This is a genomic window from Microcystis sp. MC19 (genome assembly GCF_003019735.1).
In the GTDB taxonomy this organism is placed as follows: domain Bacteria; phylum Cyanobacteriota; class Cyanobacteriia; order Cyanobacteriales; family Microcystaceae; genus Microcystis.
Map to the genome: position 1 here is coordinate 1,834,424 of NZ_CP020664.1, position 115,343 is coordinate 1,949,766.

Below are 115,343 nucleotides of genomic sequence, written 5' to 3' on the forward strand. Positions count from 1 at the left end.
TTCTCGTTTGCTTAACTCCAAAATTCCGGGTAAACGCTGAAGTCGTAGATCGATGATCTTCATATCCAAGGCCCAACGTCCTAAACTCTGACCCTGATTCTGCGCCACCAATAACACCCGCAAACACCACCAAATCAGGAGAAAAAGCAAGAATTGCAGTACAGGCGCACTATTGGCAAAGGAGCTTAAAAACCAAATCGAGGCAAAGTCGATCAGGAAAGCATAGGCCCGACGATCTAAGGGAATTTTCGGAAATTTTTGCGGTAGATTATCTTCAGGCGGGATGGGGTAAACCATAAAAGACCTCTTGTAAAAATCAAAAATTGTTGTTAGGGTTAGGGGTCAGTAGCCAGTAGTCAGTAGTCAGGAGAATTAAGAATGAATAATAATTAGTTAAATGGTCTATTTACACACTTTATGCGATTTAATCCTTATTTTTGCCGTTTTTGAACCATCAAAAATTAATTATGCAAGGGAGTTAAAGTCAATTCTCGGAAAAATCCTGCTGTTTATCTTCTACTTTAATCGGGAAATTGGCAATTCTAGGATAAGTACCTAAGCAAAATTAATTACACATCCAAACCGTCAGCAGTTACTCCGTCAGACTTCGGCGTGAGCTTTTGTCGAACGCTTTTTGCTGTGATCAGTAAACAGTGAACTAAAAACTCAAATCTGATCCCGTCTCGGAGTCTCCTGTCTCGGAGTCTCCTGTCTCCACTGGGAAATTAATTTTGCACGACTACTTAGTTGTCTCTTGTATTTTTTCTCCTCCTGTCTGGGAGTCTTCTGTCTGGGAGTCTGCTCACCTAACTGAAGATTTTTGATTTTTGCAGCAGATATAATTATTAATCGACTCGGAGATCTAAGCTACCATTGAGCAAAGGTAGCCCAGAATACAGGGATAATCATGGAGCAAGATTCATTACTAACGGAGGTTATTCTGACCCATCCGCGGCAAAGTTTGGGGGAGATCCAATTGGATTGGATGCCACAACCGGGGAATTATTTGGCCTTAAAAGGACAAACCTATGCGGTTTTGGAACGTCACCACCAGTATCAATACAAGATTGGTGGCTATTGTTTACGCAAAATATCCCTTTATGTACAAACTGCTCCCACTCCTAACGAAAAAAGTTTGATTGAAGGACGTTGGGTGATTGGGGATGCTAGTTGTCGTTTTAACGCCAGATCCGAACTGTTACGCTGTGCGATTAACCCCTCCGGTCCCTGTCAAGATTGTCGTTTTTACGAAACTATTAACCCTTAAAAGAGCCTTTTTCGGCAAGAATCTGACTATTTTTCCCTAGCTAACCGCTATATTGATCAATCGCCTATGAATCATCCTTACTCTTGGATCGAGGATAGCTTAAAAACCCTCCATCGGGCCAATTGGTATCGAAGGGTTAAAACCATTCAAGGCCGGGGCGGAGCCGTTATAGAATTAGAGGGTCGATCGCTGATTAATTTTGCCAGTAATGATTATCTGGGATTAGCAGCCGATGAAAGAACGATCGCGGCAGCCATAGCAGCCACACAACGCTATGGAACCGGAAGCACCGGTTCGCGTCTATTAAGTGGACACCGAGATCTTCATCGAGACTTAGAATTAGCGATCGCATCTTTTAAAAATAGCGAAGACGCGATCGTTTTTAGTTCGGGATATTTAGCCAATTTGGGGACAATTACCTGTTTAGTGGGGCAGAAAGACCTAATTTTAGGCGATCAGTACAATCACTCTAGCCTCAAAAATGGAGCCAAGTTAAGCGGTGCCACGGTGAAAGAATACCGGCACAATAGTCTCGAAGATTTAGAAAATCAGTTATTAGCCCACCGTCATCACCATCGTCATTGTTTACTGCTCACCGATACAGTGTTTAGTATGGATGGGGATATCTGTCCCCTGGCGGGAATTCTCGCTCTAGCCGAGATTTATAATTGCATGGTTTTGGTGGATGAGGCCCACGCTACCGGGGTTATGGGGGAAAATGGCAGAGGTTGCGTGGAATATTGCGGTTGTCAGGGAAGGGAATTAATTCAGATGGGAACCCTGAGTAAAGCTTTGGGCAGTTTAGGGGGATATGTGACCGGAAACGCCAAAATTATCGATTTTATCCGCAATCGCGCCGCTACCTGGATTTATACTACCGGTTTATCCCCCGCCGACACCGCCGCCGCTAGAATGGCTTTAGAGATTATTCGTCTGGAACCAGAACGTCGCCAACGACTACACCAAAATATTAATTTTGTCAAGATTAACTTAAATAATTTTAATATATTGCCTTCGGAAGCGGCGATTTTATGTTTACCGGTGGCCAATCCAGGTCAAGCCCTAGAATTATCGCAAAAACTGCTAGAAAAAGGGATTTTTGCCCCCGCCATTCGTCCTCCTACCGTTCCCACCAGTCGTCTGCGATTTACTGCCATGGCCACCCATAGCCTCGCCCATCTAGAGGTTCTTGTCCAGTCTATTGGCGAATCTTTCCCCTCATAGGGAAAAAGTTTTTCGTGGGTTTTGGAAAGAGAACCAGCGCAACATCACCTCGACTAACCGTTGGCTTTGGCTGCATCATAGTTGTCATAAACACTCATTTCAGGGATAAAGACAGAAGCCAAAAACCTAACTAATACTATCCCAAATTACTCATGACTTAGGCTATACTATGAGTAAGTTGACCAGATCAGAAGCGGCTAAATTAAAAGGTGTAAGCGTATCGACATTAAGACGTTGGGAGTCTGAAGGTAAACTAATACCAGAAAGAACTGCTAACGGGCTGTTCCAATCGTCTGAAAAGGTAGCTAGACTTGCACGTAGAGTCTTAGCCTGCTCTCTATCAATTCCTTGAGATGCCAAGTTAATATCATTCGAGCTAACAAAGGTAAGAATTACACAAGCCCCTTGAGGTACGTTATTGGGACTTTCTGTGAGTTCTACACGACCATGGCGATAAACTCCTTCAACACTGACCAGTATATTTCCTCCTTAAGACTTAATCTTAACAAGATTATAACTTTTTGTGTGACAGCATCACAAGTTGCGGGAAACCCCATTTCAATATCAGCCAAGCAGGATAGAATTAGCAAGACAACAAATCGCTAAAAATGTTGAAATTATAGCATTAGTATAGCTTACTGTGGCGATCGCCCCTTCTCATCCCCAAAAAGCGAGATCGCCCCATTTAGGAAAATTTTGCTTTGATGGGCTTGCTAACCTAATCCCACGCGCTCTAAACTTGTTGAATCACTTACTCTTCTAAGCGGTCAATTAACTGCTCTATAGCTTGTTTTTTGGTTTCTACACTTGGTAAATAATCAAAAACCTTTGCCAAAATTTCAGGACTTGCATTTTTTATCAACCAGTCTTCAGGATTCTCTGGCATCGCCAAAAAGTATTTTAAACGCTCATCAATCTCTTGCCGATCATCTCTTGTTACCTGCCCAACCCTTTCCAACCAATTTCCATTAGAATCCTTAAAGCAATTAGCATCCACCGTAGTCAACTGATGAACTAATACATAAGATGTTTCGGACAAACCATTATTCTGGGTAGGTGGTAATGGATAAGTTGTTGGCAAACCTGTATCTCTTGTTTTTGTTGTTAGAGGAAGCACTGTAAAAGTTTCAATGTAATTATACTCATTCTGAAATTGATCACTCATCCAAATAATATGGGGATGCTCTCCCCGAAAAACATGGCTAGAATTAAGCCTGCACCTACAGTTTGGATGCCGACAATCAACTTCCCCAGGTTCAGTTAACTCATAAATATAAATATGACCCAAACCACATCTTAACGAAACTTGATAGGGATTAATGAAATAAATCCAGCCCTGCTTTGGTCTTCTTCCCGCCAAAATTACACCCCTAATTCACACAATAACTTTTCTCGTTCTTTTTTTAGATCAAGACGAACTTTTGCTTCGGGATCAGGGTTATCTTTTTTTACTTCAGTCATTGGCGCAGTGCTGTAAACATAATCTAATAGTGGTTGTATTTTCTTAGAACCAGCCCACTCTCTTTTTATGTTATTAAGTATCAAGCGCAGACCCATAGGAAAATCCAAGTCTTTACCAATTTTTTCTAAGGACAAGGGCCGAATCAAAGTCGCCTCATTTATTTGTTCTTGAAAAATATCTACCCCTTCCATCCGAGATAAGACCGTGTCAATTTCCTCATTCCAAGGACCGTAATGGTAGTAACACCAATCCAAATCAGTAAGCTGTTTCCCTGTCCACTTGACAGCATAAAGGTCAGCCAAGTAGATGAACTTGACCAACTGAGTCTTGGTAATATAGCCTTTCGTCTCATAGACGAAGTATTTGATCAACTGATCTACTAACATGGCGATTAACCCTGTGCGCGTCCTAGGGAAATGACAACGACATTGCTACCCCTATAGTAATCTTATCAGGGATACTTCTGCTGATTCCTAGGCGAAAATTGCTACCAAACGATAACAGAGTCAGTGTCTGATATTCGATACGTTTAGATGGTCGGGTGAAAACATCGTCCCCTTCCCCAATGAGAAAACAGCAATGAGAAAATAGCGATCGCTGGTTAGGAGCGAGGGAAATAGCGATCATTGTTGGGAGGAACATTTTTTTTGGGAATGCGATCGCTGGTTAGGATAAGGGGAAATAGCGATCGCTACAAGCCTAGAGTGTGTTTCAATGCTTGATCAATTTCTGCTGTCGGCAATGAGCCAATCACACGATGAACCGCCGATATTGCGATCATCGCTAGATTATCAGTCATTACCACTGAGTCTGTCAACAAGCCTGACTGTTGCCCCTCAAGGGAATTTAGCAGAATAGTAATACGGCTAGGGTGTCCGTCCCGAAGCATTTGGCTGGTGATCATCGCAACAATAATTTGGGGCAGTCCTGTTTGTAAGTCATTTGCTTACACGATCAATGCAGGTCGTGTCTTTGCAGAAATCAGATTAGAATTTGGAAAAAGAACCAGCGCAACATCACCTCGACTAACCGTTGGCTTTGGCTGCATCATAGTTGTCATAAACACTCATTTCAGGGCTGTTCCAATCGTCTGAAAAGGTAGCTAGACTTGCACGTAGAGTCTTAGCCTGCTCTCTATCAATTCCTTGAGATGCCAAGTTAATATCATTCGAGCTAACAAAGGTAAGAATTACACAAGCCCCTTGAGGTACGTTATTGGGACTTTCTGTGAGTTCTACACGACCATGGCGATAAACTCCTTCAACACTTACTAGCACATTTCCTCATAGCATAAGTCATGAGTAATTTTAAGAGAGTATTAGTTAGGTTTTTGGCTTCTGTCTTTATCCCTGTTGAGGGAAGAACCGATTTTTGCTCCCCTTGTCCCTGCCGCCGGCAAACCCCAGCGTTTTTCCTATCTTAACAAAACTCAACTTTGAGAAAATTGTCGGAAAAGAGATATTAACTCAGAAAGCGATTATACTCAATAATCGAAGACTATTGGCCGGCGATCGATGAACCAAGACAACGAGATTAGTCATTTACTAGACCTCATGCCTGCTTCGGGACGGATGATGACGCGCATTGTCAGCAAACCCGAAAGCCCCAAGGTAATCGAAACTAATTTTCCCCTACCCTGGCAAAGAGGAGTCAGACCGATTCCAATTAATTTTGACCTCTGGCGGCAATTATCAAGATCCCAACGGGATTTAGTCTTGTTAAGGGCCGTCTCTGTTTTAACAGCAGTAAAATGGTTTAAACCCGATCTCGATCGAGTAATTGCTCTGGCTGGTATGATCGGTTTAACCGTGGAAACCCTGCAAACCGATGCCGTCGGTATGGCAGTGGCGGGGGGTTTAACTGCCTTGGCAATTAACCGGATTTGGCGGGAAAAACGCAGCCCCCAACGGGAATTAGACGCGGATGAAGCGGCCCTAAAAGTGGCCGTTAGACGCGGTTACACGGAAACCGAGGCCGCCAAAAGTTTATTATCGGCTATTGAGACTATAGCTGAAATTGAAGGGCGATCAAGTCTCAACTTTAACGAGTTATTGCGCTGTCAAAATCTGAAAAAATTAGCCAATCTCTCCTTTGTAGGTGTTCCCGATCAGGTGAGACAATCTTAAAGTCAGTTGTTTTGGCTCTCAGCTTTCTTTTTACTGATTACCGATCACTGACTACTTAAATCCCTAACCTTAAAATAACTGCCACAAAAATATTTTTCCCCTTGCCCAATGGCTGCAATTGACTCTTTAGAAAAAGCCTTAAAATATCACTTTGGCTACGATCAATTTCGACCGAATCAACGCCAAATAATTGAGGCTGCTTTAAACAATCAGGATTTATTAGTAATTATGCCCACCGGAGGCGGTAAATCTCTCTGTTTTCAGCTACCAGCTTTAATCAAAAAAGGGGTGACGGTGGTGGTTTCTCCCCTAATTGCTTTAATGCAGGATCAAGTAACTGCTTTAGCTGATAATGGCATCGGGGCAACATTTCTCAATAGCACTTTAAACGCTAAACAAGTCAGAGAAAGAGAATCTTTAATCTTGCAAGGAAAAATTAAACTTTTATATGTCGCCCCAGAAAGATTATTATCGCCTAGTTTTTTAGACTTTTTAGCTGTTATTGATAATTACCTCGGTTTAGCCTGTTTAGCGGTGGATGAAGCTCACTGTGTCTCCGATTGGGGTCATGATTTTCGCCCTGAATATCGACAAATTAAACAAGTTCGTCAACGCTTTCCCTCCGTGCCAATTCTGGCTTTAACTGCCACCGCTACTCAACAGGTTAGAGAAGATATTATCCAACAATTAGGATTGCGAGATACTTCCATTCATACTGCTAGTTTTAATCGTCCTAATCTTTATTATGAAGTGCAACCTAAAACCAGTAAATCCTATCAGCAATTGTATCAATATATTAAAGGACAAAAAGGGTCTGGCATTGTTTATTGTATCAGTCGTAAAACCGTCGATAAAGTAGCCGAACAGTTACAAAAAGATGGTATTGATGCCCTACCCTATCACGCGGGTATGGATGATCGGGAAAGAAGCGAAAATCAAACCCGTTTTATTCGGGATGATGTGCAGATTATGGTGGCAACAATTGCCTTCGGTATGGGGATTAATAAACCGGATGTGCGCTTTGTCGTTCATTACGATTTACCACGCAATTTAGAGGGATATTATCAAGAATCTGGCCGTGCGGGGAGGGACGGAGAACCGGCTAAATGTACCCTCTTTTTTAGCTTTGCCGATGCCAGAAAAATTGAGTATTTTATTAACCAAAAAACCGAGCAAAATGAACAGCAGAAAGCTCGTCAACAATTGCGACAGGTGTTAGATTATGCCGAGGGGACTGAATGTAGAAGATCGAGCGTACTAGGTTACTTTGGAGAAAGTTTTGCGGGTAACTGTGGTAACTGTGATAACTGTCGGAATGGTAAAAATAACCAGGATTGGACGATCGAAGCACAAAAATTTTTATCCTGTGTGGCGCGGACGGGACAGAAATTCGGTATGATGCACATAATCAACGTACTGAGGGGAAGAAAAGGTGAAAGAATCAGCCAATATCAACATCATTTATTATCTACTTATGGCATCGGTAAAGATAAAACTGTGGAGGAGTGGAAACGTTTAAGTCGTTCCCTTGTCCAGCAAAATATATTAGTAGAAACTGAAGACGATTTTAGAATCTTGAAACTTAATCAACACAGTTGGGAAGTGATGCGGAAACAACGTTCCGTGTTTATTGCCGTCCCCCAAAAAGCTAACGGTCAAATCGTGGGAGACGACAATCCCAATATGGTGGAAAGTGATTTATTATTCGAGCGCTTGCGGCAACTGCGGAAAAAAATTGCCGATAGTCAAGGGGTTCCTCCCTACGTTATTTTCCATGATTCTAGTCTGCGTTTGATGGCCCAATCGAAACCACGGAATTTGGGGCAGTTTCGTCAAATTTCTGGAGTAGTACACAGTAAAGTACAACAGTATGGGGATATATTTATAGCGGCAATTAATGATTTTTGTCAGGATAGTCTTCCCTCTACTCAATTCCTCACTCTCCAATACTATCAAGATGGGTTGAATGCGGAAGAAATCGCTCGCAAAAGAAGCTTAAAAGTCTCAACCATCTATGAACATTTAGCTAAATTGCTGGAGGCAGGTTACGAAATTGATATTAATCAGTTAGTCTCTAAAAATAAACAGGAATATATTCGTTTAGCGATCAAAAAAGTGGGCGATCAATCCCTGAAAACTCTCAAAGAAAATCTGGGAGATAATTATAGTTATGAGGAAATTAAATTAGTTGTTGCTTGGCAAAGACGACCACGGCAATAGGGCCAGAGCAACTCTTTTGATGCAATCCTCCACTTTAAAAGCAATAATAGATAATCAGTCTTTAACAACCAGATTTAGTATCACTACCCTCTCGCAATTACAGTTACAACCAGTGGGTTAATCGACTCAAAAATTGCTTTTTCTGGGGTTGAAACATTTTCAACCCCGATTTTTACCATCTTGGAAAAATAACTTCTAGGGGAGCGGGAATCATCTCGGTGCGAAAGTCCAGAATCTGGACTAGGATTAAATAGGCAATGGCGATTAAAATCGAAATCGCTCCCGTGATAATGGCGATAATTTTAGCAGAATTCATATAGTTAACCGATAATTTCCTCAGATTATTGATCTATTGCCGCAAAAGCTACCGAAATTTATTCTCATCTACGATTGCGAGCCTAAACAATTTAAACTGAATATATCTTACAGCACAATTATCCGAGGCGATTAAGAGGAGGAAAATCTTTACCGAATGAAGGTTAGTTACGGTTAAAGAGATTTTGCCATCGGTTCCACGAAAGAATAGGGTTGATCAGCTAGGATAACATCAGAATTTTGACTAATCCCGAACTGAGGTTCAGGTTTAACCCCAGTTTAACAGGAGATAGTTCTTGCGGCTCAATACATAGACTCAATTCTATGGTCAAGCTTTAAATTATTTTTTATTTGAATCTATACAACCAGCAAAACCCTTGCTATAATCGCCAATATATGGCAGAGAGACCGATTCCATCCACTGCATCGGCATCCCCAAAGTTGATCAACCTCGCTTTGTTTTAAGGTAGGCTCAGGCCTGCCTTACTTTTTTGGGTTGGGAAGCACTGGAGTTGGGGGAAAAGAGGAAAATGGGTCATTAAAGCTTAATTATCAGGAAAAAGCTCTGATCGTGTCTAAATTCTAGCTTTCTTTCGGGGCAAGCTTTCGGGTGATCAATAACTAACAGAAACTAAATTTTCGAGTTGTTGTTAGAAAATAGGCGAGCGCTCGCTTATAAAATAAGAGTTTCAGCACTTATGTGTTGACAGGGATTTTCCGAGATAGAAGAGCGATAAGATTTTTATTCACCTATGATCAACCTATGGCCTAAAATAATCATAAGGAGACAACATCACTCAATTTAAACTACTGACAGGAGAAGGAAAAGTCGGGACATACGGCGACTTGTTAAAATTAGGTAGTAGAGGAGATAACTTAACCCCTCATCATCTACCATCCAATGCGTATATGAAAGCGAAAATCAAAGGTTACACAACTAATCAAGGAATTGCTATCATGATGGAACACTTATCCCCCGGAAAAGGCGGTCGTCATCGTCAAACCTTATCTTATGGTAAAAGTCCAGACTTAACCCTTTCCCCTCGACAAACCTTAGCACAAGAAGTTTGGGATATTCGCTCAATTTATCTAGGTCAAGGATTATATAATGCAGATATTAGAAAGGGATTACAAGAACTCATTCAACTTAATAAAACTACCTGGTCAACCTTTTTTGATCAAGGAGCAACAACCCCATGGATTTAATAAAAATCCTACAAGAGAATCGCTTAATGAAAACACCCCAAGAAATTAACTTATTTGAGGAAACATTAGAAAAACTTGCCAAATATCCTGATGATAAACATTTAAAAGACTTACATCTTATCCTAGATGATAACTGTGAACATCCTGAAATTATGTTTAGTTTATTGCATTTTTTAGAAGATTTTGAACCCCAACAACAAATACAAGCTTTTATTGAAGTGATTCCTCAATTAATGATAACTGCACCAGAATGGACAAAAATCATTCACTATCGAATGATTAATGATGAATCTGCTGTTAAAATTTATCAGAATAGTCTGGAATTAGCCAATCAAAAAACACCTCATTTTTTGTATCAACTTTTACTAGAAAGCGTCAAAAATCATATTAATTCATCCTCGGAGGTCATCTTAACCTAAATTTTTGTATGACTTATAGAAATTAAAATGATATTTTGGTATCTGTAATCCCTTAAAAAATGTCGCTTTTTCTGGCATTTGTTCAACCTTAATTAATTTAATTTGAGACTCAGCGACTTCCCCCAACCCCCCAAAAGCCTGGATTGGGTAATAAAATCAAAAGTAAACGCCAATTTTAAAAGAGAGTTTCCCCTTAAAAATCCCAACCTATATCTTGAGCAATTAAACCCTCGACACTGTGGCCATCTTCTCCTTGAGACATGAGGTAACGTTCAATTAAAGGCAAACCCCTGTGTTTGTTAAGCAGGGAGCGGGAAGCGGGAAGCGGGAAGTGGGGGGAACAAATAAAATAATCTCCCGTCTCCGAGTCTCCTGACGACCGACTGCTGAGGGCTGATAGCGAAAATAACTGATCTGATCCCCTAGCGTGATAAGCTGAGTATTGGCTAATTTTACAAAAAATTAAGACTTTCCCCTTGTGGGAGTTATCAGCTAAAACCCAGAGTAGACATAAACAATGGTAGCGACAACAGAAACTAACGTTGGTAAAATCGTCCAGATCATCGGTCCTGTCATCGATGCCGAATTTCCCAGTGGCAAACTGCCCCGTATTTATAATGCCTTAACCGTAAAAGGAACTAACTCCGCCGGTCAAAATCTATCGGTTACTTGTGAAGTACAACAGTTACTCGGTGACAACCAAGTGCGGGCCGTTGCCATGAGTACCACCGATGGTTTAGTGCGCGGTATGGATATCGTGGACACCGGCGCGGCGATTAGCGTTCCCGTGGGTAAATGCACCCTCGGTCGGATTTTTAACGTTCTTGGTGAACCCGTGGACGAAAAAGGACCGGTTAACGTCACCGAAACCTCTCCTATTCACCGTCCCGCTCCCAAATTAGTCGATCTTGAAGTAACACCGACGGTTTTTGAAACCGGTATCAAGGTAATTGACTTGCTCACCCCCTACCGTCAAGGGGGCAAAATCGGCCTCTTTGGGGGTGCTGGTGTGGGCAAAACCGTCATTATGATGGAATTAATCAACAATATCGCCATTCAACACGGGGGTGTCTCGGTTTTTGGCGGTGTGGGTGAAAGAACCCGCGAAGGAAACGACCTCTACAACGAGATGATCGAATCGAAGGTAATCAACGCTGATAACCCCGAAGACTCGAAAATCGCCCTCGTTTACGGTCAGATGAACGAACCCCCCGGAGCGAGAATGCGCGTCGGTCTCTCCGCTTTGACCATGGCCGAATATTTCCGCGATGTTAACAAGCAAGACGTACTCTTATTTGTCGATAATATCTTCCGTTTCGTGCAAGCTGGTTCGGAAGTATCGGCGCTCCTTGGTCGGATGCCTTCTGCGGTAGGATACCAACCCACCCTCGGCACTGACGTAGGCGACCTGCAAGAGCGGATTACCTCCACCAAAGAAGGATCGATCACTTCCATCCAAGCGGTCTATGTACCTGCGGATGACTTGACTGACCCCGCTCCCGCTACTACCTTCGCTCACTTGGACGGAACTACTGTACTATCCCGCGGTCTGGCTTCCAAAGGTATCTATCCGGCGGTAGATCCCCTCGGTTCCACCAGCACCATGCTCCAAGCTGATATCGTCGGTGATGAACACTACGGCACCGCTCGCGCCGTCCAATCTACCCTGCAACGCTATAAAGAGTTACAGGACATCATCGCTATTCTCGGTTTAGACGAATTATCGGAAGAAGATCGTCTCACCGTTGACCGCGCTCGTAAAATTGAGCGTTTCCTCTCGCAACCTTTCTTCGTGGCCGAAGTGTTCACCGGTTCCCCGGGTAAATACGTTACTCTCGCTGATACGATCAAAGGCTTCCAGATGATCCTCAAAGGTGAACTCGATAGCTTACCCGAACAAGCGTTCTATATGGTCGGCAATATCGATGAAGCGATCGCTAAAGGCGAAAAACTCAAAAAAGGCTAATTAAAAGTCAGTAGTAACCGCGTTTAGCGGTTACTTAACCCAGAAATCTGCCAAAATTATCGTTATTATCACCAATGAGCATTACAGTACGGGTTATTACACCCGATCGCATTGTCTGGGATAACGTGGCCGAAGAAGTAATCCTACCCAGTTCCACGGGACAATTAGGTATTCTTAGTGGTCACGCTCCTTTATTAACTGCCCTGAATATTGGCGTAATGCGAATTCGACCGGGGAAAGACTGGGAAAATATCGCAGTTTTGGGCGGTTTTGCCGAAGTCGAAAATAATGAGATCAAAGTCCTCGTTAATGGGGCAGAATTAGGCTCAAAAATCGATAAGGAAAAAGCTCGCGCCGAATACGAACGGGCCCAAACTCGTCTCGATGAAGTCAGTAAAGGGGATGACCGTCGCAAAACTATCCAAGCGCAACAATCATGGCGCAAAGCTCGCGCTAGATACCAGGCCGCTGGCGGTTTAGTATCGGTTTAAACCCAACCAAATCAAATTAAATTAAAGCAAAATCGGGCGGGTTTATATAAACCTACCCGATTCTTTTTCAGTTATCACTTATCAGTTATCAGTTATCAGTTATCAGTTAAGTAGTCGGACTTAAGGGAGGCAGGGGGCAGGAGGCCGTTTTTGTAACGGGGATTTATGCCCCGCTCCAAAAACTTTTCGCCTTAAGGCGAGGTTTTAGACCCGATTTTTTCGATAAATTAATTGCTACCACTAAAAACAACTTCGGGGAATTTTAACTGTGCATCGGCCATGGGGATTTGTCGGCCTTGATTGCGTAACTCTTGCCAAAAATTAATTACTTCTGTGGCTTTGTTGAGAACATCAACGCGATCGGACTCATCAATCCAGTGTTTTGCTTCTAACTCCTCTTGCAGTTGTTGCCAAGCATCATTGCGCGGCCAGAAAAAATAAGCGGTGAGGGGGCTAGTTCCTTTGCCGACCACCTGATCCACAGCGATCGCTACGTTCTGATCTAACCACAATACTTTTAAAATAAACTTTGATTCGGAACTGACTGTCATTGTTAATCGTTAATCGTACAATTCTCGATTATATCATCTTTTGACTCAATTTTCCGCAGTCAGTTTTTAACTATTTTTTCCGATTTTTTCGCCAATAACCACTATGATTCCCGAAACAGACTCTTTAGCTTCTAAACAAATCGGTGTGGCCGTAATTAGAGACGATCAAGATTTAATTTTAATCGATCGCCGTCTAGCCAAGGGACTCTTGGGCGGTTTTTGGGAATTCCCCGGCGGCAAAATCGAAGGCAATGAAACGGTGCAGGAATGTATTAAACGGGAGATATTAGAAGAAATTGGCATTGACATCGCGGTTGATAGTCATTTAATCACCATCGATCACATCTATAGTCATTTTCGGGTTAATCTACAAGTATATAACTGTCGTTATCTCAGCGGCGAAGCGCGGGCGATCGAATGTGAAGAAATCCGCTGGGTAACTATCCAGGAACTAGATCATTACACTTTCCCCGCGGCCAATCAAGAGATTATCAGAGCCTTAAAAGACATGGTAAACTCGAAATGATCGCTGTTAATCGTCGAGTGATTATGCTTAATCCTTCTATTCGTCAAGAACCCCGCTACGAACCGGCCGCGGTTATTCCCCTAAAAAAAGACGCTTCCATTGTCGAGTGGTTAGAAAAAAATAATCGCATGATTCCCCGGGATAAAATCGCCGAACCGGATCTGACTCTGGAAGAAGATGTGGAACTATCTGAACTGATGGATGTCGATGATATCGGTTATGATGACGACGAGGATGAATTAGTCTTAGATGAAGATTAATCCCGTCTTCTTTGGCAAATTTTCCCCTTATCTGACGCTTTAGTCGTGAACGCTAACATTTTTTCCGCCCCTATCTTTAAAAAACCCACTGGAACCCATCTCCTGATTCTACTAACGGGATTACTATTTCTGTTAGTAGTTTTTTTTCAGTCCACTAATTCCCTGTTACTCCCCCTGATGGCCACGACATTAATCAGTGCTGGTCTTGGTTGTCAAGTAGTACCGATGCTGCGGCGCTTGAAAATGGGCCAGATCATGCGCGAAGATGGACCACAGGCTCATTTAAAGAAAGCAGGAACCCCGACAATGGGAGGCAGCTTTTTTGTGCCAGTAGCCCTTATTTTCGCTTTAATCTGGTCTAAATTTACTCCTAATGTGGTGGCGGTTGCTTTGCTGACTTTTGCTTACATGGGTATCGGTTGGTTAGATGATTGGCAAATTCTGCGTTATAAGTCGAATAAGGGCCTATCTCCCCGGATGAAGTTAATTTTACAGATAGCGGGGGCGGTGCTTTTTTGTCTCTGGATGTTGGTCAATCAGGTGAGTACCGATATCACCCTTTGGGGTCGATTAGTCATTCCTTTGGGCTTTTTCTTCTGGATTTTGGCGGCATTTGTCCTTGTGGCTGAAAGTAACGCCACTAATCTCACCGATGGGGTGGATGGATTAGCAGGGGGAACTGGTGCGATCGCATTTTTGGGTTTAGGTATTATTATCGCCCCTAGTCATCCGGATTTAGCGATTTTCTGCACTTGTTTTGCTGGTGCTTGTCTAGGCTTCATTTTTCATAACCGCAACCCCGCTAAAGTCTTTATGGGTGATACGGGTTCCCTCGCTTTGGGAGGCGCTTTAGCTGCGGTGGGTTTAATTACTGGACATCTCTGGGGATTATTTTTAATTAGTGGTCTGTTCTTTCTGGAATCTCTTTCGGTAATCGCTCAGGTTATCTATTATAAAGCCACAAAAGGACCCGATGGCCAGGGCAAAAGATTGTTAAAAATGGCTCCTTTTCATCATCATTTAGAATTAAGTGGTTGGACGGAAACCAAGATTGTGGGCGCATTTTATCTGGTTAATGCCCTTTTAGTTGTCTTGGCTATTTGGACCAGTTAATTAAGCGCTAAAGGAAAGACCACAACCACAGGTATTTTGGGTGTTGGCATTGGTAAAACGGAAACCACCACCCATGAGATCTTCTGAATAGTCTAATTTTAAAATTTGTAGGTAGCGATCGCTGTCAGGATCGACTAAAATATTAATACCCTGACTTTGATAAAAGCGATCGTTTTCTCCCGCAATAGCGGTTAATTCGAGATGGTAGTGAAGTCCCGAACAACCACCGTTTTTTACTGTCAAACGCAGAGAGGAACCACTCAGGCGACGGCTTTGACTCCAACGTTCAATTTCTCTAGCGGCGGCGGGACTTAATTCGATCATTGTTTTTGAGACTATTGTAATAATATCAAGTTCTTGTGAAGTTATACCACAGTTGTTGTCAAACTTTATGTTAAGAAAGATGTGACTAATTGATACCCCACTGGGACAGCACTAGCAAATCCCTTGCCATGGCCACTAGGTGCGCCAGCTACAACGTCTTTGCCAGCAAGGTGTGCCCATTCCTCCCTGACCCCCCTTACCCCGATGTAATCCCCCACCGGCCGGTGCTTCTCGTCGTCAACGGGAAGCCTTAGCTTGTCAAATTGAGTTTTCTCGGGTTACAGTTTTCTCAGGTTGAGGCTCCACTGACTTTTCTGCACCACTAAGACTGAAACAGTCCAGTAGGGTGCCTTGAGCAGCTCATCCACCAAACAACCGTCAATTATGATCAACCCTGGAAAGAAGCATTAAGTGAGTATTTTGAAGCGTTTTTATGCTTCTTCTTATCTGTTGCCAAAGCAGACTTGTCAGAATATAGTATGGAAAACAAGCATAATCTTGGCGAAACTATGTATCATCAACGACTAGCTAGACCTGAAGATGCAATAGCGATCGCTCCTCTTTGGCGAGATTTTGCTCAAAGGCGATCGGAAGTTGATCCCTCGATCAATCTGAAACCTGATTTTGACTATGAAGGATATGTGAGCTATCAGCTTAAAAAACCGCTATCTTTCGGTTTTGTCTTGGAATATGAGCAGCAAATCGTCGGGTTTCTCTTTACTTATGTTTATGATGAGACCCCACCTCCCCAGATTTCTGCTTTGGAAATGTGGGAAAATCCTTTCATTCCCCGTCGTGTGGGTGCAGTTTTGGGGATGTATGTTAAAGAAAAGCACCGCAAACCGGACACGATTAATTTGTTGATTAAAGCGGCGATCGCTAAAGCGGAAGAACTAAAGGTTAGCGATATTGACTTATTAATCAGTATGGATCAGCAAGGGATTCAGGTATTATTAGAACGCTTGGGCTTTGTTAAAGCAGCGATTCAATATACAAAACATTTTAACATATCGGATAAGAATTTACCGAATTTACACCAGGCTCATTTAAGGCTTAGAGAAAAGGAAGTTATACCGACTGGAACAATTGTTTTAAGGGATATAAAAACTCAAGAAATTGTTAAGAATTCTCAAGGAAAGCCAATTTTTTTAGAGCCAGTTAGGGATGCAGCAGGAAAGGCTTTGACGAGTTCGATGGGTTTACCGATTTATCCTCTCCCTTTACGAGATCCGAATACTCATAATTTCATCTTTGATGAGGAAGAAAATCTCATCTTATGTCCTATCTTACAAGAACTAGGGGGTGAGGTAGTAGAATTTGGAGGAATCCCTCAATTTTGTCCACCTGTTTATGAACAAGTAGATGGGAAATTATGCTTGAAGCAAGATAGTAATGGCAATTATGTTTTTGCAGAAGTAGAACGGGATGAGTCAGGAAAAATTAGGCGATTACCAGAAGGAAAACCACTCTTTAAATCCACCAATTGATCTTTAAACTCTCTGGAAAACGGGTTTCTTGAAGAAACCTGTTTTCTGTGGGTTTTTTGCGGGAAGCATCCCCCTATGCTCCTAGGTTAAAGGGGTAAAGTCATAACAATCCGTTGCCAAAACCGACTTTTCAGAATATAATAGAGAAGAGTAGTCATTCATCACTCAGATTAGTTAAGATGACATTACATGACTAATAATACTGACCATGATCGCTTATTTAAGGAGTTAATCTCCACCTTTTTTGTCGAATTTATTGAGTTATTTTTTCCTCAATTGATAGATTATTTAGATAGGGACTCGATTACTTTTTTAGACAAAGAAGTATTTACCGATGTCACGGAAGGAGAAAGGTATGAAAGCGATTTAGTCGCACAGGTTAAGTTTCGAGGAAAAGAATCTTTTTTTCTGATTCATGTGGAGGCGCAGGAAAGTTCCCGAAAGTGGTTTAACCGGCGGATGTTTACTTATTTTGCTCGCTTTCATGAGAAATTTGTCTTACCGATTTATCCGATTGTAATTTTCTCTTATTCAAAGCCAAAAAGAGAAGCGATTAGTCAATATGTAGTCGATTTTCCTGATTTAAAAGTCTTAGAATTTAACTATCAAGTAGTGCAGTTAAATCGATTAAATTGGCGAGATTTTCTCAATCAACCGAATCCGGTTGCTTCAGCTTTGATGGCGAAGATGAACATTGCCGAGAAAGAGCGAGCCAAGGTAAAAGCGGAATGTCTGCGCTTGTTAATTACTTTAAGGTTAAATCCTGCGAAAATGCAATTAATTTCCGGATTTATTGATACATATCTCAATCTAAATCCTGCCGAAGAGATACAATTTCAAGAAGAAATTAGCACATTTAGTCAACCCGTACAGGAGGGAGTTATGCAAATTACCACCAGTTGGATGCGTCAAGGTATTGAACTAGGTATTGAACAAGGTATCGAACAAGGTATTGAACAAGGTATCGAACGCGGTATCGAACAAGGTATTGAACAAGGTATTGAACAAGGTATTGAACGGGAAAAGACATTGATTCTTCGTCAACTTAAACGCAAGTTAGGGGAGATTAATCCTTCATTAGAAACTAAAATTATGGAGTTAAGTATTGATGATGTAGAAGCATTAGGAGAAGCTTTATTCGATTTCTCTAACGTTGAAGATTTAATCAATTGGTTAAATACTTTAACTGCCTAGCTTTGACGTTAGCGATCGCATCTTCGCAACAAATGAGAAAACGGGTTTCTTTGAGAAACTATTTAGAAAACGGGTTTCTTGAAGAAACCCATTTTCTTGTCCTTCAAGAAACCCCTTTTCTGAAAGCATCCCCCTATGCTCCTAGGTTAAAGGGGTAAAGTCATAACAATCCGTTGCCAAAACCGACTTTTCAGAATATAATAGACAAGAGTAGTCATTCATCGTTCAGATTAGTTAAGATGACATTACATGACTAATAATATTGACCATGATCGCTTATTTAAGGAGTTAATCTCCACCTTTTTTGTCGAATTTATCGAGTTGTTTTTCCCTCAATTGATAGATTATTTAGATAGGGACTCGATTACTTTTTTAGACAAAGAAGTATTTACCGATGTCACGGAAGGAGAAAGGTATGAAAGCGATTTAGTCGCACAGGTTAAGTTTCGAGGAAAAGAATCTTTTTTTCTGATTCATGTAGAGGCGCAGGAAAGTTCCCAAAAGTGGTTTAACCGGCGAATGTTTACTTATTTTGCTCGCTTTCATGAGAAATTTGTCTTACCGATTTATCCGATTGTAATTTTTTCTTATTCAAAGCCAAAAAGAGCAGCGATTAGTCAATATGTAGTCGATTTTCCCGATTTTAAGGTATTAGAATTTAACTATCAAGTAGTGCAGTTAAATCGATTAAATTGGCGAGATTTTCTCAATCAGCCGAATCCGGTTGCTTCAGCTTTGATGGCTAAGATGAACATTGCCGAGAAAGAGCGAGCAAAAGTTAAGGCGGAATGTCTGCGCTTGTTAATTACTTTAAGGTTAAATCCTGCAAAAATGCAATTAATTTCTGGATTTATTGATACTTATCTCAATCTAAATCCTGCCGAAGAGATACAATTTCAACAAGAGATTAGCACATTTAGTCAACCCGTACAGGAGGGAGTTATGCAAATTACCACCAGTTGGATGCGTCAAGGTATTGAACTAGGTATTGAACAAGGTATCGAACAAGGTATTGAACAAGGTATCGAACAAGGTATCGAACAAGGTATTGAACGGGAAAAGACATTGATTCTTCGTCAAATTAAACGCAAGTTAGGGGAGATTAATCCTTCATTGGAAACTAAAATTATGGAGTTAAGTATTGATGATGTAGAAGCATTAGGAGAAGCTTTATTCGATTTCTCTACGGTTGAAGATTTAATCAATTGGTTAAATACTTTAACTGCCTAGCTTTGACGTTAGCGATCGCATCTTCGCAACAACCCGCTAAAATTGTCATTATCAGGGAGTAATTGAGAACCACAGAAAACGGGTGTCTCGGAGAAACCCCTTTTCTGTGGGGTTTTTAGTGGAAAGAGAAAGGTTAACGCGGAAATTATTCCCCTCGCCATCACCCGCTAAAATTTTCATGGTGAGGAAGTAATTCAGAGATAAGCTTTCCGTATATAATATAGGCAACAAGCAGAAGCTTGGTGAACTATAGATCAGCAACGACTGGCTAAACCCGAAGTTGCAAAAGCGATCGCTCAAGATTTTACTTGAATGCGATCGCCACAAGACCCCTGGGAGCGCCTGAAGGGAAACCAGCCTTTAAGTCAGTTTAAATTGGCTATTGACAATATCGGTTAGTTAACTTAACCTCAATTAATAAAATATTTTCACTTTTTCTGGAGTGATAAATCATGCTTACTAAAATTATTAATATTGAAGCTCGTTGGGGACGTAGTGTTACTGAATTTTTGCCAGCAGGCGATTATAAGGTTGAATATATTGGGATTGCTCAAGGCGGTCAATACAACGCTTGGAATTATCGATATAATTATTACCCTTATTGGTCAAATCAATATCAGATTGATAGTAGTGAATTTTCTTTCTCTACAGGACGGTTATCAGAAAACTGGGGAAATGATACCCTAGCACTGGCTAATGCGAAAAATACTACTTTTGTTTTGAAGAACGCGGGAAATGTCACTTTCTGGATTTATGATACTGTTTATGAGGATAATACCGGTGGGGTTTCGTTAAGAGTAACGTCTATTCCCACACCTGCAACTAATATCACTCTTTCTAATAATAACATCGCTGAAAATCAAGCCATTAATACTGTAATTGGTGATTTTACCAGCACTGATCCCGATCCGGGGGATACCTTTACCTATAGTTTAGTATCTGGTGCTGGTGATACGGATAATAGCTTTTTTACTATCAGTAATAATCAGCTAAAAAGTAATAGTGTTTTTGACTATGAAGCGAAGACAAGCTACAGTATTCGTGTCAGAACAACTGATCAAGATGGACAATTTTATGAGAAACAGTTAACGGTTAATGTTACTAATATTATTGAGCCGGGGACATTTTCTTTTAGCGATAATAACTATGTAGTGAAAGAAGATGGAACGGTAGTTAAGGCGATTACCATAAACCGGACAAATAACTTTGAGGGTGCGGTTAGTGTCACCGTGACTCCTACTGATGGTACGGCTACATCTGTCAATGATTACAAAAATACTCCTATTGTGGTTAATTTTGCAGCGGGAGAAACCAGCAAAACGGTGACGGTTCCTCTGATTAATGATACGGCTTATGAACTGGAAGAAAACCTGAATTTAGCGATTACTAATGTGACGGGTGGCGCAATTATTGGAACGCAAAATAAGGCGACTTTAACTATTCTTAATGATGATGTAGCCATTCCTGGAGTTTTAGCATTTAGTGCGCCGACTTATACGCTTACTGAAAACGGAAGTCGTATAACTCAAGTCGTTGTAACTCGCACGGGGGGAAGTGATACAGAAGTGAGTGGGACGATTACGTTAAATAATGGTACAGCAACCGCAGAAGATTATAATAATACCCCCATTAAGGTTACGTTTGCTCATGGGGATAGTGCGCCTAAAATTATTACGATTCCGATTAAGGAAGATAGTCAGTTTGAAGCGGTGGAAACCCTTAACCTATCCTTGACGAATCCGACTAATGGGGTGACGATTGGTACACAAAATACGGCAATTGTCAAGATCATTGATAATGATAATTTTGTCTTTAATAATACGGATATTCAACCGACAAAACTGGAGAAGTTAACGTTACCGATTCCCACAGCGTTGAAGCAGTATGAAATTCTCAGCAGCGAATTGGACAAAGCCAAGGTTAAATTAGACACGACGGAGGAACAGTTAAGGTTAGCTAATGATGATTATTCCTTTGCGAAGGAAACTTTTGAAGGGAGTCTCAGTAAGCAGAAGTCTTTAACTGACATTTTGCAGAATCTAGAAAATAAAAAGACGGCTTTAACCTCTAGCTTTACTCAATCTAAAACACAAAATGAGCAAAAACAGAAGGATATTAAGAAGAGTATTGATGATGCTTATACTCGTTGGAAGGCTGAAACGAATCCGGGTATAAAAGATGGGATTCAGAAGGAGATTAATGGTTATCTGATTCAGATTCAGGAACAACAGAATTTACTGTCAATTGCGACGACTAAGTATAATCAGGAGTTGGCGGTTGTTATTTTCCAAATTGATGACTCAAATCAGGAGTTACAGGGACTTACCAGTAACATTATTCCCAAGCAAGTTGAGGATTTAGAGAAGAAGAATCAGGCTTTAGTGGATATTAAAACAGCTTGGGAGGGGAATAAGCAAGCTGTGACGGTTGCGGATAAGGCGCTGGGGGATTTGCTGACGGATTATGCTTTTCTCAAGACTCAGGATTATTCGTCTAAGTTTTTGCAGGATACGGTTGATAGTCTTAAGCAAAAAATTGGTGCGCTTCAGGCTGATTTAACCGCTTTGAAGGATGGGAATGGGTCTAATTCTCAGATTGCGGCGTTGGAAAAGGCGATTTTAGAGAAGCAGAAGGTTGTGGGAGAGGTACAAGATTATCAGAAAACGGTATTAGCGGGTGAGTTGGAGTTTAAGCAGGAGTTGGAGACGAGAAAGGGGACTTCTGCGGACCATGAAGCATCGGTTAAGGTGGCTTTAGGGAATAATAATATTGAGGGTTATGTGAGTTTAAACAGTCAATTGGCTAACCAGTTGAAGGGTTTAACGACTGTTTGGGTGGATAATTTAGAGGATAATCATAATTTAACGATTAAGGTTTGGAATGGCTCTCAAGCTACGTCTCAGGCGTTTGATAGTTTGACGAGTTATATTGATGAGAATTTGGCGACTCCTTATGGGGATTATTATCTAAATGAGATTCAGTTGGATGAGGCGTTACAGATTCGGGAGTCAACGGTAAGACGGCGCGATGCTTTGGCGGATAGTATTGATTTTGTGACGGATGCGCTGTTTTTGGCTAAAAAGCAGTTACAAGAGTATCAGGATTTGGCGAAGTTGGGACAGCATTATTCGGATTTAACTAAGTATGAAAAACAATATGCACTGTTAACCAGTCTTCGGGATTCTTTTACGCGCTTCTTTGGTAATTATTCAGCTTTATCGGGTACTTATAATAATTTAGCTAATGTTGATGGTCAAATTAATTCTGCTAAGTCAAGAGTAGCGGCGTATAATCCGAAAACTCGTCCAGAAACGGGTAATTTATATTTTTTATCGGGTTGGACAAGATCCTATTGGGCGAAAGATTGGGCAGTATCTCTTGGAGGAAATTTAGTTACGGTTAATGATATTCAAGAACAGTTTTGGATTACAGATAATTTCGGTACAAATTTCTGGATTGGATTATACGATCATCATAATCATAATGGTCCTTGGTATTGGTATAGTGGAGAGCCTTATCAGTATGAATCATGGCAATGGATACCGGGTGAACCTAATAATGCAGGGGGAGAAACATTTGTTGTTTCTTTGGGTCGGGCAAATGGTTGGAATGATATTGACTGGGAAGATAGTCGTCAAGGATTAGTTGAGATTAATCTGAAACCTTTATATGATCAAAGAAATGGCGTTATTCAGACGATTAAAGATGCTAATGCTAATGCTTTTGATGCTTTAAAGTCTCTGAGTGATTTGTTAAGCAATAATCAGTTAGCTTCTCTCTTGCAAGGAGTAAATATAGGTTTTGTCAAGAGCTATTTAGAAAAGTATAATGAAATTTTTACTCAATCTGGTGGGATTATTGATGAGGCGACGTTAAAGCGGTTTCAAAATGAGGTTTTTACGCCGTTGTCTCAAGCTTATAGTCAATTAGCGACGGGTTCTTCTGTTGAGGGTTTGATTGGCAATAACCGTCCTTTTTTAATCAGGGTAAGCTCATCTAATTTGGTATAAATTGTACTTGACAAAGATTTCTGAATAGGGTAATCAAATCGCCATAGCACCGTCCCGCACTGCCAGTACCCAGACTTAGCCGCTGCTACCTCTGTATAATTTATAATTAGCCTTAGTCTCACTGTTGTTGATGAAAATTAATGAGGAAATAGCTCATGGGTAAAGGTTTTGCTCCCGTTCTCCCCACCGGAAATAAAGCTCAACTAAAACCTGAGCTTCCTTTAACATCAATAAATGAAATTCAAGCTAGTTTATTGACTTATCTTCAAGATATTCCTGACCCAAGAGCGTCCCGAACCCAAAAACATTTATTAACTGATATTTTAGTCATTGCTGTTTTAGCAGTTATAGCAGGAGCCAAAGGTTGGGAAGACATGGAAAATTATGGACTCAGTAAGCAGTCTTGGTTATCTGAGTTTTTAGAATTACCTAATGGCATTCCTTCTGATGACACTTTTCGGCGGGTTTTTGAACGGATTAACCCGGAAGTTTTGGACAAAGTTTTGTCTCAATGGCTGCCCCATTTAATCGGTTCTCTTTCGGGGGAAATAGTTCCCATAGACGGGAAAAGTCTCAGAGGTTCTTACGACCGTAATCAAGGAATTAAAGCCTTGCATTTAGTGACGGCTTGGGCGGGGGAGCAGAAATTAGTTTTAGGACAAGTCAAGGTGGAAGATAAATCCAATGAGATTACTGCTATTCCCGCTTTACTAGAACTGTTAGACCTTCAAGGGGCAATTATCACCCTAGATGCTATGGGAACTCAAACGGCGATTATTAATCATATTCAAGCCAAAAAAGCTGACTACGTTGTCGCCCTTAAAGCTAATCATCCGACTCTTTATACTCAGGTCAAAAACTGGTTTGAGCAAGCTCAAGCACATCAATTTGATGGTATTCAATTTAGTTATGATTACCGTCTGGAAAAAGGTCATCATCGCCTCGAAAAACGTTGGTGTTGGGCTGTACCTTTAGAAGCTTTCGGCGGTCTTTATCAACAGGCTCAATGGCAAGGACTTCAAAGTATTATCATGGTTAAACGAGTTCGTCATCTTTGGAATAAAACCACTTGTGAAGTCCAATTTTATCTCAGTTCTCTCCCTGCTGATGCTCAAAAAATAGGTAATGCTATTCGTAAACATTGGGGCATTGAAAATCAGGCTCATTGGATTTTAGATGTTACTTTTAATGAGGATCAATGTCGGATTCGCTCTGGTCACAGCCCTCGTAATTTTGCCTTCTTGAGACGAGTAGCACTTAACGCTCTTAACCAGGAATCCACTTACCGACGTAGTCTGGCACAAAAAAGTAAACGGGCGGCCATGGATAATAACTATATGATGGCTGTGCTGAAAGCCTTTTGTCAAGCCTAATTGAGATGCTCTTACCCTGCTTTTTTAATTAGTAATTTAAATCAAGAACTAACTAATAAATCTCAAGATTTAGTGGTTCAGATTGATTTGACTAATGATCAACAAGAACAAGGGATAGAAACGAATTTACAGAAGTATATTGAGCAGAAACAGAATAGCATTGTCAAAGCACAAGAAGCACCTTTAACTGCTATTCGAGAAACATTTGAACAACCTAATCGTGCTTTATTTTTTGATGGTGTAAATGATTATATACAAATTAATTTGAATGAACCAGAAACAGAAGTTACCCATGAATTATGGTTTAAAACTACATCCTTGAATGGGGGATTATTTTCTGTTGTCGCAGGTAATTTAGGTTCAGGAGGACATGATCGCCATATTTATCTCTCCAATGGTAATATAGTCGTTCGGATCTGGAATAATGAAGTAATTGCTAGTAGTGGACTCAATTTAGCTGATGGAAAATGGCATCATGTCGCTCATGTTTTTGGTGCATCGGTGGGAGGTCAACAAATTTATGTTGATGGTCAATTAGTCGCATCAGGATCAAGAACTATATCAGATTTTGGTGGACAGGATAAAATAGTTGTTGGTTATTCGGCTGATTCTGGTTACTTTAAAGGAGAAATTGATGAAGTCCGAGTTTGGAATGTGGCTAAAACTCAAGCTCAAATTCAGACTTATTATAATCGCAACCTGACAGGTAAAGAACAAGGATTACTCGGTTATTGGAACTTTGAAGAAGCTACAGGAAACACCGTCAATGATTTAACAGCTAATAAGAATAATGGCACATTAACGAATGGAGTTCAGCGCACAGTAGCGAATACTAATCTAATTACACGACCAGAAGGAAAAACACTCTATTTTGATGGAGTGAATGATTACATTAATGCAGGGACAAATCCGAGTTTAAAAGTTACTAATACTCTAACTCTAGAAGCTTGGATTAATCCTCAACAGGATTCTCGCACTCGTATGATTGTTGGACGAGAAGGAGAATATCTTTTAGCCCTTAGTGGTGCAGATAACATCATCTATTATGCCCTAGCAAACAGTAATCCGGGATGGAATTGGATTAGTACAGGATATGGAGTTAAATCAAATCAGTGGAGTCATGTTGCCTTCAGCTATGAGAATGGACGAATTAAAACTTATGTTAATGGACAATTAATTTATACCTATGATGGAGTAGGAACGATTGGAGATGTTGACACCAATCAAAATGAGTTACGGATTGGTAATCGTCAGTGGAGTAATACTGACTTTTTTAAGGGGCAAATCGATGAGGTAAGAATCTGGAACACTGTTAAAGCTCAAGCAGAAATTCAAGCTAATCTCAGTCAAAAATTAATAGGTAATGAACAAGGATTAGTCGGCTATTGGAACTTTGAGGAAGCTACAGGAAACACGGTTAATGATTTAACAGCCAATAAAAATAATGGCACATTAATTAATGGAGTTCAGCGCACAGTAGCGAATACTAATCTAATTACACGACCTGAAGGAAAAGCACTCTATTTTGATGGAGTGAATGATTATACTCAAGTGGGAGCCAAATCTTCTCTTGTTTTAACTGATAAATTTACCTTAGAAGCATGGATTAATCCAGTTAAAGGAGCAGACCAAGGAATTATTCTCAATAAAGAAGGAGAATATGAGATTGCTCGGTTTTCCGATGGAACGATTCGCTGGTATTTTTGGGCTAATCCAAGTTTAAGCAATGATTGGATTAACACGGGTTATATTGCTCCAGAAAACCAATGGACGCACGTTGCTTTAACTTACGATAAGAATATTGTCAAAATTTATGCTAATGGGGAATTGATTCAGTCCTATGAAACCTCAGCAACTCTAGTGGACGGTCTTACAACTTGGAATGATTTTCGTATCGGTGGCAGACAAGGATTTACAGGTCCAGGAAATTATTTCAAAGGACAAATAGATGATGTTCGTGTCTGGAATGTAGCCAGAACTCAAGCAGAAATACAAGCTAATCTCAGTCAAAAATTAACAGGAAACGAACAAGGATTAGTAGGTTATTGGAACTTTGAAGAAAGTGCAGGAAATACGGTTAATGACTTAACAGCCAATAAAAATAATGGCACATTAACTAATGGAGTTCAGCGTACAGTAGCTAATTCTAATCCAATTACACGACCTGAAGGAAAAGCACTCTATTTTGATGGAGTGAATGATTATACTCAAGTGGGAGCCAAATCTTCTCTTGTTTTAACTGATAAATTTACCTTAGAAGCATGGATTAATCCAGTTAAAGGAGCAGACCAAGGAATTATTCTCAATAAAGAAGGAGAATATGAGATTGCTCGGTTTTCCGATGGAACGATTCGCTGGTATTTTTGGGCTAATCCAAGTTTAAGCAATGATTGGATTAACACGGGTTATATTGCTCCAGAAAACCAATGGACGCACGTTGCTTTAACTTACGATAAGAATATTGTCAAAATTTATGCTAATGGGGAATTGATTCAGTCCTATGAAACCTCAGCAACTCTAGTGGACGGTCTTACAACTTGGAATGATTTTCGTATCGGTGGCAGACAAGGATTTACAGGTCCAGGAAATTATTTCAAAGGACAAATAGATGATGTTCGTGTCTGGAATGTAGCCAGAACTCAAGCAGAAATACAAGCTAATCTCAGTCAAAAATTAACAGGAAACGAACAAGGATTAGTAGGTTATTGGAACTTTGAAGAAAGTGCAGGAAATACGGTTAATGACTTAACAGCCAATAAAAATAATGGCACATTAACTAATGGAGTTCAGCGCACGGTAGCTAATTCTAATCCTATCACACGACCTGAAGGAAAAGCTCTCTATTTTGATGGGGTTAATGATTCCATACAAATGAACTTAAATGAACCAGAAACAGAAGTTACCCATGAATTATGGTTTAAAACTACATCCTTGAATGGGGGATTATTCTCTGTTATAGCAGGGTCAGGAGGTCATGATCGCAGTATTCATTTATCTAATGGTAATATAGTCGTTCGGATCTGGAATAATGAAGTAATTGCTAGTAGTGGACTCAATTTAGCTGATGGAAAATGGCATCATGTCGCTCATGTTTTTGGTGCATCAGTAGGGGGTCAACAAATTTATGTTGATGGTCAATTAGTTGCATCAGGATCAAGAACTGTATCAGATTTTAATTGGCAAGATAAGATTAGTATTGGTTATTCTGCTGATTCTGGTTATTTTAAGGGTGAAATTGATGAAGTAAGAGTTTGGAATGTGGCTAAAACTCAATCCCAAATTCAGGCTAGTCTCAATCAAAAATTAACGGGTAATGAACAAGGATTAATCGGTTATTGGAACTTTGAAGAAAATACAGGAAACACCGTTAATGATTTAACAGCCAACAAAAATAATGGCACATTAACTAATGGGGTACAAAGAACCATTGATAGTTCTATAGCAGTTCCCCAAGTTGTCACGGAACAAACTAATATTATCGAAAGTAAAACAATCGCTAATCTCCAAAGCCTTCGCCTAGAAACCGCATATCTAACCCTACAGTCACAACAAAATCCAGACAAGGTACAGAATTATTTAACAGAATATCAATTCAATCAGCTAACTCAAAACAATACTAATCAAACTCCCACTGTTCAGAAATTAGCTGATAACAACCTGATTGGTGACTTCAATAACGATCAAATTAATGACACTTATCATCACTGGAATGTATCGGGAATAAATGAACTGTATCTAGGCAATAGTAACGGTACTTTTACCAAATACGTTAACCCTATTTCAACCACTGCTATTAATGAATCTCCTACCAATGTATTCACTGGGGATTTTAACGGAGATGGGAAAACAGATATTTATTTCTATTGGAAAGCATCAGGCAGAAATCGCCTTTATTTCAGCAACGGAAACGGCACTTTTACTCAATATTTAGACCCGATTGGTGCATTAGCAATCAATGGCTCACCTGATAATACTTTCATAGCAGACTTTAACGGAGACGGAAAACAAGATGCTTATTTCCATTGGAAATCTTCAGGTACAAACCGACTCTATATCAGTAATGGAAACGGCACATTTACCCAATATTTAGACCCCATCACCGCAACGGTTATTAATGGCTCACCTGATAATGCTTTTATCGCAGACTTTAACGGAGACGGAAAACAAGATGCTTATTTCCATTGGAAATCTTCAGGTACAAACCGACTTTATATCAGTAATGGAAACGGCACATTTACCCAATATTTAGATCCCATTACAACTACACTAATCAACGGTTCACCTGATCAAGTACAAGTTAACGACTTTAATAATGATGGTAAAATCGACATCCGTTTTCAATGGACATCATCTAATACTATTCGCACCTTTTTAAACACAGGGAATAGTACCTTTAGTCAAGCTCTTTCTGCCCAAGAACTTCTTAACAAATACTTCCCCGAACTCAACAACCCCACCACCCTCGCCACTCTCCAACAACAAATTAGCGACCAACAAACCCAATCCCAACAACAAATCGACCAACTAAAAAACAGCATCAGCCAAAAACAAGCCGAAGCCGCCGCTTCCATCTCCCAAGCCGACTGGTATCAAGAAAAATCCGCCTTTTATTGGGAACGAAGCCGTAAACAAGGACCCACTTGGATTGAATGGCGTAGCTATCAAGAAAAGAAATGGTACGGAAGAAAACAAACCAAACAACAAGCTATCACCCATGTTGACCACGATTGGATTATCTGGGACACCTACACCAAACAAGCGACCGCCCTCCGAGAACACGCCGCCCAACTCCTTAAAGGAGTCGAAACCGATACATTAAATAAAGATACCACCACCACCATCCTCAACCAATGGAATAAAGCCAACGCCGTCGCCAATGAAGCCGCCCTCAGCCAAAGCGAATTTATCCACCTCCTGCAACAACTGGAAGCAGAAAGAAAACTCAGCGAAGACAAAATCGCCCAAATAAGTGACTGGGAAAAACTCCTCCCCATCCTGCAAAACCAACTGCAAATAGCCACCCAAGATGCAGCCACCGCCACCGCCAATATTCAAAAAGAAACCGGCGAATACCAAACCAGTAAAGACAACTATCTAACCGCCCTCAACAGCGTCCTACAAAAACGCGCCGAACTGCAAACCCAAACCCAACTTCTGCAACAAGACATCACCACCGCCAAAAATTGGGTGACACAACAAACCATCTACCTCACCGATGAACTCACCCAAGCTAAAACCCTCATCACTCAACTGCAAACCCAACGGGATTTGCTCCCCCCAACCTCCCTCGATAATGGGGGCGACGAAAACCTCACCAAAAAAGCCCAATTAGACCAATCCATCCAACTCCTCACCCAAAAACAAACCGTCCTCACCTCCCAACAAGCCACCCTCACCCAAAAACAGACCCTCCTCTCAACCCAAGAACAGGTACTCCTCACCGAATATCAACTCCTCGATGCGACTCTCGCCAGTCCCGACAAAGACACCAGCACCCTCGAACAACAACTCACAGATACCAGGAAAACCCTCGCCGAAGTCCAAAAACTCGCCGAACAAGCCGAAGCCAGTAGCCAAGCTTTAACCGCAGTAATGGATGACCTGCAAGCCTCTCTCCTGCTGCAAAACGACAAATACCTCGCCGCCATCAAAGATAAACAACAGGGACTGAAAAAACTCCTAGAAGCCACTGAACTCGAAAAAAATTACACCCTCCAAGCCACTACTAAACGCCAAGAATTAAACAGCTTTGAAAGCCAACTTCTCACCATCCTCAAACAGGCAAATGATGCCGGAAGCCAAGAAGCCGCCCAACTTCTGGAAGTTGCCAACGCCAACAATATGGCTACTGCCGCCGAACTTTATTACAAAGATTATCGAGATTTAGCCAGCGATAAAGGTGGCGGTTGTTCAGGAGGAATTGCCCGACCCGAAGATTTAATCTTAGCCGATAAATACTATGCTGAAATGCAGCAATATCGGCAACTGCAACAACAGGCGCAACAACAAGCCAGCCAATTTACCGCCCTTCGTCAAGCTGCTGAAAATCAAATTACCCTCTTAGAAGGACAAAAAGCCCTCGCTACCCAAGAATTGGCCCAACTTCAACAAAGTATCGGCAATTCTCAAGAAGCGATTGAGGCCCATAAACAAGAAATCGCCGTTGCTGAATTTCGTATAGATGCCCTATCCCAACTGAAAGACTGGACAAATCAAACCTTATTGCAAGTTCTTTCCGTTGAAAAATTCAACTTAGCGCAGGCACAATTAGAACAAGAAATCGCTGAAAAACGCGGTCAATTAATTGATGATGCGGTGGCAGCCCAGTTAGAAAAACAACGGTTAGATATTCAACGCGATCGTCAAATTGCCGTCACCAAACTTGAACAATTAAACCAACTTAACACCGAAGAAGCACTCCAGCAAGCGATTAATAACCTCCGCACCGACTTAGGGATTAACCCGATTGCCAATATCATCACCCAAGCTGACTATAAAGGACAACTCGCTGGCATCTTAGCCGATTTAGATGCCCTGAAACAAAAACAGCCCAGCTTACCTGCTGAATTGGAGAGCATATTAACAGCAACTCGTCAAGATATTCATGCTGCTTTACAGGGGAAAGAAGCCGCAACGATTCAGGATAATTTACTGAAAACGGTTGATGGTTTAATTGAGCAGAATAATAAGCTGAATGCTGAAGTTACCAAATTAGATCAAGAAGAACAGCAATATTTAGGCATTCTGAAACAATCAGAAACCGACCTCAAGGGAGCGAGTAAAGCACTCTATGAGGAGATTCAGAAAACAGGGGTATTAACTCAAGAAAAAGAGTTGCTCAGTCAGCAGAATTTAGAGATTCTCTCTAAGGTTGGCTATGCTCAAGGTGCAGTTGATTTATCCGATGATTTAGCGCGACAGTCTCAACAGCTTTTAAGTCAGATTATTGAGGGGCGAGTTAAAGAACGAAGAATCAGAAAGAAAGCCTTTGTTAATGAAGTTTTAGGGACTGCTGCTTTAGTTATTGCTATTGCTTCGGCAGTTATCACAGCAGGGGCTAGTTTATATCTTTATGCAACAACAGCAGCTACACTAGGAGCATCTCTAGCAGCCGCATCCTCATTAACTGTTGTTACGACGCTCAATGTTATTGGTGCTTCAATTAGTGCTGTTCAATCAGCCTATAATGGGGACTGGGCGGGTGCAGTTTTCCATGCAGCAATGGCTTTTGCCAGCTACGAAATTAGCGATATTAATAGCGAACTAGCGAAGAATCCTCAAGTTATTGAAACCACCAAGGCAATTGATGTTGCCAAAGAAGCAAAAGATTTGAGCTTAGTTGGTGAATTAACCCAGAAATTAGAACTCTTAAAATATGAATTATCACCCAATCTACTCAACCTAACCAGATTCCAAACAGTCGCCCAAGGTGCTTACTCATCCTATCAGTACGCCAAAACAGGAGATACTACTCTCGCCTTATTATCTGGAGTTCAATCATTAGCTAATGCGGCATCTCTTGGCATTAAAGACATCACAAAATTAAGTCAAGCTTCTGATATTCAAAAATTCTTTATTACAGCAGGACAAGTCTCTCTAGTAACAGCCCAAGGCATCAAAGCAATTGAAAATGGCAACTGGTTAGATGCGGCTAATGCAATCGGTAAGATTGCCGGACAAATTGACAAAAACTTTGCGTTAGGATTAGGGGAAGCTGGGAAAAAAGAACTAATAGATTTGACGGGATTAAAATGGGAAGAAATTCAAGACTTTGGGAAATTAAGTTCAGCCTTATATCAAACTATCGACAATAAAGATTGGATTAAAGCCATTCAAACAGCTGGTAAAGCAATTAACCTTGTGGATGATAGTTTATTAGGGGTTGATTTAGGAACCGAAGCCCATAAAGCTATTAAAGATTTAACAGGGTTTGAATGGGAAGAAGTCGAAACTATCATTCAATCGGGAGTTAAGCTGGAAATTGCTGTCAGAGAACGTAATTTGCAAGCAATTACTCAATCTGTAAAAAGCATTGTAAATGTCTGGGTTACTGATGAGAAACTCAAAATTGAGGCACAAAAAGTTACAGGACTTTCTTGGGAAGAAATCCAACGAATTACCCAGACAGGAGAAGCCATTAATAAAGCCATTGAAAAAGGAGATACAGCAGCTTGGATTAAATCCAGTAATGAACTTCTGGGCATTTGGCAAGGTAATCAAACCCTCCAAAACTTCTTAAAAACTAACCTAAATTTAGACTGGAAAGATTTCCAGCAAGTTGTTAAAGCAGGTCAATCTATTGCCATAGCTACTGATAAGCAAAGCGTTGAACAATGGGGACAATCTCTCAAAGAAGTTCTCAATATTTGGTATGATGACGATACGCTTAAGAACAAATTAACAACTGTATCTGGACTTTCTTGGGAACAAATTCAAAAGACAGAGGAAACCATTTCAACCCTTAATAAGGCCTACGAACAAGGTAATAGTTTAGCTTGGATAGAAGCTAGTAACAAAATCCTGAAACTTTGGGAAACAGATCAAACCTTAGCCAATAAAATTAAAGTCAATACAGGCTTAGATTGGCAAGATTTTGAGAAGATTGTTAAAGCAGGACAAGCTACTGCGATCGCTGTTGACAGTGAAAAGTTAAAAGATTGGGGACAAGCGATCAGAAAAGTCGCTAATATTTGGGCTGATGATGCCACATTAAAAAGCAAAATTGAACAAGCAACGGGACTAACTTGGTCACAATTAAATAAATTAGAAAACACTGTTCAGGAACTAGATAAAGCCACTCAAAATAATAATACTCAATCTTGGATTACTGCCAGTGATAATATTTTAACAATCTGGAAAACCGATCCTAGTTTTGCCAAAAAACTCAAAGAAGTTACCAGTTTAGACTTTACCGACCTAGAAAAAATTGTCAAAGCAGGTCAAGCTTCTGCAACAGCGATTGACAGTCAAGAAATCGCTAAATGGGGACAAGCCATCAGACGAGTGGCTAATATTTGGGTAGATGATAATACCCTAAAATCTACAGCAGAAGACCTCACAGGTTTATCTTGGGAGAAACTTCAAAAACTCGACAAAACCGTACAGGCAATTAATACTGCGATAAACAAAGATACAACCCAAGACTGGATAAATGCCAGTGATGCAATTCTGAAAATTTGGCAAGATGATCCTACTTTAACCCAAAAACTCACAACCTACACCAATTTGAATTGGCAAGATATAGAAAATATAGTAAAAGCTGGTCAAGAAATAGCTAAAGCCGTTGATCAACAAACACTAGCACAATGGGGAAATGCCATTAAGAGTGCTGTTAATATTTGGGTAGATAATAATACTCTAACTCAAGCTGAAAAAGCAACTGGACTTACTTGGGTACAGTTAGAAAATCTTGTCCTTACCAATCGATTAATTAAACAAGCCATTGACACCAATGACTTAGAAACATGGAAAAAATCAACCGATGAAATTATCAACATTTGGAAAGAAGATAAAGTATTGACTCAGAAACTCAAAGAAAAAGCAGGAATTGAATGGAAAGATATTGAATATATTGTTAAATCTGGTCAAGCGATCGCAACCGCATCTCAAGATACAACTCTAGAGAATTTAACAGCAGCTATTGAACAGATCGTATCTATTGGCGATCAAGAACCTCAACTTAAAGAGAAAATCAGAAGTATTTTTGAACTGGAATGGCAAAAACTAGAAGCAATTAGTCAAAAAAATCAACAAATACAAGCAGACTTAGCCCAACAGCAACAAGAAAACTGGGTTACAACCAATCAGGAATTGATAAACATCCTAGAGAAGAATGATGCTCTTATTCAAGAAAATCTTGCTCCCATTATCATTAACCCCATTCCCAATCAAACAGCAACCACTAATAAATTATTCACTTTCACTGTTGCTGAAACTACTTTCACAGACATAGATAAAAACGATTTTCTAACTTATTCAGCAACAGATGTGAATGGTAATTCCCTACCTAAATGGTTATCTTTTGATCCCAAGACAAGAACTTTTAGTGGAACTTCTAAGGATACAACAAGCTCTAGTGTCGATATTAAGATTGAAGCAAAAGATACTAAAGGATTGTCTTCCAGTAACGTTTTTATACTCACCATTAATGCCATAAGCAATGCTACTATAGAAACCTTCGGTAACACCAAATTAGTCCAAGACGCAACTAATAAACTTTACACCCAAATTGGTAATAATAACCCCACTGCTATTAAAAATGGGGTCACTCATGTTGCCACAAATACCTACCCTGGTTGGCAAATCTTAGCCGCAGAAACCGTTAATGGAATTAACCAAGTCCTCTTGAGGAATACATCACAAAACCTTCTATATATATGGAATTTAGATAACAATTGGAATTGGCAATCTTCCCAGGGAGGCTGGAACTTAAACTCAACCCAAGCTTTCAACCAAGAAACCAATTTCAAACAAGACTTTAACGGTGATAATCAGATTGGTAATCCCTTACCCATTATCGGGTCATCAGACAATGATATTCTCAGTGGTACTCTGGACAATGATATTCTAATTGGTGGCTTAGGTAATGATACCCTAACAGGGGGTGCGGGTGGCGATCGCTTCACCTTCAATAACCGCAATGAAGGGATTGACACAATTACTGATTTTCTCTCCAGTCAGGGGGATAAAATTGCTCTCTCTGCTGCGGGTTTTGGCGGTGGTTTAGCCGCAGGAGTTGCGATTACATCTGCTCAATTTGTGTTAGGAACAACTGCATTAAATGCCAGCAATCGCTTTATTTATAATACAATCACTGGAGGATTATTCTTTGATGGGGACGGGACAGGTACACTAGCAGCCATTCAAATTGTAACTCTTAGTTCTAAACCCACTATTTCTGCCTCTGATATACTTGTATTAGTTTAAGGTTAATTATCTGTCCTCTGTAGTTTTTATTATATAAAACAAGAGGTATTGTAGTGGATTGTTTCAGCTAATTTGGTGCAATAGATTCTCCCGATTCCTCCTCCTCAAACACAGGATGGTAATGATTGGGTAGTAGTGGCGTAGCCCTCTTGCTTACCTGGTATGAATTGTGTAAAATATTTATTAATAAAAATAATTGGAACCCGATCAGTCTTTAAACCTCTAGCTTGATCATGACTTTTCTGATAAATATCTTTTTCTGGCTCCTGTCTGGCTTACTCAAATATCAGTCTAGCACCGAACAAAATCCCCCCCCTAGTTCACCTCTATTCCCCTGTCCTAATTGTGGTTCTCACCATAGTATTAAGAATGGTTCTATTCATAATGGAAAACCCAAACGTCAATGTAAAGAGTGTGGTCGTCAGTTTGTGATCAATCCCACTAATAAAACCGTCTCTGACGAAACCAAACAATTAATTGATAAACTCTTGCTCGAACGAATTTCCTTGCGAGGAATTGCTAGAGTAACAGGGGTAAGTTGGTCATGGTTACAAAACTATGTCAACAATAAACTGGCGGCTATCCCTCGTCAAATAAAGGTTTCGGACAAACCAAAAGGTAAATTGGTTAGAGAATGTGATGAGATGTGGTCTTTGGTTTTTTCTAAGACGATAAAGTTTTATATTTGGCTGGCAATTGATAGAAAAACAAGGGAAATTATTGGTTGCTATGCGCGGAAATAGGAGTCGTCAATCAGCTAAAAAACTTTGGGGCCAGTTTACCAGGTGTTTACCGACAATGCGCGGTTGCTTACACAGACTTTTGGGAGTCCTATAAGACAGTAATTCCTAGTAAACGTCATCGGGCAGTAGGTAAAGAAACTGGTCAAACTAATCATATTGAAAGATTCAATAATACCTTTCGACAAAGGATTTCTCAGCTGGTGAGAGAGAGTCTATCTTTCTCTAAAAAAATGGAGAATCACGTTGGGGAACCCTTTGGTATTTTATCCATGACTACAATGCACAGCAAAGCAAAGGATTAAGCCGCCATCACTACTACCGAATCACCACCCGCGAGGCTAAGGTTAAAACGACTTTTGCTCATGTACCTTATTTAAATAGTTCGTTATTTGAACCAACGGAGACGGAAGACCAAACGATTTTTATTGGCAATTTGCGGGAGCGAACTTTACCCATTTTTGCGGGGACGGTGCTAAAAGATAATCAGGGTAATAAGCGAGTAGGTGAGTTAAATGCGTTGGCTTATTTGTTTGAGTTTTTGGATGCTTATAAGTTTGATCGAGATGAGTTAGAAAATCCTCAAGAAGATAGCGAAAAGTTAATTAATGCTTTGGTGTTGGGGTTAATTTTTGAAAAGATTAATGGTTATAAAGATGGTTCTTTTTATACACCGAGTTTTATTACCATGTATATGTGTCGGGAAACGATACGAAGAGCGATCATGCAGAAGTTTAGTGAAGTAAAAGGCTGGAATTGTCAAACTTTAGATAATTTATATGAACGAATTGAGGATAAAAAAGAGGCAAATGTTATTATTAATAGCCTGAAGATTTGCGATCCAGCGGTGGGTTCGGGACATTTTTTAGTTTCCGCTTTGAATGAGATAATTGCGATTAAGAGTGAGTTACGGGTTTTATTAGATAGTTCGGGTAAGTCGCTAAAAGATTATCGGGTAGAGGTGCGAAATGATAAGTTATTGGTTTACGATGATGAGGGGAGTTTATTTGCTTATCATCCGAATAATAAGGAAAAGCAACGGGTACAGCAAGCCTTATTTCATGAGAAGCAAACGATTATCGAGGGGTGTTTATTTGGGGTGGATATTAATCCTAATTCCGTGACGATTTGTCACTTGCGGTTATGGATTGAGCTTTTAAAGAATGCTTATTATCGCGAGGATGGCAATTTAGAAACTTTGCCAAATATTGATATTAATATCAAGTGTGGTAATTCTTTGATTAGTCGGTTTGGGTTGGATGTGGATGTTAAACAGGTTTTACAGAAGCAGAAGTTTAGTATTGAGGAATATCGCAATGCGGTACAGACTTATCGCAATGCGGAAAATAAGGAACAAAAGCGGGAGATGGAAACGCTGATTGCTAAGATTAAGGCTGGTTTTAGTGCTAATTTATTAATTGGTGATCCTAAGAAGGTGAAGTTACGTCAATTACAAGGGGAACTTTATAATCTGGAAAATCAGGGTTTATTGTTTGAGGAGACTAAGACGGAGCAAAAAGCGCGGGAGAAAAAAGTAACTAAGTTAAATAATGAGATTGATAAGCTAACTGCTGAAATTGCAGATATTGAAGGCGGTAGGCTGTATAATAATGCTTTGGAATGGCGGTTTGAGTTTCCTGAAGTGTTGAATGATGACGGGGATTTTGTCGGGTTTGATGTTGTCATTGGGAATCCTCCTTATATTTCAATACAAGATTAAAAAAAATCTAATTCTTTAGTTTGTGATTATTATTCTAAAAATTATCAAACAGCAAAAAAAGGTAACTTTGATATTTATCTTCCTTTCGTTGAGAAATCATTAAGCTTGTTAAATTCGCACGGTATAGTTGATTTTATAATGCCTTCTCTTTGGATTTATAACGAGTATGGAAAACCCCTAAGAAGCTTAATGATTAAATCTCATTATTTATTAAGATTTTTAGATTTTGGCTCTACCCAAGTTTTTATTGATGCAACTATTTATACTGCTTGTCAACAATTCAGTAAAAGACCTAGACCTTTTTTTAGATATTTAAAAACAGAAGCTGATAACTTTGAGACTGAAGGATTTTCGGAAATTTATTTTTCTAGCTTAAATGAAAATAATTGGAGTTTGGGAAAAGAACATATTTTGTTAATCAAAGAAAAGCTTGAGTTAAATTCAAAACCTTTAGGTGAAATAGCGCAAATTTTTGTTGGGATTCAAACAAGTGCAGACAATATTTATCATTTACACAAAATTTCGCAAGGAATATATTTTTCAAAAATACTAGATAAAGAAGTTGAAATTGAAGACTCTATTATGAAACCACTAATTTCAGGAACAGATGCCAAACGGTATAAAATTCCAAATACAAATAAATATTTGCTTCATCCTTATGAAGCGAGTGGTAATTTTGCTTTGTTTGACATTAATTTATTGAAAAATAATTATCCAAAAGCTTTTAGATATTTAAAAGATAATGAAGCTATTTTGAGAAGTTGAGAAAACAATAAATTTAATAATGATGATTATTGGTATCAATTTGGAAGGAACCAAAATATTGATAAGCAACATTACTCTAAAATAGGAGTTGCTCAAACTGTCTCTGATTTACAATGTTTTCTTGATGAAAAAGGAGATTTTTTCTTAAATAACGTTCGAGTTAATGGAATTAAACCTATCAATGAAGTAGATATAAAATATTTATTGGGTATTTTAAACTCTAAAGTTGCAAATTTTTATTTTAAATTAGTTGGCAAGCCAAAAGACAATGGTTTTTTTGAAGCGAATAAACAATTTATTTCGCCGATTCCTATTAAAATTGTAGATCACAAATATCAAATAAAAATTAAGTTATTAGTTGACAAAATTCTCACTGCTAAAAAAGACGATCCTAACGCTGACACAAGCGAATTAGAAAAGCAGATTGATCGCTTAGTTTACAAACTCTATCAACTCACATATAATGAGGTAAAAATCATTGATCCAGAATTTGCCCTAACAGAACAAGAATATCTGGACTTACCCTAATTTATTCCCTTACACCCCCGATGTCCTGTAGGGCTAATTCATGAATTAGCCCTACAATGGCTGTTGTCAAATTGAAAGATGCTGGGAATCAGCTTTGCCTTTTGCCTTGTGCCTTTTGCCTCATCTCAACAAGCAATTTAAATGCGCGGGCAGCTTAATTTCCGGCCAACTAGCTACCACCGAGGCCAATTTATCCAAATCCCGACGATCTTCGATAAAGGGAAAAACACCTAAAACTGGACAATTAGTCAAGGATTGAATTAAATCGATCGGTGTTAACTGCTCTATCTCCGTCTCCGTGCGCGGTTCAAGACAATTAAGGATAATTCCGCCCAAATTGACCTTTTTCTGCTCTGCTAGGGCAATATTAGCCACCGTTTGGGAAATCGCCCCCAATTTCACCGGCACCACCAAAAGCGTTTTTAACCGCCATTGAGCCGCTAAATCGGCCAAAGTTAGCTCGTGAGTGACAGGACAACCTAAACCCCCCAAACCCTCAATTAAAACCAAATCTTGGCTTTTTTGTAGGTTTAGCAGAGCTTGCCACACCGTCCCCAAAGGAATATCTCGACCTTCCAAATCAGCAGCCACAGGAGGCGCTAAGGGTGCTTGATATTGCAGCGGTGTGATCATTTCTAATTGACCCTGAAATAAACCCTCATACCATTCTCGATCGCCTTGACCCGTTTGCATTAATTTCATCAGCCCCAAGGCCTTGGATGGATAGTATTTTTGCCAATAAGCCACTAAAGCAGTGGTGACAACGGTTTTACCCGCATCGGTATCCGTAGCCGCAATCAAAAGACTATTCATAAAACTCCCAGGCTCAGTCAAGATCAGGTGAAATCACCAGCATTTATTATCTTATCCCCCATCACCCCACTTCCCCATCACCCCACTTCCCCATCACCCCACTTCCCCATCACCCCACTTCCCCACTCCCTTCTCCCTGCTCCCCTCTCCCCAATTCATAATTCATAATTCATAATTCCCACACCCCACTTCCCCATCACCCCACTTCCCCACTCCCTTCTCCCTGCTCCCCTCTCCCCAATTCATAATTCATAATTCATAATTCCCACACCCCACTTCCCCATCACCCCACTTCCCCACTCCCTTCTCCCTGCTCCCCTCTCCCCAATTCATAATTCATAATTCATAATTCCCACACCCCACTTCCCCATCACCCCACTTCCCCACTCCCTTCTCCCTGCTCCCCTCTCCCCACTTCATAATTCATAATTCATAATTCCCACACCCCACTTCCCCATCACCCCACTTCCCCACTCCCTTCTCCCTGCTCCCCTCTCCCCAATTCATAATTCATAATTCATAATTCCCACACCCCACTTCCCCATCACCCCACACCCTACACCCCACTTCCCCAGATATTGCATGGGTAAGATGCAAAAAGAAAAAAAACTGCGGCCAAAAAGGTGAGATGGAATACACTAAAAGTATAAGGTTATCAATTTTGCTATTTTTCAAGTTGCATACTAGGCAACAGAATTGCAATTATCCCTCTAGTTAGAAATTGGACGGTTTGCCCTGTGGTTTCATCACTTCCCAAGCCCAATGACTCTTTAACAACGGTTCCCCAGCGTTGTTCTGGGGCTTATGCCTTGATGGACAGTCTCAAACGTCATGGTGTTAAGCACATCTTCGGTTATCCCGGAGGTGCGATCCTGCCCATCTATGACGAACTCTACCGCTTTGAAGAGCGGGGAGAATTACAACATATTTTAGTGCGCCACGAACAAGCGGCCGCCCATGCCGCCGATGCCTACGCTAGGGCCACCGGCAAAGTGGGGGTCTGTTTCGGTACTTCCGGCCCCGGGGCGACCAATTTGGTGACAGGCATCGCTAACGCACACATGGACTCCATCCCGATGGTAATTATCACCGGTCAGGTGAGTCGGGCGGCCATCGGTTCCGATGCTTTCCAAGAAACCGATATTTATGGGATTACTCTCCCGATTGTTAAACATTCCTATGTGGCTAGAAATGCCAGCGAAGTAGCAAGAATCATCGCTGAGGCCTTCCATATCGCCAGTACAGGACGACCGGGGCCGGTTTTAGTCGATATTCCCAAAGATGTCGGTTTAGAACCCTGCGATTATATCCCCGTCGAACCGGGAGATGTGAAACTAACCGGCTATCGTCCCACGGTTAAGGGCAATCGCCGTCAAATCGAGGCCGCTTTACACCTCTTGGAAACCGCCGAAAAACCTTTACTGTACGTTGGCGGGGGTGCGATCGCCGCGAATGCCCACGCCCAAATTGCCGAGTTTGCCGAGCGTTTTCAGTTACCCGTCACCACCACGTTAATGGGGATCGGTGCTTTTGATGAACATCATCCCCTCTCGGTGGGAATGTTAGGAATGCACGGCACTGCCTACGCTAATTTTGCCGTGACCGGGTGTGATTTATTAATTGCAGTCGGCGCTCGTTTTGATGACCGAGTAACGGGAAAATTGGACGAATTCGCCTCGAAAGCTAAGGTAATCCATGTGGATATAGACCCCGCCGAAGTGGGCAAAAATCGCGCCCCTGACGTGCCGATTGTCGGGGATGTCCGGGTAGTTTTAGAACAAATACTCCAAAAAGCCAGAGAATTTGATTATCCCACTAATCCTGAGCGCACCCAAGCCTGGTTAGCCCAGATCGAGCGCTGGCGCCAAGATTATCCCCTGCAAGTACCTCGACCGGAAGGCAGACTTTCCCCCCAAGAAGTAATCGTTGAGGTGGGCCGTCAAGCACCCCACGCCTACTACACCACCGATGTGGGCCAGCATCAGATGTGGGCGGCCCAATTTCTCAAAAATGGTCCCCGACGTTGGATTTCTAGCGCGGGATTGGGGACAATGGGTTTCGGTTTACCAGCTGCTATGGGGGTAAAGGTGGCCATTGCCGATGAGGAGGTCATCTGTATTAGTGGTGATTCCAGTTTCCAGATGAATCTACAGGAATTAGGCACCCTCACCCAATTTAATATTCATGCCAAGACGATTATTATTAATAATGGTTGGCAGGGTATGGTACGTCAATGGCAAGAAGCTTTCTATGGGGAACGTTATTCTAATTCCAATATGGAAGTGGGAATGCCGGATGTGGAACTGTTAGCCCAAGCTTACGGCATTAAAGGGATTACTATTCGCCATCGAGAGGAATTAGCCGCAAAAATTGCCGAAATGTTGGCCCATGATGGTCCGGTTTTGGTCAATGCGATCGTTACTAGAGACGAAAATTGTTATCCCATGGTTGCCCCCGGTCAAAGTAATGCGCGTATGATTGGTTTACCGAAAATTGTCACCAGAAGTTGTGAAATGCTCAATTGTCCCAGTTGTGGCGCGGTTAACAGTGTGAATAATAAATTCTGTCCTGAATGTGGGGCGAAATTGTAGCCAAACATTGTTAATCAATTATCTAGCCTCCGTTAAGGATAACGGAGGTTTTCCCTTTTTTCTCTACTGTACCTTGTATCTTGAGCGGTGATCGCATCCTGTAGGGGCGAAGCATTCGGGCAATAACCTATCGCTGAAACCGTAGATTTCCTATCCGAATGCTTCGCCCGTACTTTTTCAGCAGACCCTATTTAAACCCAAATTTTCGATAAAATAACCGAGAATTGCTAGGCATTAAATCCGATTGACTTTCGATCGAATTAACCAATCGCCATCCTCGGCGATCATCTTTTTCCCTTCCCGATCGCCTAACTTTTCTAAGGCCAATAAACTAGCATATTTTAAATCAAAAATCTGACTATTCAAAGACTTATGTAGTAGAGAAATTGAGCGCCGATCACCGATATTTCCTAAAGCGATGGCAGCGGCGGCCCGGGATTTTTGGAATTGGGGCGAAGTATTTTCTAAGGCTTCGATAAATAGATCGTAAGCGGGAGAATATTGCAGCCAACCGAGAATTTTAATAACATGATAATGCGCTCCGTAATCATTATGAGCCTCTTTTTCCCAAGTAGTTAATAAAGCTTCTGGGGCCGCCGTGGCATAATTTTCTAAAAGAGTTTTACTGGCAAGATAACAGCGGCCAAAATCCGTGTGATAGAGTTCACCGATGGTAAAATCAATTGTCGGTGGTTGATCGTACTCGTGAACTAAATCAAGACTTTCGGGATGGTCATAAATAACGCTATCTAGATAGGGTTCCACCTCGGCAAAAGTTAGACCTTTTTCCTTACCCACCTCCGCTAATAAACGAATTCCCCGCAGACGAAAAGCGATCGAAACTGGACAGCGAGAGATTTGGGGAATTGCCTGATAGTAACCCGCATCAATTAGGTCTTGAATAGAGCCACGACGGGCGTTAACATTATCATCTTGGAGAAAAGCCACCACTTGCCCCATCTGACCATAATCCCCCGTTAAACGGCAAATAGCGGCAATTGCTGCACTGGCGATCGGTTTATCTGGCCAGTTTGTCAATTTTTCTATGGACGAGACGGCGGGTTGATAATCTAATTTAGCTAAAGTTTGAATAATAGTCCGGTAACTCTGGCCAGGTTTATCTAATAATTGACTAATTTCCTCTAAAATGGCGGTTTCTTGGGTACCGATCTCGCCGATCGCCCAGACAGCATTCTCCACGGTATAAATATCTTCATCGGTTAAACAATTGCGGATAATCGGTAAAGCTTTTGCTGCTTGCAAACGACCTAAACTTTCTAAAGCTTTGCGTCGGGTAATGCGATCATAGAGATCGTCAGAGGGATTTTCTACGGCTGCGATCAAAGCATTAATCGATCGCTCCGTGGGAAAATTAATTAGATGGGCTGCCGCTACATAACGCTCTGTGGGTGCGTTTAACTGTTCGAGTGGGGTTTGTAGGAGAGCGATCGCTTGATCTTCTGTTAACCCAAACATATTAAAAAAACGTTTATCCATCGTGCCTTAAATCAAGTAAAAAGTCAGGGGTAAAAAGGGAGAAATCCTAATTATTTCTAGGGTTTCATTCAATCCGCGAGATTTCCCAGAATCGGTTTCGTTACCAGTTATTACAATTATCGGACTAGGGTAGGAAAATTTGAGAAAATCAGAGACAAACCTTTAACAAAAATCTCAATTAAGCGATCGCCATGACTGACAATCTCAGCAATATTTCCGACCCCGTTACTCCGCAAGACATCGCGGCAGTGATTGAAGAATTTGAGGTCTATCGTCAACGCTTGATCAACGATCTCACCAATGCCGCTCAAAAAGCGAAACTGCCCAAATCAAAGCTTAATGCTCGTTTAGAGCCAGAATTAGCCCAAATTGACGAAACTCTCGCCCATCTGCGCGCCCAACAGGCTGCCCTCAGCAGCAATTAAAAAAATAGCCAGCAGCCGTTGGTCGTCAGCGAGATAAAAGTTATATTGGTCGGAAAAATGGCTAATTAATGGAAAAAACGAGAAATAAAGGCTGATGGCCGATGGCTGACCGCTAATTAACCCAATATTGATGGAAAATTCCTGATTATGAGTGAAGCGATCAAATTATTCCCCCTATCCAGTGCCGAAGTAGATGAATTTTTGGTGATCGCCCGTAAGGAAGTGGCGGAGGGAACCTTCGATGGGAGTGATAGCCAACGTATCCAGCGTCTGGTGGAATGTTTGGGAGATCCCCGGGGAATGGTGCGCTTGGGTTTTGCCGATACTCTCGGTAAAATCGGCCAAGCTGCCACTCCTTTTTTAGTGACAGCACTGCTCAATCATCAGGATCCAGTGGTGCGTCGTGCCAGTGCCAAAACTCTAACACTAATTGCGGATCCGGACAGCGTATCTCCCCTAGTGCAAGCGCTGCTTAACGATGAGGATACGGTGGTTAAAGGTTCCTCCGTGGGTGCTTTGGCGCGTATTGGTGAGGCTGCTGTTCCCCAGTTACTCGATATTCTCGCCTCCAGTGAACATCCCGAAAGCACCAAAGGTCATGCGGCCTGGGCCTTAGCCTTTATTGGCACGGAAGCGAAGGAATATTTATATCGGGAAATTAACTCTGATGTGGAAGCGGTGCGGGCTGCCGTGGTAGGTGCGATCGCTAAAATCGCCCAGGATAGTGGCGAAGCAACAGCCTTGGAATTGTTAATTAATGCCCTTGAGGATACCTCGGAAACGGTGCGTTGTGAAGCGGCGGCAGTATTAGGAAATCTCGCCTATAAACCGGCAGTTTCCCGTTTAATTCCCTTGTTAGAACATCCCGATGGCGAAACGCGCAAATCGGCGGCTTTGTCGTTAATGAAAATTAAGGATACAGAAGCAATAGCAGCCCTAGAAAAGGCCTTAGAAAAAGAAGCGGAAAACTCGATCGCCACCGTGATTAAATTGGCCATATCTCAGTTACAACGGCAAGAGGATGACATGGACACCATTGAAGACCATGGCAAGGACAACCTAAAATCTTTTGGCTAATTTTGCCATGGACTGCACCCTTTGCTTCTAAAATGGGCTATTGCGGCTAGACCCCAATTGGTCAAGCATTTGCCCGTAGACTGAAAAAAGCACGTTATAAAGATTATGGCCAAAGTTCTGGTATCCGATTCGATCGATCCGGTAGGAGTAGAAATTCTGTCACAGGTTGCCCAAGTGGACGTGAAAACAGGACTATCCGCCGAGGAAATCATTCAAATTATCCCCGAATACGACGCACTGATGCTCCGTTCCAGTACGCGCGTCACCAAAGAAATCGTCGAAGCGGGCAGCAAACTGCAAATTATCGGCCGCGCAGGGGTAGGAGTCGATAATATCGATGTTCCCGCGGCCACTCGTCAGGGTATTATTGTCGTTAACTCTCCCGAAGGGAACACGATCGCCGCTGCCGAACACGCCTTGGCCATGATGTTATCCCTCTCCCGTCATATTCCCGATGCCAATCAGTCGGTAAAAGCGAATAAATGGGAAAGAAATCGCTTTATCGGCACAGAAGTTTATAAAAAGAACCTAGGAGTCGTCGGTTTAGGTAAAATTGGCTCCCACGTCGCCGCCGTCGCTAGATCCCTCGGCATGAAAATTCTCGCCTACGACCCCTTTATTTCCAAAGAACGCGCCGATCAACTCGGTTGCACCCTGGTGGATCTAGAACTACTCTTTGCCGAGTCCGATTTTATCACCCTCCACGTCCCGAAAACTCCCGAAACCCAGCATCTCATCGGTCGGGAAACCATCGCTAAGATGAAACCCACGGTCCGCATCATTAACTGTTCCCGCGGCGGCATTATCGACGAGTTGGCTTTAATTGAAGCCCTCGAATCCGGTAGAATCGCCGGGGCAGCCTTGGATGTATTTGAACAGGAACCTTTAGGCGAATCTAGATTAAGAGAATTGTCTAACGTCATCCTCACTCCCCACCTAGGTGCCTCGACTACGGAAGCACAGGTGAATGTGGCTATTGATGTGGCCGAACAAATTCGGGATGTCCTCCTCGGTTTGCCAGCGCGTTCGGCCGTTAATATCCCCGGACTAACTCCCGATGTTATGGAAAAACTGCGCCCTTACCTGCAATTAGCGGAAACTATGGGTAATCTTGTCAGTCAGTTGGCAGGAGGTCGCTGTGACTCGTTAAATGTCCGTTTACAGGGAGAATTGGCCACTAAAGACAGTCAACCTCTGGTGATAGCGGCCATTAAGGGTTTACTTTCCCAAGCCCTCCGGGAACGGGTAAACTATGTTAATGCGGCGATCGAAGCTAAGGAACGCGGTATCCGGGTAATCGAAACCCGGGACGCTTCCACCCGCGACTATTCGGGATCGATTCATTTGGAAGCTAATGGTTCTATGGGGACCCATTCCGTCACCGGAGCGCTGTTAAGTACGGGAGAAATCCGCATTACTGACCTCGATGAGTTCCCCATTAACGTGCCTCCGAGTAATCATATGCTCTTCACCCTTCACCAAGATATGCCAGGTATTATCGGCAAAATTGGCGCACTTTTAGGCAGTTTTAACGTCAATATCGCCAGTATGCAGGTAGGACGCAAAATTATTCGCGGTGATGCGGTTATGGCCCTGAGTCTCGATGATCCTCTACCGGAAGGTCTTCTCTCGGAAATTACTAAAGTCCCCGGTATCCGCGATGCTTACACGGTAAAACTCTAGATTAAATCAGTTATCAGTAAACAGTAATCAGTAAACAGTAATCAGTGAAAGGAAAGCTCTGCACTTGCCACTTAATACTGTTGACTGAAAACCCAAATCTGATAACTGATAACTGATAACAAGGGCCGAATCTCAGACCTAATTGGTTAAGCTAAAAGCTTTGATGTGCTTAGTTTCTAACCTTCTTTTTAGGTAGGATAATTGTCAGATTCTGTCTTTTGCCTCTTGCCTGTTGCCTCTTGCCTTCAGAAGCTGATAACTGATATATGTCTAATAGTTGGTGGGAAATTACGGTTTTGTGCGAACCTAGTCTCGAAGAAACGGTTTTCTGGAGACTGGAAGATTTTGGCTGTTCAGGAACGGCCACTGCTAAAAAACAATCCTCTTTAGAGATTAAGGCCTATATACCAGAAATTAAAGCGCAATTGCCTGATTTAGAGGCACTAAGCCTCTGGTTAAAGCAGGATGCTTTGATTTTAGGTTTTTCTGAACCTGTCAGCTATTGGCAGTTAATGGACGAGGAAGACTGGGCCAGCAGTTGGAAACAACATTGGCAAATTAGCGAGATCGGCGATCGCTTTTTGATCTGTCCTGCTTGGTTAAATCCCCCGGAAAATAACCAGAGATTGGTGATTAAAATTGACCCCGGCTCCGCTTTCGGCACGGGAACGCATCCCACCACCCAATTATGTCTAGAATCCCTAGAAATGCGTTTAAGTAGCCATCCAGAGAATAAAATTATCGCCGATATCGGTTGTGGTTCCGGCATACTGGCGATCGGGGCGATTTTATTAGGGGCCAAAAAAGTTTATGCTGTGGATACAGATCCGCTGGCGGTGAGTGCGACGTATAGTAATCGCCATCTCAACGGGATTAACCCCGAAAATTTAGCTGTTAATCAGGGTAGTGTCGAGGAGTTATTAGAATTAATTCCCGATGGTGTCGATGGCATCGTTTGTAATATTTTAGCCGAGACAATTATCGCTTTAATGCCGGAAATCACCCGTCTGGCAAAACCCACCACTTGGGGAATTTTAAGCGGCATTCTTGTCACCCAAGCACAGGCAGTTACAGATATTTTAGAACCCCAAGGCTGGACAGTAGCTGCCCTGTGGAAACGTCAAGAATGGTGTTGTCTGCAAATTCGTCGCACTGTGGATTAGTAGGTTCTTCGTTACTTGGTATGGTTTGATAGGGGGGCATAAATCGACTAAATCCTTTAAATCCTTATCTGGCAAGAGATTTAATCCATTAGTTCGCTCTAGATCAAAAATAATGACAAAAATCGCCAAATGCTTTTCTATACAAGGGTTCCATCCCCTATAACCCCCGTCTATTGCATAACACAAACCGAAGAGCCAAATTAGCTTACTGCTACTCAGTGCCTTCGGCATCCCACTAATAATTTTTGATCATTAATTCTCTACCAGATGCCGCCGCTCCTTGTTTATAATTATTCATGCCATACTGAAGATTCCACTCGATAATATGGGCAAAATCAAAGAGTTTTCTTATCTCTGGACAATCATCGTAGGTAATTAACCATTTAGCCTGACATTGACGCATATTATCGGCAAAACGTTGATGATCGAAGCTAGTATGTAAATTACCTCTTACACCGTACAAACGAGATTTTGTGGCACTATAGTAGGGGGGATCGAGAAAGATAAAAACTTCTTTTCCCTCAGCAAATAATAATTCTTCGTAGTCTTGGTTAGTAATTTTTACCGATGCTAATAAGGGCGCAATTTGAGTTAATCTGGCAATTGATGAATCAGTAAATCTACTGGTAAAAGCTGCTTGAGAATACCCCCCCGAATCCACTGTTCCCGAAAAAGTAATCCGATTTAAGATAAAAAAACGCACCGCTTTTTCAAAATCGGTTAACTTTAAATCTTCCCTTGTCAAATCTTGAAATAATTCTCGTCCGCTATCATATTTCTGTTTAATTTCTGTTATTTTTGCTACCAATAACTCAATATTTTCTTGAGCGCATTGCCAGAAACAATATAAATCATAATTTAAGTCATTAATCCAATAGGTTTTTATTTGCTGTCCAAAGAGTTGCTTAACAGCAAAAAACACAGAACCACCACCAAAAAAAGGTTCTCGATATTCCCTAATATTGACAGGAATTTGCGGCAGAATTTGCTTAATTGCCCGGGATTTCCCCCCCGGATAACGCAAGGGACTTTTAATTTTTGACATTTTATCCTAAATCCGTTTATTAAAGACTGATTATCTATTCCCCCTTTCGCCTCTTGCATGAGTGCCTGTCCTGATATGTAGCCTATACCCATAAGAATTCCGTTTAATTCCACATTTAGGACTCGTATCCTAAGGTTAGCAAAACCACTTCTTCCAATTGGGCAATTATTTCGGGACTCAGTTGTCCCAGTGTGCGGATCAAACGAGTTTTATCCAGCACTCTCATCTGAAAACATAGGGCAACAGAATCTTGGCCGAGTCCACCATTACCCTGTTCTATCAGTAAGCATATAGGCAAAGCAGCGCGACGTTGGTTGGTGGTGAGCGGAATAGCAATGATCGTAGTTGAGAACTGGGAAACAAGGTCATTCTGGAAAATGATGACGGGACGAATGCCCGCTTGTTCAGAACCTTGAGTTGGATTGAGGTCGGCTAACCAGACTTCACCCCGTTTCAGAGGATTAGTCATCATTGGTCTTCTTGATGGAGTATTACTGCATAGTCATTCATACCTTCTTCAGCAAAGGCGCGATCTTGATCAGCAAACTCTGCAAACAGATCGGCCAGTTGCATTGGATCGAGAACAGCCTGATGACGCTGACTGCGAAACTTTAAGAAGGCAATAAAATCAGCCACTTGCTGAAGCTGATTATCAGTCAGTCGATCCAAGTCTTGCTTAAGAGCTTCAGCACTTACTGGCATAGGAAGAAAAAACATTCCGACTTCCCCATTATAAGAGATCCTGGCCAACAGCCGTCTTCAACAAAACCCCATGAGTCCCTGAGCGCGTAGGGGGGTAAGGAGGACGTTCAGACGTTCGGATCTTATCAATTACTACTGTCTGATTCACCCGCGCTGCTAGGCCCATTACCACCTGAAGTCGCCACTATTATTGAAGTTGCAATGATACTAATTGTCTGCCACTCGCTGCTTGTCTTTTCTGCCAATCAGCAAATAGGGCCTTGAAATCATAATTAAAAGATTTGGCTTGTTCTTCTCGTATTCTGTGTAATTCTTCAAGAATTTCATCTTCCCACATAAATTTACTCTCCCATCAATTCATATTAGTCCTCGTACTTCTCCCCAGACTTCTACTTACTTTGTCTAGCTTGACTAACTTTTAGCCAGGCAAAGATTTGTTGTGGAGTCAGTGTCAACTGAACCCCTGCAATTACCTTAAGTTGGTCATCCCCTCTGCAAACTTCCGGCTCTTGTTGGGGAGTAAACATTAAAACAGAATAATCATCTGGATCAAGCATCCATCCTAATTTACTGCCATGTTTTAAACAATGTAGAATGTTGTCAATTACACGGTTTACCTGTTGATCCAGTGAAAGAATTTCGATAGTCCAATCAGGTGCTTCCCTAAAGTCGTCCTCTGGTTCACCTGCTTGATTGAGGTTAATTCGATTCCATGCAATTACTGCCACATCAGGAACGATCGAACGCTCGCCGAAGGTACATCGCAACTCAGGTAAGGCTGTATAATCAGCAGTATGGCTGTCAACCGCAGCTAAAAGACGTTTTTGCAGGATAGAGTGTCGAGTCTTAGGCATGGGTTTCTGAATTGCGACTCCATGCAAGTATTCCCATGCTGGAGAATCCTCCAAATATGGCAATTTGAGGAAATCTTCAAGGGTGAGACTCTCAGTCAAGGAAGTCGTCATCGGTTCAAGCAAAGGTTTTTTGTGACTTTATTATAAATGAACTTTATCTGGGTTGCTTACCGACGATTCAGGCATATTTGATGAGAATTTGCCCTTTCAATCAAATCGGTCGATTTCTTAACTATTCTAACTGACTGGTATCACTAGAAATACCCACGGGGATCACAAAATTGGCCAATTGTCAATAGCTTTTCAGATGCTCTCACCTTGGTTATGGCGCTTCCCACTCTTTCTTTTCTAGTTCTTTAGCAAAGTGATTAAATATTAACCCAACTTCTTCCCATCCTAACCCTTCTTCTCGACTTATTTCTTCGACACTAGAATTTTTTACTCTCTCATAAATCATCGATTCATAGCGGATTGTATGATGCTGTCTTAATCTCATAAAACTCAATCTTTCGCTAATATATTTCTGGCACTTTTGACAATGAAACTGGCGGCGTGGTACTTCTAAATATACCAGATTGCCTAATATTGATAAATCTCTGACTAGATTGTACTCAGTCTGATTGATTCTGTCCAATATTTGATGGCAATTCGGACATTCAATTGTTTCATTTAAAAGAGCAAGCTTTAGGAAAATTGTCTGATCAATTTTTTGATAATTGACCACTGTTACATTTGGTAAATCGAGGAGTTGATCAAAATTTATCCACATAACCCACCTCCTGTCCTGTATTACCATTATACCATGCTCACACAGAACCTAGAAGAGCCTCTTGCTTTCGAGGGTGTTGGGTAACAGTCGTCAACCCAACCTATAAAATTAGCTTACTGCTACTCAGTGCCTTCGGCATCGCACTAATAATTTTTGATCATTAATTCTCTCCCCGCCGCTGCCTGTCCTTGTTTATAGTTATTCATGCCATACTGAAGATTCCACTCGATAATATGGGCAAAATCAAAGAGTTTTCGTATCTCTGGACAATCATCGTAGGTAATTAACCATTTAGCCTGACATTGACGCATATTATCGGCAAAACGTTGATGATCGAAGCTGGTATGTAAATTACCTCTCACACCGTACAAACGGGATTTTGTGGCACTATAGTAGGGGGGATCGAGAAAGATAAAAACTTCTTTTCCCTCAGCAAATAATAATTCTTCGTAGTCTTGGTTAGTAATTTTTACCGATGCTAATAACGGCGCAATTTGGGTTAATCTGGCAATTGATGAATCAGTAAATCTACTGGTAAAAGCTGCTTGAGAATAACCTCCCGAATCCACTGTTCCCGAAAAAGTAATCCGATTTAAGATAAAAAAACGCACCGCTTTTTCAAAATCGGTTAACTTTAAATCTTCCCTTGTCAAATCTTGAAATAATTCTCGTCCGCTATCATATTTCTGTTTAATTTCTGTTATTTTTGCTACCAATAACTCAATATTTTCTTGAGCGCATTGCCAGAAACAATATAAATCATAATTTAAGTCATTAATCCAATAGGTTTTTATTTGTTGTCCAAAGAGTTGCTTAACAGCAAAAAATACAGAACCCCCACCAAAAAAAGGTTCTCGATATTCCCTAATATTCACAGGAATTTGCGGCAGAATTTGCTTAATTGCCCGGGATTTACCACCAGGATAACGCAAGGGACTTTTAATTTTTGACATTTTATTTACTAATTTACCAGCCACAGTTTGGTTTGGTTGTTGATCACCGAAGCCGCATAACTGTGGCTTGCAACAGTTCGCTGCACTAGGGTTGTTATGCCGCATCAGTTACTACTGTCTGATTCACCCGCGCTGCTAGACCCATTACCCCCTGAAGTCGCCGAGGGATTTGTTAGATTAGGACTAGGTTTAGGAGTTGTCTGAGGAGCCTTTGGAGGTTGGGGACGTAGCTTGGCCACTCCATTCCAACTATGCTTGTTCTCAGTTACAGATTGAAGATGAGTATCAGAGGATTTTTCTTGGCTCATGCTTGTTCCTTTTTTAGTTAAGTTAACTACCGGCGAGGCTCTTCGCCGCCGAATCCATCCCAATTATAACGATTAGCACCATACCTACGACAAAACTGATCCCGGCAGTTGTATCTAGACACATCAATTTTCTGCTTTCAATTTCAGAACCTTCTAATAATATTTTTTTAATATGTGTAGAATTCTCGTCCAGAATATAAATGACTGAAACTACAGTAATCAGAAAGGCAAAAAGTGCAAGACCAAAAAGGATTATCTGTAAAAGGCTTGAAACTCCAACTGTTCTTAGCAAAGTAACCAACAATCCAATAGCTGTAACTGACAAACCTAATAACTGCTTATCACGTTCAAGCCTTGTATTAAGCCATGCACCTATCATTGCACTGTAAAAGGCTTTTTCCTTTGCTTCGTAGTCTTCCTTGTCTGAACTCTCCATATCTTTAGGATTCGGGTAGAGGCGATTGAATGATCAATGCCTCGATATTAGCACCCAGGCCTCTCTGGTATCAATAACGGTTTTGATGACTTCTCTTTGCCCGTTAGATTAACCATCTACTTAACTGTTGGTTTGCGGAATTTGGAAGGAGAAGGAAAATATTCTACCCGTTCATTTTTCAGAGCTTGTGCCATGAAATCACGCCAAATGGGAGCGGCAAAACCACCACCGGTGATACCTTTACCTAAAGTGCGGTTTTGGTCATCTCCAATCCACACTGCCGTGGCTAATTGGGGAACATAACCGACAAACCAGACATTTTTCTCGTTATCGGTAGTACCGGTTTTTCCCGCTGCCGGACGACCGATTTGGGCCGAGGTTGCTGTTCCCCCTTGAATAACTCCCTGTAAGACAGAGTTAAGGGAAGCGGTAGCCCAGGGGTCTAAAACTAGCTTCGGTTTGGGTGTATTATCGAGCATGACGTTACCACGGCTATCAGTAACACGCATGATAAAGGTAGGCTCGGAATGCCAGCCATTACTGGCAAAAGTAGCGTAAGCTCCCGCCATTTCCAGAGGAGTCACATCCACGGATCCCAAAGGTAAAGAAGTGACGGCAATTAAAGGACTCTCGAAACCCAGCAGACGACAGACTTCAATGACTTTATTTATCCCGACGCGACGACCGAGAACAACTGCGGGAATATTCAGAGACTGCATCAGAGCGCTACGCAGGGAAACCGGACCAGAAAAGCCGCCACCGTAGTTTTTTGGGCTATAGAAGCCGCCGGCCTCGCGAAAACGGACAGGAGCATCATTAATCACCGTTTCGGGGGTAAAACGACCACTAGCGAAGGCAGTATAATAGACGAAAGGTTTAAAAGCTGACCCCGGTTGACGACGGGATTGGATGGCCCGGTTTAATTGACTTTTATTGTAATCAACACCACCGACGAGCGCCTTGACGAAATGGGTGCGGGGATCCACTGCGACTAGAGCAATTTGTAGGTCTTTGGTGCGAATACCGCGACCACGCAAGCTATTATAGGCCTTTTGAATGGTGGACTCGGCCATGTTTTGAAAGTCGAGATCGATCGTGGTTTGAATCCGCATTCCCCCTTTAGTTAGGGTTTCCTTGCCAAATTTTTGCCGCAATTCTGCCACCACTGCATCGGTAACGTAGGGTAATTTACTTTCTTGCCAAGCGGTGGGTTTACCCAGTTTCAGCGGTTCCTTTAAAGCGGCCTCTTCCTGTGCGGGGGTAATCCAACCCAAGGTACGCATCCGACTGAGAACCAGTGCCTGTCTTTCCTTGGCGGTTTGATAATTATTAAAAGGACTATAAACTTCTGGCGCTTGGATTAATCCAGCCATCATCGCCGATTCTGCTAAATTTAACTCGGAGGCGGGTTTATTAAAATAACTTTTAGCAGCGGTTTGCACTCCGTAATTATTATGACCCCAATAGATATTATTGAGGTACATTTCCAGAATGTCATTTTTGCTAAAAACCTGTTCCACTCGTACTGCCAGGACTGCCTCGGCTAATTTACGGCTAACGGTGCGCTGATGGGAAAGAAAGATATTTTTGACTAACTGCATGGTGATGGTAGATGCACCTTCCACCACACCGCCACTTTTCCAGTTAGCCACTACTGCCCGGCCGATACTATTAGGATTAATACCACGATGGTGATAAAAATGGCTATCTTCGATCGCCATCACTGCGCGTTTCAGATTGGGAGAAATTTGATCGAGTTCCACCACTTCCCGATTCGCTTCTCCGTGTAAGCTGGTCAGGAGTCTGCCTTTAACATCGTAGATATAACTGGTTTCTGTGGGAACGTAACCGCGTAAAATCCTCACATCCGGTAGATTGCGGTAACTAATCGCTAATCCTACCACAGCCCCCGTCACCACGGCCGTGGATACCATCAACAGGCCGAGAACAGTTCCCCCTGCGACTCTGGAGACTCCTTGTAAAAAGCTATCCGAGTCACTACTAGGTTTCTGCTCTTTGTCTTGATTGCCGAGGGTACTGGTGGACACGATGGTTACAATTTCCTTTTTCCAAGAGGGGACTGATCGATCGAACTGGCTTGAAAGTCTATTCTAAAGGTTTTGTTAAAAAATCGAATACTAGCTTACAGCAATTATGGCCGATCTGGCTCTAGATTCGATCGGTCATGACAGCAGGATTAGGGACAAAATAGGGTATCGCGGGTATTTCTGCCAGTTACTGGGTTAGTTCCCGTGGCTCTCTCACAAAGATATTTTTCCACATCGGAGCGAATAATTGCATCGGTAAAATCGGCCCCGTCGATGATTGCACCTTTGATCAAAATGTTAGTGGCGAAAGCTCCTTCGAGAACGGCATTGGTAAAGTTGGCTCTGGTTAAACGGGCCGATTCTAAATCCACATTTCTCATATTGGCATCGCTAAAGTCGGCCCCCTCCAAGTTGGCCGAAAAAAAGCGCACTCCTTCTAGATTGGCATGACTGAAGTTACTACCGCGCAGATTAGAGTGATCGAAGGTGGAATCGCGCAAATCCTGCCCCGCAAAGTCATTATCGGTCAAATTACGGTTATTATAACTTAGCGCCTGGGCCGGAGCCAAGTAGAATAATAATACTAATATACTAGCAAACAAGGTTAGTAGAGTTCTGCGAGAAAATTGCGCCATATTGCCACCTGATCAATCAACCTTTTCTATAATAAGCTGTACTGGATTTAAACCGCATATCGGGAATTTTAGTACAAATGCTCGAACTAGCCGCCCCCCTATAGTTTCTAAACAGGATTTATACCAAATCCGTTTTTAATAGTGTGATTAACTCCCAAGTTATGAATTGTTTCTCCCCGCTCCGCTCTCCCCACCTCCCCCCGCAACCCGCACGAAGTGGTCTTCCCTCTACCTAATTCATAATTCATAATTCATAATTCCCACTCCCCTATAGCTTCTACACAGGATTTATGATCATTACCCTGCACTCGTTGACAATTATCCCCAGATTTACCAAGGGCGATCGATCTGCTAGATTTTTGATGTTGGATATCTTAGATAGATATGGCTGGTCATAGTAAATGGGCAAATATTAAACGACAAAAAGCCCGGGTTGATGCCAAAAAAGGGCAAACTTTCACCCAGTTATCCCGGGCCATTATCGTGGCTACGCGTAACGGTGTTCCCGATCCGGCGGGCAATTTTCAGCTACGCACGGCGATCGAAAAAGCCAAGGCGGCCGGTATTCCTAATGACAATATCGAAAGAGCGATCGCTAAAGGGGCAGGAACTTGGGAAAATAACTCAGCTTTTGAGGAAATTCGCTACGAGGGTTATGGTCCCGGGGGTGTGGCGATCCTGATCGAAGCACTGACCGATAATCGCAATCGCACGGCGGCGGATCTGCGGGCGGCTTTTAGCAAAAATGGCGGTAATTTAGGTGAAACGGGCTGTGTGGGCTGGATGTTTGACCATAAGGGGGTAATTCGCCTTGAGGGAACTATTGATGAGGATCAGCTTTTAGAAGCTTCCCTAGAGGGCCAGGCCCAATCCTACGAGTTTTTTGACAGTGAGGAGGAAGGTGAAGGGGCAGAAGTGTTTACTGAGGTGTCTAACCTGGAGAGATTGAATAAGGTTCTGCAAGCAGCGGGATTTAAGGTCAAAGAAGCAGAATTACGCTGGATTCCCACTAATACCCTAGAAGTAAGCGATCGAGACCAGGCCCGTTTTTTATTGAAGTTAATCGACACCCTAGAATCCCTAGATGATGTGCAATCGGTGACAGCTAATTTTGATTTAGTCGAGGAATTGATGTTACTGGATCTGTGATCCTAAATTCCTAGGCAGTGATCACTGATCAGATTTGAGTTTTCAGTGAGCGGTATGAAGTGAGAGTAAGTAGTTGGACAATCTTGATTACTGATCACTGTTTACTGATTACTGATTCTAGGCCTGATCAAGAAATAATCTGTCCCCAAAATCCTGTAAAAATTCGGGTTCCGTCTTTGAGAATATGAATTTCCACTTGATCCGATGCCCAATTAATCTGATCTTCCAGAGCGGGATTGAGGACGTGAATCCGTTGATTGCTAGAAGAAACGGGAGAATCGGGGGAATGAATAGCCAGGGATTCCACATAGGCCCCATCCACCAAAATATCTAACTGGGCTAATAATTCTTGGGAGTGGGGCGGTGCTTGGGTTGAGCGCAATTGTTCGATCGTAAATCCCGTGAAGGACATCACATTTAAGCCTTTTTCCTTAACATATTTAGCTAATTCTGTCAAGGCTTTTGCTTGCCAAAAAGGTTCACCTCCGGAGAAAGTTAGGCCACTATTGCGGGGATTAGCCAAAATTTTGGCAGCTAGAGACTCAACGGTAATTAATTGATTGATCTCAAAGGACCAGGAAGCTGGATTAAAACAACCCCGGCACTCGCGAGAACAACCCTGTACCCAGACCACGGCCCGACAACCGGGACCGTTAACGGCGGATTCATCCACATAGCCCATGATATTGAGATGATGGGCGGGAATTGGCGCTAATTCGGCAGCAATAGTCAGACTCATCGCTTACAATCCTCGATCGATTCCTATCTTTTTCATGCTAGGGAAAAAACGACAAAAATCGATCGCTCTTGCCATGATTTTTAACCTTTGACACACATCACCTGCTTGAGAGTGGCGACAATTTCCACTAGATCAGCCTGTTGATTCATCACCTGTTGGATCGGTTTATAAGCTCCCGGAATCTCATCAATAACGCCCTCATCCTTGCGGCATTCAACCCCTTCGGTTTGGGCGATTAAATCATCAAGAGTAAAGATTTTTTTAGCCAGATTTCTCGACATCAAGCGCCCGGCCCCGTGGGAACAGGAACAGAAGCTATTATGTTCTCCCTTGCCTTTAACAATATAAGATTGCGCTCCCATGGAACCGGGGATAATACCATAATCGGTTTCTCTAGCGCGGACTGCTCCTTTGCGGGTGACATAAACCTCCTCGCCAAAATGAATTTCTTTTTCAGCATAATTGTGATGACAATTAACTACTAAGAGGGGTTTAGTTGGTTTGCCTCCCGCTAGATGTTTTTCAACAATGCGTTTGAATCTAGCCATCATAATTTCCCGATTATAACGGGCATATTCCTGGGCCCATTGTAGGTCATGCCAGTAGGCGGCAAATTCTTCTGTACCGGCGACAAAGTAGGCCAGATCGAGGTCGGGTAATTTACCTTCTGCTAGTTTGGCTAACTCTTTGGCCGTATCAATATGACATTGGGCCAGTTGATTACCAATACCTCTAGAACCGGAATGGAGCATTAACCAAACTTGATTGTCTGTATCTAAACAAATTTCGATAAAGTGATTGCCACCCCCCAGAGAACCCATTTGTTTAAGGGCTTTTTTCTCTAGGTTTTGTACGCCTCGATGAATCTGTTTAAATTCCGCCCATTTTGGCCATTTAGTTACTTCCCGATCCACTTCTTTATTTTCCGCAAAACCGACGGGAATATTCGCCTCCACATCGAGGCGAATTTTTTTAAGTTTTCCCTGCAATTGTTCACCAGTAAAAGGCATTTTTAGGGCAGCCATGCCGCAACCGATATCCACTCCGACGGCGGCGGGAATTACGGCATCTTTGGTGGCAATCACCGAACCGACTAAAGCACCTTTACCCAAGTGAACATCGGGCATTAAAGAAATGTGTTTATAAACAAAAGGGAGGGAAGCGACATTTTTGGCCATTTGGGTCTCTTGGGGTCCCAATTCATGGCCTGCCCAAGATAAAATCGGTGTCGGTGTGGAAAGTTGCAGAGTTTCGTAAGTCATATTTTTTATGAAATAATCAGATAAAAAGCGGGTACAACCAAGGCAATAAGGCAATGGAGATTCTGCGATAAATTTAGATAAATTGTTATCGGCGATCGTATTTTAGCACCAGAGGATAAGCTGTTGACTATCTAAATTACTCCCTCAGACTGCCTCCCAGGAGAATTGTTGACTTTCACCGGAGGTTTACCGACTACTGCAATACTACCAAAAAGGTTCGGATACCTACACTATCGAGAAAGCGGGGTTATTTTGCACTATAGAGATAACGAAGGAACTGATAGGGGTGGGTATCGCCTAAAAACCGAGTACAGTTCCGATTCTAGAAGTCACTATAGTTGTATCGGAGCAGCACAAAGATTATGGGAAAAGTAGTTGGAATTGACTTAGGGACGACTAACTCCTGCGTTGCGGTTATGGAAGGGGGTAAACCCACCGTTATCGCCAACGCTGAAGGGTTTAGAACCACGCCCTCAGTCGTCGCCTACGCCAAAAGTGGCGATCGCCTAGTAGGACAAATCGCCAAACGTCAAGCGGTAATGAACCCGCAAAATACCTTTTATTCCGTCAAACGCTTTATCGGCCGGAAATTCAACGAAGTTACCAACGAAGCCACAGAAGTATCCTACAAAACTCTCCAAGACGGCAACGGCAACGTTAAATTAGACAGTCCCGCCCAGGGCAAACAATTTGCCCCCGAAGAAATTTCCGCCCAGGTACTGCGGAAACTGGTGGAAGATGCTAGTAAATACCTAGGCGAAACCGTTACCCAAGCAGTCATCACTGTACCCGCTTATTTTAATGACTCCCAACGTCAAGCCACCAAAGATGCCGGGAGAATTGCTGGGGTTGAAGTTCTCCGCATTATCAACGAACCCACTGCCGCCTCTCTTGCCTACGGATTAGACAAAAAAGCTAACGAAACCATTCTCGTTTTTGACTTGGGTGGGGGAACCTTTGACGTATCGGTTCTAGAAGTGGGTGATGGTGTCTTTGAAGTTCTTGCTACCTCTGGAGATACTCATCTCGGTGGTGATGACTTCGATAAAAAAATCGTTGATTACTTAGCCGGAGAATTCAAAAAAGTTGAAGGAATAGATCTCCGTCAAGATAAACAGGCCCTGCAACGTCTCACGGAAGCGGCAGAAAAAGCCAAAATTGAGCTTTCTAGCGTTACCCAAGCAGAAATTAACCTGCCCTTCATCACCGCTACCGCCGAAGGGCCAAAACACCTAGATACCACGTTAACCAGAGCTAAATTTGAGGAAATTTGCGCCGATTTAATTGATCGCTGTCGGATTCCCGTCGAAAATGCCATCCGTGATGCCAAAATCGATAAATCTGCCCTCGATGAAGTGGTTCTCGTCGGTGGTTCAACCCGGATTCCTGCCGTTCAAGAATTAGTTAAAAAAGTCCTGGGCAAAGATCCCAACCAAAGCGTTAACCCCGATGAAGTGGTAGCCGTCGGTGCTGCCATTCAAGGTGGTGTTCTCGCCGGTGAAGTCAAAGATATTCTTCTGCTTGATGTTTCGCCCCTGTCTTTGGGTGTGGAAACCCTTGGCGGTGTGATGACGCGGATTATTACCCGCAACACCACTATTCCCACCAAAAAATCGGAAGTTTTCTCCACAGCAGTGGATGGACAAACTAACGTGGAAATCCACGTCCTGCAAGGGGAACGGGAAATGGCCAAAGATAACAAGAGTTTGGGAACTTTCCGACTCGATGGCATCCCTCCCGCTCCTCGTGGTGTGCCTCAAATCGAAGTGGTTTTCGACATCGATGCTAACGGTATTCTCAATGTCACCGCTAAGGATAAAGGTACAGGAAAAGAACAATCGATCAGCATCACCGGCGCTTCTACCCTGCCCCAAAATGAAGTGGAACGCATGGTTAATGAGGCAGAATCGAACGCCTCGGTCGATAAGGAACGTCGTGAACGCATTGAACGCAAAAATCAAGCTGATTCCTTGGTTTATCAAGCTGAGAAGCAGTTGGAAGAGTTAGGCGATAAGGTTCCTCCATCTGAGAAAAATAAAGCCCAAGGGTTGATTAAAGACCTGAAAGAAGCGATCGCTCAAGACGATGATGGTAAGATCAAAACCATCCTACCGGAATTACAACAAGCCCTCTATGCGATCGGTAGCAGTATGTATCAGCAAGGAGCCCCCAGCAATCCCCCCGGTGGCAATGATGGCAATGGCCCCTCTGGTGGTGCCGGTGGTGGCGATGATGTCATCGATGCCGAATTCTCCGACGCTAAATAAAAATTAAGTTCCTAGCTTCGGGAAGGACACAATTTACTTTGTGTCCTTTTTTCATTGCGGCTTTCTTACAGATAAGGTTGTTATACTAAATCCGTTGAGTATAGGCTACTTATGAGGAGAGGCACTCATGCAAGAGGCACTCATGCAAAACGGAGAATAAATAATCAGTTTTTAAGAAGCTGATTTATTGTTAATGAAAATTAGGACTAAACCTAAGTAGAGCATCTTGGAGAACTAAGATTAAGAAAATGGAAATTTACCAATTTAGCCAACGCCAGACAATTATTATGGCTATTCTAGTCCTCTATCTCGGTAAGTATTTAACCAAAAATATCAAATTTCTGCAAGACTATAACATTCCTGATGCCGTTGCTGGTGGTGTCTTAGCTTCCTTATTTTTCGGTCTATTTTTTGCTGTTTTTAAATGGCAAATCGAATTTACCCTTAATGTTCGGGATGCCCTGTTAATCGTTTTTTTTACTACTATCGGGCTGTCCTCAAAACTAAAAACCCTGCTGCAAGGGGGTAAACCCTTGCTAATTTTATTAATAACCGCCGTGGTTTATCTCATTCTACAAAATTTAGCTGGGTTAGGAGTGGCAAAAGTGATGGGATTAGATTTACCCATCGGTTTGATTGCTGGTTCCGTTTCTTTGAGTGGGGGTCACGGGACTGCCATTGCTTGGGCTTCTATTTTTCGTGATAATTATGGCATCGCCAAAGCATCAGAAATCGGTGTAGCTAGTGCTACTTTTGGGCTAGTTTTAGGGGGAATTATTGGCGGACCGGTGGCTAAATGGTTAATTACTAGAAATCGACTGCGAGCCAATAATCAAGACCAAGATTTAACGGTGGGAATTAAACAAAGCCAGAGGAATGTCAATATCGATTACAATACAATGCTCCATTCAATCTTAGTGATTGGTTTAACTATCGGTTTAGGTAATCAGATTAACTACTGGGTAACTCCCCTTGGGTTAAAATTACCGGATTTTGTCCCCTGTTTATTGGCAGGAATTATCCTGACTAATACCGTACCTTTGGTGTTGAAACGCTTTCCTTGGCCCGCTAATACGCCCTCTTTAGCCTTAATTTCTGATGTTAGTCTCGGTTTATTCCTATCTATGTCCTTGATGAGTTTACAATTATGGACATTGATCGATTTGGCCGGACCGATTGCTATCCTGTTATTAGTGCAGTTCTCACTCAGTATTATTTATACTGTTTTACTGGTCTTTCCCGTAATGGGAAAAAACTATCATGCTTCAGTAGTTTGCGCCGGTTATTTGGGTTTAACTCTAGGGGCAACTCCCACAGCGATCGCCAATATGACAGCGGTAACGGAAAATTTTGGGGCTTCTCCCCAAGCATTTATTATTGTTCCTTTGGTGGGGGCATTTTTTATTGATTTGTCTAATGCTTTTATCATCCAGCAATTTTTGAATTTTCTGACTTAAAAATTTTTATCGATCAAGTAATTATTGAGGAAAGTTGACTAATCTTTTCCGTCAAGATTGGCAAAAGCTTGCAGTAAAATCGGAATAATACGGCCAGGGTAAGAGCATCTCAATTAGGCTTGACAAAAGGCTTTCAGCACAGCCATCATATAGTTATTAAGCTAAGACGCATTTAAAGCACTTATTCTTAAGATTAGCCGAATCTCCCCCAATCCCTTTACTGTTGCCTCTTGCCTCTTGCCTCTTGCCTCGTCTCAACAAGCAATTTAAATGCTTAACAGCTTATCCATGGCCGCCCGTTTACTTTTTTGTGCTAGACTACGTCGGTAAGTCGATTCTTGGTTAAGAGCGTTAAGTGCTCGTCTCAAGAATGCTCCCATAAGGAAACGGGGTTAACATTAGCTAGGTTGTATTTTTATTGGTTTATGGTACACAAGTAATTCCTAATCCTGCCATTTGACGAATATGATCATCAAAAGCGAATACCTCGAATATTTGCAAGCGATGAGCCATAACTAAAATAGAACAATCTGTGTAACTCCATTTTTTATCATTGTATTTACAGAAAGCCTCCCATGTTGCCAGATCGTCACTATCTGATAGATTAATATAATGATGATCTTCTCTTAGTATTTGACCTACTTGAATTGAGGCTTTACTGGAAACCTTACTCCGGATCCAAGTAACCGTTTCATCAAATACTGATTCTAGAATAATCCAACTATTATGAGGATTTTCTAGGCAATAATTTTGAGCGGTTTCGTGATGAGTTTCAGATTTAATAAAAAAAGCAATTAAAGCAGAAGTATCGACAATAATTTCTTTAGTCACAAATCTTAATAGAGAGTTTCATCAATGTTTTCAGCGTAGTTAGTAACAACTTGACCATGATTATCTTGTCCGATAATATATTTAGGTTCAGGTTGGTTAATTTCTAAACTTCCGCAAAGTTCCCAAGTGCGAGTTTTAGTAATATCTGGTAATTTAGTTTGAATATAATTTTCCAAGGCTTTGATGACAATCTCTTGAACCGAGGATTTTTGTTCTTGTAAACGAGATATTAATTCATCAGGAATTTCGAGCAATATTTGAGTCATTGATAAACCTTAGAGATTAACGTTGTTTTACTAAAATTCTAGCCTGCTTTTTAATTATAACAAAGAGACGCAAACTCCGTCGCTTACGTCCCCAATTAACCCTAAATCAAAGTTTACCGCTTGAATAACCGAGAAATCACCCGTTTTAAGCTATATCCTCCTGCAAGCAAAAGTAATCCAACCACGTTATCGCTTTCGGGGACAGACTGCGGTGGTGGGGGAGGGTTAGCTGGGGAAAATTGGAACTGTACTTCACCATTATAATAATTATAGTAAGCTATTGGTGTAGTATAGCGATCATCGCCCGAAAAACCTTTGGAGCAGTTATAACTTATAGGTGTACCTTTACATAAATATTTTGCTTGTTGCCAAAGATAATACTTTTGATTAGTAGAATCAAAAAATAAATTCCAATTAAAAAGAATATATCTTTCACTATTCAGAGAGGTAAAAACAATTCCGTTATAGGTTAGCGGTAGTAAATTATCATAATATTTGAGGTAATAATTTTTATTAATGCTTGGAGTTCCCATCTCAGGAATCAAGCCAGGTGGAGGCACTTGAAACATACTATCTCCCCACGCATCTATCCCTGTAATCCCCGTAACAAGACATTGACTTGTAAAATTGTTACAATCGTTAGTTGTAAAAGTTCCCGCATAAAATCTGTTACCAATTCCAATTGTAAAATTCCATAACTGGGAAGCCGAAGCAGGATTAGAATTAACAAGAAGCATTCCAGCAGTTGCAAGGGTAACTCCAGAAATCAAGCCTAAAACGTTACTGATTTTCTTACACAGTTTTATCAATTTATTGAAAACCGCACCACCACTACCTCGGTTCGCATAATTTCGACTAAAAACCGAATCAACAGCAGTTTCTGTTCCGGCAAATCCCCCATAAATCCCGACATTATTTTTTAGGGTAAAACTCGCGGTTCTGTCAGTTCCCGTAGTGGGTTTATACGTCCCCGCAGTCACCCAAATCTCATCACTAGATTGTGCAGCGGTTAGCGCACTTACTAAACTGCCATAAGCATTATTCCAAGCGGAACCATTACCTGTCGCACCAGACTTAACGTAGATGATAGCCATGATATACCTCGTGTGAAAAAGATGGTACAGAGTCAATAGGGAATCCACCCGAACCTTAGTTCGAGTTAGATAAAGTTGATAAGTAAGCGAATAGTGGAGAAAACTGCCTCTAAAGACACCAAAACCATTAATCAAGCTTGGATGTCAGAAAATTTAGCACTGGTTAGGGATAATGCTTAGATTGTAGAGGCGAATAATTATAAGTCCCGTTTATTTTTTTTTTTTATTCATCAGCAGAGCTTATTAAATAACCCATGCAGAGAGAAAATATCTGGTACAATGGCACTCCTACAAGGATTTACCTAGGGATAAGCCGATTTATGTTGCTAAGGTTATATTTTGATAAACTTTTGTCAAGTCAGTTAGAGTAGGGAGATGACTACAGCCTTGTCATCGGAGTCAGCCATGGGAATTTGGCCGCTATTATTGATGGTAAAGGCGGAGATACCATCGCCATCGAGGTTAGGATTACCTGCGGTGATATTGTAGGTTCAGGGGTTATTATCGGCATCGGTGGCGTTAATTGTGCCGACGACTGTACCGTTAGGACTGGTTTTAGAAATGCTAAACACAGCATCATTAACCAGTAAAATAATTGGCTCTCCCAGCTTTGGTGGGTAAAATGTATTCTAAGATACATTTCTCAAGAGCGAGGGGGTGGAACGAACCACAAAGACACAAAGGACACAAAGATCGATCGATCCTATGTCAATTAAACTTATCACACAGAACCTAGAAGAGCCAAATAATTTTATTGCTTAAAGGGATTAATAAATTTTATTGCTTAAAGGGATTAATAATAGTGAATTTTTTATCAACAATTAAACCATCTTGCATATCTTCTGAATACAAAATATTTGCATCATAACATAAAGCGCAAGCAATCACTAAACTATCCCAAAATGATAGATGGTATTGAGTTCTCAGATTAGATGCAGATTCAAAAATATCAAGATTAAATGAGATAATACCAATTCTCCAAAGTCTGACTACAGAAGTTTAATCCCCCTAAATCCCCCTTAAAAAGGGGGATTTAAATTCGATGTGTAGTTTTCATTTAGAGAAATGGTATAACTTGATATTTGCTATAAAAGGAAACAATTAATTTAAACAATTGTTTTTCATCAAGCTTATGCTTTTTAAGTAAATTACAAGAAACCTCATTAATTATTTGGGTACTGATAATGATGGACTTTTCTTTAATTAATTGTTTTGCCAATATTCTTTTACCTTCTTCTTTTTTATCAGTGGAAAAAGCATAAAGCTAAATATTAGACTCAACAAAACAAATATGACTTTTAAGTTCTGTCATAAATTTCTTCTCGTTTCATAAATTCTAAATTATCAACCTCTATAGGATTTTCCAACAGGTATTCAATCATATCAATTTTAGTTTCACTTTTATTGAGTTGATTTTGAGCTTTAAATACGGCAATAATTGCTTGTATCTGCTGAATTTGTTCAGGTTTAAGTCCAGTTACATTAATATTTTTAATCATGGCTACATTGGAATGATTTTTACTTTAATTATACTAATTACACGCTCTCACAATCATGATCTTCCTTTTTTACATCTTTGACTAAAATTATCGGTGTTTATGAAGAGTTATTATAGCCTAGCCTTTGAATTATAACAAAGAGACATAAACCCCGTGCTTGTCCCCCTCTCAGTATACTGATAGTTTATTTAACAAAATAGTCCTCAAAGTTTTTCGCAGTAAACATTTCACGATTTCATGAGCAAAAATTATCACACAAAGTCGAGAACAGCCCAATTTCTACAAACCTGATCTCCTATCGTTTTTCCATCTCCAGACAGACTTCTTTCAACAAGCTATCTACCTGTTTGTCGAAAACGGCTTTACGATATATAGCAAAACACTTACATTATGGCTCTTATGGATGTATTGACTCATTTTTCTATTATACGCTGCGAGCGGCGGGGAATTAGACCCGAAGAGATTAAAGCATATCTAAATATTTTTGGGTTAAAAGTTAAACTTCAGGCTTTCATTTAGTGCAAGTGTACTAAATAAATAATTTTCCCAAAAAAATTAGTTAACACACGATTGTAACATATAATTAATTTGCAAGAGTTCTAATGTTTTTTGGGATAGAAATCATGAAATCCCCCTCTCGTTTTTTCATCGGGATCGCTGGAACCATAACGGTCGGTTTCCTCGCTACCTCGTCGGTTCAAGCTTCGCCTTTAAATTTACAATTTCTCGGTCAATCGATTGTTCCCACGGGGTTTATTCCCTCAGGCCCAGCGGGAACCGTGAACGGTGTCTCCGTTCCGGTCGGGGGATTATCGGGCATTACCTACGATCCGGCGGGCAATAACTTTTACATCATCTCGGACGATCGCTCTCAGAACGGCCCAGCGCGTTTCTACACCGCAACGATCAATCCGACGCTATTTAATGTTAATGGGACGAATAGCGGCGTTACCTTTACCGGTGTTACCCCACTTTTACAGACTAACGGGCAAACTTTCCCCGCGCTGGGTCTCGATCCAGAAGGGATCGCGCTCGTGGGTTCTAATCTGTATATTTCCTCCGAAGGGGAGGTCTCTAGCAATCAGATTCTCGATCCCTTTGTCAATCGATTCGCGCTGGCCAACGGTCAACAGAACGATACTTTACCGATTCCAAACCAGTTTATCCCCGCGCCGAACTCGATTCCCACCACAAGCGGGGTTCGCAATAATCTGGCTCTAGAAAGTCTGACCACCACCCCAGATCAGCGATTCCTGTTCACGGCCTCCGAGAACGCGCTTGTGCAGGATGGGCCGGCCGCGACGCCAACGAACGGTTCTCCCTCACGGATATTGCAGTACAATCTCGCTAATGGACAGCCGATCGCTCAATTTCTCTACAATACCGATCCAATCGCCCTTCCCCCGATTATTCCAAGCCAAGTCGATGTCAACGGACTCGTCGATTTACTGGCACTTGATAATAGTGGCCAACGCTTTCTCTCCCTAGAACGTTCTTTCTCTATAACGACGGGAACACCGGGGAATACGGGCTATACTGTGAAAATCTACGAGGTTTCCCTGGAGGGGGCCACCGACATCAGTGCCTTTTCCAGTATTAATGGGGTTTCGGGTATCGTGGCCGCCCAGAAAACCCTATTATTCGATCTGACCTCGTTAAATATCCCCATCGATAACGTGGAGGGGATTGCCTTCGGCCCCGATTTACCGAACGGCAAGCGATCAATAATTCTCGTCAGCGACAATAACTTTACCCAGCTCCAATTTACTCAATTTCTCGCCTTTAGCGTGGAAACTGTACCCGAACCCTCAACCCTCGCAGGATTGCTGGTGATCGGTTGCGGTGTCATTCTAGTCAAAAAACGGGAAAGCTAAACAAAATCTGGCAACAGCATAGAGATCAGGCTATCTTTGGGGTTGCCGAGCGTTTCGTCAATTGGACAATGGCTCTTCTAGGTTCTGTGTGATAAGTTTAACTTACATAGGATCGATCTTTGTGTCCTCTGTGTCTCTGTGGTTCCTTCCACTCCCTCGCTCTTAAGGAATGTATCTTAGAATACATTTTACCCACCAAATCCAAGAGAGCCTAATACCAAATCCGTTTTTAATAATATCATTAACTGCCAATCAAACTTTAAAAACCCAGTTATGGACTGTTTCTCCCTGTCCCAGCACTCCCCGTTTCCACAAGGACACAAGTTACCTTGTGTCCCTTTTCAGTCTCAAAATCGGAAATTAGGCTAATCCGACTAATTTAGCACTGTATTCCCACATTTTTTCGCCTCTTTCATCATCGCGAGCTTGAGGAGAAACCCTTTGCACAAAAGATTTACCCTCTTTTTTCTGACGGTTGCCCCAACTCCAGTAAGCGCCGGATTGACGGTATTCGGGGTCAGCCACCACCATGGCCACTCTTTCCCCAGCTAATTCTTGGGAAACATAGCCACCGGTGATATTTTTCTGGAACCAGGGGAAAAACTGCTGGAAAAAGGGGTAATGATTGCGGAAAAGGGGTGTATCGGCCACACAACCCGGATAGAGGGAAGTAAAAGTAATTCCGGTAGATTCGTGATAGCGTTTGTGCAGTTCCCGCATGGTGAGAACATTACAAACCTTACTATCTTTGTAGGCTTTGACCGATTCAAATTTTTTGCCGTCGGCCATAGTAATCGGTTCTTTGAAACCCTTGGCAAACCCTTCCAAATCGCCCAAATCGGGACGAGGAGGAATTTTACCGCCTAATTCATCGGGATTATGGGTGACAGTGCCGAGAATGACTAAACGGCGGTCGGGAGAAGGGGAATTTTTTAGATCTTCCAAGAGCAAATTCGACAAGAGGAAATGACCTAAATGATTGGTGGCCATGCTCAATTCATAACCGTCGGGACTTCTTAAAGGTTCTTTGAGCAAAGGCAGATAGATAGCGGCATTACAGACTAAAGCGGTTAGAGGTCTGCCCAAGGCCCGGAAATTTTTAACGAAGCGCCGGACGCTATCGAGGGAACCGAGGTCGATAAATTCAATACAGTAGTTATCCCGGGGAATGTTTAATTCCTTGGCCGCCTGTTCCATTTTCGGGATATCCCGACAGGCCATAACCACAAACCAACCTCTTTGAGCAAGGGATTTAGCGGCGTAGAGACCGACTCCAGAAGTTGTCCCAGTAATGATCACCGTGGGTTTTTGATCTTGTACCATTTTTTGATAGTTTTCGTTAATCGCTCTGGTCTAGGGAATATCCAAGGGATTCCAATCATAAATTCTATCGGTTGTCTTACCTGACCCCCAGGTTCGCTTTACATAACTTCAAATTTTCGTGAGTGTTCACTTATCAGTGATCAGTTATCAGTGATCAGTGATCAGACTTGAGTTTTAAGTTTACCGATCTTCCCACTTCCCCACCTCCCCACTTCATAATTCATAATTCATAATTCATAATTCCCGATTAACGAATGGGTTTAGCTAAATCACCGACTTTAAAACCATTACCGGTAATGATGCGACCGACGCTAGATTGACCATCAGCTTCGACAATTTCGAGAGTGCCAATCGGTTGAGTAATCTGACGGATAACCTTACCCGTTTGCGGATCCTTGACCGTTTGAGTCGTCCGTTCGATGGAAATGCGTAAACCGACACGATAGCCTTCTCCCGTACCTTTATTGAGAATTACCTGATTTCCCGCCACGGCAGCCACTAAAGCGGTGACAGTCGGGAGCGAGCGAGGTGTAGCGGCGATTTGGTCGGCTTTATCATTGAGATTATCCACCACCTGCGCCACTGCCTTATCCGTGGCAATACTGAGTAATTTCCCTTCGTTGGAGGTTTGGGAACCACCCCCAACTCCTAAAACCACGGTTGAACCATCGGATTGATTGGCAGTACCATCTCCCTGAGCGGTGGTAATAATTTCGGCCGTGGTGGTATTAATTGCCCGGACATTTAACTTGACAAAAGCATCGGTTTCTGTCTTGGCGGTGCTAAAAATAATAAACGAGCCACCGGATTGTTTTTTTTGTAAATCGAATTGGGTAATCGAACCGATAATCACCACATCTACCCCCAAAATTTGCCCGATTTGAGCGGCGGTAGCGGCATCTACACGTCCCGAAGCACCCAAATTCTGTTCTCTGAGGACGGCATCAATGCGACTGCGCTCAATGACTGTATAGCGACCACTTTCCACTAATTTGTTGACGAGAATATCACTGACACCACTGGCTCCACCATTGAGAAATGTTAACCACTGGGGATTACTGAGACCGCTATAATCGAAGTCTAAAACCGCTACTCGCACCTTTTCGCTTTTTTGGGCTAAGAGTAACGGTAAATTGTTAGAGGTAGCTTGGGAGAAAGCCGGTGCGTTGAAGCTAAAACCCAAACTAGAAGCGACTCCCACAAGGGTGATTAGGGCAGAAAAACCACGGATACTATCTCGATCAAACATGATAAGGGGTTCTCCAGTCAAATAGAATATAGATCATCGAAAATTTGGGTCTGAAACCCCGTCGTTCTACGACGGCTTTACTGTTAAATATGAGCATCGTTTACGAAATATATGCTAGTGTGAAAGGACATGGAAAAAGCCAGAAATGTTGAATCTCGTAACAAAACTTTACATTTAAGAACATGACAACCCCAGAACGCCATTTTTCAGATTGAATAGACAATTTTCCTAAACCAGTGTACATAGCTGATATGTTGACACATAAAACTCTGTAAATAGCGCAATTTATCTAATAAGCTTTTGCCAAATACTTCTTCAATATCTATTAGCTGCAAAATTAAATAAGCGATGATACAGCTATAAATTTGTATCCGAATTCCTTTCTCGTTTTTTGTGATTAAGCGGTCAAGCTTTAGGTGCATTTTTAAGAACTTCCAAAGAAGTTCTATTTGCCATCTTTGTCGATACATTTCGGCAATTTCCTCATTACTTACCCCCCCTTCTCCTTCTAACGGTAAGTCTGTCGCTATCCGAAATTCACTTTTACTTTCTAGATCACAAAACTCAACGATTCTTACCTCTACTTTTCTTTTTTCTGCTCCTAGCTTGCTCTGACCATTTTCCAGCATTTCTAGCTTCATATCATTTTTTACCCTTAAAACAAAGTGCTTGTCTTTTTTCTCTAATAATTTTCTGATTCTTTCATTAGAAGAAAAGCCTCTGTCCATTACCCCAACTCCATTTACAGGAATTTCTTCTATAGTTTTTTCCCCTTCTTTAGAGTCATGTCCTTGACCAAAATTGATCACAATTCCCCCCACTTCTGTGGTGATACTATTTATTCCACAAAATAATTTTACTTGATGCCATCCTTTTGTCCATAACAGTTTACTTGTCAGTGAGATTATTGTCGAGTCAATTGGAAATAAAGCTTGAGCTGCTTCTTTTCCTTTTTTGTTTACTAAACTTTTATTTAATTTATTGATGATTTTCTCAAATGGTTCTGTCTCTCGGATTTTACTCGCCTTAGAAAACGTTGACGTATTGACATTAATTCCTTGCATTTTCAGGCGTGCGCTTAAGTCTCTCATGCTGACGATACTTTTATCCAGCGCAAAACCTATCCAACAGGACACAAAAGTAAATGTACTTAATGCGGGATAGTCATTTTTGGGGAGTGGCTTGAGAAGCTCTTTCATTAGTTTTGGGAAAATTGTTAGCATGGCTTATTCACATTTATTGGTGTACATTTACTTTGTTTTCTTATCTATAATATCAAATTTTGTACCACTTTTTTCCACGTTCAACACTTCTGGGAAAAAGCCTATTCGTTTCGATTTTACCCCACACCAAAACAAGAGTCGCTATTGCGGCGCACTTTGGGCTGTGTAAGATTAGTTTACAACAAAGCTCTCCACGAACGAACACAAGCTTGGTATGAAAGACAAGAAAGAGTAGGCTACGCTCAAACTTCTTCAATGCTAACCGATTGGAAAAAACAAGAAGAATTAGACTTTTTAAACGAAGTTAGCTGTGTACCCTTACAACAAGGTTTAAGACATTTACAAACAGCTTTGACCAATTTCTTTGGGGAGCATCTCACTTATGCAATGAGTATTAATACTTATAGCAGTCAAAAACTAGAAAATCTTCAACTTGATCACAAAGAGAAATGAGATTATAATAGTTATAACTTACAATTCAGAATAGCTCTCGATGGGAGGAATAATTCAATGTTATCAGAAAATGAAAAAAGAATTAAAGAGTTATGTCAAGAGTTAGGGCAATGTCTCTATGAGCAATCCCAAATTAAGAAATTTAATAACTTGGGAGAGATAGAGGAGACAGTCAGAGATTTAATGATTCATTATGTTAACCCAGAAATCGGTATTTTTTTGTCAAAACAAGCACAGAAGAAACTGCCGGTCGGACGAGAAAAGTGAAAAGTATTTTGGGGGAATTACCAATTACAGAAAAACAAGCGAAAAAATTAGAAATAAAGTCTCGGACTCAGATGAGTCCAATGTTAGAGAAGAACTGTTTGCTATTAAGTGGCGATGAATCCTACGAAAAATCGGCGCAGAAAATCAAATCATTGACAGGGATTGCTGTTTCTCACAGTACCCAACAACGCCTCGTACATCGATATGCTTTTGAAGAATTACCGTCTAACCCAGAAGTGGAAGTGGAAGAAATGAGCCTAGATGGCGGTAAGGTACGACTAAGAACTGCCAAGGGAAAAGCCTTAATTTGGCGTGATTATAAAGCAGTGAGTTTTCATCAACTGGGGGTAGCGGCTTTTTTTCAAGATAACTCAGCTTTATTAGATTTGGTTAATTCTCAAGTTTTGGCCAAGCCTTTAATTTGTTTAGGAGATGGACATGATGGTATCTGGAATTTATTTCGTGAGATCGGAGAGAAACAGGAAAGAATTGAAATATTGGATTGGTATCATTTAATCGAAAACCTCTATAAAGTTGGCGGGTCATTCCAGCGAATTGAGGAGGTAAAATGTTTTCTATGGAAGGGGGACGTGGACGCCGCTATCTCTTGTTGTGAAGGATGGTCAGAGCCGCAAGTTGAGAATTTTATTACTTATTTAAACAAGCATAAACATCGAATTGTCAATTATGGTTATTTGCAGGCAGAGGGGATTTCCATTGGCTCTGGCTCCGTCGAATCAAAAATTAAACAAATTGCTCATCGTCTTAAAATTACTGGTGCAAGTTGGCAATCTTGTAATGTACCGCAAGTCCTTCGTCATCGCTGTGCTTATCTAAATGGTTGCCTTTTTTAACTTTTTTATTGATCTCATTAAGCATTTCTACTTATTGCAAAGGTGAGATGCTCCCACTATGAGAACGTTTAGAGGGTTGATACTGCCATTTAAGGAGGTGAAGCAATAGCTTTTATAAATTACTTTTCAAAGCCTTTTTATCACTCCTCCCCATTGCCTCAATTTCCTCAATCAGATTTTCTAAATCGAGGTACTCCCACTTACCTTCTTTAAGTAATTTAGCAGTTTCTTCTACCCACAGATTAAAGTCTGTGTCATAAAGTTTCTTGGCAGTAGATAGCATATTAGGTTTCTCCTACCTCCTTCATCTTAGAGGATTGTGACTGGGAATCTTATAATTTTCGTGGGATAGGTTTGCAATCCATCCTAGCTAATGATAGCTTGCCGATTAGGGATAATAGGTACATCCAGAGGTACAGGTTTCGCAGATTTCGACGGCATGAAGGTTGGGTAAACCAGCTTTTGCCAATTTTTCATAGATCCAGCGCGATAATTCTTCACTGGTGGGATTTTCTAAACCAGTGGTTTCATTGAGATAATGATGGTCGAGAAAATTATCGAGTAATGGCTGTAAATATTGTTTAATTTCACCAAAATCCATCACCATTCCCTGTTGTGAGCCTTGGGGCTGTAAATGATTACTTTTCACATAGACGCGTCCTAGCCAACTATGACCGTGGAGACGGCGACATTTACCTTCGTAATGGGGTAAATGATGGGCTGCTTCAAAGCGAAATTCTTTGTAAATAATCCATTCTGCCATGGTTAATCCGTCGATACTGTCGGTTAGGTCTGCTTTATTTATTTGGCCACCGATAGTCATCCATTCTAGTCAAAAGCTTAGTATTCTTAGTCCATAGTAAGCTGTTGGCGCATCTAATACCATTTTTCTTTATTCATGGCAGACATCCTACTCCTCTCTCCCCCCTCTTGCCCCCCCGATGTCGGTAGGGCTGATTCATTCTCCGAATCTAATTCTTTTTTTTGCTACCTTTAATCGCTTATGAGGCAAGCAAAGCACGACGTTTTTAGAAATTTTCAGATATATATTGCCGAGAAATCGACTAAAAACGTTGTCATACTAAATCTGGTTATTAAAAACTGATTATTTATTCCCCTTTGCCTTTTGCATGACTAGAAAACGGGTTTCTCCGAGAAACCCGTTTTCTGTGCGTTACTCAACGGATTTAGTATCAGATAAAGATTTGAGAGAATGACATTTGAGAGCATGAAACGACCCTACCCTTATCAAGGGTGATCCCCCGGGCTATCGGCACGCCCCTTATCAAGGAGGGCAGGGGGGATCAATCGGTCAAAATTACCCTTCCAGTTTCCGGCCTTTGCACAAAAGACCCACCCCGGCAACGGAGAGTAAACCGAGAACCGTCGCTGGTTCGGGAACGGTGGGAGTGCCAGCCGGGGTCAGGGAATAATTGGTGATAACGAAGGGTTCGCCAACAGAACCGTAGCCACCGGCGGGAACGAAAAGGTCAACCGGAAATAGAAAGCCAGCGGGTAAAAAGCCGAATGAACTAGGACAAGCCGTGGTGGCACAAGCGATAAAATCCAGTCCCGATCCGTCTAAGGATAGCACCGCCTGACCCGTTACAACACCACCACCAGCAAGAATGCTATTGAGATAAGAACCTATCAACGGAAGAGCGGGGGCGGGAGAGCCGTTAAAGGTGGTATTACTGATAGAACTGACGAATACCGTGTTGTTATCTGGTTGCAGGGTTCCGTCAACCGTCGCAGTGATCGTTCCTGCGCTGGAGGTGTAGGAAAAGTTAAAAGTTGCGGCGCTGGCAACCGGTGCGAGGGTGGCGGTGGCTACCGTGGCGAGGGCGACGGAATAACAAAGGGAACTTTTGAGGGGCATAGAATACATTGTTTAGCTAAATTCCCACGCATTCTACCCCCCCCCCCGATTTTGTCAAGGTTGTTGCTATTTATATTTATTATGCTTTATCTAGCTATTGATTACTCGATTCGGGATTTAGGGCGATCTCCCAAGAGAGCGGCGAAGGGATGGGCTTTTCTGGGGTGCGAGGGGCGATCGGTAAAATTGACATACACTATAATTATCAGAGCGATCGATGTTTATCTAAGTTAAAAACAACAATAAAACTAGCGATCGATGGGCGTGATCAGTAAAGTCAAATTAGGAGAGTTTTGGGAACGCCACTCGGACGCGGAAGACACTCTTACCGATTGGTATAACTTCGCTAGTAAGGCTAACTGGAAAAATTTAGTAGAGGTTCAAGGTCGCTTGCAGTATCAACCGAAACCGATTAATAACTCCCAAGAATACGAGCGATTTTTAAGCATAATTGAAGGGATGATGTCACGGGAGTTAAGCAATGACGAAGGACTATTATTCGATTTATTGGTGTTATTAGTGGAAGAATACGAGCGGAAACATTATCCGATCGCCCGAACAAATCCTACCGCTACGTTAGAATCGTTACTGGATGAATTCGATATCGATAGGGAGTGTCTTGTGGATATTTTCGGCGATCGGGATAGAGTAGAATCGGTGATAGGGGGGAAACAGGCGATCGCTCCCTCTCAAGCCGAGTCTCTAGCCGAATTTTTTAATCGTTTAAGTGCGAAACTGGCGTTAAGCGCCCGTGATTTTCTCTTGTAGCCTCGCTTTCCCTCGGGGACTGGGGGGGAAGACCATATAACAAATCCTTACTTTCTTCATAACTTTAGATTAATTAAGATAATGTTACAAAACTTTATGAAAAAGCCGTAGTATGATAATTTACGCCAGTAAAGCGAACACAATAAGGAGCAACACCCATAATGCAGTCGGCCGAGATGTTGCTGACAGTCCCCAAAGAGTATTTAAAAGCACCGGGGGGCTTCAACCCAAACGTTACCATGTTTTTCAGTGCCTTGAGCCTAATAACCCTATCTACCTGTGGGTATTGGCTCTGGTCCTGGCCTGACTGGATTTGTTTTAGTGCTAATGTCCTCGCTTTACATTTATCGGGGACAGTTATCCACGATGCCTCTCATAATTCTGCCCATAGTAATCGGCTATTTAATGCTATTTTAGGTCATGGCAGTGCTTTAATGCTCGGTTTTGCCTTTCCGGTCTTCACTAGAGTCCATTTACAGCACCACGCTCACGTTAACGATCCCGAAAATGATCCGGATCATTTTGTCTCCACTGGCGGCCCTTTGTGGATGATTGCGGCCAGATTTTTTTATCACGAGATTTTCTTTTTTAAGCGGCAACTCTGGCGGAAATACGAACTGCTGGAATGGTTCCTCAGTCGTCTTTTTGTGGCTACCATAGTCATCGTCGCCTGTCAATACGGTTTTATCAGCTATGTGATGAATTTTTGGTTTGTTCCCGCTTTAGTGGTGGGAATTGCCCTCGGTTTATTTTTCGATTATCTCCCCCATCGTCCTTTCCAAGAGCGCAATCGTTGGAAAAATGCCCGCGTTTACCCCAGTCCTCTCTTAAATCTGCTGATTTTAGGACAGAATTATCATCTAGTGCATCATCTTTGGCCGTCGATTCCCTGGTACAAGTACCAACCGGCATACTATGCCACTAAACCGCTTTTAGACGCAAAAGAGTGTGAACAGTCTTTAGGTTTACTGCAAGGTAAGAATTTCTGGAGTTTCCTCTACGACGTCTTCTTGGGGATTCGCTTTCACTCCCATTCTTCCAAATCTAACTTATAGCAGTTATCGTAATGATGAGGTACAAAGTTTTCGTTTTGGCAAGTCGGTGGTCGATTTTATGAGAAACTCTGTATCTGTAATGGTTTCTTTGTCAACTTGATTTTTTGAAGGAGGATTTTATGGGTCAGCATTGGGGAAAAGCCTTAATTTTAACAACAACTTTCTTGACAATTAACATCGATTATGCTAAGTCTTTAACCTTTGGTGAGGCCGTTGGTATTGGAGCGGGGGCCTTGTTAATCAACCGGGCGGTACAGGATAATAGACAACGTTATCGATTTGTGCCACCAGAGCAAGAATTTCAGCGCGGACTAGAGGACGGTTTTAACTTTGCCCGCTATGATAATCCGCGCAATTCTAGGGACTACGATGACGGTTTTATCGAGGGACGAAGACGGCGGGAGTCGGGTTGGTCCAGTCCCAACCGGAGAGGTTGATTATTTTTTTGGTCTGCGTCCCACTTCGGCGGTTTCTTGAATGGAAAAGATCCTCAATTTACCGTCGATGGGAGCGACTTTAGCCACCGCTGCCGATGCCACTATATAGTTATCACCCTCGGTGTTGGTAATATTGACTACCCGCTCGCGAGTGATAATCGCCATCTCGTTATTTGCAAGAATATCCACGTCCCAATTCTCAGAAAGAACCTCTATACTTTTAATATTTTTGTAGGATTCCTCTAAAAATATTTTATGTTCCGTGATGCCATTTAACTCAAAAATTTCGGTACTAGCATCGGTTTTAATGGTCAATTGCGAGGAAATAAACGGGGCATAGTGTTTAAGGATTAGGGCGATATTTTTGTCTTTAATAGCGGTTTCAATGTCTTGAATCATTGCTTTAATTTCCGCTTCGCTAATTTTTTGTCCCCAATCGCGATTACTCGATTGTTTTACTGGCACTATCGAGGGATTAGCATTGACCAAAGGGGGGGAGATGCCGGGGAGAAGGGATAAACCGAGCAATAGAACAATTAATTGGGGAGAACGCATAATTTAATAAACTTGGTAAATTCAACCCGAATCATAGCATTTTCTCGTTACCGAATAAATCCTCAAGGTGAAAGTCCCTACTTAGGGAAGCTAAGAGAGCAAAATTCTGGCTGTGCAAAGTCTAGGTTGATCCTTTAGCTATTTTTGGCTTGATATTTCCAGAATAACAGGGGTATGATCGCTAGGTTTTTCTTGTTTTCTGGGTTCTCGATCTATCAGACAATTAACGGCTTTTTCGTATAGCTGAGGAGTTAAATAAAGATGATCGATTCGCCAACCTCGGTTACGAGCAAAACCACCGCTGCGATAATCCCACCAACTATAATGTCCTGGATCCGAGGTGAATTTTCTAAAGGCATCTTGTAAGCCAATTTCTAAGACCTTTTCTAAAGCTTCTCTTTCTTTAGCTGAAGACATAATATGATTTTCTTTGCCCTTGGGATCATAAATATCTTTATCTTCTAAGGCAATATTAAAATCACCACAGATACATAATTCTTGGGGTTGAGAATTAATTATTTTATCTAGATATTTCCTGAGAGTTTCTAACCATTTAAGCTTATAAATATATTTGTCACTATCTAGAGAAGAACCGTTAGGAACGTAGAGATTAATAATCCGAATATCGCCGATTACTCCAGTAATTAGCCGTTTCTGTTCGTCCAGTTCTCCCGTTAAATTTTCGCCGATAATGGGACTAAATCCCACAGTGATATCCTCCAGGGGTTTTTGGCTAAAAATCGCCACACCATTATAGGCTTTTTGTCCAGAGAGATAGAGATGATAACCCAAAGATTCAAAAGCTTCTCTGGGAAAATCTCGATCGATTACCTTAGTTTCTTGCAAGCATAAAACCTCAACGGGATTGAGTTGTAACCAGTTAATTACCTGTTCTTGTCGGCTGCGAATCGAGTTGACATTCCATGTGGCGATTTTCATAGCTAAAAACCAAGAATTTTTCTCATACTTCCTCGGCAAAACTGGCGCAACGCACAAACTCAAAGGGACCGGCGATCGAACCCCAGACTAATTGATCGGTTTCGGGATCTAAACCACGATCAACGCTAATTAATCCCCGTTCACTAATTTCAAAACTATTATCCAAATAAGTCATTTTATCTTTGCGAAAGACTAAACATTGTTTACCCGGTTTCACCACCCCTTTAAAACTGTTACCAGTCCAGGTGACATTCATATCACAACCCGGCATCGGTTCTAATAGGTCTAAGGTGAGATTTTTGAGACGGTGGGGTTCTCTAGAAGCACCAAAAAAGTTAGCTTCCTCTTTAACTTTAAAGTTTTCTAGTTCAATATGGTCATCGACTACCGACAATTTAAATACTCGCAAACGATAGGGAGTATTGAGCATAAAATCGTAGGCCTGCTCTAAAAACAAACTGGTTCCCTCCAGTAATTCATCGGGTAGAGGACGCATACACACGCGAATATGGGCAAAAAAAGGCGGATTAGCAAAAGCTTGTTCTTGATTACTAAAATCCGCCGCCATCCAGCGTGCTAGGGTTTTTATATCCGTGGGATGAGTCATAGTTTTTGAGATGTGAATGGCTATTAGCTATCAGCCATCAGCTAGTTAATTGCTCTGATAAGTTTTCACTGATTACTGATAACTATGACCCGATAATTGTTATTGTGCGATTACTTTAATTTCGATATCGGCACTAACTTCGGGATGGAGTTTGACTTGTACTTTATAGACTCCCAATTGACCGATATCGGGGACGGTAATACCACGGCGATCGATTTCTAATTTAGCATTTTCTAGAATAACCGTAGCCACATCTTGACTGGTGACAGTACCAAAAATTGCCTCATTTTCTCCCGCCTGTTTAGGGATGCTGTAGGGACTGAGTTTTTCGATCGCAGTTTTTCTGGTTTCCGCTTCTTGTTTTTCGGCGAGGAGACGTTGACGCTCTTTTTCTTTCCTAAATTCTGCCTGTTTAATCGCGCCTTTGGTGGCTAAAACGGCCACACCTTGGGGGATAAGGTAATTGCGCGCATAACCGGGGGCCACTTCCACCACATCGCCATTTTCACCTAATTTGCTGACTTTTTGATTGAGGATAACCTGCATTCGTTTCACCATGATCTTGACCTAAAACAATAGTTCCAAAACCCTTATCATACCATGCAATCGTCAAGTCTTGATCACAAGTTAGTTATTGCCGGCGGCGATGATCTGGGTTAATAGGGGTCCGATTGCCTGAAAGGCCGAGGGTAAAACCGCTACGGTGGCGGCTGCGATAATAAAGGTCGTGGCTAATCTCAGCACTTTCTCGGAGGCTTTTTCGTAGGTGTCAGATTTATAGTCGAGTTTGTCTAATCTTTGGTCTATTTCCTGAAAACGTTGGTCTATCGCCTCAAAACGTTGGTCTATTTCCTGAAAACGAAGGAGTCAACTTCTGATAATGTCGTCCCTCATGTACCCAACACAAAGTAATATTATCAGTCAGTAATTTGAATTGGGGAGCATCATCACAGACCAGAGTTTGCACTACTGGCCAATCAGTTTGTTGATGATAGAAAGCAATCGCTGCTGCTTCTATAATTCGAGTCGGGTGCTGAGAACCTGGTTTGGGTAGATATGTATCAAGTAGGGCATTAAACTCTGCTTCGCTCAACACAGTTTCTTGAGGTAATAGTTTCAGAGCATTTTTCCATTTAGTTGGGATTGGGAAAGTCTCTTTGTAAGTTGTCTGTAAGTTGATTGAGAATCAACTCCAGTTCTGGGGCATTTTGCAATACTTTGACTACACTCAATCTGTCTTTTTTGGCAGTGGTCAAGTAGATTGTATAGAAAGGGTTGCATATTACATTAGTGGTATAGTTCACCCCACCCACCCGCGCACCAGTTTGGTCTAAGTGTTGCCAATGACTGCTCTCTAGTCCTGACGCACATACTTCATTTTTCTCGCTTTCAAACTCCACTTGGTTTTTAATCAGTAGGTTCGATAGATATCCGACTGATATGGATATGCCAATATCTTCTAAAAACTCTAATAATTTGCCTTGGGTCATGTTGCCCCCGTAGTATAGGCTAATGACTAAGGCTTTTATTCCAGGTCCCCATTCTCCTTCATAACCCCAAGGCAGTTCTGCTAAATAGGTTTTTCCTGCTGAGGGTGAGTAGCTGACAGGGGGACAAACAAGCTGAAAAGCTTATGTAGCATGGAATACAGATATCGACTCCCCAAAAAGATAGGTCATATATAGTAAATATGACCTAGAGAACAAAAATGATAAGTGAATTATACCAGAAAGTGTTAGAAAATGAACTGGGGCGAGCCAGATATCTACTGTTGTTAATGGTAGTTGGAACCTTGCAAATATTGAAGCAAGCAAAGTTAGAGATATTAGCGGAAGCCTTACCAATACCAATCCTGTTTGAGAGTCGGATAAAAAAACTAAAAATATTTTTAAAGCTGGAAATTCTGAATATTGAAAAAATCTGGTTTCTCTGCCTAAAAGAGATGTTAAAACAGCAGGAGAGATTCATAATAAAAGGATTAGTATATATTGCCATAGACTGGACGAGTTGCGGAGCAATTAATATCTTGATGGTGAGTCTAATTTATGACAAGAGAGCCATGCCAAGCTATTGGGAAATATTAGATAAAAAAGGAAGTAGTAATCTCGAAGAACAGCAGCGAGTATTGGGAAAAATATTGACGGTGCTATCAGGTCATAAAATCGTGGTGTTAGGAGATAGAGAATTTTGCTCAGTCAGTCTTGGAAAGTGGCTTCACGAGTAGAGTGTATACTTTTTTTAAGACAAAAACAAAGCAGAAATGTCAAGACAGAGGAAGTAGTTTATCAAGAAATGAGGGGATTGGGTCTAAGTCCAGGAACTCAACTATTTTTGAATGATGTAAATATTACAAAAAAGCAGGGATTTAGACCGTTTAACTTAGCTAGTAAGTGGAAAAAACTTACTGAGGTTTTACCACAAAAGAACCTTGATATATTTTGACTAATTTTGAAGATTTAGAGACAGCAATAATGGCCTATCAAAAAAGATTTGATATTGAAGAGATGTTTCGAGATTTTAAGTCGGGAGGCTATAGCTTAGCAGGGTAAGAGCATCTCAATTAGGCTTGACAAAAGGCTTTCAGCACAGCCATCATATAGTTATTATCCATGGCCGCCCGTTTACTTTTTTGTGCCAGACTACGTCGGTAAGTGGATTCCTGGTTAAGAGCGTTAAGTGCTACTCGTCTCAAGAAGGCAAAATTACGAGGGCTGTGACCAGAGCGAATCCGACATTGATCCTCATTAAAAGTAACATCTAAAATCCAATGAGCCTGATTTTCAATGCCCCAATGTTTACGAATAGCATTACCTATTTTTTGAGCATCAGCAGGGAGAGAACTGAGATAAAATTGGACTTCACAAGTGGTTTTATTCCAAAGATGACGAACTCGTTTAACCATGATAATACTTTGAAGTCCTTGCCATTGAGCCTGTTGATAAAGACCGCCGAAAGCTTCTAAAGGTACAGCCCAACACCAACGTTTTTCGAGGCGATGATGACCTTTTTCCAGACGGTAATCATAACTAAATTGAATACCATCAAATTGATGTGCTTGAGCTTGCTCAAACCAGTTTTTGACCTGAGTATAAAGAGTCGGATGATTAGCTTTAAGGGCGACAACGTAGTCAGCTTTTTTGGCTTGAATATGATTAATAATCGCCGTTTGAGTTCCCATAGCATCTAGGGTGATAATTGCCCCTTGAAGGTCTAACAGTTCTAGTAAAGCGGGAATAGCAGTAATCTCATTGGATTTATCTTCCACCTTGACTTGTCCTAAAACTAATTTCTGCTCCCCCGCCCAAGCCGTCACTAAATGCAAGGCTTTAATTCCTTGATTACGGTCGTAAGAACCTCTGAGACTTTTCCCGTCTATGGGAACTATTTCCCCCGAAAGAGAACCGATTAAATGGGGCAGCCATTGAGACAAAACTTTGTCCAAAACTTCCGGGTTAATCCGTTCAAAAACCCGCCGAAAAGTGTCATCAGAAGGAATGCCATTAGGTAATTCTAAAAACTCAGATAACCAAGACTGCTTACTGAGTCCATAATTTTCCATGTCTTCCCAACCTTTGGCTCCTGCTATAACTGCTAAAACAGCAATGACTAAAATATCAGTTAATAAATGTTTTTGGGTTCGGGACGCTCTTGGGTCAGGAATATCTTGAAGATAAGTCAATAAACTAGCTTGAATTTCATTTATTGATGTTAAAGGAAGCTCAGGTTTTAGTTGAGCTTTATTTCCGGTGGGGAGAACGGGAGCAAAACCTTTACCCATGAGCTATTTCCTCATTAATTTTCATCAACAACAGTGAGACTAAGGCTAATTATAAATTATACAGAGGTAGCAGCGGCTAAGTCTGGGTACTGGCAGTGCGGGACGGTGCTATGGCGATTTGATTACCCTATTCAGAAATCTTTGTCAAGTACAATTTATACCAAATTAGATGAGCTTACCCTGTATAGCTTAGAAGGTTCTCAATTAGCACCGCAATACCTATCAAAGCTGATAATTGTTATAGCTATTGCGTATACAAGTGCCACACTACAAGGTAAAAAAATTAAGGATATGGGAATCCAAAAATATGTCACAAGACCTGAAAAAAGATAGCTCTTCTAGGTTCTGTGTGATAAGTTTAATTGACATAGGATCGATCGATCTTTGTGTCCTTTGTGTCTTTGTGGTTCGTTCCACCCCCTCGCTCTTGAGAAATGTATCTTAGAATACATTTTACCCACCAAAGCTGGGAGAGCCAAAAGATATAAAGGTCAACGCAGACACAGCAGTTTTTATGTGGGTCAACATCTCTATCATTGGCTCCAGCTACATCAAATGTTCCCAAAAAATATAGAAGAGCTAATGCAAATTAGCCGCTATCGGTTGAAGGATTACATCAAGGGACAAAGAGCTATATCGCTTGCTCTATCTACCTTCTAGCTCGCTTGTCCCCCTATCAGGAAATTGCCCCAATGTCAAAATGGATGGAGATGATGATGGAGTTCCCTGTGAAAGTCAATGGTGTGGGAAAAAACCCTCAGAAAAATGTTTAAAAAGTTCTTCAGATAACTAATTTTGACTGCTCACCCCAATTCTCTCACTTAAAGAATCGGGGTGAAAACAATTAAGAAGCAGTAATCACGGGAGAATTAAGATATTGATAATTCCAGTCCGATTGTTGCCAAACGCGACCATCAAGGGCAATTTGTTCGATTAAACTAGCTAATCGCAAAGCTTTTAAAGCTTGTTCCCCACCGACAGAAGGTTGGTCCCCACCGCGCACACAATGAACAAAATGTTCTAATTCCGCGTGTAGGGGTTCAATATTGCTAGTATAAACCTTTTCAATTAAACCATCTTGACGGTAGAGAACTTGACCGTAATCGGTGCTATAGTTAGCGGTGGTTTGCCGGTGAATGAGGATTTCATTATTGAGAAAATCCGCTTCCGTGAGAGAATTTTTACAGTGGGCTGCTAAACGGCGAATCTTGCGATGAGTCACCTTACTAGCGGTTAAATTAGCCACCACTCCATTACTAAAACCAAGGGTTGCAGTGACATAATCGAGATAACCGGAATCAGTGGCAGCGCGACTACCACTAGCGGTTAATTTCACCACGGGAGCGGCGACTAATTCTAAAATTAAATCTATATCGTGGATCATTAAATCTAACACCACCGACACATCATTAGCGCGTTGGGAATAGGGACTCATGCGATGGGATTCAATCGCTAAAATCTCCTCGGTTTTCAAGACCTTCGATAACTCTTGGAAAGCGGGATTAAAACGCTCGATATGACCCACTTGCAGAATACAATCGTGATCGGCTGCCGCGTTGACTAAAGATTCCGCTTCACTAATACTAGCGGCGATCGGTTTCTCGATCAAGGTATGTACTCCCCCTTGCAGACAGTCCATCCCGACTCGATGGTGTAACCGGGTGGGGACAGCGATACAAACCGCATCTACCCTAGGTAAGAGGTCTAAATAATTTTCAAAAAAACGGACTCGGTATTTACTGGCAGTTTCCAGACCCTTTTCGACGTTGACATCGGCCACCCCGACGAATTCCACGTCTTTTAACAAACTCAGGATGCGACTATGGTGTTGTCCCATGTTACCGACCCCGATAACCCCGACTTTAATCGGTTTGAGTTGATTTCTATTACCCGGAAAGTTTGCTGGTTGATTGGACATGAATTTTAGACTCCTGTGTTCACACTCCCCACACCACTTGATTAAATTAATCAAGCTGATTTTGTCGATGAATTACCAAGATGGTATCATGGTTATCCAGATTCTGACACGATGTCGGTGTCAATGGGGGTTCTGAGAAGATTTTCTGATTTCATCTGCGGGTTTTTACTCCTAAATGCTTATCAAAACATCGTCCCTGAGTAGCGAGGACTACATTCAGCTAAATTTTAACTATGGACAATTCAACGGATTTTAACTCCTTACGGGGATTAAGTGTTTTTTTGCTAGGAATGATGGGGGCCGGCAAATCCACCCTGGGAGAGTTGCTTTCCCGACGGTTACAATATCGTTTTTTTGATACAGATATATTAATAGAAAGGGTCGCGGGAAAGAAAATCAGGCAAATTTTTGCCGACGAGGGAGAAGCGACTTTTCGGGAGTTAGAAACCCAAGTTTTGGCCGAATTATCCTCTCTGACTAAAACTGTGATTGCCACCGGGGGAGGGATGGTTTTAAAACCGATGAATTGGAGTTATCTTCGTCACGGTTTAATGATTTGGTTAGATGTTCCCCTAGAAGTCTTGGTTAAACGTTTAAAACAAGATACCTCTCGTCCCTTGTTGGAGTCCACTGATTTAGAAAGTAAACTAGAATTATTATTAGAACAAAGACGAGGACTGTATGCAGAAGCGGATCTTCGGATTGTTGTTTCTGACCTAGATACACCTGCTCATATCGTTGAGAAAATTTTAACAGCAATACCGACGGTGATTAAAGATTTTCATCCAGAAAGAGATAATAACTAATGACAGCAGCTTCAATTTTTGATTTACCCGAACTAATTCCTGACCGAGAAATTCTGGAAATTCTGGCCCAAAGTCAGGCTATTCGTCTGGAAAGAATTATTTCCACCGGTCAAACCACTCCCCGGGGTCAATGGTACGATCAATCTGACTTTGAATGGGTGATTTTATTACAGGGATACGCTGAGATTAGTTATGAAGATGGCAGCCGAGTTAATCTGCAAGCAGGGGATTATCTCCTAATTCCTCCTCACCAAAAACATCGCGTCGAATTTACTAGCAATAATCCCCCTTGTATTTGGTTAGCTATCCATTATCGTCAGTAAAATATAGTTTCTGACTATTGCCAGCGATCAAATAAATCGGTTAAAACTAGATTAGAAAACAAAAAACCTTCGGGGTCGCTTAATCTTACCCTGGTATCCCCCTCAATTATTACTAGATTACGCTGTTCATGCGGCTCTAAGACCTCTAAAATTGCTTTTTTGATTTCCGAACCAAAATTAGCTTCAATGGCGGGTAAACTCACCCCTGACCCTAACCTTAACCCTAGCATTAAGGTTTCGAGAAGATCATCGATAAAACTATTTTTCTCCACGTCAATCTGACAGCCTTCTTTTACCCAAGCGAAATAGTCGCGACTTTTGCGCGGACGGGTAAAACGTTGTTGATGAAGATAACTAGCAGCCCCCATACCAAAACCGTAATAGGGACGATTTTCCCAGTAAACTCGATTATGTCGGCATTGATAACCCGGTTTGGCATAGTTAGAAATTTCGTAATGTTGATAACCGGCTAAAGCTAGTTTTTCACCGGCTAAAACATACATTTTTGCCGTGGTTTCATCATCGGGTAAGGGTTTTTTCCCCGGTTGATACTGTTTACCGAAAGGAGTAACCGCTTCTAAGACCAAATCGTAACAGGAAAGATGGGCCGGTTGCAGTTCGATCGCTTTTTCTAGGGAATTTTCCCAATCTGTCAGGGTTTGTTGTGGCAATCCCGAAATCAAATCCAAACTATAGTTAACTATTCCCAATCCCTGAATTAATTCCACTGCCTGATAGATATCCTTAACATTATGCGATCGACCAGAAACCTGTAATAATGGTTCTTGAAAAGCCTGTACTCCTAAACTAACCCGATTAACTCCGGCGCTAAGATAACCCTGTAATTGTTCTAAACTAAAGGTAGCCGGATCAATCTCCATAGAAATCTCTATATCGGCCGCAAAATCAAACTTTTTGGCTAAAGTATCCAGAATTGATCCTAATAATTCCACCGGTAACAGGGAAGGAGTCCCCCCCCCAAAAAAAATTGTTTCTAGGGGTTTCCCCGTCCCCTGACTAAGGCTAATTTCTTCTTGTAATATTTCCACATACTCCACCACAGGGGGAAAAGTCGCCGGATTGGTGTGATTACCGACGACAAAAATCGGGAAATCACAGTAAAAACAGCGCCGACGACAAAAAGGAATATGAATATAAACCGAGGTTACGGGGTCAAAATAGGGCATTATATCAAGTAAAAAGGAAAAAGGGGTTGGGAGAGGGAATTATGAATTATGAAGTGGGAAGTGGGGGAGTGGGAAGAATAGACCTCTTGCATAATTTTTTTATGGTAGAATCAGGGGCTTTGCCTTTTTCTCGATTTTTAGAGGGAAGTCGAAAAAAGGATAAAATGTGATCTTAGGTCAGGCAATCATCATCGGCTCTTCTAGGTTCTGTGTCAGAATGGTACAATAGCAGTACATAAGAGGAGGTGGGTTATCTGGATAGATTTTGATCAACTCCTCGATTTACCCAATGTACAGGGGTCAATTACCAAAAAATTGCTCAGACAATTTTCCTCAAGCTCGCTCTTTTAAATGAAACAATTGAATGTCCGAATTGCCTTCAAATCTTGGATAGAATCAATCAGACAGAGTATAATCTAGTCAGTCCCGATGAAAAAATTTTCACCCCCACAGATGAAAGAGGCTTCCTTCCCTACATCCTACACCCGTTCGGCAGTTCGGCTGGTCTCACCGTCGAAGCCTGAGATCACGGCCGAAGCCGACACCCTACACCCTCTTTCCAGTCAGTGGTACTTTTCCCTCCTGCCTTCTGCCAACCGCCTCTTTCTAGGTTGACAAAAGTCCATAACCTGTGCTGTAGGAGGGATTACAAGAATTTCCGCTCCCCCGTTACTGGGTACAAATCAGGGAAACCCCCAATAAATCTAAAACTTTCCCAAAACTGAATTAACACACTGACTTCCCTCTGGGAAAAATTACTGTATTAATATTGGCAGTCTTGACGAAAACAACTGGTTTTGCCAACATTGCAAAATACAGAGTTACTATTATTTTCCCAGTCATGGGCAAATCATTGTAAGTAGTCGTGCAGAATTAATTTCCTAGTGAAGATAGGCAAAAGGCAAGAGGCAAGAGGCAACAGTAAAGGGATTGAGGTAGATTCGGCTAATCTTAAGAATAAGCACTTTAAATGCGTCTTAGCTTACTTATTAGTGTCCGTGCTTCACCTTGACGAGAAAGGATGTAAATAGCAGTTTCCTGCTGTCTTTTCACTGATAACTGCTCACTGATAACTGCTCACGGAAAAGGCTAAGGGTTATAAAACGGGGACGGGTAAATAAACCTTTTCTACCCTGGGAGAAAAACCTAGCCATTGACGAGATAAACGGGCAAAAGTGTCAGGATCACCGCTAACTGCGAAGTTAGTAGGTAGGGGTGTTTCGGGATTTTTTAGTCCTAATAATTCTAGCTCTTTTTCCGCCGCTCGGACAACGGCAGCGGCGGGATCTACCAAGCGCACGGAACTAGGTAAAAGAGGACGTAAAACCGGGGAAAGATGGCGATAATGGGTACAACCATAGACCAGAGTATCAATATTTTCTGCCAGTAAAGGCTGAAGATATTCCCTAGCCACTTGTGTGGTGTAGGGGTCAAAAATGCGGTTAGCCTCGATCAAAGGTACAAACTCAGGACAGGGAATTTGCCAAACTTGGGCAGTAGGATCGATTTCTTGTATAGCTTGTTTATAGGCATTACTTTTAGCCGTAGCCGGGGTAGAAATCACACCAATGCGCTTTCCTTTTTCAACGGCAGTTTTTGCCCCGGGCAAAATTACCCCCAAAATCGGTAAATCTTTAAATTCGGCCCGCACTTCTTCTAAAGCCAAGGCAGAACTGGTATTACAGGCCATAATCACCATTTTCACCTGGCGATCGCTCATCCAAGTGAGAATTTGCAGGACAAATTCGATAATTTCTCCTTTAGAACGGGTTCCGTAGGGAAGTCTAGCGGTGTCAGCGAAATAGAGAATCGATTCTTGGGGCAGTTGTTTATACAACTCCCTTAAAACGGTCAGTCCACCCACACCACTATCAAACACACCAATCGGACTAAATTGTGATTCTCTCATAGATATCGAGGAAAACGCTCATCTAAAATAGCTTTATTTGATGATATTAAAACACGGATTTTTTGATCAGTAAACTAATGCTCCAATCATTTAACCATTAACGGAGATTTCGTTGAATATATTCAATAATCCCCCCAGCGATCGCCGCCGCCATTTGTCGTTGAAAGTTGGCATTGGCTAATTTAGCAGCATCCTCAGCGCCCGTAACGTAACCCACTTCCACCAGGGTAGAGGGCATTCTCGAGGTTCTCAGCACATAGAAACGGGCCCGACGCACCCCCCGGTCGCGCATATCGACACTGCGGACAATATTGCGATGGATGGTGTCCGATAAACGGCGATCACCGAAGTAATACACCTCTATGCCATTGACATCCGGTCGTGCTTTCCCCATAGAGTTAGCGTGGATACTGACAAATAGATCGGCATCGATCCGGTTAGCCATATCCGTGCGCCCTTGCAGGGTGACAAAGAAATCGCTATCTCTAGTTAGACGCACATCGATGCCCTGTTGTTGCAGAATGCGGGTAACTTCTAGGGAAATGGGCAGAATCACGTTTTTTTCCTGAAGGCCACCAATTCCGATCGCCCCCGGATCCTTGCCACCGTGGCCAGGATCGATCACCACTAGAAAGCGGCTATTGCGTTGTTGGGGGGGATTAGGGGTGGGGTTAGAGGGGCGCAGATGCGGGTTAAATTGCCCCGTATCTGGGGGTAAAGGGACGGGAATAGTGGTGGAGTCAGGAACCTGAGAAACGGGGCTAGAATTGCGGGAGGAAAGCAATTCTAGGGCTAGGGTTTGACCGTCCGACTGATTGAGGCGACCGAATTGAAATCCTGCCGCGGTCTGTACCAAAATCAGCACCTTATTAACACTTTCCTGACGTACGCGCAATTGATAGATGGGACTAGAGCGACCAAAGCGCGGACCTCGAAAAGACTCGGCTAACTTAGCATTTTCGATGCGTAGTTCATAGACCCCATCCCGGTTAACACTGCCGTTAGCTTTTAGGGGTAAATCCGCGCGAATTAACAGGCGAGCGTTATTACCCGTCAGATCGATCGAGGAGATCGTGGCCAAACGACTGCTAGAAGGGGGATTATTGGCAGTTTTCGGGGGGGGATTATTGGGGCGAGGATTGGGATTGCTGGCCTGAGTGGGGGGAGGTGAGGAGATATTATCCACGGAACTCATGCCGCCCCTGGGCAGTAAAACCAAGCCACCAAAACGACTATAGAGAGCTTGCCAATCAGGACTATCCCTATTAACGCTTAGGGAAATCTTAGCCTGTTGATTGGCAGTTTGACTGAATTGAATATCACCGACCCCATAGCGATTGACGGGGATAGTTTGACCGGTGAGACTGCTGGGTAAAGTGGCCCCGGGTAATTCAAATTCGATTTTTTTGCCGTCCCGGCTGCGTTGACTGCGGATCGATCGATCATCACCATTTTGCTCTAAACGGACAAAAAGACCATTGCGAGTCACCTGAAAATCATCGTTGTTGTCCGTCCGACTAACTGGGGGTGGGGGAGTGGGACGGGTGGAACCGCGATCGGGGGGAGGACTGGGATCGGGGGTGACGGGTGGTTCTGTTTGCTCACTAATCGGTTGCGGTTCCGGCAGTTCCACTGTCCATTGGGTGGGCGAAATCCCGCGAATTTTTACCTGTTGAGGATCGACGGTATAGCCGGGGGCTAACTCAATCACTAAACGGGTAGTTTCCGCATCAAATTGACCGATACGGACACTTCTGACGATATTGCCAATGGGCCGGTTAATATTGGGTTGCCCTAACCTGATCCCGGGCAGATCGATCACGATCCTGGTGGGGTTAGTGATCATTTGCGCTCGCGGTTGCACTCGATTGTCGGTGGTGAACACCAGACGATTCTCATTGGTATCGAATCGCCAAAAGACGAGCTTGCCTGCCCAAGCAGGGGCCGCCACCAGCAACCAAGTTAATGCGCTTAGGAATAACCAATGAAATCTCATGATCGATGCTCCCGTTCCTCAGTTATCAATTACCTTTTTTCGGTAAAAATGGACGATTTTGTCGATTTTTTGCCATCCATAGCTCCCTTAATGCCCTGAGAATAACTATCTATAAAAACAAGCTTATGGGACGTTGAGATGGTCTGCTATGTTTCTGATCAGTTATCAGTGATCAGTTATCAGTGATCAGTTATCAGTCATCAGTTATCAGCTTCTGAAGGTAATAGGCAAGAGGCTCCAAAAAAGAATCTGGCAATTCTCCTACCTAAAAATAAGGTTAGAAACTAAGTCCATGAAAGCTTTTAGCTTAACAAATTAGGATTTAGATTCGGCCCTTGTTATCAATGAAAAGACGGCACTGTTAGTGCCACTTAACACTGCTACTGGTAACTTAACACTACCACTGGTAACTGCTCACTGCTCACTGCTCACTGATTGAGGATTGGCGGTGGGTTCTTTAAATACTAACCTTAACAGAGGCGGAGCGACAAAGGTGGTCAAGATCACCATCATAATAATGGCCGCATCGGTAGCGGGGGATAAAGCACCACTAGCGGCCCCGACTCCGGCAAAGACTAAACCCACTTCACCCCGGGGAATCATGCCAACTCCGATCGCCAAGCGATTGAGTTTTTCCTTACTGAAAACGGCTAACCCCGTCACCACTTTACCCAAAATAGCGACGACAATTAGGAAAGCGGCCAAGACTAATCCTTCTCGATTGCTGGGAATAGCGGGATTAAGCACACTTAAATCGGTTTTTGCCCCCACACAGACGAAAAATATCGGTACGAATAAATCGGCGATCGGGAACACTTGTTCTGCCAATTCCGATCGCTTTTCCGTTTCCGCTAGAACCAGGCCCGCAGCAAAGGAACCGAGAATCGCTTCTAATTGAATAACTTGGGCAATATAGGCAAGAATAAAGGCGAAAATCAGGGAAACTAAGAGCAATTGTCCCCTAGTTTTCATGCTATTAACTAATTGAACATAAAAGGGGCTTAAAAAACGACCGATCAGGATCGCCCCGACCACAAAAGCGCTAGAACTAATAACTAGATAAATTACTTTGCTAATTTGCACTTCTCCAGTCTTCACCAAAGAAGCAACGACGGCGAGAACGATAATACCGAGAATATCATCGAGAACCGCTGCCCCGATGATAATTTGACCTTCTTTCGCTGATAACTGCCCTATTTCTGCTAAAACCTTGGCGGTAATGCCGATACTGGTAGCGGTTAAAGCTGCCCCGGCAAAAATAGCGGCAATGGTGGCCAGATGAAAGATATAGATTAAACCCAAAGTACCCACCAAAAAGGGAACCGCAACCCCCACCACTGCCACAGCGGCTGCCTGTGGACCGACGCGAATTAATTCCTGCAAGTCCGATTCTAAACCGATCTCGAACAGCAGGATAATTACCCCCAATTCCGAGAGGACGGAAATCACCTCACTAGCAGCGCTAAAAACGGCGGGAGATTCCTCCGGGGTGAGGGGGGAAGTGGATTCTAGGAAGTTAATTAACAGAGAATCCTCGAATCCCGCCCCTCCTTCTGGAAAAACCAGTAATTTTAGGGCAGAAACCCCGATAATCACCCCACCGACTAATTCTCCTAACACGGGAGGCAAGTTGAATCGGACGCATATTTCCCCCCCCAGTTTACAGGCGAAATAAATAACGGTCAAACTCAGCAGCACGCAGGCTAAAACTAAGGCACTATCGGCAGTTTCGGCCGTAGCTGCCGAGGCTAACAGGGGAAGATTAAAACTCCAAGCGGAAGAAAGGAAAGGCTGTAATATCATCGCTCGCTCAAAATTACTCCCAATACTCTAACAAGCTGGCGGCCTATTCAGTTATTCCCTATTAAACTTTGCCCCTTGTCCAAATTCTACGAGGGTTCTGCCGTGGCTAGGTGAGGCTAGTTTTTTGATTCTAGGGATTTTTCCTTTTCTCCTAATTCCCAGTAATTGAGCAGGATAGCATTAACTGTATTACCGATCACATTTAACACGGTTTTAAAGCCATCGGTCAAGCGATCGACCCCTGCAACTAAAGCCACCCCCTCTAATGGTAAACCCGCCGCCGATAATACGGTAGTCATGGTAATTAATGCGCTGCCCGGTACACCCGGGGTACTAAAAGAAACCAATAAACCACTCAATGCGATCGCTAATAACAAAGAGGGACTTAAAGGAACTCCGTAAACCTGAGCGATAAAAAGAGCATTAAATCCCTGTAAAATTGCCGAACCATCGCGTTTTAGTACCGTTCCCAAGGGAATAGCGAAACTGGCGATATCTTCGGGTAAACCGTATTCTTGAATTTCCCGCAAAACTACGGGTAAAGCGGCGTTAGAACTAGCAGTACCGAAAGCTAAGGATAAAGACTCCGATAAAGAGGCAAAAAAGCGTCGAGGTTCTCCTTTGAGGGCAAAAAGGAGCAAAACATACACCCCAATCATCAAGGTGCTGGCCAAAAACAGACCAAAAACATAGAAAAAAAGTCTCGCCACTAATTCTAACCCCTGAGTGGCGATAACCGAAGCAATCAGAGCAAATACCCCCACAGGTGCTAGATAAAGAATCACCGATAGGATTCTCTCGCTGATTAGATAAAGACTGTCTATCAACAGAATAAAAGGTTTTGCCCCCTCTTTGGCCAGTCCGATGCCGATACTAAATAAAACTCCCGTCACGATTACCTGTAAAAGATTGCCCCCGGTAAGAGCTTCTAGGGGATTAACCGGAATCAAGCTAATCAGCCAATCTCTCAAGGATACTGGTGTATTGGTGGTCATGGCGGCATTAGTGGCAAATCCCTCTAAACCTATCCCCGGTTTTAATAGCAACGCCGTCGCCATGCCGATTAACAGAGCAAGTGTACTGGTTAGCAGATAGCCAGTCATCAATCTGAGTAAATATCTACCGATCCGCGCCGCATTCTGTACCCGGGTTAATCCTAAAATAAGAGAAGAAAAAACGATCGGAACCACTACAAATTGAATTAAGCGCAGAAAAACCTGTCCCACTGGCGCAAGAATATAGTCGTCTAAGGGTAGGATTAGGGCAGGAAAAAAACCATTCAGCAGCGCACCGAAAACAATTCCTGCACCGAGGGCGACTAAGATCAGAGTAGATAAATTCATGAGGTTAAGTTGAGAATTCCGAGACTAATTTGGGGCAGTATAGCACTAGGCTAATTTTATCGAACCCTTCTCTCATTTTTTGCCAGAAAAGGGAGAGATGAGCCAATAAAAGCCCATCTCTCGGTAATTTATCGCTCTACTTTAGTGACAGCCAAGAAGACCTTACTTGTTACCATTACCCTGCATGGCTAAAACCGCATCGCGCAGTTTATCCGGCACTTCTTGCAGGTGATCCTCATCCCACCGGAAGAAACCGACACCCATAGTCAAAGAACGCAATTCAACGATCAAATCGTGCATTTCCGCTTGGGGTAGATAGGCCGTCACCTGATCCCAACCTTTCCACTCCTCAGAAGCTTCAAAACCCTGAATTTGACCGCGTTTACCACTGATTAACTGTAAAACCTTGGCGGTGTATTCTGAGGGAGCGAGAACCGTCACCGATAGAATGGGTTCTAATAAGACCGGATGACATTTAGGCAGTCCTTCCGTCATCGCTAGACGGGCCGCTTGTTTAAAAGCTTGTTCGGAACTATCGACACTGTGATAGGAACCATCGGTGAGGGTGACATCAATATCCACCACGGGGAAACCCAAAGGACCATGACCGAGATATTCCCGCACTCCCGTTTCCACCCCGGGGATATACTGTTTGGGGACAACACCACCGACAATGCTTTCATGGAAGTGGAAACCTTCCCCCCGGGCCAAGGGTTTAATATCGAGATACACATCACCAAAAGCACCGTGGCCGCCGGTTTGGTGTTTATAGCGTCCGTGGGATTTGGTGCTGGCCTTGATCGTTTCCTTGTAGGGAACTTGGGGTAAATGGGTGGTCATCGGTAGATTATACTTGCGTGCTAGGCGATCGAGGGCCACTTGTAGATGAATTTCTCCCTGTCCCCAGAGAATCACTTCTTTAGTGTCGCCGTGTTGTTCCCAGTAGAGGGAGGGATCTTCTTCGATCAGTTTTGTCAAAGCTGAACTTAATTTAACTTCATCCTTGCGATTGACGGCGGCAATAGCTAGAGCAAAGACGGGTTTAAGCTGTAATCCTTTGGGAAGGTCGGGTTTTTGACTGCCGCTGCTCACCACGTCTCCGGTGCCGATTCCTTCCAAACGACCGAGAGCGACAATTTCCCCCGCTTGGGCCTGCTGTAGGGGTTGTTGTTGTTGTCCCATGAGACGATAGATACCACCAATCCGCACACCGTTTAAGGCCATGCCATCGTTAAGGGTTCCCTGCCAGATTCGCGCTAGGGAGAGGCGACCGCCCTGGGGAGTAAAATAGGTTTTGAGGATTTGTACCACTGCGTCCCCATCCGCACTGGGATCGAGACCGCGACGATTGGCGGTAATTGTCGGGGCCGGCGCTTCTTCCACTAAAGCGGTGAGGAGATGACGCACACCATAGTCCCGTTCCGCCATACCAAAGAACACGGGTACTATCTGATCGGCTCCCAGTTCTTGTTTTAAGTCTTGGAGAATTTCTTCCCGGGAGGGGTTAATATCTTCGAGGAGTTCTTCTAAAAGATGATCATCAAATTCGGCAATCGTTTCTAGCATTTCTTGTCGAGCGATCTGTTCTTCTTCCTTGAGGTGGTCGGGTAAAGGTACAGGATCGGCGGGACTGTTAGCATGGTAATGATAAGCCTGTTCGTTGATTAAATCGATAAATCCGATAGTTTCGTTGTTCTGACGGATAGGATATTGTTGGGGAACGAGGGGACGACTGGAGACGGATTTGAGAGCTTGTAGGACTTCGTTAAAGTGACTATTACAGCGATCCATCTTGTTGATGAAGATTAGATGCGGAATTTCCCAATCATCGAGGAATTTTAGCAAGGGAGCCAGGGTGAGAACTCGATCGACCACCGGTTCACAAACGATAATAGCAGCACCGGCCCCGACGAGGGCATTATAGGTTTCACTGGCAAATTCGATCGAACCGGGGCAATCGAGAAAGGTAAAATTTAGGTCTTGGTATTGACTGTGGGCAACGGAAACTTCTACACTCATCTGTCGATCCCGCGCTTGCGTGGAACTATCACCAACGGTATTGCGATCGCTGATTTTGCCTTTTCTGGTGATCGCTCCTGTTACGAAAAGTAAACTTTCCAGTAAGGAGGTTTTTCCACTGGAGTAGGGGCCGACAAGGGCCACATTACGGGTGTTTGCTCCGATACTTTGATTCATACAGATACCCCCAACAATGATTTAGTGATTAGTTGCGGCGATTGGACGATATTTACACTCGATCGCCCTTGGGAAATATACTGTCATAGCACTGAAAATTACTCTCAGGACGTATTTAGAAGTGAAAGGCCTGTCTTGCCATAATTTTGCCCAGTGCTACAGGTGTATTCTTTCCTACTCTTCACCCTAACTCAGTCTCAAGCATTACATCCCATTCTCGCAATCTCTTGTAAAATCTCGCCTACTTTTAGTTAAGGAACTTGAATAAATGTTAACTAAGCTGTTAACTATCCACCGTCTTTCTCATCAACTGGATTTACAAAAACGAGAGGCAGCCTGATATAGTGAGAGGTCGGGATGATGTTTATCAAGCAATTTTTATGTTGAAAGCTGGAATCGTGGGACTGCCAAATGTGGGTAAATCGACCCTATTTAACGCTCTGGTGGCTAATGCCAAGGCCGAGGCCGCTAATTTCCCCTTTTGTACCATCGAACCGAATGTGGGTGTGGTATCCGTCCCCGATGAACGTCTGGAGGTTTTGGCTAAAATCTCTAATTCTGAGAAAATCGTGCCGACGCGGATTGAATTTGTCGATATTGCCGGATTAGTTAAGGGTGCGAGTCGCGGGGAAGGATTGGGTAATCAATTTTTGGCTAATATCCGGGAAGTGGACGCGATCGTTCATGTGGTGCGCTGTTTTGATAATGATGATATTATTCATGTTTCCGGTTCCGTGGATCCGTCCCGGGATATCGAGGTGATTAATCTAGAGTTAGCTCTAGCGGATTTGGGACAGGTCGAGAAGCGGGTGGAACGTTTACGCAAACAGGCGAAAAATAGCAAGGAAGCCGCCGAAGAATTGGCTATCCTTGAAAAAATCCTAATTTGTCTTAATGACGGTATTTCGGCGCGAAAAGTGGATTTAAGCAAAGAGGAAGAAGAATTAATTAAAAATCTCGGTTTATTGAGTCGTAAACCGATTATTTATGCCGCTAATGTGAGCGAAGATGATCTGGCCACGGGTAACGATTGGGTAGAAAGTGTCCGTCAAATTGCCCAACAGGAACAGGCAAAAGTTGTGATCGTTTCTGCTCAAGTAGAATCGGAATTAGTGGAATTGTCGGAGGAAGAAAGAAAAGATTTTCTTGGTTCTTTAGGAGTAGAAGAAGGGGGATTAAAATCTTTAATTAAAGCTACCTACGAGTTATTAGGACTGCGTACCTATCTCACCACTGGTCCCCAAGAAACCCGCGCATGGACGATTATTTCTGGGATGAAAGCACCCCAGGCAGCCGGAGTTATTCACTCGGATTTTGAACGGGGTTTTATTCGTGCGGAAACTGTGTCTTATCAGGATTTAGTTAATAGTGGCACGATGAGCGCAGCCAAAGAAAAAGGTTTAGTCAGAAGTGAAGGCAAGGAATACATTGTTCAAGAGGGTGATGTTTTACTATTCCGTTTTAATGTATAGCTAAAAATAAATCAGGTGAGTGTCACCCACCTGATCAAAAGGCTAAACAATTTTACCAAAATAACAGGAGAGCATGACTGAATTTATTCAGTCTTCCTCAATGTTTTGATATAATCCCTCAAGATTTCTGCCCTAAACAATCTCTCAGCTTTTTTTACTCACTTTGGTTAACATTAAACTGAATTTTTTATCTCTTGACATCCTCTAATTTATATTCTATAATCAGGTATAGTGGCAAGTTCTTGTTTAATCAAGATGGCGATTATCTCTGTCCACTAAAAGACTGGTTTGCTGGGAATGCAGTCAAGGCTAAAAATATTCTATCTATTCAACAACCCGCAACCAGAAACGTTCAAATCAAGCGCAGTAAATGAAAGAGCAAGGATTGTTATTTTCCGAAGACAGCCTGTTACCTGAAAAACTCCCGCAAATTCAGGAATTACGACCTTCTAACAATCTTTCCGCAGTTTTTGAAGAGTGCCATAATTATATTTACGCCAACGAAGGAATGCTCAAAGACAAGATTTTTCACGAGATGGTTAAACTAATCATCATCAAACTTCATGACGAAAAATCTGCCAAGCAATCTGTAAATTTTGGCGTTACAGCAAGTGAATATAAAGCCATCGTAGCCAATAAGTCCGATGAATTTATGTCGCGTCTCAGTCAATTATTTACCTCAATCAAGAATCATTATCGGGGATTTTTCACCGATGACACATTCAAGTTAAAACCTTTGACTCTTGCTTATATTGTAGGCAGGTTACAGTACATTAATTTAACTAAAACATCTGGCGATATAAAAGGGGAAGCCTTCCAGACTTTTGTAAATAGACACCAGCGTGGAGATAGGGGAGAATTTTTTACCCCTCACCCAATTGTACGCCTTGCGGTTGAAATGATAGACCCCAAACCAAAGGAAAAAATTATAGATCCTGCTTGCGGAAGTGGTGGTTTTTTAATTCAAGCAATAAACCATGTTCGACAAAATAATCCAGAGTTCGATATAGCAAGTTTTGTGCAAGAAAGTATTACAGGAATTGAATTTAATCCCGATGTCGCCCTTTCGGGAATGATTCGTTTAGTTTTTGAAGGTGGCACAGGTTCAGAAATTATCTGTACTAATGCGCTTATCGAAGATGAAAAATTCAATAATTCTTTTGATGTTATCTTGACCAATCCTCCTTTCGGAAATAAAGGCAAAGTAGAAGACCAGAAAATTCTTCAATCATATATTCTTGCCCGGAAATGGCATAAATCAGCGTCCAATGGTTGGGAAGTTTCCCCAACCATTTTAGCCGGTCAGTCGCCCGATATTTTATTTATTGAGAAATCTATAAAATTATTGCGGGCAGGTGGACGCATGGCGATTATTCTGCCCGATGGTTTATTACAAAATATCTCTAATGGACCGATTCGGCATTGGTTGCGCTCCCAAACAAAAATATTAGGTGTTGTTTCCATACCGCCGGAAGCCTTTGTACCCTACGGCACTGGAATCAAGACATCACTTTTGGTGGTTCAAAAATTACCAGCAAACAATGATTCTTGTTTTATGGCACAAATCAAAAAAATAGGCTATGACGTTAAAGGACAAACAATATATAAGCGCAACAAGTCGGGAGTTATAGCCCGAAAAAAATCAGGTTTGCCAATAGTTGACGATGATATAGATGATATTTCTCACTCTTTTAGGTCATTTATCAATGGCGAATTTGCACAAAACAGCGATTGTATTTATACAGTTAAGAATACCCTGCTCAATTCGAGACTGGATGCCGAACATTATTTACCCAATGACCAAAAATTATTAGAACATCTAAAATCTATTGGGGCGAAACCTTTAGGTGAAATTGCCGATATTTTGAGAGCTGCGGCTGATTTTCGTTTATCTAGGGACAGTGAAATTAGATATATTGCTATTTCCGATGTTGATTATCGTACAATGCAAGTTGTTTCTCAACAAATAATTAAGGCACACGAGGCCCCATCTCGCGCAACTTATAGATTGTACAAAGGCGATATTATTACAGCAATTTCAGGAGCAAGTACAGGAACACCACGCCAAGCAACAGCCCTAATCACGGAAGATGAAGACGGAGCAATTTGCTCAAATGGATTTTCGGTATTAAGAAATATTCAGGGAGTCGAGCCTTTGTTTTTATTAGTATATATGCGAACAGACTTTTTTTTGCGTCAGATTAAAAGGTACATGACAGGTCATGCTATTCCTACTATTTTAGTAGATGATTTGTCTAAAGTTTTAGTGCCTATTCCACCCCAATCTGAACAGCAGAGAATAGCAAAAAGTATGACCGAAATTCAAGCAATTAGAAAAGAAGCGTTAAAGGCAAGTGAGAATGTTGTTAACGAAATGAGTCTTCTACTTGGCCAATTTGAGTAAGGCAAAAAGCAGGTTAAGCTTAGAAAAAGTCTTAATACTAAATCCGGTTATTAAAAACTGATTATCTATTCCCCCTTTTGCCTGTCCTGATATGTAGCCTATACCTGGACTTCCCCGTTGACAAAAAGCCATAAGCTGTGCTGTAGAAGGGATTAAGAGAATTTACGCCGCCCCGTTACTGGGTACAAATCAGGGAAACTCCTAATAAATCTAACGCTTTTTGTTGCAGTTGGGTCGGTCGAGTTATCTTAGAAAAACGATAACTTCCCTCTCTAATCGTACATTCCACTGTATTCAAGCAAATTGTCCCCAGGTCTTCCAACAAAGTCCGAAAACTATGCACAGGAAAGTTCTCTTGATTCCGTTTTTTTCTCTCTTTAGACTGAGCGGATTCACTCCGATTGGCTTTAATCACATTCAGAGAACCATCATCAATTTCTTCATCCTCAAATAATAAAGGAGCCAAGCACTGTTTTAAATGCCATTCCACATAATAAGCCAACATACATAAAAAGATATGAGCTTTGACTCTATCACCCTTATAATGATAGATAGGACGTACCTTTAAATCAATTGACTTATAACAGCGAAATGCCTCCTCCACTTGAGATAAACTTTTATAAGCTTTAACCGTCGTCGCTGCATCCATCAAGGTTGACTCCAGAGAAGTTCTTAACACATACACACCATCCAAGGCCGTTTCTTGAGCGATTAATTCCCGCTTACGCTGATAAGAAAAGCCTTCTTCTGTTATCTCTAGGTTATAGTATTTATTGACCTTAAACTGATTAAGAACCTTGCCCACTCTCAAAGCTATCTTATCTTGGCCCTTTAAAGCTCTTTTCTCCCTTTGAGTCGCCTGAACAATCAAATCTAGTTCCTTCTCTACCGCTTCTAATAATGCCTCTCTTTGTAGTTGATTTTTCTGGGCAATGAAGGGATTACGACAAGCAATTAATCTTTCTTCGGGATAATCTTCACTCTCAAATTCCACCAAGTTTACCTGATCAAATAATCCTAATTGAATCACTTCCACCTCAGCCAGTTTCCGAATTTGAGGCTTAGTTAAACCAGTAATATAGTCTAATCCTTCTATCGGTTTTACTAATTCCTTGATTTTCGAGTTAGTTAAAATTCCTCTATCACTTACCCAGACCACATTCTCAATCTCCCAACCCTTTCTGACTTTCTCAATTTGTCCGCTTAAAGTAGCACCATCTGAAGTGTTTCCTTCAAATACTTCTACCGCTATCGGACAACCCTTAGCTGAACAGAGCAAACCAAACACTATCTGAGTTTTCCCCTTCTTTTTATCTCGATTATACCCATATTTTCCCAGTTCACAACCATTTCCTTCTAGGTAGGTAGAAGTGACATCATACAAGACTAATGTTCCTGATTCTAAGTGTTTAATTGCTAGGTGCTTCTCAATTTTCTCTTGTTTTTCTAATAACCAATCTAAGGCGTTATATAATTCGTCTTCATCGCCTTTCTCTAAGTCTAACAATTGTCCTAAACTCTGACTACAAGTCTCACTATTAAACCCTCTCGCTGTGGCTAGTTTCGATTTAGGATTGATGATTCTTGCCACAATCATCGCCACCACTAAGTTTCTGATTCGTGAGGATTTTTCACTGATTATTTTATCTAAACCCAATTTTTTAATCGTCTCTAAAATAGCCATTACATGACCATGAGGAAGACTTCTAATCACTTCAAAATGATTGGGAATGCCTTCATTCATGGACAGTGTTGCTCCTTTAAGAGCCAGTTTCAGATTTTCGATAATATCATCGGGTAATTTTGAGAGATTGGCAAGGGTTCTTTTTTTGACTTGATCTCCTTCTCGGTAGGATTCTCGAAGAAGAACAGCGGGGGGAGAATTACGGTTAGGAACTTTTTCTATATACATGGCTATCATTTTAGCAAATGGAGAGAATTCTTGTCCATTAAGAAATGTTACAAATTACATGGGTACATTAAGAAAAGTTAAGGGGGTGCATCCATTGATGGATAAGGGTTTTCGGCTATTGTAGTATATATGTATGGGGGGAAGTTCAGCTATACTCAACGGATTTAGTATGAGTCGCTAGTCGAGGAGAAAAATGTAAAGAATTATTAAATTGTAGCTTTTGATACATTTGTGGGGGGGGGAATGTGTATTATTTCTTCCGTCTGCCTGTTGTCTTGGGTTAGGCTGTTGCTTGACCAAGCTGCGAGCAAGACGATAGTTGCCTCTATTCACCCGTTTGCTCAATCAAGATGATTAAAAACCGATTAATTCCCACCCTAGCTTTAGCTGGCGCAACTTCTCTCGCTGCTATGCTCACTCCTGTGGCGGCAACGGCCGTTACTTTTACTGTTAACCGCAGTTGGAGTAATGGTAGTAATAACGCTTCTTTGGTGGGAACCGTAGATGTGCCAATAGGTAGCTATACTATCAACTCAACTGGTACCCCCAATCCCTTTACCAACGTTAACCTTACCTTGACAGTTAATGGTAATCCTTTTACTTTAGATACTGTCGTCATTCCTAGTGGCAGTATCAACGGAACAGGGCAATTTTTGGTTAATGCCACATCTTCAACGTTAACTTTTAATACAAACGCTTCTGGTTCTAACGCGGCCAGAGTAAGGTTTCAGAACTCAGGAAATCCGTTCGGCAACAGGCAGTATGAAATCGGTACTTTCATTGACAAGTCAACTTTTCAGCCTGTGAATCTTGAAGGTTCAATCTCTTCACCTGGTTTCACCGAGGTTGTAGCTTCAGTATCTTTACCCGTAACTTTTGGGATAGCACAAACAGCACAACAAGTACCTGAACCCGCCTCCCTCTTTGGTCTTGGAGTTCTCGGTACTCTCGGCGCAGCTTCAACCCTCAAGCGCAAACTAAAGCCATCCAAATCAGCCGAAAAAGAAACCACAAAAGTTGGCTAAATTGCTTATAAAAATACCATAAATGCCCCTTCAATTAGCCAGTTGAGGGGGGTTTATTTTTAGTCCATGTTTCTATTTAGGGTTTGCTGAATAAATGTGAAATATAGACGAGGTAAGGGTTTTAGTGTCCTGTTTTGCTCTCACAGGTGCAAGATTTTGAGAGAATCGTGGTTCAAAACCTTGCGTCTTCATCGGCCCGCGTCCTGTAGGGGCGAAGCATTCGGGCAATAACCTATCGGTGAAACCGTAGATTTTCTATCCGAATGCTTCGCCCGTACTTTTTCAGCAAGCCCTATTCATTGATTTTTTTGATCCAATGGCAACTTTTACATCAATAGGGTCAAATTCAATGAGTATGGTGATTTCGTGCTACAATAGAGGTCTGTTAAAAGTAAAAAGAACAATCAATTAAGTAGGTAGGCGTTAAAAATTATCAGACACCCCCCTTATCAAGGGGGGCAGGGGGGATCGAACCTAAAATCGATTTTTAATTTAATTATAACCAGCTACTTACCATGAATAGCAAGACAGAAATCACTATTCAAGTTCCTTTAGAAATTGCTAGATATTACGCTAAAATTAAACCCAATGACCGAGGGAACATAGAAAACAAATTAACTGAAACTATTCAATTAGAATTAGAAAAATATCGTCAAAAAGCAGCGGCGAGATTATCAACAATTATGGATCAAGCTAGTGATGAAGCAGAAGCTAACGGATTAACTCCAGATATTTTAGCCTCTATTTTAGAACAAATTGAGAGTTAATCACATTATTAAAAACGGATTAGGTGTAGGGCTAATTCATGAATTAGCCCTACAATAGGCGTTGTTATTCTGATCTGACAACGCTGATAAATCAACAGAGATTCTCAATTTGCCCGGGAAATATGCGTCGCCAGAGCCGCCGATTGTAGGATGGGGGTAGTGGTGACGGAATCCGTCGCTAGGGTAAAGAGAGGATTGGAGAGGATACCAGCTAGGGAAGTGGCCACTAGGGAGAGGACAATACCCACCTGTAGGGGACGCATCCCGGTAAGAGTCCAATTGATAACGGGGTAATTTTTCACCGCATCGGACATCTCTTGGGGTTCCTTGACCACCATCATTTTGACCACGCGGATATAGTAGTAAATCGAGGCCACACTGGTGACTAAACCAACGAGGACGAGGGCATAAAGTCCCGCTTGCCAACCGGCCCAGAATAGATAAATCTTGCCAAAGAAGCCCGCTAGAGGCGGAATTCCCCCCAAAGAGAGCAGACAGATGCTTAAACAGAGGGTTAGGAGCGGATCTTTCTGGTAGAGTCCCGAATACTCAGCGATCTGATCGGTTCCAGTTCTGAGAGCAAAGAGAATCACACAGGCAAAAGCCCCTAGGTTCATGAACAGGTAAATTAACAGATAGAAAATCATGCTAGAGTAACCCGCGTCAGTACCGGCGGTTAAACCAATCATGACAAAACCCGCCTGACCGATCGAGGAATAGGCTAACATCCGTTTCATGCTAGTTTGGGCCAAGGCGACCACGTTGCCCAGGATCATACTCAAAATTGCTAGAGCGATAAAGATAAACCGCCATTGTTCGCTGACTAGACCGAAAACCGTCACTAATAGGCGAATTGCTAGGGCAAAACCGGCCGCTTTGGAACCCACCGAGAGGAAAGCGACCACGGGAGTGGGAGAACCTTCGTACACATCAGGAGTCCACTGGTGAAAGGGAACCGCCGAAATTTTGAAAGCGATACCGGCAATCACAAAAACCAATGCGATCGCCAAGGCCAAGGACTGACCACCATTGACATCGGTTAATTTTTGGGCAATGGCACTTAAACTGGTTTCACCTCCGGATAAACCGTAGAGAAGGGAAACACCATAGAGGAAAATCGCCGAACTAGAAGCTCCAATTAACAGGTATTTTAAGGCGGCCTCGTTCGATCGAGGATCTCGCTTCATGTAACCGGTCATTAGATAGGAGGAAATACTGAGCATTTCTAGGGAGATGAAGATCATCACCAATTCACTAGCGCCGGATAGGAACATTCCCCCGAGAGTCGCAGTGAGCATAATGGCTAAAAATTCCGCTAGGGAGGTTCCCGCTTGTTCCACATAACGGATAGACATCAGCACTGTGGAGGCGGTAGAAAGGGCAATAATCGCCCTAAAGACGATACTGAGATTATCGCCCTCAAAAGCCCCTAAAAAGGCCACTGGTTTCGGATTGTCCCAGGCAAAATAGAGAGCAACCACAGCAGCGAGCAGACCAGCGATCGCCGCGTAGGGCAGCCAACTTCTGGCACTCCGTCCCAAGATCAAATCGCCGATTAAAATCACCATCAGGGTGATAATCAGGATTCCTTCGGGCCAGATAGCGCCGGCGTTTAGCTGACTGGCAACAAGACTAGAAAAATCCATATTGATTGAGGTTAAAGGAATTTGAAGTTAAAAAAGGCTTAATACAAGCTTAGGGCATTTGATCAGCGATTCAGTGATCAGTTATCAGTGATCAGTTATCAGATGTGAGTTTTCACGGCACTGATCGCCGCTATCGGGTCAAAATATCTAAAAAACCAGATAAATTTGAGATAATCTTAGCTTTTATGGGTATTATACTTGTCTATTGTCTTTTTTATCCTCTTGTCTCCTAGTCTCCTCAGCTAAGGGAAAATCTTTGATTTTTGCAGCCGAGCTAATTTCTGGTGGTGACAACTCGTCACCGAAATGTATCCACCTTAACAGGGAAAAAGTGAAAACTCAGGAAATCATGACATAGACTAGCATCGTTAGTTGTCATTGAAGGATTCTGGTAAAATCAAGCTAGGGAAACCCTCGAAAAATCAATTGTTTTTGAGCCATCCGCTTGATTTTGTTGTGGAAAAACTTTCTAGTTCGCTCCATCCTTTTCCTTTAGCGATCGCTTGAATGAGTAACGAAACCTATCTCAATCATCCTACTTTCGGTCTATTATACAGAGTGTGTCTATTAGAAGAACATCGGGAATTATTCACCACTCTTTATGCCCAACGTCTTTTTTTTCTGGTGACGGTGGGACCCAAAAAAGTCTCTTTCGATCCGATTAGTCGTTCCGATGCTCGTCTTTTAGTGGAAAACCGGCTGCGGAATTTGCGACGGGTCAGTAATGTGCAAGAATTTAACAGTCTCAACCAAACTTATCAACAAACCTTTTCAGTCTAGTTCATGACGATCGCTAGTCGCATCGAGTCAATCCGTCTTACCCTACCCCCCTCCGCGCGCCTGATTGCCGTCAGTAAACAGGTATCGAGTGATTATATCCGTCAAGCTTACCGGGCAGGAGTGAGAGATTTTGCCGAAAGTAAGCTACAGGAAGCAATCTCGAAGCAGCAAGAACTAAAAGACCTGCCAGATATTTCTTGGCACTTTATCGGGCATCTACAGGCAAATAAAGCCCGCAAAGTTCTAGAATCTTTTGATTTAATCCATTCCCTCGATAGTTTAAAATTAGCCCAAAGACTCGATCGCCTGGCCTCAGAATTAGAGATTAATCCCCAAGTTTTGCTACAGGTGAAAGTTGTCCCCGATCCCGATAAGTTCGGTTGGGACACGGACGAACTCATAGCAGATATTCCCGCTTTAGTCAACTGTAAACAGCTAAAAATTCAGGGTTTGATGACAATTCTGCCCCAAGGATTATCCGACGGGGAAAAGTTAGCCGCCTTTGAAAAAACTGGCGATTTAGCCCAAATAATCGAGAATAGCTCTAGTTTATGCCTGCCGCATCTATCCATGGGGATGTCTAACGATTATCCTCTGGCAATCAAGGCCGGAGCCACTTTGATCCGGGTGGGAACTGGCATCTTTGGTGATCGCATTTACTGAACCATCTGCGTAAATTTACAGAAAAAACCTCTAGAAATTTTAATAATTGGTGACAATATATCTTAGAATTACAGCGTCTAGTCTAGAAGTTGCTGGTTAGAAATGAGGAATTGACTTTTTCCCAATCCCTAAAAACTATCCCCTGATAACTGATAATTGATAACTGAAAAGAGGGAACTAACCGCTGCCCCCAGACGACTAGAAGGAAAAATTTAGTTCCATCCACTAGATGGATGCCCCCTTAACAAAACAGTTCTCCTGTACCAAGTGAGAGCCAAAATTGTTAAGGGTAACTAAAACAACCCCGACTCTGGCCAAGACCACCCAAAAAAATCTTTTGAAGGACACTTAGACTGTGAACAACATTTTTACCAAACTCAAAGATTTTGTCGGTATCTCCGAACAACCGGAAGACGAAGACGAAACCGACTACGAAGAAATGAACTGGGAAAAGTCTTCCCCCCAAGATAGGGGTCAAAACGAAGAAGAAGATCCCCTCAATCGTCGTCAACGCGAACCTTTAAATCTCAGTACAGCCACATCTATGGGACTCAACAGAAGCAACGTGATCGGTATGCCAGGTATTAACAACAATAATGCAGAAGTGGTCGTGATCGAGCCCCATTCCTTCGAGGAAATGCCCCAAGTTATCCAAACCCTGAGAGAACGCAAATCGGTGGTTTTAAACCTCAACGTCATGGATCCCGAAGAAGCACAAAGAGCCGTGGATTTTGTCGCCGGTGGCACTTATGCGATTGATGGTCATCAAGAACGCATCGGTGAGAGTATTTTCCTATTTACCCCCAGCTGCGTTAAAGTTAGCACCCTTTCCGGAACTATTCACGATATCACCGATAACCCGAAAATAGCTCGTCCCGTTTCCTCCACACCTGCTTGGGGAGTCGAAAGCAGTCGATTAGCTCAATGAATCCTCCCATAGTCCTCTCGTCAAGTTTGTCGAAGCTAGAAATCGATCGATTCTCGAGAGGATTCACTCTTTTTTACTTTTTACTTTCAATAATACTGTGTCTATTCGTTTAGGAATTATTGGCGGTGGAGTGATGGCCGAGGCCATTCTCAGCCGTTTATTAAAAAAAAATATTTATAGTCCGGAAACGGTGTTAGTCAGTGAACCCCAACCCCAACGGCGCAACTTTTGGGTTAATACCTACGGAGTGCAAGTCAGTGAGGATAACCGGGAAGCCGCCAGAGCAACTGAGGTGTTAATCTTAGCGGTAAAACCGCAAATTTTAGAGCAAGTAGTCAATAGCTTGCTGGGAATACCCGAAAAACCCCTAATTATCTCGATTTTAGCAGGAGTTACCCTCAATCGCTTAGAAATGGGCTTTCCCGATCGCCCCGTCATCCGGACGATGCCCAATACCCCCGCCACGGTGGGACAAGGGGTTACGGCAATCGCAGCCGGTCGTCATGCGGAACCGGAACATCTGGCCGTAGCCAGAGATATTTTTGCCGCGGTCGGTTCGGTGGTGGAAGTTCCCGAGGCTTTGATGGACGCGGTAACGGGATTATCGGGATCGGGCCCAGCATTTGTGGCCCTAATGGTGGAAGCTTTAAGTGATGGTGGTGTGGCGGCCGGATTACCGCGATCGATCGCGTCTCAATTGGCCCTAGAAACGGTTTTGGGGACGGCAACCCTATTAAAAGAATCGGCCATACATCCGGGGGAATTAAAGGATCGCGTCACTAGCCCCGGAGGAACCACGATTGCCGGGGTGAGACAATTGGAAAAAGGCTCTTTTCGATCGACTATTATCGAGGCAGTAGTGGCGGCCTATCATAGATCTAAAGATTTAGGGCGTAGTTCCGAAAAGTAATCTTGCTATCTTTTCTAACCCATAACTAATGTCTCGATCTGTGATAAGATACGCAGCAATTCTTGTCCAGAAAAAGTTATGAATAAGAAATCTGCTCGTTTTGATTTAATGGCATTAATTGCCATTGCTGTTTTTTTTCTAGGGATCGTTTTCTGGAAAGTCCCGCTTGATTACCCCTATATAGTTAATTTTGATGAAGCGGTGGCTCTGGTACTTGCCTACGTCACCAAACAAGGTTATCGTCTCTACGAACAAGTTTGGTACGATCATTTATCGGGGTTATCTGTTTTACTAAATAGTTGGTTAAGCCTGACAGGATTTACTATCCATGCCGCCCGCCTTATGGTGCTTTCTTTGTCCACAATTATGTTAGGAATTTTTTATCTAATTCTGAGAGTTAATTGCGGAATATTGGCCTCTTGTTTATCAGTATTTATTCTCTCAACCTGTCTAGTATATATTACCCTGTCAACGGGAGTGTTGCAGGAGTTACCCTCACTTTTTTTTACAATCCTAAGTATTTTTATCATCTTTAAAGCCGTTCAATCCACAGGTAAGCTTAAGTATGGACTCTATTTACTCAGTGCCATGGCTTTTGTTTTTTCCCTGCAAATTAAACTTTCGGGCATTACTATTATCCCAACTGTAGCTTTAATTATTTTTCTCAATCAACAAAATAGTTTTATTAAAAGAATCATTGATATTGTTATTTGGTCAGTCGCTGTTGTTTTAGTCTTTGTCGGGAGCATCTCACCTTTGCAATAAGTAGAAATGCTTAATGAGATCAATAAAAAAGTTAAAAAAGGCAACCATTTAGATAAGCACAGCGATGACGAAGGACTTGCGGTACATTACAAGATTGCCAACTTGCACCAGTAATTTTAAGACGATGAGCAATTTGTTTAATTTTTGATTCGACGGAGCCAGAGCCAATGGAAATCCCCTCTGCCTGCAAATAACCATAATTGACAATTCGATGTTTATGCTTGTTTAAATAAGTAATAAAATTCTCAACTTGCGGCTCTGACCATCCTTCACAACAAGAGATAGCGGCGTCCACGTCCCCCTTCCATAGAAAACATTTTACCTCCTCAATTCGCTGGAATGACCCGCCAACTTTATAGAGGTTTTCGATTAAATGATACCAATCCAATATTTCAATTCTTTCCTGTTTCTCTCCGATCTCACGAAATAAATTCCAGATACCATCATGTCCATCTCCTAAACAAATTAAAGGCTTGGCCAAAACTTGAGAATTAACCAAATCTAATAAAGCTGAGTTATCTTGAAAAAAAGCCGCTACCCCCAGTTGATGAAAACTCACTGCTTTATAATCACGCCAAATTAAGGCTTTTCCCTTGGCAGTTCTTAGTCGTACCTTACCGCCATCTAGGCTCATTTCTTCCACTTCCACTTCTGGGTTAGACGGTAATTCTTCAAAAGCATATCGATGTACGAGGCGTTGTTGGGTACTGTGAGAAACAGCAATCCCTGTCAATGATTTGATTTTCTGCGCCGATTTTTCGTAGGATTCATCGCCACTTAATAGCAAACAGTTCTTCTCTAACATTGGACTCATCTGAGTCCGAGACTTTATTTCTAATTTTTTCGCTTGTTTTTCTGTAATTGGTAATTCCCCCAAAATACTTTTCACTTTTCTCGTCCGACCGGCAGTTTCTTCTGTGCTTGTTTTGACAAAAAAATACCGATTTCTGGGTTAACATAATGAATCATTAAATCTCTGACTGTCTCCTCTATCTCTCCCAAGTTATTAAATTTCTTAATTTGGGATTGCTCATAGAGACATTGCCCTAACTCTTGACATAACTCTTTAATTCTTTTTTCATTTTCTGATAACATTGAATTATTCCTCCCATCGAGAGCTATTCTGAATTGTAAGTTATAACTATTATAATCTCATTTCTCTTTGTGATCAAGTTGAAGATTTTCTAGTTTTTGACTGCTATAAGTATTAATACTCATTGCATAAGTGAGATGCTCCCAAAAACAGAATATCTCTGGCTGCCTCTTTGATTTTTTTTCTTTGAAAACTTCTCAAAAAAAAGGAGTAATCCCTTGACTTGGGCGGCGGCTTCGGTTATACTTTTCTTACAATGGGAATCTCTGCCTTTTTCTTTGGACTCCACCACTCGATTATATATAAAGTCTTATAAAAATATTATTGCAAAAAGCATTGAAAAAAGCAAGCAAAATTTTGCCGACAATTGTTAAAAAAGTCGGGCTAATTTTTTTTACGGGGGGATATGACTTTAAACGGGTTATTTCTCGGTTATCCAAGCGGTTGAGAGAAGAAAGAGATCGGCAATTGATGGAAGTGCGATCTCCAATCTTGTAGGGTGAGTGTTTGCGGCGATAATCTCTGACAAAAAAACAAATTAATAATCTGCCCCATGCACCAACTTGATTATTAAATTGGTGCGTTACGCTATCGAATGGCGCACCCTACAGGATTAATGTTAACTTATTTTTCAGGAATAGCAGATAGGATAGCTCGAAGTGCTTTGTTTACATCTTCAGAATTTTTGAAAACTTTAGCGACATCCGATTCTAAGGTTACAGTTATTTTTGTCTCATTTACCTGAGAAGCAAAACGATTAGGATGAGCCTTAGTATAATTAAAATTATATTCAGGAAGTAGGTCATCCTGTAAATTGGCGGTGACAATCAGAGAAACTGGTTCCATTGTTTGATACTCCCAATACAATATTGCTGATTCAATCTTAGATCAAAACAATTTTTAATAGTAAGCCAAATCGCAATCAGCTAGAGAACTGGAATTTTACGGCCAAGCCACTAAGCCTTAAAAGTATTGCTATATAAGGATCGTAGCTGAAAAAGCCAAACTACGGTTTTCCCTGTGGATGGGGTTTATCAGTTATGGGATTTGAGTTTTCAATTCACTGTTTACTGAACAATGAAAAAAACTCCCTGATTATCGCCGATGATACCAACGGGTAAATAATTTTTCTAACTCCACCCAAACGAATAATAAGGTACTAAATCCCAAACAGATTAATAATTCTTCTTTAGTTAAAAATTGAGTACCGAAAAAATCCCGCAGAGCAGGAACATAGATTAACATCAGTTGAAAAATTGTCGTCAGGGTTACTGCTACCCAGAGATAGGGATTAGTCAAAGGATTCATTTCTATGGTAAGATGATCGCTCGATCGCACGGAAATGGCATGACCCATCTGAGCTAAACAGAGAGTAGTAAAAACCATAGTTTTCCATGAACCAGTATTACCAAAAAGGGGATCCAAGCGCACAGCGATCAACATTTGAGCGATATTAATAATCGAAAAAATAATCCCAATTCTCACGATATAACTGCCCAAACCGCGAGCAAAAATACTTTCTTGGGGACTAAAAGGAGGGCGACGCATAATATTAGGAGAAGCCGGTTCCACTGCCAAAGCTAAAGCAGGTAAACCATCAGTAACTAAATTCATCCAGAGAATTTGTAGGGGAGTTAGGGGAGTAACTAAACCCAAAAGAGGCGAAGCAGCGATAGTAATCACTTCCCCGATATTACTGCCGAGAATATATTTAATAAAACTGCGAATATTGTTATAAACCACTCGCCCTTCTTCCGTGGCGGCGACGATGGTGGCAAAATTATCATCGAGGAGAATCATATCACTAGCCTCTTTGGTGACATCGGTGCCGGCGATTCCCATGGCAATACCGATATCTGCTTGTTTTAGGGCCGGAGCATCATTCACCCCATCTCCGGTCATAGCGACAAATTTACCCTTTTTTTGCAAGGCGCGGACAATAGTTAATTTATGTTCGGGGGAAACACGGGCATAGATGTTAGTTTTGTCAATGATGTTTTCTAGCTGAATTGGTGATAATTTATCTAATTCTCGCCCTGAGATGACTAAAGCTCCTGCTTGGGCAATACCAAGACTTTTAGCCACAGCTAGAGCGGTTAATTGATGATCGCCGGTGATCATGATTGGACGGATTCCCGCTTCTCGACACCTAGCGACGGCGATTTGTACCTCTGGTCGCGGTGCGTCGATCATACCGACCATTCCTAACCAAATTAGCTCATCTTCGCTGATTTCAGTTGATTCTGACGGATAAATTAGTGTTTTATAGGCTAATCCTAAGACTCGTAAACCCCTGTTAGCCATAGCATTGTTAGCGACTAAGACTTTTTCTTTTTCCCTATCCCCAAAAGGAAGACTTTCTAATCCCGATTGGTAGGAGAGACACTGTTCAAGAATTAATTCCGGGGAACCTTTGGTAAATAGTACGCGATTGACTCCTTGACAAATGACCGACATTCGCTTTCTTTGAGAAGAAAAGGGGATTTCAGCGATTCTAGGGAACTCTTGCTTGGTTAGGGATAAATTTAAGCCCGCTTTCGCCCCTAAAACTAATAAGGCTCCTTCCGTGGGGTCGCCTAAAATGCTATCGTGACCGTTATCGAGGTCTAAACTGGCATCGTTGCAGAGGACACTGGCAATTAAAAGATGATGTAATTCTAGATCGGTTTTGGGATCGATCGCCCGTTGCTCGGTGTCTAAAAATTGTCCTTTTGGGCTATATCCTTCCCCAGTAACTAAAAAACTGCGATTAACTGTCTCTATCTCGCGTACAATCATTTTATTTTCCGTTAGCGTCCCGGTTTTGTCGGAACAGATCACATTAACAGAACCAAGGGTTTCTACTGCCGGCAGTTTACGAATCAAGGCCTGACGTTTAACCATGCGTTGAGTACCTAGGGCGAGCGTTAGGGTGATAACTGCGGGTAATCCTTCGGGAACGACGGCTACTGCCATACTAAGGGAAACTTCGACTAATTCCTCTAGGGCCGACCAACCGGCATTGATCAGGCCGATGGTAATAGTCAGGGCCACTAGAATGAGAGAACCAGCAACAAGGACATTACCCAAGTGAGTCATTCTTTTTTGGAGAGGAGTGGGTTCATTGCCGACTGTTGCTAACATTTGAGCGATTTTGCCTAATTCCGTCGTCATCCCCGTATTGGTAACGATGACCTTGGCCCGGCCTTGCAGTACCTCTGTTCCAGTAAAGACGAAATTTAAGCGATCGC

92 protein-coding genes and 10 pseudogenes (2 of these 102 running past the window's edge) are annotated in these 115,343 nt (G+C 42.1%); 50 read left to right on the forward strand and 52 right to left on the reverse strand.

Going from position 1 to position 115,343, the window contains the following annotated elements:
- Positions 1–297 carry the 5' portion of an RDD family protein gene (locus tag B5D77_RS09365; RefSeq protein ID WP_008202692.1) on the reverse strand. 252 nt of this gene lie to the left of the window's left edge, so only the first 297 of its 549 coding nucleotides appear in the window; it begins with the start codon at positions 295–297; its stop codon lies beyond the left edge, outside the window.
- 610 nt (positions 298–907) lie between these two features.
- On the opposite strand from B5D77_RS09365, the gene B5D77_RS09370 reads away from it, so the two are divergent.
- From B5D77_RS09370 to B5D77_RS27150, 3 genes are all read left to right on the forward strand, one after another.
- Positions 908–1,267, forward strand: a complete 360-nt coding sequence (locus B5D77_RS09370; RefSeq protein WP_106908724.1) for a DUF6464 family protein — start codon at positions 908–910, stop codon at positions 1,265–1,267.
- Positions 1,268–1,333: 66 nt separating this feature from the next.
- A complete protein-coding gene (bioF, locus tag B5D77_RS09375) occupies positions 1,334–2,491 on the forward strand; it encodes an 8-amino-7-oxononanoate synthase (protein WP_008202688.1) in 1,158 nt (385 codons plus the stop codon).
- Positions 2,492–2,660: 169 nt separating this feature from the next.
- Positions 2,661–2,843 carry a MerR family DNA-binding transcriptional regulator gene (locus tag B5D77_RS27150; RefSeq protein WP_039900118.1) on the forward strand — a complete coding sequence of 61 codons (183 nt, stop codon included), beginning with the start codon at positions 2,661–2,663 and terminating at the stop codon, positions 2,841–2,843.
- A 399-nt stretch (positions 2,844–3,242) separates the two neighbouring features.
- Here the strand turns inward: B5D77_RS27150 and B5D77_RS09390 are convergent, their stop codons facing one another.
- The 4 genes from B5D77_RS09390 to B5D77_RS09405 form a co-directional block, all read right to left on the reverse strand.
- Positions 3,243–3,851 carry a type II toxin-antitoxin system PemK/MazF family toxin gene (locus tag B5D77_RS09390; protein ID WP_008202682.1) on the reverse strand — a complete coding sequence of 203 codons (609 nt, stop codon included), beginning with the start codon at positions 3,849–3,851 and terminating at the stop codon, positions 3,243–3,245.
- Positions 3,852–3,853: 2 nt separating this feature from the next.
- Positions 3,854–4,339, reverse strand: coding sequence for a type II toxin-antitoxin system antitoxin SocA domain-containing protein (locus tag B5D77_RS09395; protein ID WP_106908725.1), 486 nt, complete (start codon positions 4,337–4,339; stop codon positions 3,854–3,856).
- Positions 4,340–4,644: 305 nt separating this feature from the next.
- Positions 4,645–4,878 carry a type II toxin-antitoxin system PemK/MazF family toxin gene (locus B5D77_RS28045; protein ID WP_371413489.1) on the reverse strand — a complete coding sequence of 78 codons (234 nt, stop codon included), beginning with the start codon at positions 4,876–4,878 and terminating at the stop codon, positions 4,645–4,647.
- 100 nt (positions 4,879–4,978) lie between these two features.
- The gene (locus tag B5D77_RS09405) at positions 4,979–5,230 is read right to left on the reverse strand and encodes a hypothetical protein (protein WP_008202679.1); all 252 of its coding nucleotides are present in this window, start codon (positions 5,228–5,230) and stop codon (positions 4,979–4,981) included.
- Positions 5,231–5,467: 237 nt separating this feature from the next.
- Here B5D77_RS09405 and B5D77_RS09410 point away from each other — a divergent pair, with 237 nt between their 5' ends.
- Positions 5,468–6,079, forward strand: coding sequence for a DUF3318 domain-containing protein (locus B5D77_RS09410; protein ID WP_008202677.1), 612 nt, complete (start codon positions 5,468–5,470; stop codon positions 6,077–6,079).
- A gap of 108 nt (positions 6,080–6,187) precedes the next feature.
- Positions 6,188–8,299 carry a DNA helicase RecQ gene (gene recQ, locus B5D77_RS09415; protein ID WP_106908726.1) on the forward strand — a complete coding sequence of 704 codons (2,112 nt, stop codon included), beginning with the start codon at positions 6,188–6,190 and terminating at the stop codon, positions 8,297–8,299.
- Between the two features lie 172 nt (positions 8,300–8,471).
- Here the strand turns inward: recQ and B5D77_RS26235 are convergent, their stop codons facing one another.
- Positions 8,472–8,615, reverse strand: a complete 144-nt coding sequence (locus B5D77_RS26235) for a hypothetical protein (protein WP_173915184.1) — start codon at positions 8,613–8,615, stop codon at positions 8,472–8,474.
- 908 nt (positions 8,616–9,523) lie between these two features.
- Here B5D77_RS26235 and B5D77_RS09420 point away from each other — a divergent pair.
- The 4 genes from B5D77_RS09420 to atpC all read left to right on the forward strand — a co-directional run bounded on the left by B5D77_RS09420 (position 9,524) and on the right by atpC (position 12,696).
- Complete coding sequence (locus B5D77_RS09420) at positions 9,524–9,820, forward strand: hypothetical protein (protein WP_106908727.1); 297 nt, start codon at positions 9,524–9,526, stop codon at positions 9,818–9,820.
- Positions 9,811–10,239 (forward strand): Imm30 family immunity protein, encoded by a 429-nt coding sequence (locus tag B5D77_RS09425; RefSeq protein WP_106908728.1) that lies wholly within the window; start codon positions 9,811–9,813, stop codon positions 10,237–10,239. Before B5D77_RS09420 ends, B5D77_RS09425 begins: the two co-directional genes overlap by 10 nt.
- Positions 10,240–10,756: 517 nt before the next feature.
- On the forward strand, positions 10,757–12,205 hold the full coding sequence (gene atpD / locus B5D77_RS09430; RefSeq protein ID WP_008202669.1) for a F0F1 ATP synthase subunit beta: 1,449 nt from the start codon (positions 10,757–10,759) through the stop codon (positions 12,203–12,205).
- 74 nt (positions 12,206–12,279) lie between these two features.
- The gene (atpC, locus tag B5D77_RS09435) at positions 12,280–12,696 is read left to right on the forward strand and encodes an ATP synthase F1 subunit epsilon (RefSeq protein WP_002735380.1); all 417 of its coding nucleotides are present in this window, start codon (positions 12,280–12,282) and stop codon (positions 12,694–12,696) included.
- A gap of 227 nt (positions 12,697–12,923) precedes the next feature.
- Here atpC and B5D77_RS09440 read toward each other — a convergent pair whose 3' ends face one another.
- A complete protein-coding gene (locus B5D77_RS09440) occupies positions 12,924–13,247 on the reverse strand; it encodes a 30S ribosomal protein PSRP-3 (protein ID WP_002760450.1) in 324 nt (107 codons plus the stop codon).
- A gap of 103 nt (positions 13,248–13,350) precedes the next feature.
- Here B5D77_RS09440 and mutT point away from each other — a divergent pair, with 103 nt between their 5' ends.
- From mutT to mraY, 3 genes are read left to right on the forward strand one after another with little or no spacing between them, the layout of a single operon-like run.
- Positions 13,351–13,773, forward strand: coding sequence for an 8-oxo-dGTP diphosphatase MutT (mutT, locus tag B5D77_RS09445; RefSeq protein WP_008202665.1), 423 nt, complete (start codon positions 13,351–13,353; stop codon positions 13,771–13,773).
- Positions 13,770–14,033: a DUF3134 domain-containing protein gene (locus B5D77_RS09450; RefSeq protein ID WP_002735746.1), complete on the forward strand. Its 264-nt coding sequence runs from the start codon at positions 13,770–13,772 to the stop codon at positions 14,031–14,033. The genes mutT and B5D77_RS09450 overlap by 4 nt, the downstream gene beginning before the upstream one ends.
- 45 nt (positions 14,034–14,078) lie before the next feature.
- The gene (gene mraY, locus B5D77_RS09455) at positions 14,079–15,146 is read left to right on the forward strand and encodes a phospho-N-acetylmuramoyl-pentapeptide-transferase (RefSeq protein ID WP_008202660.1); all 1,068 of its coding nucleotides are present in this window, start codon (positions 14,079–14,081) and stop codon (positions 15,144–15,146) included.
- On the opposite strand, the gene B5D77_RS09460 is transcribed toward mraY, so the two are convergent.
- The gene (locus tag B5D77_RS09460; protein WP_008202658.1) at positions 15,147–15,470 is read right to left on the reverse strand and encodes an iron-sulfur cluster assembly accessory protein; all 324 of its coding nucleotides are present in this window, start codon (positions 15,468–15,470) and stop codon (positions 15,147–15,149) included. It abuts the gene before it with no gap.
- A gap of 479 nt (positions 15,471–15,949) precedes the next feature.
- Between B5D77_RS09460 and B5D77_RS09465 the strand changes: the two genes are divergently transcribed.
- The 8 genes and pseudogenes from B5D77_RS09465 to B5D77_RS09500 all read left to right on the forward strand — a co-directional run.
- Positions 15,950–16,957, forward strand: a complete 1,008-nt coding sequence (locus B5D77_RS09465) for a GNAT family N-acetyltransferase (protein WP_008202657.1) — start codon at positions 15,950–15,952, stop codon at positions 16,955–16,957.
- A gap of 189 nt (positions 16,958–17,146) precedes the next feature.
- The gene (locus B5D77_RS09470; protein ID WP_106908729.1) at positions 17,147–18,151 is read left to right on the forward strand and encodes a DUF4351 domain-containing protein; all 1,005 of its coding nucleotides are present in this window, start codon (positions 17,147–17,149) and stop codon (positions 18,149–18,151) included.
- Positions 18,152–18,400: 249 nt separating this feature from the next.
- Complete coding sequence (locus B5D77_RS09475; RefSeq protein WP_106908730.1) at positions 18,401–19,381, forward strand: DUF4351 domain-containing protein; 981 nt, start codon at positions 18,401–18,403, stop codon at positions 19,379–19,381.
- Between the two features lie 452 nt (positions 19,382–19,833).
- Positions 19,834–23,391 (forward strand): Calx-beta domain-containing protein, encoded by a 3,558-nt coding sequence (locus B5D77_RS09480; RefSeq protein ID WP_106908731.1) that lies wholly within the window; start codon positions 19,834–19,836, stop codon positions 23,389–23,391.
- Positions 23,392–23,546: 155 nt separating this feature from the next.
- A complete protein-coding gene (locus B5D77_RS09485) occupies positions 23,547–24,764 on the forward strand; it encodes an ISAs1 family transposase (protein ID WP_254052976.1) in 1,218 nt (405 codons plus the stop codon).
- Complete coding sequence (locus B5D77_RS09490) at positions 24,765–35,690, forward strand: LamG-like jellyroll fold domain-containing protein (protein ID WP_106908732.1); 10,926 nt, start codon at positions 24,765–24,767, stop codon at positions 35,688–35,690.
- 362 nt (positions 35,691–36,052) lie between these two features.
- Positions 36,053–36,716, forward strand: a pseudogene (locus B5D77_RS09495) (IS1 family transposase); the annotation flags it as partial.
- A 48-nt stretch (positions 36,717–36,764) separates the two neighbouring features.
- A pseudogene (locus B5D77_RS09500) lies at positions 36,765–39,443 on the forward strand (Eco57I restriction-modification methylase domain-containing protein); the annotation flags it as partial.
- Positions 39,444–39,563: 120 nt separating this feature from the next.
- Here the strand turns inward: B5D77_RS09500 and bioD are convergent.
- Positions 39,564–40,256: a dethiobiotin synthase gene (gene bioD, locus B5D77_RS09505; protein ID WP_103112471.1), complete on the reverse strand. Its 693-nt coding sequence runs from the start codon at positions 40,254–40,256 to the stop codon at positions 39,564–39,566.
- A 737-nt stretch (positions 40,257–40,993) separates the two neighbouring features.
- Between bioD and ilvB the strand changes: the two genes are divergently transcribed.
- The gene (gene ilvB / locus B5D77_RS09510; RefSeq protein WP_008202620.1) at positions 40,994–42,847 is read left to right on the forward strand and encodes a biosynthetic-type acetolactate synthase large subunit; all 1,854 of its coding nucleotides are present in this window, start codon (positions 40,994–40,996) and stop codon (positions 42,845–42,847) included.
- A gap of 234 nt (positions 42,848–43,081) precedes the next feature.
- Here the strand turns inward: ilvB and B5D77_RS09515 are convergent, their stop codons facing one another.
- A complete protein-coding gene (locus B5D77_RS09515) occupies positions 43,082–44,344 on the reverse strand; it encodes a HEAT repeat domain-containing protein (protein ID WP_008202618.1) in 1,263 nt (420 codons plus the stop codon).
- A 191-nt stretch (positions 44,345–44,535) separates the two neighbouring features.
- On the opposite strand from B5D77_RS09515, the gene B5D77_RS09520 reads away from it, so the two are divergent.
- From B5D77_RS09520 to prmA, 4 genes are all read left to right on the forward strand, one after another.
- Complete coding sequence (locus B5D77_RS09520) at positions 44,536–44,769, forward strand: hypothetical protein (protein ID WP_008202616.1); 234 nt, start codon at positions 44,536–44,538, stop codon at positions 44,767–44,769.
- 147 nt (positions 44,770–44,916) lie between these two features.
- Positions 44,917–45,846 (forward strand): HEAT repeat domain-containing protein, encoded by a 930-nt coding sequence (locus B5D77_RS09525; protein WP_106908733.1) that lies wholly within the window; start codon positions 44,917–44,919, stop codon positions 45,844–45,846.
- Between the two features lie 105 nt (positions 45,847–45,951).
- Positions 45,952–47,529 carry a phosphoglycerate dehydrogenase gene (serA, locus tag B5D77_RS09530; protein ID WP_002804127.1) on the forward strand — a complete coding sequence of 526 codons (1,578 nt, stop codon included), beginning with the start codon at positions 45,952–45,954 and terminating at the stop codon, positions 47,527–47,529.
- Between the two features lie 266 nt (positions 47,530–47,795).
- Positions 47,796–48,692 carry a 50S ribosomal protein L11 methyltransferase gene (prmA, locus tag B5D77_RS09535; protein ID WP_106908734.1) on the forward strand — a complete coding sequence of 299 codons (897 nt, stop codon included), beginning with the start codon at positions 47,796–47,798 and terminating at the stop codon, positions 48,690–48,692.
- Positions 48,693–48,927: 235 nt separating this feature from the next.
- On the opposite strand, the gene B5D77_RS09545 is transcribed toward prmA, so the two are convergent.
- From B5D77_RS09545 to B5D77_RS09590, 10 genes and pseudogenes are all read right to left on the reverse strand, one after another.
- Positions 48,928–49,737, reverse strand: a complete 810-nt coding sequence (locus B5D77_RS09545; RefSeq protein ID WP_008202609.1) for a DNA adenine methylase — start codon at positions 49,735–49,737, stop codon at positions 48,928–48,930.
- A 115-nt stretch (positions 49,738–49,852) separates the two neighbouring features.
- On the reverse strand, positions 49,853–50,209 hold the full coding sequence (locus B5D77_RS09550; protein ID WP_002760242.1) for a type II toxin-antitoxin system PemK/MazF family toxin: 357 nt from the start codon (positions 50,207–50,209) through the stop codon (positions 49,853–49,855).
- A complete protein-coding gene (locus tag B5D77_RS09555; protein ID WP_008202603.1) occupies positions 50,206–50,454 on the reverse strand; it encodes a hypothetical protein in 249 nt (82 codons plus the stop codon). Before B5D77_RS09555 ends, B5D77_RS09550 begins: the two co-directional genes overlap by 4 nt.
- A 172-nt stretch (positions 50,455–50,626) precedes the next feature.
- The gene (locus tag B5D77_RS26240; protein ID WP_002787242.1) at positions 50,627–50,776 is read right to left on the reverse strand and encodes a hypothetical protein; all 150 of its coding nucleotides are present in this window, start codon (positions 50,774–50,776) and stop codon (positions 50,627–50,629) included.
- Positions 50,777–50,828: 52 nt separating this feature from the next.
- Entirely contained in the window at positions 50,829–51,404 is a 576-nt protein-coding gene (locus B5D77_RS09560; RefSeq protein WP_008202596.1) for a Uma2 family endonuclease, read from the reverse strand.
- 214 nt (positions 51,405–51,618) lie between these two features.
- A pseudogene (locus B5D77_RS09565) lies at positions 51,619–52,062 on the reverse strand (transposase family protein); the annotation flags it as partial.
- Between the two features lie 143 nt (positions 52,063–52,205).
- Positions 52,206–53,015 carry a DNA adenine methylase gene (locus B5D77_RS09570; RefSeq protein WP_106908736.1) on the reverse strand — a complete coding sequence of 270 codons (810 nt, stop codon included), beginning with the start codon at positions 53,013–53,015 and terminating at the stop codon, positions 52,206–52,208.
- Between the two features lie 330 nt (positions 53,016–53,345).
- Positions 53,346–53,759 carry a hypothetical protein gene (locus tag B5D77_RS09580; RefSeq protein ID WP_002801765.1) on the reverse strand — a complete coding sequence of 138 codons (414 nt, stop codon included), beginning with the start codon at positions 53,757–53,759 and terminating at the stop codon, positions 53,346–53,348.
- Positions 53,760–53,875: 116 nt separating this feature from the next.
- Positions 53,876–55,807: a transglycosylase domain-containing protein gene (locus B5D77_RS09585; RefSeq protein ID WP_106908737.1), complete on the reverse strand. Its 1,932-nt coding sequence runs from the start codon at positions 55,805–55,807 to the stop codon at positions 53,876–53,878.
- A gap of 149 nt (positions 55,808–55,956) precedes the next feature.
- Positions 55,957–56,442: a pentapeptide repeat-containing protein gene (locus tag B5D77_RS09590; protein ID WP_106908738.1), complete on the reverse strand. Its 486-nt coding sequence runs from the start codon at positions 56,440–56,442 to the stop codon at positions 55,957–55,959.
- Between the two features lie 384 nt (positions 56,443–56,826).
- On the opposite strand from B5D77_RS09590, the gene B5D77_RS09595 reads away from it, so the two are divergent.
- Positions 56,827–57,591: a YebC/PmpR family DNA-binding transcriptional regulator gene (locus B5D77_RS09595; protein WP_106908739.1), complete on the forward strand. Its 765-nt coding sequence runs from the start codon at positions 56,827–56,829 to the stop codon at positions 57,589–57,591.
- A 127-nt stretch (positions 57,592–57,718) separates the two neighbouring features.
- On the opposite strand, the gene B5D77_RS09600 is transcribed toward B5D77_RS09595, so the two are convergent.
- A complete protein-coding gene (locus B5D77_RS09600) occupies positions 57,719–58,330 on the reverse strand; it encodes a 4Fe-4S single cluster domain-containing protein (protein ID WP_008202585.1) in 612 nt (203 codons plus the stop codon).
- Positions 58,331–58,410: 80 nt separating this feature from the next.
- Entirely contained in the window at positions 58,411–59,592 is a 1,182-nt protein-coding gene (locus B5D77_RS09605; RefSeq protein ID WP_008202583.1) for an RtcB family protein, read from the reverse strand.
- A 362-nt stretch (positions 59,593–59,954) separates the two neighbouring features.
- Between B5D77_RS09605 and dnaK the strand changes: the two genes are divergently transcribed.
- Both dnaK and gltS read left to right on the forward strand, forming a co-directional pair.
- Positions 59,955–61,859, forward strand: a complete 1,905-nt coding sequence (dnaK, locus tag B5D77_RS09610) for a molecular chaperone DnaK (protein WP_008202581.1) — start codon at positions 59,955–59,957, stop codon at positions 61,857–61,859.
- Positions 61,860–62,107: 248 nt separating this feature from the next.
- Entirely contained in the window at positions 62,108–63,316 is a 1,209-nt protein-coding gene (gltS, locus tag B5D77_RS09615; protein ID WP_008202579.1) for a sodium/glutamate symporter, read from the forward strand.
- Positions 63,317–63,739: 423 nt separating this feature from the next.
- Here the strand turns inward: gltS and B5D77_RS09620 are convergent, their stop codons facing one another.
- From B5D77_RS09620 to B5D77_RS27155, 3 genes are all read right to left on the reverse strand, one after another.
- Positions 63,740–64,147, reverse strand: a complete 408-nt coding sequence (locus tag B5D77_RS09620) for a type II toxin-antitoxin system VapC family toxin (protein ID WP_008202577.1) — start codon at positions 64,145–64,147, stop codon at positions 63,740–63,742.
- Positions 64,148–64,152: 5 nt separating this feature from the next.
- Positions 64,153–64,413, reverse strand: a complete 261-nt coding sequence (locus tag B5D77_RS09625; RefSeq protein ID WP_008202575.1) for a hypothetical protein — start codon at positions 64,411–64,413, stop codon at positions 64,153–64,155.
- 113 nt (positions 64,414–64,526) lie between these two features.
- The gene (locus B5D77_RS27155; RefSeq protein ID WP_008202573.1) at positions 64,527–65,507 is read right to left on the reverse strand and encodes a hypothetical protein; all 981 of its coding nucleotides are present in this window, start codon (positions 65,505–65,507) and stop codon (positions 64,527–64,529) included.
- Between the two features lie 413 nt (positions 65,508–65,920).
- On the opposite strand from B5D77_RS27155, the gene B5D77_RS25825 reads away from it, so the two are divergent.
- Positions 65,921–66,097, forward strand: coding sequence for a hypothetical protein (locus B5D77_RS25825; protein ID WP_157221751.1), 177 nt, complete (start codon positions 65,921–65,923; stop codon positions 66,095–66,097).
- Positions 66,098–66,284: 187 nt separating this feature from the next.
- Here B5D77_RS25825 and B5D77_RS27160 read toward each other — a convergent pair.
- From B5D77_RS27160 to B5D77_RS27165, 3 genes and pseudogenes are all read right to left on the reverse strand, one after another.
- Positions 66,285–66,473 (reverse strand): annotated as a pseudogene (locus tag B5D77_RS27160) (PIN domain nuclease); the annotation flags it as partial.
- 332 nt (positions 66,474–66,805) lie between these two features.
- A complete protein-coding gene (locus B5D77_RS09645) occupies positions 66,806–67,006 on the reverse strand; it encodes a hypothetical protein (protein WP_106908740.1) in 201 nt (66 codons plus the stop codon).
- 298 nt (positions 67,007–67,304) lie between these two features.
- Positions 67,305–67,423 (reverse strand): annotated as a pseudogene (locus tag B5D77_RS27165) (IS200/IS605 family transposase); the annotation flags it as partial.
- Positions 67,424–67,608: 185 nt separating this feature from the next.
- On the opposite strand from B5D77_RS27165, the gene B5D77_RS09655 reads away from it, so the two are divergent.
- Positions 67,609–68,880 carry an esterase-like activity of phytase family protein gene (locus B5D77_RS09655; RefSeq protein WP_106908741.1) on the forward strand — a complete coding sequence of 424 codons (1,272 nt, stop codon included), beginning with the start codon at positions 67,609–67,611 and terminating at the stop codon, positions 68,878–68,880.
- Between the two features lie 360 nt (positions 68,881–69,240).
- Here B5D77_RS09655 and B5D77_RS09660 read toward each other — a convergent pair whose 3' ends face one another.
- From B5D77_RS09660 to B5D77_RS09670, 3 genes are all read right to left on the reverse strand, one after another.
- Entirely contained in the window at positions 69,241–70,203 is a 963-nt protein-coding gene (locus tag B5D77_RS09660; protein ID WP_106908742.1) for a protochlorophyllide reductase, read from the reverse strand.
- A gap of 247 nt (positions 70,204–70,450) precedes the next feature.
- Complete coding sequence (locus tag B5D77_RS09665; RefSeq protein ID WP_008202558.1) at positions 70,451–71,452, reverse strand: CsgG/HfaB family protein; 1,002 nt, start codon at positions 71,450–71,452, stop codon at positions 70,451–70,453.
- A 206-nt stretch (positions 71,453–71,658) separates the two neighbouring features.
- On the reverse strand, positions 71,659–72,675 hold the full coding sequence (locus B5D77_RS09670; protein WP_106908743.1) for an IS4 family transposase: 1,017 nt from the start codon (positions 72,673–72,675) through the stop codon (positions 71,659–71,661).
- Positions 72,676–72,726: 51 nt separating this feature from the next.
- On the opposite strand from B5D77_RS09670, the pseudogene B5D77_RS09675 reads away from it, so the two are divergent.
- Positions 72,727–73,059 (forward strand): annotated as a pseudogene (locus B5D77_RS09675) (helix-turn-helix domain-containing protein); the annotation flags it as partial.
- A gap of 126 nt (positions 73,060–73,185) precedes the next feature.
- Positions 73,186–74,249, forward strand: a protein-coding gene (locus tag B5D77_RS09680) for an ISKra4 family transposase (RefSeq protein ID WP_106908108.1) whose coding sequence is annotated in 2 segments (ribosomal slippage) — positions 73,186–73,342 and positions 73,342–74,249 — 1,065 coding nt in all. Because the reading frame shifts where the segments join, the coding sequence is not laid out codon by codon here.
- Between the two features lie 115 nt (positions 74,250–74,364).
- Here B5D77_RS09680 and B5D77_RS09685 read toward each other — a convergent pair.
- From B5D77_RS09685 to B5D77_RS09695, 3 genes and pseudogenes are all read right to left on the reverse strand, one after another.
- Positions 74,365–74,532: pseudogene (locus B5D77_RS09685) on the reverse strand (DUF29 domain-containing protein); the annotation flags it as partial.
- Positions 74,533–74,637: 105 nt separating this feature from the next.
- On the reverse strand, positions 74,638–75,012 hold the full coding sequence (gene queD, locus B5D77_RS09690; protein ID WP_039900104.1) for a 6-carboxytetrahydropterin synthase QueD: 375 nt from the start codon (positions 75,010–75,012) through the stop codon (positions 74,638–74,640).
- Positions 75,013–75,567: 555 nt separating this feature from the next.
- Positions 75,568–76,128, reverse strand: coding sequence for a PEP-CTERM sorting domain-containing protein (locus B5D77_RS09695; RefSeq protein ID WP_008202545.1), 561 nt, complete (start codon positions 76,126–76,128; stop codon positions 75,568–75,570).
- 258 nt (positions 76,129–76,386) lie between these two features.
- On the opposite strand from B5D77_RS09695, the gene B5D77_RS09705 reads away from it, so the two are divergent.
- The 3 genes from B5D77_RS09705 to B5D77_RS09715 all read left to right on the forward strand — a co-directional run bounded on the left by B5D77_RS09705 (position 76,387) and on the right by B5D77_RS09715 (position 78,388).
- Positions 76,387–76,896: a transcriptional regulator gene (locus B5D77_RS09705; protein WP_172969292.1), complete on the forward strand. Its 510-nt coding sequence runs from the start codon at positions 76,387–76,389 to the stop codon at positions 76,894–76,896.
- 161 nt (positions 76,897–77,057) lie between these two features.
- The gene (gene crtR, locus B5D77_RS09710) at positions 77,058–77,951 is read left to right on the forward strand and encodes a beta-carotene hydroxylase (RefSeq protein WP_008202538.1); all 894 of its coding nucleotides are present in this window, start codon (positions 77,058–77,060) and stop codon (positions 77,949–77,951) included.
- A 119-nt stretch (positions 77,952–78,070) separates the two neighbouring features.
- Positions 78,071–78,388 (forward strand): hypothetical protein, encoded by a 318-nt coding sequence (locus tag B5D77_RS09715; RefSeq protein ID WP_002763627.1) that lies wholly within the window; start codon positions 78,071–78,073, stop codon positions 78,386–78,388.
- Here the strand turns inward: B5D77_RS09715 and B5D77_RS09720 are convergent, their stop codons facing one another.
- The 5 genes from B5D77_RS09720 to B5D77_RS26590 all read right to left on the reverse strand — a co-directional run bounded on the left by B5D77_RS09720 (position 78,389) and on the right by B5D77_RS26590 (position 81,979).
- Entirely contained in the window at positions 78,389–78,943 is a 555-nt protein-coding gene (locus tag B5D77_RS09720; protein ID WP_008202534.1) for a hypothetical protein, read from the reverse strand. It lies immediately after the preceding gene.
- A 138-nt stretch (positions 78,944–79,081) separates the two neighbouring features.
- Entirely contained in the window at positions 79,082–79,882 is an 801-nt protein-coding gene (gene xth / locus B5D77_RS09725; RefSeq protein ID WP_106908744.1) for an exodeoxyribonuclease III, read from the reverse strand.
- A gap of 22 nt (positions 79,883–79,904) precedes the next feature.
- Positions 79,905–80,489 carry a chromophore lyase CpcT/CpeT gene (locus B5D77_RS09730; RefSeq protein ID WP_008202529.1) on the reverse strand — a complete coding sequence of 195 codons (585 nt, stop codon included), beginning with the start codon at positions 80,487–80,489 and terminating at the stop codon, positions 79,905–79,907.
- A gap of 99 nt (positions 80,490–80,588) precedes the next feature.
- Entirely contained in the window at positions 80,589–81,047 is a 459-nt protein-coding gene (gene rplI / locus B5D77_RS09735) for a 50S ribosomal protein L9 (protein ID WP_008202527.1), read from the reverse strand.
- A gap of 575 nt (positions 81,048–81,622) precedes the next feature.
- Positions 81,623–81,979, reverse strand: a complete 357-nt coding sequence (locus tag B5D77_RS26590) for a hypothetical protein (protein WP_008202521.1) — start codon at positions 81,977–81,979, stop codon at positions 81,623–81,625.
- Positions 81,980–82,197: 218 nt separating this feature from the next.
- Between B5D77_RS26590 and B5D77_RS09750 the strand changes: the two genes are divergently transcribed.
- Positions 82,198–82,713 carry a hypothetical protein gene (locus B5D77_RS09750; protein WP_106908745.1) on the forward strand — a complete coding sequence of 172 codons (516 nt, stop codon included), beginning with the start codon at positions 82,198–82,200 and terminating at the stop codon, positions 82,711–82,713.
- A 336-nt stretch (positions 82,714–83,049) separates the two neighbouring features.
- Here the strand turns inward: B5D77_RS09750 and B5D77_RS09760 are convergent, their stop codons facing one another.
- Positions 83,050–84,267: an ISAs1 family transposase gene (locus B5D77_RS09760; protein WP_254052976.1), complete on the reverse strand. Its 1,218-nt coding sequence runs from the start codon at positions 84,265–84,267 to the stop codon at positions 83,050–83,052.
- A gap of 141 nt (positions 84,268–84,408) precedes the next feature.
- Between B5D77_RS09760 and B5D77_RS26245 the strand changes: the two genes are divergently transcribed.
- Positions 84,409–84,600: a hypothetical protein gene (locus B5D77_RS26245; RefSeq protein ID WP_216824551.1), complete on the forward strand. Its 192-nt coding sequence runs from the start codon at positions 84,409–84,411 to the stop codon at positions 84,598–84,600.
- A 349-nt stretch (positions 84,601–84,949) separates the two neighbouring features.
- A pseudogene (locus B5D77_RS27690) lies at positions 84,950–85,060 on the forward strand (DNA-binding protein); the annotation flags it as partial.
- Between the two features lie 51 nt (positions 85,061–85,111).
- Here B5D77_RS27690 and B5D77_RS09775 read toward each other — a convergent pair.
- Positions 85,112–86,185, reverse strand: coding sequence for a Gfo/Idh/MocA family protein (locus B5D77_RS09775; RefSeq protein ID WP_002791832.1), 1,074 nt, complete (start codon positions 86,183–86,185; stop codon positions 85,112–85,114).
- Between the two features lie 233 nt (positions 86,186–86,418).
- Here B5D77_RS09775 and B5D77_RS09780 point away from each other — a divergent pair, with 233 nt between their 5' ends.
- Together B5D77_RS09780 and B5D77_RS09785 are read left to right on the forward strand one after the other, a co-directional pair.
- A complete protein-coding gene (locus B5D77_RS09780) occupies positions 86,419–86,991 on the forward strand; it encodes a shikimate kinase (protein WP_008202509.1) in 573 nt (190 codons plus the stop codon).
- Positions 86,991–87,314 (forward strand): cupin domain-containing protein, encoded by a 324-nt coding sequence (locus B5D77_RS09785; protein WP_008202507.1) that lies wholly within the window; start codon positions 86,991–86,993, stop codon positions 87,312–87,314. The genes B5D77_RS09780 and B5D77_RS09785 overlap by 1 nt, the downstream gene beginning before the upstream one ends.
- Before the next feature lie 14 nt (positions 87,315–87,328).
- Here the strand turns inward: B5D77_RS09785 and hemW are convergent, their stop codons facing one another.
- Complete coding sequence (hemW, locus tag B5D77_RS09790) at positions 87,329–88,501, reverse strand: radical SAM family heme chaperone HemW (RefSeq protein WP_106908746.1); 1,173 nt, start codon at positions 88,499–88,501, stop codon at positions 87,329–87,331.
- 252 nt (positions 88,502–88,753) lie between these two features.
- Between hemW and B5D77_RS09795 the strand changes: the two are divergent.
- Positions 88,754–88,923 (forward strand): annotated as a pseudogene (locus tag B5D77_RS09795) (ISL3 family transposase); the annotation flags it as partial.
- A gap of 674 nt (positions 88,924–89,597) precedes the next feature.
- On the opposite strand, the gene murI reads toward B5D77_RS09795, so the two are convergent.
- The 5 genes from murI to B5D77_RS09820 all read right to left on the reverse strand — a co-directional run bounded on the left by murI (position 89,598) and on the right by B5D77_RS09820 (position 97,748).
- On the reverse strand, positions 89,598–90,410 hold the full coding sequence (gene murI, locus B5D77_RS09800) for a glutamate racemase (protein ID WP_008198171.1): 813 nt from the start codon (positions 90,408–90,410) through the stop codon (positions 89,598–89,600).
- 97 nt (positions 90,411–90,507) lie between these two features.
- The gene (locus B5D77_RS09805) at positions 90,508–92,406 is read right to left on the reverse strand and encodes an N-acetylmuramoyl-L-alanine amidase (protein ID WP_008198169.1); all 1,899 of its coding nucleotides are present in this window, start codon (positions 92,404–92,406) and stop codon (positions 90,508–90,510) included.
- Between the two features lie 414 nt (positions 92,407–92,820).
- Entirely contained in the window at positions 92,821–94,209 is a 1,389-nt protein-coding gene (locus tag B5D77_RS09810) for a cation:proton antiporter (RefSeq protein WP_106908747.1), read from the reverse strand.
- Positions 94,210–94,325: 116 nt separating this feature from the next.
- On the reverse strand, positions 94,326–95,552 hold the full coding sequence (locus B5D77_RS09815) for a dicarboxylate/amino acid:cation symporter (RefSeq protein ID WP_106908748.1): 1,227 nt from the start codon (positions 95,550–95,552) through the stop codon (positions 94,326–94,328).
- A gap of 162 nt (positions 95,553–95,714) precedes the next feature.
- Positions 95,715–97,748: an elongation factor G gene (locus B5D77_RS09820; protein ID WP_106908749.1), complete on the reverse strand. Its 2,034-nt coding sequence runs from the start codon at positions 97,746–97,748 to the stop codon at positions 95,715–95,717.
- A gap of 380 nt (positions 97,749–98,128) precedes the next feature.
- Between B5D77_RS09820 and ychF the strand changes: the two genes are divergently transcribed.
- Positions 98,129–99,220: a redox-regulated ATPase YchF gene (gene ychF / locus B5D77_RS09825; protein ID WP_043998458.1), complete on the forward strand. Its 1,092-nt coding sequence runs from the start codon at positions 98,129–98,131 to the stop codon at positions 99,218–99,220.
- A 370-nt stretch (positions 99,221–99,590) separates the two neighbouring features.
- Positions 99,591–101,624 carry an N-6 DNA methylase gene (locus tag B5D77_RS09830; protein ID WP_106908750.1) on the forward strand — a complete coding sequence of 678 codons (2,034 nt, stop codon included), beginning with the start codon at positions 99,591–99,593 and terminating at the stop codon, positions 101,622–101,624.
- 175 nt (positions 101,625–101,799) lie between these two features.
- Here the strand turns inward: B5D77_RS09830 and B5D77_RS09835 are convergent, their stop codons facing one another.
- Positions 101,800–103,536 (reverse strand): IS1634 family transposase, encoded by a 1,737-nt coding sequence (locus B5D77_RS09835; RefSeq protein WP_106908751.1) that lies wholly within the window; start codon positions 103,534–103,536, stop codon positions 101,800–101,802.
- Between the two features lie 350 nt (positions 103,537–103,886).
- On the opposite strand from B5D77_RS09835, the gene B5D77_RS09840 reads away from it, so the two are divergent.
- Both B5D77_RS09840 and B5D77_RS09850 read left to right on the forward strand, forming a co-directional pair.
- Positions 103,887–104,561: a PEP-CTERM sorting domain-containing protein gene (locus B5D77_RS09840; RefSeq protein WP_008198154.1), complete on the forward strand. Its 675-nt coding sequence runs from the start codon at positions 103,887–103,889 to the stop codon at positions 104,559–104,561.
- Positions 104,562–105,076: 515 nt separating this feature from the next.
- The gene (locus B5D77_RS09850; RefSeq protein ID WP_043997649.1) at positions 105,077–105,328 is read left to right on the forward strand and encodes a hypothetical protein; all 252 of its coding nucleotides are present in this window, start codon (positions 105,077–105,079) and stop codon (positions 105,326–105,328) included.
- A gap of 104 nt (positions 105,329–105,432) precedes the next feature.
- On the opposite strand, the gene B5D77_RS09855 is transcribed toward B5D77_RS09850, so the two are convergent.
- Positions 105,433–106,974: an NAD(P)H-quinone oxidoreductase subunit N gene (locus B5D77_RS09855; RefSeq protein WP_106908752.1), complete on the reverse strand. Its 1,542-nt coding sequence runs from the start codon at positions 106,972–106,974 to the stop codon at positions 105,433–105,435.
- 507 nt (positions 106,975–107,481) lie between these two features.
- Between B5D77_RS09855 and pipX the strand changes: the two genes are divergently transcribed.
- The 5 genes and pseudogenes from pipX to B5D77_RS09880 form a co-directional block, all read left to right on the forward strand.
- A complete protein-coding gene (pipX, locus tag B5D77_RS09860; RefSeq protein WP_106908753.1) occupies positions 107,482–107,754 on the forward strand; it encodes a transcriptional coactivator PipX in 273 nt (90 codons plus the stop codon).
- Between the two features lie 3 nt (positions 107,755–107,757).
- Positions 107,758–108,417, forward strand: a complete 660-nt coding sequence (locus tag B5D77_RS09865; RefSeq protein ID WP_008198147.1) for a YggS family pyridoxal phosphate-dependent enzyme — start codon at positions 107,758–107,760, stop codon at positions 108,415–108,417.
- A 355-nt stretch (positions 108,418–108,772) separates the two neighbouring features.
- Complete coding sequence (locus B5D77_RS09870; RefSeq protein WP_008198144.1) at positions 108,773–109,345, forward strand: cell division protein SepF; 573 nt, start codon at positions 108,773–108,775, stop codon at positions 109,343–109,345.
- A gap of 97 nt (positions 109,346–109,442) precedes the next feature.
- Positions 109,443–110,255: a pyrroline-5-carboxylate reductase gene (proC, locus tag B5D77_RS09875; protein ID WP_008198142.1), complete on the forward strand. Its 813-nt coding sequence runs from the start codon at positions 109,443–109,445 to the stop codon at positions 110,253–110,255.
- A 78-nt stretch (positions 110,256–110,333) separates the two neighbouring features.
- Positions 110,334–111,008, forward strand: a pseudogene (locus tag B5D77_RS09880) (glycosyltransferase family 39 protein); the annotation flags it as partial.
- A 43-nt stretch (positions 111,009–111,051) separates the two neighbouring features.
- On the opposite strand, the gene B5D77_RS09885 reads toward B5D77_RS09880, so the two are convergent.
- The 3 genes from B5D77_RS09885 to B5D77_RS09895 all read right to left on the reverse strand — a co-directional run.
- A protein-coding gene (locus B5D77_RS09885) for an ISKra4 family transposase (RefSeq protein ID WP_106908108.1) occupies positions 111,052–112,115 on the reverse strand; the annotation gives its coding sequence in 2 pieces (ribosomal slippage) (positions 111,052–111,959 and positions 111,959–112,115; 1,065 coding nt in all).
- 622 nt (positions 112,116–112,737) lie between these two features.
- Positions 112,738–112,959: a hypothetical protein gene (locus tag B5D77_RS09890; RefSeq protein WP_106908754.1), complete on the reverse strand. Its 222-nt coding sequence runs from the start codon at positions 112,957–112,959 to the stop codon at positions 112,738–112,740.
- Between the two features lie 249 nt (positions 112,960–113,208).
- Positions 113,209–115,343: the 3' portion of a cation-translocating P-type ATPase gene (locus tag B5D77_RS09895; RefSeq protein WP_106908755.1), read on the reverse strand. Its footprint extends 652 nt past the window's final position; the window shows 2,135 of its 2,787 coding nt (coding positions 653–2,787); the start codon falls outside the window, past its right edge — the gene reads right to left on this strand; its stop codon occupies positions 113,209–113,211.

Excerpts from the sequence above, each read along its gene's own strand:
- B5D77_RS09370 (WP_106908724.1), top strand. The coding sequence starts at position 908 with ATGGAGCAAGATTCATTACTAACGGAGGTTATTCTGACCCATCCGCGG.
- bioF (WP_008202688.1), top strand. The coding sequence starts at position 1,334 with ATGAATCATCCTTACTCTTGGATCGAGGATAGCTTAAAAACCCTCCAT.
- B5D77_RS27150 (WP_039900118.1), top strand. The coding sequence starts at position 2,661 with ATGAGTAAGTTGACCAGATCAGAAGCGGCTAAATTAAAAGGTGTAAGC.
- B5D77_RS09395 (WP_106908725.1), bottom strand. The coding sequence starts at position 4,339 with ATGTTAGTAGATCAGTTGATCAAATACTTCGTCTATGAGACGAAAGGC.
- B5D77_RS09410 (WP_008202677.1), top strand. The coding sequence starts at position 5,468 with ATGAACCAAGACAACGAGATTAGTCATTTACTAGACCTCATGCCTGCT.
- recQ (WP_106908726.1), top strand. The coding sequence starts at position 6,188 with ATGGCTGCAATTGACTCTTTAGAAAAAGCCTTAAAATATCACTTTGGC.
- B5D77_RS26235 (WP_173915184.1), bottom strand. The coding sequence starts at position 8,615 with ATGAATTCTGCTAAAATTATCGCCATTATCACGGGAGCGATTTCGATT.
- B5D77_RS09420 (WP_106908727.1), top strand. The coding sequence starts at position 9,524 with ATGAAAGCGAAAATCAAAGGTTACACAACTAATCAAGGAATTGCTATC.
- B5D77_RS09425 (WP_106908728.1), top strand. The coding sequence starts at position 9,811 with ATGGATTTAATAAAAATCCTACAAGAGAATCGCTTAATGAAAACACCC.
- atpD (WP_008202669.1), top strand. The coding sequence starts at position 10,757 with ATGGTAGCGACAACAGAAACTAACGTTGGTAAAATCGTCCAGATCATC.
- atpC (WP_002735380.1), top strand. The coding sequence starts at position 12,280 with ATGAGCATTACAGTACGGGTTATTACACCCGATCGCATTGTCTGGGAT.
- B5D77_RS09440 (WP_002760450.1), bottom strand. The coding sequence starts at position 13,247 with ATGACAGTCAGTTCCGAATCAAAGTTTATTTTAAAAGTATTGTGGTTA.
- mutT (WP_008202665.1), top strand. The coding sequence starts at position 13,351 with ATGATTCCCGAAACAGACTCTTTAGCTTCTAAACAAATCGGTGTGGCC.
- B5D77_RS09450 (WP_002735746.1), top strand. The coding sequence starts at position 13,770 with ATGATCGCTGTTAATCGTCGAGTGATTATGCTTAATCCTTCTATTCGT.
- B5D77_RS09460 (WP_008202658.1), bottom strand. The coding sequence starts at position 15,470 with ATGATCGAATTAAGTCCCGCCGCCGCTAGAGAAATTGAACGTTGGAGT.
- B5D77_RS09465 (WP_008202657.1), top strand. The coding sequence starts at position 15,950 with ATGGAAAACAAGCATAATCTTGGCGAAACTATGTATCATCAACGACTA.
- B5D77_RS09470 (WP_106908729.1), top strand. The coding sequence starts at position 17,147 with ATGACTAATAATACTGACCATGATCGCTTATTTAAGGAGTTAATCTCC.
- B5D77_RS09475 (WP_106908730.1), top strand. The coding sequence starts at position 18,401 with ATGACTAATAATATTGACCATGATCGCTTATTTAAGGAGTTAATCTCC.
- B5D77_RS09480 (WP_106908731.1), top strand. The coding sequence starts at position 19,834 with ATGCTTACTAAAATTATTAATATTGAAGCTCGTTGGGGACGTAGTGTT.
- B5D77_RS09485 (WP_254052976.1), top strand. The coding sequence starts at position 23,547 with ATGGGTAAAGGTTTTGCTCCCGTTCTCCCCACCGGAAATAAAGCTCAA.
- bioD (WP_103112471.1), bottom strand. The coding sequence starts at position 40,256 with ATGAATAGTCTTTTGATTGCGGCTACGGATACCGATGCGGGTAAAACC.
- B5D77_RS09515 (WP_008202618.1), bottom strand. The coding sequence starts at position 44,344 with ATGGATAAACGTTTTTTTAATATGTTTGGGTTAACAGAAGATCAAGCG.
- B5D77_RS09520 (WP_008202616.1), top strand. The coding sequence starts at position 44,536 with ATGACTGACAATCTCAGCAATATTTCCGACCCCGTTACTCCGCAAGAC.
- B5D77_RS09525 (WP_106908733.1), top strand. The coding sequence starts at position 44,917 with ATGAGTGAAGCGATCAAATTATTCCCCCTATCCAGTGCCGAAGTAGAT.
- serA (WP_002804127.1), top strand. The coding sequence starts at position 45,952 with ATGGCCAAAGTTCTGGTATCCGATTCGATCGATCCGGTAGGAGTAGAA.
- prmA (WP_106908734.1), top strand. The coding sequence starts at position 47,796 with ATGTCTAATAGTTGGTGGGAAATTACGGTTTTGTGCGAACCTAGTCTC.
- B5D77_RS09545 (WP_008202609.1), bottom strand. The coding sequence starts at position 49,737 with ATGTCAAAAATTAAAAGTCCCTTGCGTTATCCGGGGGGGAAATCCCGG.
- B5D77_RS09550 (WP_002760242.1), bottom strand. The coding sequence starts at position 50,209 with ATGATGACTAATCCTCTGAAACGGGGTGAAGTCTGGTTAGCCGACCTC.
- B5D77_RS09555 (WP_008202603.1), bottom strand. The coding sequence starts at position 50,454 with ATGTTTTTTCTTCCTATGCCAGTAAGTGCTGAAGCTCTTAAGCAAGAC.
- B5D77_RS26240 (WP_002787242.1), bottom strand. The coding sequence starts at position 50,776 with ATGTGGGAAGATGAAATTCTTGAAGAATTACACAGAATACGAGAAGAA.
- B5D77_RS09560 (WP_008202596.1), bottom strand. The coding sequence starts at position 51,404 with ATGACGACTTCCTTGACTGAGAGTCTCACCCTTGAAGATTTCCTCAAA.
- B5D77_RS09570 (WP_106908736.1), bottom strand. The coding sequence starts at position 53,015 with ATGTCAAAAATTAAAAGTCCCTTGCGTTATCCTGGTGGTAAATCCCGG.
- B5D77_RS09580 (WP_002801765.1), bottom strand. The coding sequence starts at position 53,759 with ATGGAGAGTTCAGACAAGGAAGACTACGAAGCAAAGGAAAAAGCCTTT.
- B5D77_RS09590 (WP_106908738.1), bottom strand. The coding sequence starts at position 56,442 with ATGGCGCAATTTTCTCGCAGAACTCTACTAACCTTGTTTGCTAGTATA.
- B5D77_RS09595 (WP_106908739.1), top strand. The coding sequence starts at position 56,827 with ATGGCTGGTCATAGTAAATGGGCAAATATTAAACGACAAAAAGCCCGG.
- B5D77_RS09600 (WP_008202585.1), bottom strand. The coding sequence starts at position 58,330 with ATGAGTCTGACTATTGCTGCCGAATTAGCGCCAATTCCCGCCCATCAT.
- B5D77_RS09605 (WP_008202583.1), bottom strand. The coding sequence starts at position 59,592 with ATGACTTACGAAACTCTGCAACTTTCCACACCGACACCGATTTTATCT.
- dnaK (WP_008202581.1), top strand. The coding sequence starts at position 59,955 with ATGGGAAAAGTAGTTGGAATTGACTTAGGGACGACTAACTCCTGCGTT.
- gltS (WP_008202579.1), top strand. The coding sequence starts at position 62,108 with ATGGAAATTTACCAATTTAGCCAACGCCAGACAATTATTATGGCTATT.
- B5D77_RS09625 (WP_008202575.1), bottom strand. The coding sequence starts at position 64,413 with ATGACTCAAATATTGCTCGAAATTCCTGATGAATTAATATCTCGTTTA.
- B5D77_RS27155 (WP_008202573.1), bottom strand. The coding sequence starts at position 65,507 with ATGGCTATCATCTACGTTAAGTCTGGTGCGACAGGTAATGGTTCCGCT.
- B5D77_RS09645 (WP_106908740.1), bottom strand. The coding sequence starts at position 67,006 with ATGATTAAAAATATTAATGTAACTGGACTTAAACCTGAACAAATTCAG.
- B5D77_RS09655 (WP_106908741.1), top strand. The coding sequence starts at position 67,609 with ATGTTTTTTGGGATAGAAATCATGAAATCCCCCTCTCGTTTTTTCATC.
- B5D77_RS09660 (WP_106908742.1), bottom strand. The coding sequence starts at position 70,203 with ATGGTACAAGATCAAAAACCCACGGTGATCATTACTGGGACAACTTCT.
- B5D77_RS09665 (WP_008202558.1), bottom strand. The coding sequence starts at position 71,452 with ATGTTTGATCGAGATAGTATCCGTGGTTTTTCTGCCCTAATCACCCTT.
- B5D77_RS09670 (WP_106908743.1), bottom strand. The coding sequence starts at position 72,675 with ATGCTAACAATTTTCCCAAAACTAATGAAAGAGCTTCTCAAGCCACTC.
- queD (WP_039900104.1), bottom strand. The coding sequence starts at position 75,012 with ATGGCAGAATGGATTATTTACAAAGAATTTCGCTTTGAAGCAGCCCAT.
- B5D77_RS09695 (WP_008202545.1), bottom strand. The coding sequence starts at position 76,128 with ATGCCCCTCAAAAGTTCCCTTTGTTATTCCGTCGCCCTCGCCACGGTA.
- B5D77_RS09705 (WP_172969292.1), top strand. The coding sequence starts at position 76,387 with ATGGGCGTGATCAGTAAAGTCAAATTAGGAGAGTTTTGGGAACGCCAC.
- crtR (WP_008202538.1), top strand. The coding sequence starts at position 77,058 with ATGCAGTCGGCCGAGATGTTGCTGACAGTCCCCAAAGAGTATTTAAAA.
- B5D77_RS09715 (WP_002763627.1), top strand. The coding sequence starts at position 78,071 with ATGGGTCAGCATTGGGGAAAAGCCTTAATTTTAACAACAACTTTCTTG.
- B5D77_RS09720 (WP_008202534.1), bottom strand. The coding sequence starts at position 78,943 with ATGCGTTCTCCCCAATTAATTGTTCTATTGCTCGGTTTATCCCTTCTC.
- xth (WP_106908744.1), bottom strand. The coding sequence starts at position 79,882 with ATGAAAATCGCCACATGGAATGTCAACTCGATTCGCAGCCGACAAGAA.
- B5D77_RS09730 (WP_008202529.1), bottom strand. The coding sequence starts at position 80,489 with ATGACTCATCCCACGGATATAAAAACCCTAGCACGCTGGATGGCGGCG.
- rplI (WP_008202527.1), bottom strand. The coding sequence starts at position 81,047 with ATGGTGAAACGAATGCAGGTTATCCTCAATCAAAAAGTCAGCAAATTA.
- B5D77_RS26590 (WP_008202521.1), bottom strand. The coding sequence starts at position 81,979 with ATGACCCAAGGCAAATTATTAGAGTTTTTAGAAGATATTGGCATATCC.
- B5D77_RS09750 (WP_106908745.1), top strand. The coding sequence starts at position 82,198 with ATGATAAGTGAATTATACCAGAAAGTGTTAGAAAATGAACTGGGGCGA.
- B5D77_RS09760 (WP_254052976.1), bottom strand. The coding sequence starts at position 84,267 with ATGGGTAAAGGTTTTGCTCCCGTTCTCCCCACCGGAAATAAAGCTCAA.
- B5D77_RS09775 (WP_002791832.1), bottom strand. The coding sequence starts at position 86,185 with ATGTCCAATCAACCAGCAAACTTTCCGGGTAATAGAAATCAACTCAAA.
- B5D77_RS09780 (WP_008202509.1), top strand. The coding sequence starts at position 86,419 with ATGGACAATTCAACGGATTTTAACTCCTTACGGGGATTAAGTGTTTTT.
- B5D77_RS09785 (WP_008202507.1), top strand. The coding sequence starts at position 86,991 with ATGACAGCAGCTTCAATTTTTGATTTACCCGAACTAATTCCTGACCGA.
- hemW (WP_106908746.1), bottom strand. The coding sequence starts at position 88,501 with ATGCCCTATTTTGACCCCGTAACCTCGGTTTATATTCATATTCCTTTT.
- murI (WP_008198171.1), bottom strand. The coding sequence starts at position 90,410 with ATGAGAGAATCACAATTTAGTCCGATTGGTGTGTTTGATAGTGGTGTG.
- B5D77_RS09805 (WP_008198169.1), bottom strand. The coding sequence starts at position 92,406 with ATGAGATTTCATTGGTTATTCCTAAGCGCATTAACTTGGTTGCTGGTG.
- B5D77_RS09810 (WP_106908747.1), bottom strand. The coding sequence starts at position 94,209 with ATGATATTACAGCCTTTCCTTTCTTCCGCTTGGAGTTTTAATCTTCCC.
- B5D77_RS09815 (WP_106908748.1), bottom strand. The coding sequence starts at position 95,552 with ATGAATTTATCTACTCTGATCTTAGTCGCCCTCGGTGCAGGAATTGTT.
- B5D77_RS09820 (WP_106908749.1), bottom strand. The coding sequence starts at position 97,748 with ATGAATCAAAGTATCGGAGCAAACACCCGTAATGTGGCCCTTGTCGGC.
- ychF (WP_043998458.1), top strand. The coding sequence starts at position 98,129 with ATGTTGAAAGCTGGAATCGTGGGACTGCCAAATGTGGGTAAATCGACC.
- B5D77_RS09830 (WP_106908750.1), top strand. The coding sequence starts at position 99,591 with ATGAAAGAGCAAGGATTGTTATTTTCCGAAGACAGCCTGTTACCTGAA.
- B5D77_RS09835 (WP_106908751.1), bottom strand. The coding sequence starts at position 103,536 with ATGTATATAGAAAAAGTTCCTAACCGTAATTCTCCCCCCGCTGTTCTT.
- B5D77_RS09840 (WP_008198154.1), top strand. The coding sequence starts at position 103,887 with ATGATTAAAAACCGATTAATTCCCACCCTAGCTTTAGCTGGCGCAACT.
- B5D77_RS09850 (WP_043997649.1), top strand. The coding sequence starts at position 105,077 with ATGAATAGCAAGACAGAAATCACTATTCAAGTTCCTTTAGAAATTGCT.
- B5D77_RS09855 (WP_106908752.1), bottom strand. The coding sequence starts at position 106,974 with ATGGATTTTTCTAGTCTTGTTGCCAGTCAGCTAAACGCCGGCGCTATC.
- pipX (WP_106908753.1), top strand. The coding sequence starts at position 107,482 with ATGAGTAACGAAACCTATCTCAATCATCCTACTTTCGGTCTATTATAC.
- B5D77_RS09865 (WP_008198147.1), top strand. The coding sequence starts at position 107,758 with ATGACGATCGCTAGTCGCATCGAGTCAATCCGTCTTACCCTACCCCCC.
- B5D77_RS09890 (WP_106908754.1), bottom strand. The coding sequence starts at position 112,959 with ATGGAACCAGTTTCTCTGATTGTCACCGCCAATTTACAGGATGACCTA.